Source organism: Nostoc sp. LPT, assembly GCF_017115165.1.
GTDB lineage: Bacteria > Cyanobacteriota > Cyanobacteriia > Cyanobacteriales > Nostocaceae > Nostoc.
Genome location: NZ_JABXKF010000053.1, coordinates 50,855 through 166,197, shown reverse-complemented (window position 1 = coordinate 166,197; position 115,343 = coordinate 50,855). Strand labels below are relative to the sequence as shown.

The window sequence follows — 115,343 nt, the reverse complement described above, 5'->3', positions numbered from 1 at the left end:
TACACCGGCTGCTTGAGGTGCAGACATTCCAGCGTTAATTGTCCAAGCGCGGGTTTCTTTGGGGCCGCAGGTGAAATATGTCCGCAAGCCTAAAAGCATGTAAGTTGCCCGAATCAATGATTTCAAACCGCCTTCTTCCACACCTAAAGACGCGAGGAAATCAGCTTTATCTGACTCTGGTAATTCCACTAATTCTGCTTCAACTTGAGCCGAAACTATCACAACTTGAGCATTTTCTGTCGCTGCAATTTGCCGCACTGTTTCCACAAAATGATTACCAGTTGCCAACTCATCTTCAGATACATTCGCGGCGTAGATAATCGGCTTATAAGTGAGCAGATCCAGTCCTTTAATAATTTCTGTTTCTTCTTCGTTCAAGCTCACCTGACGCACCGATTTACCTTCATTTAAAGCCGCAGCCAATTTTTCTAAAACTGTGATTTCAAACTGTGCATCTTTGCTAGTACGAGCTTGTTTGCGAGTGCGGTCAATTCGCCGCTCAATTTGTGATAAATCTGATAAACCCAGTTCTATATTAATGATTTCAATATCTCGTGCTGGGTCAACAGAACCAGCAACGTGGATAATATCGTCATTTTCAAAACAACGTACCACATGGACGATCGCATCAACTTCCCGGATGTGGGACAGGAATTGATTCCCTAATCCCTCACCCTGACTTGCACCTTTAACTAAACCGGCAATATCTACAAATTCAACCCGTGCCGGGATAATTTGTGCCGAACTGGCAATTTTAGCAAGAACATTTAACCGTTCATCCGGTACTGCGACAACGCCGACATTCGGTTCAATCGTGCAAAAAGGGAAGTTAGCTGCTTCAGCTTTAGCATTAGCAACTACAGCATTAAATAAAGTAGATTTTCCGACGTTGGGAAGTCCGACAATTCCGGCTCTTAGCATTTTTGATTTTAGATTTGGGATTTTGGATTACATTACCAAGGTAATCTAAACAGGTTCCGGTATGGTTTGGGGAATTGGGCCTGGAACCGTCTGAGGAATGGGAGCAGGTACTGGTTCTGGTACAGGCCCCGGTAACGGTTGAGGAATCGCTGGCCCCGGTACAGGTTCGGGACTCGGTAGCGGATTCGGCTCAGGATTGGGACTAGGTAGCGGGCTTGGGCCAGGAGTAGGAATTTGTGGTTCAGGTATAGAAATCGCAGTAGGATTAATCATGATAAGTCTAAATTAAATCATTTAACCTTCCCACGCTAGATGACAACCTCATCTGTTGACATCTCCCCAAATAGCTATACCCACCAACACTTTCTTTAATAAATTACCGCTCTTGTCATTCTCTGCGTCCCTCTGCGCTTCCCTCCGCGCCCCTTTGCGTTTAAATTCCAACCCTCAATTCGCCACAATTTGTACTAAACTACTGCTCCTTTACCTTTTCTACCACCTCTGGCACTGGATCATAACCACCTGGATGAAACGGATGACAGCGCAAAATCCGCCGAGTTGCCATCCACCCACCACGCAACACTCCAAATCGTTCAATGGCTTGAATAGCATACATCGAACAAGTTGGTTGAAAGCGACAAGTCGGGAGAAACAACGGCGAGATAAACATTCGGTAGCCCCGAATCAGCCAAATAAATAATAATTTCATTGCAGCCACCCAAATCTTATAAATTAGTAACAGGGATAAAACTTTTCATTTTGTTGCATCTTTGTTAATTACATTTTCTGACTTCACCTCAATTCCGGTTTTATGGCTGCAAATTGCGTTGGCTACAATCTGGGTATTACTCATCCTCCTGATTGCATGGGTGGTAAACCGCTTCGCCAACGAGCCAGAAATCGTGCGGAAGATAGTTCATATTGGCACTGGTAATGTGATTTTAATCGCTTGGTGGCTAGATATTCCTGCCAGTGTAGGGATTACAGCTTCTATTTTAGCGAGTGCAATCACCTTATTGTCCTACCGATTGCCCATTCTTCCTGGTATTAATAGCGTTGGACGGCAAAGTTTAGGGACATTTTTTTATTCTGTCAGTTTCGGTATTTTAGTTGCCTGGTTCTGGTATTTACAACAACCCCAGTATGCAGCACTCGGAATTTTGATAATGACTTGGGGAGATGGACTAGCAGCCTTAATTGGGCAACGCTTTGGTAAACATAAGTATAAAGTTTTTGGTACAGAAAAAAGTTGGGAAGGCTCCCTAACTATGATGCTCGTTAGCTATGTCGTCAGTAGTTTGATTTTAATTGGAACTCAAGGAAACAGTTGGCAAACTTGGGCGATATCCCTGATAGTGGCAGTTATAGCTACTGCTTTAGAAGCTGTTTCATTTTTGGGTATTGACAATTTGACAGTTCCTTTGGGTAGTGCAGCCCTTGCCTTCTTTTTAAGTCACTTAGTTCTTAGTTAATAATCTTCTTGAGCGCCATTCCTAATTGTTCAGGACTTACGCAAAAACTCTCTGCAACTCTTATTCCTTTTCTACGAGACGCTATGCGTAGCTTGCTTTTGTGTAGGGGTAGGCTATCGGTGACGCTTAAACCTTTAGCAATAAGCAAAGGCTAATGAGATTATTTTTGAAATTATTGAGAATAGACTGTTATTATTGACATGAAATGGCCGCCCTGACTTTGCGCCGAGCAGGTAGGCGAACAACTTGGAACTCCGATATTTAATCCATCAAACTAATGCAAAATGTTCCAAAGCATAAGTATTTATAATCTCACTTCTATTGAGAGCGCGTTTTGTCAACTCTCGTGAGATAATACTGTGGAGTCCGGTTAGTCATTCAATTTATCAAATTTTTTAATTTACTTAAAATCTCAGCTTAGGGTCTTTCAGATTTGACATTTATCAATTGCAGTTCTAACACTAATTGCATTGATGAATAGAATTTTATTCGCTATTTCAGGCATCTCCTAATCTGAGGATTTATTAATTTTTATCTCTTGAGAGTCATGAAAGCTATTTACGGACGCGCTCGCTTCCGTTATAGATGGAATAAACAAGTCAAATCCTCTTTCCTCCTGCCTTGTTTCTTTAAAGAGCGATAGTCGATAAATTATTAGTCTAGATTTTGCACAGGTGCAAAACTTTTAAACGCACTTCTTCAACATTACATAGTGTTCTTGCTAATTTCTATTCTGCTTCTGTAACACTAAAAGGAAATAATTATGAGTTTATCTAATAAAATAGCCCAGAAAATAAGTAATTATGATAATCCTAAATCCATCGGTTCAAAATTTAGAAATAAACGAATCGCAACTTTAGTTTCAATAATTGAAAAAACTTATGAAAAGCATGGATTAGTTAACATACTTGATATTGGTGGAAGAAAAAATTACTGGAATATATTACCCGAAGAATTATTGAAGCGAAATAAAGTTCACATAACTATTGTTAATTTACCTGGGGAAATTTTACCAGCAACTGAAGAACATTATAAATTTATTTATGGAGATGCTTGCAACCTGAATGATTTTCCAGATAATTCTTTCCATATAGTTCATTCTAATTCTGTAATTGAGCATGTTGGAAATTGGCAAAATATGATGAATTTTGCTAAAGAAGTTAAAAGGCTAGCACCAAATACATATGTACAAACACCATATTTTTGGTTTCCAATAGAGCCACATTTTATGTGTCCTTTTTTCCATTGGCTACCGAGGCCAGTAAGAATTAGTTTAATTATGCGTTTTGATTTAGGAAATCACAAACGTTCTCAGACAGTTAACGAAGCTACTGCCAAACTTGAAAATTATCGTTTGTTAGATAAGAAAATGTTACAAGAGTTATTTGTCGATTGTTTTATCAAGCATGAAGTAGTTTTTGGCATGACTAAATCTATCATAGCTATTCGTAATGAATAATAGACTATTGGGGATACCGCGACCATGACCGAGGATATTCCAGAAAACGCTGTCACTACTACTAAGTAGGCTTTGCCTACAAACTATCTAGTCCTGTAGTTTAAACTTTGCAATTAGCAGGCGAGGATAAAATTTATAAAATTATCAATTATTTTATCTGAAAAAAACCTGAAATTATTGCCAAGCAATAGTTTCAGGTTTTTATTCCTCGAATTTAATATTTATTAAATCTGCTTTAATATCTGCAGAATGCGGGTAAATTATGCCTCTAATTTTGCCGAGTCTATTAGCAGCGATCGCTCCAAAATCCAATCGAGTAAAATCGGATTGACTAACTCCGGCGCTTCGTCCTGCGGACAATGCCCCACTCCCTCTAAAGGAATAAACTTTTCTACTTGCGGAAAGTTAGCTAATTCTCTCCCTAATTGAATTGGTTCCCACGGATCGGCCGTTCCCCACAAGATAATCGCCGGACACGCTAACAGTGGTAAAAGGTCTTCTGGTAGTGGCCCTGTAGAATAAGAAGTAAAAGCAAGAAACACAGCACCAGCCCCCACATCGCTTGCTGGTGAAGTGAGAATATCTACCAACTCATCTGTCACCATCTCAGCATTGGCATAAGCTTGCAGCAGAATTTTCCGTACTGTTTTCGGTTTGGCGAGTTGATTGAAAAAGAAATCACCAACTGGTTTAATAGATAACACCCGTTGCAGTAGAGGCGCTCCGTAACGACGAGATAAAGGTAAAGTTACCCGTTTGCGATCGTGCAACAGCCGTAAAGAACAGTTGAGCAAAGCAACTCCCAAGGCAATATCTGGGTTACTTACTGCTGCTTGCATAGCTACAATACAGCCAATGGAATTTCCGACTAAAAAAGCTGGCTCACCGACAACTTCACGGCAAAAATCTGCTACTTGCTGTCCCCAGGTTTCTAATGTGTAGGTAATTTTTTCACCAGGTTGAGGTTTTGCGGAAGCGCCAAAACCAATCAAATCGATCGCATAAACACGGCAATTTTCCGCTAATACGGGAATATTTTTGCGCCAGTGCCACCAAGAAGCACCAAATCCATGCACTAGGACAACAGCTGGCCCAGTAGTTCCTTGGGTTTGATAACAGATCGGAAAATCTTGCCAAATCCAGGTTTTTGTAGAGTTAAGTGCTGTTTTTGAACTTGAGGTTGTCATGGTAAATTTGATGTAAACAAGGCTAAAAGCTTTTTAGCAGCAAGGCACGAGTAAAATTGTTTTTAATTTGCATAAAATTTATCAGATTTTCAAAATAAATCTTTTGCTCTAGTGATAGCCTATACATATACCACAAAAGCTTCTAAGCTGATAATACTAGCATTAAGCTGATAATTTTATCCAGTATAGATTTTCATCTTGTTGATAGAGGTAACTTACTCACAACTGAGATTCTGTCAGTATTAGAAATCATAATTTATCTAATATGAGTAATATTTTGGCTATTTTTTAGATGTGAGTGAATTAGCATCAGTGCTAGATTCAGTAGTTTCACAATTTACGATCGCAAATTTGGTCTATAAGATTGGCGAATATGAGGCATCGGCTAAGGGGTGGTTTGCAACTGGAAACTGACGCTGAATTTAACAATATTTTTCTTGTTCCTAGTTCTGCGAGCCAGAAATTATGAATCTACTAGAAACAATTGATACTCCCGTTGGGAGCTACGCACCAGATTTTGAACTGCCAGGAATTGATGGTCAAGTACACCATCTCAGGCGTTATCTTGAAAAGTTCCGAGCAGTCGGCGTTATTTCTCTATGTAACCACTGCCCTTATGTAGAGCGGTATTTAGGCAGGCTAAAAAACATTCAAGCCGAATTTGCCCCAAAAGGCTTCACACTAATTGGACTCAATGGTAGTAATGTTGACTACGACACTAAATCAAGCTTTGAAAATATGAAAGCTTTTGCCCGACGTTACCAGTTGAACTTTCCCTACCTGTGGGACTCAACGCAAGATGTCACCGGTAGTTTCGGCGCAACAAAAACACCAACGGCCTTTCTCATAGACACAAATGGTATAGTCCGTTACAAAGGTAAAATTGATAATCATCCCCAAGAGCCATTATCAGTGGGAGAGGATTATTTGAGAACTGCGATCGCTGCTCTGTTTAAAGGTGAAGAAATAGTAATACCACAAACAGAACCAGTCGGGACTACATTGATTTGGCGTAACTAGACATAGATTGTCCCTGTAACTGCTATCTTAAATTGGAGGCAATTGCAACTTTTTTGATAAAGCGTAACTTCATGGGAACCAATTACCGACGGGTTTTACTCAAACTGAGCGGTGAAGCCTTAATGGGCAACATGGGCTATGGCATTGATCCAGAAGTGGTCAAAGGAATAGCACAAGAATTAGCAGAGGTGATAACCACTGGCACTCAAATCGCCATAGTTGTTGGCGGCGGCAATATTTTTCGTGGCGTCAAAGCAGCGTCGGCGGGGATGGACAGGGCAACCGCTGACTATATCGGGATGATTGCCACGGTAATGAATGCCATGACGCTGCAAGATTCGCTAGAACGCATAGGAGTACAGACGCGAGTGCAAACCGCGATCGCTATGCAAGAATTAGCGGAACCGTATATCCGTCGTCGTGCCATCCGTCATCTTGAAAAAGGACGGGTGGTAATTTTTGGTGCTGGTTCTGGAAATCCCTTTTTTACTACAGATACGACTGCGGCATTAAGAGCGGCAGAAATCGATGCTGAGGTGATTTTTAAAGCCACCAAAGTAGATGGGGTATATGATGCCGATCCTCATATTTATCCTGACGCCAAGCGTTACAATAGCTTAACCTACGCGCACGTTTTAGCCAAAGATTTGCGGGTGATGGATAGTACTGCGATCGCCTTGTGTAAAGAAAATAATATCCCAATTCTGGTATTTGATCTAACGGTGCGAGGAAATATCCACCGAGCAGTCTTGGGAGAATCCATCGGCACCCTTGTGGGAGGTTCTTGTGAAATTAGCTGAAGCTGAAAGTACGATGCAAAAAACCGTTGAGGCAACTCAACGAGCTTTTAACTCGATTCGCACTGGTCGCGCCAATGCGAGTCTATTAGATAAGGTATTGGTGGACTATTACGGTTCGCCTACTTCCTTGAAATCACTGGCAAATATTAGTACACCGGATGCTACGACGATGTTAATTCAACCCTACGAGCGCAACACCCTAAACATCGTTGAGAAGGCTATTTCTCTCTCAGATGTGGGTTTAACACCCAGTAACGACGGTTCTGTAATCCGGTTGAATATTCCGCCCTTAACGAGCGAACGCCGTAAAGAATTCGTCAAAATGGCATCCAAATATGCTGAAGAGGGTCGTGTTGCTATTCGCAACATTCGCCGCGATGCCATAGACGCCATTCGCAAACAGGAGAAAGCCTCTGAAATCTCCAAAGATGAATCAAAAGACCAACAAGACAACTTGCAAAAACTCACAAATGAGTATAATGCCAAAATAGACTCGCTATTGGCAGAAAAAGAAAAAGACATCACGACTGTTTAAAGTCTAAAGTCTAAAGCATAAAGGCTGAAGAATGATGGATAAATTCTTCAGCCTTTGTCTTACAGCTACGAATTACTACTAATAATCTGCTTCCACCACTTCTAATGTCAAAATCCCTTTTGGTTTATTCACAACCAACTGCATAATATCCAACCACAGTGAACCGAGCAAAATATCAGGTAGTTGTTCTCCTATATGAACGGGAATGATAAATTCTTTGCCAGCAACAATGACTTTTCCTTCATATAAATCAAAATACTTTAATCCTCTGGCAGTTTGCATCTCAATCTTAGGTATAACTATCGGCCACTCAATAGCTTCTAAGTCTTGAGAATTAATCGCCAGCCACCCAGATGTAAAACCTGTATCAAGCATTCTTCAATTTCAAATTGCTCGCCATTAGCTACAACCAATTGTATTTCAAAGAACAATTCTCCATTGTTACCAAACCTGCCCGCAATCATATCGTGCCGCAGGCTCCTATTTCGTTAAGGCGAAAGATAGTAAGTTTCGCATCTGGATTAGTATATCGCATGCGAATTTGCTCTAGTAAACCTTCTAGTTTCGGGTCAATTAGGTAGTTTTCGCTTTCTGCATCAACAGCGATAAACCAGTTGTAATGGTTGTCGATGAGTTGGGGACGAAGGCACTCAAAAATAGTACGACACCGCGCACCCAGTTCTTGACGTTGTGCTTGACGGAGATTTATTTCTTCAGGCGTGACGTTAGATTTCCTCCATCCCTGACTTCGGCTTGTTTTTGATAATTGAGTCATAATAAAAGTCGATTAGAAGCAGTATTTTAATTATTGCGTGCTATTGTTGATGGTCTATAAAATATTGGAATTGCTTTGGCTAATCCAGCTAAATTTTGTAGCGACTGTCTTGAATGAAGTGAAACCCAACATTAGCGTCGCGTATTATCACAGCTAATGTTGGGTTAGCCTTCGGGATCTTGCTACGTTCCTCAACCCAACCTTGTATCTTAGAAGAAGTGGTAGAGATAATATGATTAAGCCGGATAAGTCTTCGGTTTTGCAACCTACCAAGCTATCCAACTCAGTTTGATATTCGGAGGTTGTCGCCTTCCCCGCTGGTTCAGGTCTGGACTCCTGAATGTACGCTCGATAAATTCCCACTTCCCGACTCTGACTTTGAGGAGTACTCACGCCACAGCCACCGCAACCACCCAAAAACCCACATTGTTGTTGCAATTCTCGCGCGCGTTGTTGTTACGGTTGGCAGAGCGACAGTTCTGGGCATTGTTGTTCCACGAACCGCCACGCAGCAGCTAAAATTAACCTGCCCCATGCTCAAATTCTCAACAAAGTGAGAAATTTGATTAAATGTAGTGTCTAATAGTTTTGATATCAAGACACTAGATTTAAAAAAAAAATTTTTGATCCGCCTGAGGGCGGAAAAAGAAGAGAAAAGAATAACAAGTGTAAAAGGCAAAAGGGAAAGAGTGCAAAGGGTAAGGAATCCTCACGCCACAGCCACCGCAACCACACGAAAACCCACAACGTGGTTGCGACTCCCGCGCGGGTTACTTTGACGGGAGGCAGACCGACAGACCTTAGCAAAGTCGAGCCACGAACCGCCACGCACCAGCTTTTGGTTATTATTGTTACCTGTTAACCACGCACTTCCATCTGTTGGTGCGCCTTGGTAATTACTGTTATATACATCTTGACACCCTTCCCACATATTACCACACATATCATATAAACCGAAAGAGTTTGGGCAAAGAAATTTTCCGACATCTGTTGTTTGTTGACGATTTTCACCTTTGGGTGCAGAGCCGTAAGGATAGTTGCCGTCGTAGTTGACTAAATCTGTGGTAATTGTTTCACCAAAATAAAACGGCGTGGTTGTTCCTGCACGACAGGCATATTCCCATTCGGCTTCGCTAGGTAGGCGATAAGTGCGTCCTGTCTTCTGACTCAACTTTTTACAAAACTCTACAGCATCATCCCAACTCACTGTTTCTACAGGTCGTTTCTCACCTTTGAAGGTGGAAGGATTCGTCCCCATAATTGCTTGATACTGTGCTTGGGTGACTTCATATTTACCCATGAAGAACCCAGGTACTTTCACTTGATGCTGCGACCCTTCATTTGATTTTCGTTTCGCCTCCCCTGCTGGTGAACCCATCGTAAAGGTTCCCCCTGGTATCTGCACCATTTCCAAGGTGACACCATTCCCCAAGTCTTCAACAAAATATTTCGCTTCCCTATTGCTGCGGTTGTTGATTTTTCCCTGTGCGTCTACCGTCACCGTTTCAAATTGAAAGGTTTGTAAGCTATTGGAGGAGGTCGGAGTTGTATTGCGGTCTCCAGATTTAGACAAAGATAACAAACGCTCTCCAATAATAGCTAAACTAATCCCTGCAACTGTCCACCCCGCAATTTGAATTGCCCGACGACGTGACAAGTTTGGTGTGGGTTGCAGTTGGGGTTTTGGTGCAGGCGGTGGCGGTGGTTGTCGTCGTTGCGGCTGTTGTGGTGTCAGTGCTTGCAATGCCTCCACTGCTGAGGGATATCTGTCTCGAAAGTGATAACTCACCATCTTATTCAACACGCCTGCGAATTTCTCGCTAACATTTGCCCAATTGCGCCAAATTATTTCACCATTGGTGGGGTCTTTTGGTAGTTCGTGGGGTTGTAAACCTGTCAAGGCATAAATTCCCAACATTCCCACCGCGTAAACATCGCTGCATAATTTTGGTTGTCCGGCTGCTTGTTCGCTTGGCATATAACCAGGCGTACCAATGGCAACGCTAACACCGGTTTGACCTTGGGCGTTCACCATCATGGTGTTAACTTCTTTAACTGCGCCAAAATCAATCAGCACTATTTTGCTATCTTGACGGCGACGCATGATGTTCTGGGTTTTAATGTCGCGGTGGATGATGTTTTTTTTGTGAACTACTGCTAAGATTTCTAGAATTTCTTGTAATAGTTTTATGACTTCTTTTTCAGTTAATCGCTTACCAGGACTGATTTCTTCGCTTAAGTCTTCCCCATCTACAAATTCTTGGACTAAATAAAATTCGCCCTGTTCTTCAAAGTGGGCAAATAATCGCGGTATCTGGTCGCTATCATTTCCTAAGCGGTATAAAACTTGGGCTTCGCTATCAAATAATCTTCTAACGATTTGTAATACTATTGGGTCGGAGTTGGGTTTGAGGTGTTTGACTACACACTTGGGATGGTTGGGTAAGTCTAAGTCTTCAGCAAGGTAGGTGTCGCCAAAGCCGCCGCTGCCTAAGAGTTTGATAATTTTGTAGCGATTTCGGAGAATTTCGCCTATTAGCATCAGCTTTACCCAACAGGAAGATGAATTATGTTAATTCTGCCAAATTTTACACCTGTAGGACAATATTTGGTGTTTCAGACGCGATTTATCGCGTCTCTACATGAATATTTGGTTTAACCAATACCTTCTCTGCGAGACGCTACGCAAACGCCAAATCTAAAAATGCCTCGATTCGTAGGTTGGGTTGAGGCACGAAACCCAACAAATACGTTGAGTATTGGTTTATTTCACTAAATTTAAAAATGCCTTGATTTAGCGAAGGTATTGGTAGGCGCGTTAGCTTAAACTAATTGAGAAGCAAAATTTCAGCAATATGTACGATTGCATCATTGTCGGTGCTGGACCAGCAGGTGGAACAGCTGCATATCATTTAGCCAAACAAGGTCGCTCAGTATTAGTGTTGGAAAAAGAATCTCTGCCAAGATATAAACCTTGTGGGGGTGGTGTCTCTCCAGCGATCGCTCAATGGTTTGACTTTGATTTTAACCCAGTAATTTCTGTAAAAGCCGACTCGCTTCGCTTTACCTGGAAATTAGGCGACCCCGTGGAAGCAAAAATCGCCACCAAAGAACCAATTTGGATGGTGCGACGAGATATTTTTGACCATTTCCTAGTGCAGCAAGGACAGAAGCAAGGTGCTGAACTACGAGATAATACGGTAGTAACTGGTATTGAATTTAAAAATGATTATTGGCAAGTTAACACAGCTAATGGCCCAGTTACAGGTCGCTACTTAATCGCGGCTGATGGTGCCAAAGGATCAATGGCAAAATGGCTAGGTTTCAAAGAACGTAAACGTCTGCTCACAGGGGCTTTAGAGGCAGAAATCCCTGGCATTATAGAAAACAAGCCCACAATTCATTTTGAGTTTGGCTTGGTCAAAAACGGCTATCTCTGGAACTTCCCCAAAGCTGATGGTTATTCCATAGGTGTCGGGACGTTTATTGGTGGTCGTCAACCCCAGGACTTCAAAAAGATTTTGGATGAGTACGCCAAATCGTTGAATTTAGACCTCAAAACCAGCAAACAATATGGTCATCCCCTATGTATTTGGGATGGTAATCAAAAGCTGCACACGCAAAATGCGGTTTTAGCTGGGGAAGCTGCTTGTGTGGTTGATCCCATGACAGCAGAAGGCATTCGCCCTTCAATTTTTAGTGGTTTACTCGCAGCCGCAACCATTAATCAAGCACTTTCTGGTGACACTAACGCTTTAGAAAAATATAGCGAAGCCATTAATGAAGAGTTGGGTACTGAGATGGCTTGGGCGCAAAAATTAGCTGGAGCATTCTATCGGTTTTCCAACATTGGCTACAAAGTTGGTGTTAAGCATCCGTCGGCTCCCCAAATCATGGGTAAGATTATGTGTGGAGAACTGCGCTATGGCGATATTGCCGATCGTGCCCTGAAGCGTTTAATTCCTGGTTTTGGAGGTTAATTAACCAGATAAGTTACTTGAGCAACCTGTTAAAGTTAGGCAAACTTTCGCCAGACTAAGTATTTCTCAATATGGCAATTTACTTGACAAAACGGCTGTGTATGTTCGCTAACATTCTTGCTCTTGTCCTCTTCATGCCGGGAATTGCCTTAGCTGCACCCGTTCAAATCAATACGACTTATGGTGTTATTTTCGCCCAAAGTACGAAAACTGCAAGTTACTCCACCTCGTCAGACATTAACCTGACTCCCTTACAACGCCAGGAACTCCAGGCTGTGCGTCAGAGAAGAAATAGGGAAATTGCGGCAGTATTAAACTCATCTCAGCGTGACCAACTTAATCACAATCTCCGGGCTGGTAGTAATATCAAGCAAGCGCTAGAAAAACTCAATTTGCAACCAGAACAGCAAGATTTAGTAAAGGCGATCGTGCAATTTACTAACTTGAAAATGAAAGCTATTTCATCTAGGCATTTGCTGACAATAGGAGAGAATTAACAATTCAAAATTCAAAATTCAAAATTAAAGACATTTTCAAACGGGGATTTAAACCCTGACTGAAACTGATACTACGTATAGACGTAGGGGTCTTAAACCCTTTAATTTACGATAAAGGTTTGATTTGTAGAACTTATGGAAACAGCTGACTAATCTGGACTTCAATTTCTGGAAATGCAATCAAGGATAAGGTTGCATTTTTCTGCAAAATAAATTCAAGATTGTAACCTTTCAAGCTTGGTTCGCGGAAAACATAAACCTGACGCTGATTCACATCCAAAATCCAGTAGTCAGCAATTCCTGCTGTAGTATAAAGAGGCACTTTTTGTTTGCAATCTGTCTCTAGTGTTGAATAGTCAAAACCATTAACCAATCGAAAACCCTCACAGAGGTGGCTACAGAGTCGATGGTAGGTTATTACTAGCTAGAATGAAGTATCTGTTGTAGAGGATAGCAAAGTGTCACTAAGGGGTAAATAAAGGCAAATCCCTCAATAGTTGCCTAGAGAGGGATTTAGTGTGGGCTAGAGAGGGATTTTGGGGTGAGTGTGGCGTTGATTTTTTGACTGCTAGTTTAAATTATTTGCTTTCTCAACTGCTTCCTTTAACTCTTCAAAGGTAATACTACCGTCTTCGTCTGAATCATACTGTACTAGTAACTCCTAGGGGCTACTAGTATTTGTTTTTGATGAGATGATTGCACTTAAGCCAGGACTTAAAAAAAGCTCATTAATGGAGACTTTGCCGTCTTGATCGCGATCTAATTTATTAAAAAGAGATTGAAGCTCTTGCTCGGTTATCATAAGTTTCTATCTAAATTAATTTTTCAATTTAATATCTCAAAATCTTGACAAAGACGCAAGGACAGTTAAGGAAAATTTAATTAAATTTTTATACTTGGCAATGTTTTCTTATAAGAGACTCGACCGCGCACTATAGATTTTTCAACCCGCTGGGTATACAGTAAAATATACTACTAAAAACTGTCAAGTATTAAGCAAAAAAAATTACAGTTATGTGTGGGATGTCGGGAAATGGGAGTTTGGCGAGATTGGAGTCATTGATAAATTATCCTCAATCATTGAATCCCTGCTCTTGCGAGGCGACAATCAGCCAGTAGTGCCGATTGCCGATAAACTGCTACTGACTATTGCAGAGGCACAAGCGCTAACTGGGTTGTCTAGAGAATTCCTGCGAGACGCAATTACCAGAGGGGAGCTAAAAGCCAAAGTGATTGGTAAGGGTTGGCGAGTTAAACGCAGCGACCTACAAGAGTACGTTGACAAGCTCTGAAAGATTCTCGCCAAATTACAACAGGGTAAACCTCGCCAGTAGCGTAGAGTATATTACGGTATTTGAAACAGTGGCGATATTTGACGTTTCTGGTCACAGCGACCTGGGGACGTTACAGCGATATCTGGAGGTCACGCCAGAACAGAAGCGAAAGGCTGTTTCGGTGATTGGGTTTTAGATGGGCTAGATTCTGCTTATGCTAAAAATAAACTCCCATGCCCCGTCAACCTCTGATTAACCCGCCAGAGCGATCGCTGAGGAAAGCGAATTCCCAAAACAGCTAAACTGATAACTGATAACGTTTATCTGTCAAGTGTTCGGAAGAAAAATACGATAAGATTCGCTGTCTACCAGAATTCTGAAACCCAGCCACATCAGAACGAAGGGGAAAATCTTGCTAGCATAACGGCTGAGTATCAAAGCGATACCAGGTAGACGAGTCAGATTATAGGACATAAACAGCCAGCAAAAAATAATGAAATAGCAAACTGGTACGATCACAGTGAGATTTTGGATTGAGCTAGTGGCAAACAGGGGGATATAGATGCCAAGATTGTTGCCGCCGTTGGCAATTGTTACCGAGGAGACGCGATAGGTCTGCGGATCGCGGATTAGATCCCAGAGCGATCGCTTTCTGGAATCAAATCCTCGAAATTTAGAGTTTCTTTTCAGATTGGCTGACTTATCTTCAGCCGCTGGCAAAAGTCGGCCTAGATTTTAGTGACATCGAGCCAGTTTATCTGACACAACCGGAGGCGCTGCCCCGATTCCGCCGAGGTGAAATCGATGCTTGGGTGATTTGGGTTCCCTACACAGCTACTCTTGCCCGAAGCGCTTATCCAGGGCGAACGATTACAGACCTAGAGAGTATATTTGGTGATAAAGCCTCCGTGGAAGTTCCCACCTATTACTACGCGATTCCAGAACTGGTACGCGACTATCCTGACCTACTCAAGGTGATTTTAGAAGAGGTAAACGAAGCTGGAACTTGGGCTAAGAGACAGGAATTAGAAGCTGTTAAAAGATTGGCAGAACAGCATGAAATCGATCCATCAATTCTAGAAATTTTACAGAAACATAGTGGCGAACGCGCCATCATTCCGATTGACGACCAATCGCTCGATGCTCTACAGCATCAAGCAAATATATTTAGAGATTTAAATCTGATTCCTGATCGGGTGAATGTGAAAGATGGAACCTATAGCTTGCAGACCAAGCAAAACTGGACTTATTAAAATAATTCGTAATTTGAAAGTTAAATTAGGGACTTCCAAAAAATAAAATCAGCAGTCAAGAGAGTGATTATCATTATTGCTTTTGTATAGATTCTTGGTTTTTGTTGATTAATTTATTCTTTGGAAGTCCCTTGCCTCCACCTCCTAAACTTGTGCCCGTCGCTCTTGACCCAATCGAATAATAAAACTTGGGTGGCATGAGCCACCCATTTACTTATGAGAATCGATTTTTGTTTTTAATTGCTTGGTAGTTCTTATTTGCCGTGAGATGTAGTTTAATGATAGTATTATGGCAGTGGGAAAGTGTGGCAACAAGATTTTAGCGATATCTGGCTCAGGTTCGGAGTATTGGCTCAACTGAATGGGATTTTGCACCCGAACTAAGGCAACTTCTACTAGCGATCGCTTGAGGTAGTCAGACGCGCAGAGCGTTATCGCTGCGTGGGGAGAATTTTTGGCGCTGATCGGGATAACTTGCCCTTCAATCAGTTCAACCCGCTCATCCGCTGCAATAATACCCGTCTCCAGCATCAGGTGATATTCATCTACATTCCACAAGCGCACCCTAGTTTGTGTCATTGTGTATTTCCTTTAGCGATGCCTCCGGCGGGCTACGCCTACGCACGCGCCCTTAAGGACAAATATCTCTCACTGCCAACTTTTACAGCATCTATAAATTAATCTTGCCCTATTTAACATAACGGCTACCTGTTAACCGAGGAATATTGCTTTCGATACATTCATTCCTCGCTAGCTGGCTCATTATTGCCACTGCTGTCAGCAGTTCCATCCAGAATGCTTTTGAACAGTTCGTCAGGAGTTATTCCCCGCTTTTTCGCGATATACTCCAGCATTCTTTCAATTTCAGATTTCCTTTCCCTAATTCCAAAGCTGATGACTGAAGCACCTTGAGCCGCCTTGCTGCAATCGTTTAACCATGCCCAAACGGTCAGCCAGTCATCATCATGTTCATTTAATGGGCCGATAGGAAACCGTTTTGGCATATTTTTGTTTCTTTTTTGAGTCAAAATAGGCTAAAAAATAGATATACGAAACTTTTTTGTATCTTTTTTGTTTATTTGATAAGATTTGACTAAAGCAAAAAGCCAGTGCGTCCCGTGGAAAGTTCGGCACTGGCTGTTGCTCCAAACTCAATGGAGACTTATCTATTATGACCTATCGAGATGATCTCAATAGGTGGTTAGTTGTGCGTTTGCTTGCCAACATGCAACGAGTTGTTGTGGCTCGTTACCGAACACAATCGGATGCTGATGGATATTTGCGGGTTATTCAACGCTTAATACCCGATGGCAAATTTTTGGTAGTGTTTGATGGTGACACCAAATCTGACGTTTGTAAAGATTGCAGATAATCGTCCCACTTGATTGCAGCATCTATAATTAATCTTGCCCCCTGAAAGTTCGTTACCATGTCGGAAGAAGATATCCGAGCCGCCAGGCTGGAGAAAGTAGAACAGCTTAAGCAGCTAGGGACTAACCCTTATGCCTATCGTTGGGAATCCACCCATCATGCAGCGCAGTTGCAAGAACAATTTGCCGATTTATCCAGTGGTGAAGAAGTTGATTTAGAAGTTGCCATAGCCGGACGCATTATGGCGCGTCGCGTTTTCGGTAAATTGGCTTTTTTCACCTTGCAAGACGAAACCGGCACAATTCAGCTTTATCTGGATAAAAATCGTATCCAAGAAAGCATGGCAGATATTGATGCCGATGCCTTCAATCACCTGAAGCAACTTACAGATGCAGGCGACATTCTTGGAGCCAAAGGTACTATTAAACGGACTGAAAAGGGCGAGTTATCTGTCTACGTTAAACAATATACTATCCTCACTAAATCCCTGTTGCCTCTACCCGACAAATGGCATGGATTAACGGATGTTGCCAAGCGCTACCGTCAGCGCTACGTTGACTTGATTGTAAACCCGGAAGTGCGGCAAACTTTCCGCCGTCGCGCCCAAATTACTGCTGGTATTCGCCGCTATTTAGAAGAACGGGATTTTCTGGAAATTGAAACGCCAGTTTTGCAAAGTGAAACTGGGGGTGCAGATGCACGTCCATTTATCACTTACCACAACACTTTAGAAATGGAATTGTATCTGCGAATTGCCACAGAACTCCATCTCAAACGGTTGATTGTGGGTGGTTTTGAAAAGGTGTTTGAATTAGGTAGGGTTTTCCGCAATGAGGGAATTTCAACTCGACATAATCCCGAATTTACGACTATTGAAATTTACCAAGCCTACGCCGACTACAACGATATGATGGCGCTGACAGAAGGGATTATTACCACTGTTGCCCAAGAGGTACTCGGCACATTGGAAATCACCTACCAAGGGGAACCGATAAATTTAACACCACCTTGGCGACGGGTGACAATGCACGATTTAGTTAAAGAATTTACGGGCTTGGATTTTAATTCGTTCCAAAGTTTAGAAGAAGCAAAAACAGCAAGTAAAAATGCTGCTATTCCTGGTATAGATGAAGCCCAATCAATTGGTAAGTTACTAAATTTAGCCTTTGAAGAGAAAGTAGAAGCCAATTTAATTCAACCTACCTTTGTAATTGATTACCCTGTAGAAATTTCGCCCCTAGCAAAACCTCACCGTTCTGTACCTGGTTTGGTAGAACGATTTGAGTTATTTATAGTCGGGCGAGAAACTGCCAATAGCTTCTCAGAACTTACCGATCCTATCGATCAAAGAGAACGCTTAGAAGCTCAAGCGGCGCGGAAAGCTGCTGGTGACTTAGAAGCCCAAGGTGTAGATGAAGACTTTCTCACCGCTTTGGAATACGGTATGCCGCCTACAGGTGGTTTAGGAATTGGGATTGATCGGTTAGTGATGTTATTAACCGATTGTGCCAGTATTCGGGATGCGATCGCTTTCCCCTTACTCAAACCAGAAAAATCAGAATCATCCCCAGATGAAGCCAGCAGTAACAATTCGTAATTGAATAACTTTGCTACCTCACTCCTTAATCCCCTCCTCGCTTGCGGGGAGGGGAGACAAAGCGTAGCTTTGGCGGGGTGGGGTTCTTCGGCTTTAATGGGAGTTAGAAGTTATTACTCATCCCTCATCTCCCTAATCCCCCCAGCCCTTATACCACTACTTTTTCTAAGATCAGCTTAGAACGCTTCACTTGCTCAGGAATCGCCACGGGATAATCTCCAGTGAAGCAAGCAGAACAGAAACTATTAGTGTCTTCTCGCGTCGCTTCTAGCATTCCTTCCCAACTCAGATAGGCGAGGCTGTCTACTTCCAGTTGCTTGGCAATTTCCGCTACTGACTTGGTAGCAGCAATTAACTGATCCTGAGAATCGGTATCGATGCCATAGAAGCAGGGATGAGTTACAGGTGGAGAAGAAATTCGCATGTGTACCTCTACTGCACCTGCGTCACGTAAGGTTTTGACTAGTTTACGGCTGGTAGTACCCCGTACAATCGAATCATCTACAATAATTACTCGTTTACCTAGCAGCACATCTTTGAGGGGATTGAGTTTCATCCGCAGACCCGATTCCCGCATCATTTGGGTTGGTTGAATGAAGGTTCGCCCAACATAGCGATTTTTAATCAGTCCTTCACCATAAGCGACACCAGACGCTTGAGAAAATCCAATAGCAGCAGGTATACCAGAATCAGGAACACCAAAGACAATATCGGCATCTACAACAGATTCTTTAGCTAGCTGGTGTCCTAATCGCATTCGATAGCTGTACAAACTCTCGTTGTGCATGACGCTATCAGGGCGGGCAAAGTAAATCATTTCAAAGATACACAATTTCCGCTTGGACTGTTTACTCCAATGATAAGAAGCTAAACCTTCTTCAGTAATCCAAACTAATTCACCTGGTTCTACGTCTCGCAGGTATTCGGCTCCAATGATGTCTAAACCACAAGTCTCGGAAGCCAAAACGTAACGGACTGGATTACCAGCCAAAGTGCCGATTACTAAGGGGCGGATTCCATTAGGGTCGCGGCCACCCATAACGCCGACGGGAGTGCCAATAACTAAACTAAAGGCTCCTTGGCAACGGTGAAATGCCTGAATTGCACTTTCTAGCCAATCAGTGCCCGTATCTATGGCTTCGGCGATCGCAAAAGCGATCATTTCTGAGTCTGTTGTTGTGACTAAGTTACATTTATTCTCAAGCAACTCTTGACGTAGTTGCACGGTATTGACTAAATTACCATTGTGTGCAAGAGCTAATGAACCTAAACGGGTTTCTAATACTGCGGGTTGGGCATTAACTTTGCGGCTAGAACCTGTGGTGGAATAACGAGTGTGACCAACAGCAAGACTACCAGGCAATCGATCCAAGACAGATTCATTAAAAACTTGAGACACCAAGCCCATGTCTTTGTAAAGATGTACTTGTGTACCCTCAAAGGTGGCAATACCAGCTGATTCTTGACCCCGATGCTGGAGGGCATACAATCCAAAGTAGGTCAGTTTAGCAACGTTTTCTCCTGGGGCATAGATGCCAAAAACACCACAAGCTTCTTCTGGCTTGTCAGGCTGATTTTCATGACTATTGATTGGGTTGTTGGTCTGGTCGGGGTATTCATCCGAAGTGACAGAATGAATAGAAATCATGCTAGCTTTGCTCCTGATGGGGGGGTCAATCAATCTTGGATTTGAGATTGACGATTTTGGATCGATCGCACCGTAGTAAGGATGCGGCTTGGAATTTAAGAATGGCTATCTTAGATTTTTTTGCCCAGTAAGAGCAAGATATGAATTAGAAGCAACGCCCCTAATCCAAAATCTAAAATTCAAAATCTCAAATTGGTAGTCAGTCACTGGGATTATATAGATGGCTGCGGAGTTCTTAACAAATCTTTAACCATCCATTAAAACAGTACCGTAAATTTGCTCAGAGACGCTAATAGTTCTGAGTGAAGTCTAAATATTCAGCACTTAAAACTCAGCACTCAGAAGTAGTAGTATGGATGGTGAGACGTCTGGCGATCGCATAGGAATAGCGATCATTCATATCTTCGATACTAACTTTGATTAAGGTTTGGTTATCAGTGGTGAAAACCCCCAAACCCGTCTCCAAATTACCAACTACACCGAGTTTTTGCCAATCTTGACCGAGATGTTCCTGTAAATATGATTCCCAAATTTCTTGTTGTGCTGATGCTACAGAAACTAAAATTCTGGCACCACCTTCGGCAAACAACACTTCATCGAGGCGAGGCAGTGCGGTCTTCTCCCAAGGGGAGACGCCAAGGGCGATGGGGTCTCCCCAAGTGGAGCAACTGCCGTGGTTTAACTGTGTTGGTGGTATTTCTAAATTGATTTCGACACCAAGATTGCCAGCAAGACAACTTTCGGCTAGAGCGATCGCTACTCCTCCCTCAGCAGAATCGTGGGCAGAACGTACCCAACCATTATGAATTCCTTCACGACAAACTTTCTGGACGCGGCGTTCCAAGTCAAAATCTACCCGTAGTGGTTTTCCGGCAACAGTATTGTGAATAGTGGCTAAATATTCAGATGCTCCCAAACTGATTTTAGATGCTAAAGGCAATCCAAGAAGATAAATCACATCGCCGGATGCTTGCCAACCTTGACCACAAATTTTGGTTATATCAGGAATCAAGCCCACCATACCGACAACAGGAGTAGGATAAATGGGTTGTGGGATGCCTTGAGAATCAAGAGTTTCATTGTACAAAGAGACATTTCCGCCCGTGACTGGTGTTGCCAATTCTCGACAACCTTCCGCCAAACCGCGACAAGCTTCTGCCAATTGCCAGTAACCAATGGGTTTTTCTGGAGAGCCAAAATTTAGGTTATCCGTTACTGCTAGAGGTTCTGCACCCACACAGCTAAGATTGCGTGCAGCTTCTGCCACCACTGCCTTAGCTCCTTCGTAGGGGTCAAGATAAACATAACGAGGATTGCAATCTACCGTGGCAGCAACACCGCGTTGGACATTGGGAATTCTTCTCTGTTCCTCTGCCCCCCCGCTCCCTTGCCTCCTATCCTCTTCCAGGGGGCGCAAACGGATAATAGCTGCATCTGCACCACCTGGCAGCATAACTGTATTATTTTGTACTTGATGGTCATACTGACGATATACCCAATTTTTAGAAGCGATCGTGGGTGTATCGAGCAAAGTTAAGAGAATATCATTCCAACTTTGCAGTCCTCCTTGAAGTTCTATTCCAGCAGTTGTGGAAGGAGGTAAGGAATCAGCAGTCCATTCCCAAGCTTGACGCGCATATTCTGGTGCTTCTGCCAATAACTCCCGGTTATACAGTGGAGTATTCTCCGCCAAAGCCTCAGCGGGAATTTCTGCTGCTACTTCACCCTGAAAGAGAATCCGTACAATAGGTTCAGCTATCACTGTCCCGGCAACAACGGCTTGAAGTCCCCACCGGTGGAAAATGTCGATTAATTCTTGCTCGCGTCCTTGATGAGCAACAAACAGCATTCGTTCTTGAGATTCCGAAAGCAGGTATTCATAAGGAACCATCCCTATTTCTCTGACGGGAATCTTATCTAAATCTAGTTCAATTCCCACACCGCCTTTTGCTGCCATCTCTGAGGTAGAACAGGTGATCCCCGCTGCTCCCATATCTTGGGCGGCAACAACTGCACCCGTCTTAAATGCCTCCAGACAAGCTTCAATTAACGACTTTTCCAAAAAAGGATCGCCCACTTGCACAGCAGGGCGATCGTCTATGGATTGATCGCTCAATTCTGCACTTGCAAAACTCGCGCCTCCCATGCCGTCGCGCCCAGTGGTAGAACCAACATACAGCACGGGATTGCCCAAGCCAGATGCTCCAGATTTGACGATTTCTGGCGTTTCCATCAATCCTAGTGCCATAACGTTCACCAGAGGATTTCCAGAGTAAGCAGAGTCAAAGTAAACTTCGCCGCCAACGGTAGGTACTCCCACACAGTTACCATAATGAGAGATTCCTGCTACCACACCGCTAAACAGTCGTTGGGTTTTGGCATCTTCTAGGGAACCAAAGCGCAGCGAGTTTAACAGGGCAATGGGACGCGCACCCATTGTAAAAATATCTCTGAGAATACCTCCGACTCCCGTTGCAGCTCCTTGAAAGGGTTCGACCGCTGAGGGGTGGTTGTGAGATTCAATCTTAAAAGCTAGTTGAAGTCCATCACCCAAGTCTACAACACCAGCATTTTCACCAGGCCCCACCAGGATGCGGGGGCCATCGGTGGGAAATTGTTTAAGTAGAGGTCGAGAATTTTTATAACAGCAATGCTCTGACCACATCACGCCAAACATTCCCAGTTCAGCTTTGTTGGGATGACGGTCTAGCCGACGGACAATTTCTGCGTATTCTTCTGGTTTAAGACCTTCAGCAGCAATTTCTTGGGGGGAAAAGGCTGGTTTTGAGGTTGCAGTCATGAAAGTAATGCACTCTGGGGGGACAGAGCATTATTCTATCGATTTACTTGCCCTGTAAGTGCAGTTCCAGAAATGTAGATAATTCTTCTTTGGATATTTCTTTCTGAACTACTTGAATCACCAAGTTGTAAGCTTGCTCTTGAGATAGGTTGAGAGTGTAGCCATTTAAGGTTATGAAGGTATCCATAACCGCAAATGCAGTGCGCTTGTTGCCATCAATAAACGGATGGTTCATTGCTAAATGGTACAGGTATGCTGCTGCTTGCTCGTGAATTGTAGGATGGAGAAGTTCACCGCCAAAAGTAGCTTGAGGTTGTGCCAATGCTGAATCTAGCAAACCTTCGTCTCTGACACCAGATGTTCCACCAAAGCTGTTTATCTCATCTTGGTGAATGTCTAAGACTTGAGAAATAGAAATAAATCTAGGAGTCTGCAAGGCGACGGTAAACCTCCTGCCATTTCTGTTTAGAAGCTAAATAAGTCTGCCATACCTCTTCATCTGAGGCAATCTGATTTGAGGCAGTATTTTCTAATTTGTCTTCATTTTGTTCAATTTCGCGGAAATATTCGGCAAAAGAAGGAATATTTAATAATAGTTTCTCAGTAACTTCGTTTTCTTCTGTTTCTTGCAAATAAGCCAGAAACACAACTGCTACTCGCAACTTTTCAATAGAAAGTTGATGCAAACGGCTTTCGGCTTCTGATAAATAATTGCTGTGCTTTTGTTCTGTTGCCATCGTTACCCCAAGCTAGGTTTGTTGCCAGTTGTTAATCAGTTTTGTTGCTAACTCTAGCTTATCGCGCTATTGTGATTTACTCAATGAAGGCAACTGCAAAAACACTTAATTTCCTAGCAAATTAAGCTGAAACTTGATAATTTGAGTAATTTTACTATGATCACAAATAAAAGCTTATTTTTAAAATTAAGATTAACTAAATGCAACATTATTGAAGTAGTAAAATGAATTTTCCTATAATCTTTATTCTGGCTTGTCACAGTCCTAATCCATTGGAATGGAGTATTATTATTGCTATAGTCGGCGCAATTTCAGTTGGTTTGGGTATAGCTGCTACTGGGATTGTTTCTATTGCAAGTACAGTAATAACAATGCTTATAGGAGGAGCTAGTATGGAGGCGATATCAGCAACAGTACGAGGAATGCTTAGTACAATTGGTGCAACCACCGCATCATTGGAATTAGTAGCTGTGTTGGTGAATGGCGTTAAAAATGTTTTGGGATGCTAATTAATTTATGTTGTAAAAGACGATGCCTACGGCGGCAAGCTACGCACTTTTACTTTCCTGTAGATTGAAGCGCGATCGCTCTTTAATTTAAACTCTAACTAAATACTTGTATTTCCATCTTGGTAAATATTGGCAGAAGATGCTTGTGCAGCCTTTCTTACAAGCAAAATTGTTTCTTGGATAGAGGGGTAGTAAAACCTCAGAATGCACTCAACAGGATTATTCCGACCATGAGGTAGACAAAATGAAGATCATTAGCACACCAAATGCTTTAATCTTTAAAGATAACTTGATTTTTTAATCTTGGTGAAATTTCTAGCTCCTTTACTTACGTGAATCTAGTGTCCACTCAGAGATTATTCGGGTATATGCAGTTTAGATGTAACAATCAAGTGACGAGAATCACACATATCGATGATTAGGATCGTCTCCCAGCGATCGGTAACTAGGCATAATTAATGACAACTGAACTCTAGCCGAGTCATTAATAGGGAACACACTTAATAGCCGACAGCCTTAATCAAGGACTGTCGGTTTTTTGTATTTGTCATTAGTCATTAGACCTCTTGCATAAATCCAAAAAAAGAACCCCACCCCGCCAAAGCTACGCTTTGTCTCTCCTCCCGAAGAGCGGGGAGGGGTTGGGGTGTTAGGGACTTTTGCAAGAGGTCTAATAGTCATTAGTCATTAGTCAAATGCCCAATGCCCAATACTTCTCTACGAGATGCTACGCACTCAGTACAAGTATCCCATGCCCATATCCATAAAATTTCCCCACATTTGGTTGGGAACTTGACAGAGATTTTGCCACAGCCACTACTAAATGTGGGGAAGGTATGATCAAATTGGGGATTTTATGCCTATCGAGTGCTAATACCTCGCACTCACTCTAGTAGACCGAAACTATATTCCTAGAACCAGCACACACTTTGTATTAAGACATCGCTTGAATGATGTAATCAAAGTAAGGTGCTGCTTCGGCCGCGTCTTCCGCACTTAGTAAGCTAAGAGAGGCTGTTTTGAGGGAATTAATCGCTTCTACCATTCCAGGCACGGGAACGCCCAATGAATTGTACATTTCCCGCACACCAATCACACCGATTTTTTCAATTGGCTCTATGTCACCGGCAAGTACACCATAAGTAATTAGGCGTAAGTACCAGCCAAAATCACGGATGCATAAAGAGCGTTGGCGTTCACCGTAAGCATTACCTCCAGGGGAGATAAAGTCAGGACGCTTCTGCCAAAGTTGTTTGGTTGCTTCCTGAACTATCTTTTTTTCGTTTTCGGCTAAGGTAGCCGCAATCCGCGTCCGTTGTACCCCGGTTTGCAAAAAGTCTTTGATATTTTTAAGTTCGCCACTGCTGGGATAACGCAGTTCGTCGTCGGCTTTGAGAATAACTTGGCTAATTACAGTCATGATTATTGAAATCACCTGAAATATTATCTGTTAGTTTAGCGAGTCGGAGGTACACAAGTGAAGGGATCGGAGTTACTTATGTATTGAATTTATCTGTTTGGGGAGAGTAGGGAGCAGGGAGTAGGCGAAATGAAGGGGACAATGACAAATGACAAATGACAAATGACAAAAATAATTTGGCAACAGGGTGAATTAATTGAAGTGACGATCGCTAATCTGAATGATACAGGCGATGGTGTGGGGCGCGCTGATGAACGTGTAGTGTTTGTCCCAGATACTGTCCCAGGCGATCGCGCCATTGTTCGCTTGGTTCATGTTAAACCAAAATACGCCCACGGGAAGCTCCAACAGCTATTGTCACCATCTCCTCACCGTATCCGACCCAGTTGTATTGTGGCGGATAAGTGCGGTGGTTGCCAGTGGCAGCATATTAATTATGATTACCAGCTAGTAGCCAAGCAAAATCAAGTTATCCAAGCTTTGGAACGCATTGGCGGTTTTGCCCGACCACCAGTAGAGCCGGTACTCGCCGCCCCTTCTGCTTTCGGCTACCGTAATAAATCTACATATCCTCTGGGCACATCAGCAACAGGACAAGTACAGGCTGGTTACTATCAAAAAGGTAGTCACCAATTAATTAATTTAAATCAATGTCCAGTCCAAGATGCGCGATTAAATCCCTTACTTGCCGAAGTTAAGCAGGATATCCAACAACGAGGTTGGCGAATCTATGACGAACAGCGTCATCAAGGACAAATTCGCCATCTTGGTTTACGCATTGGCCGACACACAGGGGAAATGTTGCTGACTTTGGTGGTGAAGGACTGGAATTTATCAGGAATTGAAACCCAAGCCCAGAAATGGTTAAAGCGTTATCCGCAGTTAGTGGGAGTGTCGCTCAATCGCAATAGCGATCGCACAAATGCTATCTTTGGATCAGAAACCCGTTGCATCGCTGGAGTACCCCACCTGCGTGAATATTTTGCTGGACTGGAATTTCAAGTACGCCCAGATACATTTTTCCAAGTGTATACAGAAACGGCAGAGGCACTATTGCAGGTAATTCAATCAGAACTCAATCTTCAAGGGCATGAGTTCCTAGTTGATGCCTACTGTGGTATTGGGACTTTAACTTTACCCCTCGCCAAGAAAGTTCGTATTGCTACAGGATTAGAAGTGCAACCAGCAGCAGTAGAACAAGCTATTTTGAATGCCCACCGTAACGGAATTGATAATGTGACATTCCAAGTCGGCGCAGTAGAGAAATTGCTTCCCCAAATGGGCACAATACCAGAAGTAGTAATACTCGATCCGCCACGTAAGGGGTGCGATCGCGCAGTCATAGATACTTTACGGCAATTGAAACCATCTCGGATCGTTTACGTCAGCTGTAAAGTAGCTACCCTCGCCCGCGACCTGAAATTGCTTTGCCAAGATGGGCAATATACCATCACACGGGTACAACCTGCTGATTTTTTTCCTCAAACTGCTCATGTTGAAACTGCCGCCTTTCTTGTGCTATCACATTTTGACAAGGGTAGTAATTCCTTCAAAAAAACTGAAATTTGAAAATTTTAGTCTAGTCCATACTAAAGATGCTAAAATTGAATTAAGCCAAAAATAAAAATTCATTTTGTTTAAATAAATTCAAGTTGCATGGGTTCTTAAAAACATGAAGAAGATTGTGTAAATTATAAATCGGCAACTAACTAGAGTATGCCAATACTCTCTAAAATTAACAGCATATTCTTAATTTGCTGACTTCATTATCAAACTTATTCCAGCCGATATATACTTAAACAATCCGAATTCAGACTATAGAATCAATGCTCCCTAGCATTTTCAAAATTTAGTTTTAAAGACGCAAGTTTGAAGGCAACATGACCACCTCAAGTTTTATCAGGGTGACTGTAATAGCAAACTGATGTCTAGCTAACTGAAAGCTATGGGGTTTCTCTTGTGATTACTATTTCACTCCGTCCAGTTGGACGTTATTGGGGCACTATTAGTTTTGCCTCAACCCTCTACCTTTGTCCCATATTAGACTTATTGTTGGCAGAAATTCCAGCAAGATTACAAGCAGAACTGCGGCTAGGACTCCAAGAAGCCCTAGTAAACGCAGCTAAACATGGTAATAATCTCGATCCGAGTAAAACAGTTGTAGTTCGTTTTTCCGTAATAGATAATCAATATTGGTGGATAATATCAGACCAGGGTAGTGGCTTTACTCCTTCATCTACTAGTAATGAAGAACCAACAGACTATCTTCCACCAGATGAGTCAGAAAATGGCCGTGGTTTATGTCTTCTGCATCAAATTTTTGATCAGGTAGAGTGGAACCGCAAAGGCACAGAATTGAGGCTTTGTAAACAAATGGAAAATCGCCGGGGATTATCTCTGCGGCGATAACAGGGCTAGTAGAGGGGCGATTAATCGCGTCTGGGAAGGGGAGAAAGTTATTGGTTGATTGATTTATTTATTGCCTACTCTCTATTTTCCGTGAGTCGGACAGGGAGGGGCAGAAATGGAGCGATCTAACCAACCAACTGCTTGTTGTAATCTAGCTTGAGCTTCTTCTGGCTGATTCTTTAAAAGATACACAATTGCTGCTGCCACTTGTTCATTAGCGCGGGAATTGCGGTTAGACTTGAGGCGATGCCAATCGTTAGGGGAAATAGTCAGCCTTTCCATAAGGGCTTGAGCTAGTTCCAGAGTAGTAAGTTCATTCAGTTGACTGGTTTTAGGCAGCTGAGTAGATTGAGACATAATTATGAGTACTGAGTGATGAGTGCTAAGTGCTGAGTCAAAAACTCATAGTTTTAATTTTGACTATTGGCAGGTCGCATTTAATCTTAGTTTACTACTTGTACATGAAGCCGTCTAAACAATCACAGCCGTCAGCAGAAAATCCCGAACCAGATTTTGAACAAGAACTAGAAGAAGTAGAGCGATCGCTCCTATCGTTGAGAGAACGTTACGATCAAGTGCAGCGCGATCGCCAACAACAGGCACAATGGCAACAGCGCCGCGATCAACTAAAGCACAATAAATCTCAGACACCAGAAATCAAAGCAGAGTTACGGCAAATTCAACGGCAGTTGGAAATGCTAGAACTAAACTTAGAAAGTCAGTTATTTTCTTGGCGTAGCCTCAAAAAACCTTTCTGGCAAGTCGTCCGCTTTGGTGGAATGGGCGTTATCATAGGCTGGATATTAAAGTCTTATGCTGGATAAATATGGTAAATCGACGGATTGCAGAAATATTGCGAAGTGGCCAACCTGATGAGTCCCTCCAAGTGCAAGGCTGGGTGCGGACAAAGCGCGAGTCCAAAGGGTTTGCTTTTATTGAAGTCAATGACGGCTCATCACTAGCTAATTTGCAAGTCGTGATTAATCAGGATTTGCCAGATTATGAAGCTATATTGAAAAAATTGAATACGGGTGCTGCTGTCGAGGCGACAGGGGTACTAGTGGCTTCTCTGGGTAAAGGACAGCGAATTGAGTTGAAAGCCGAGACGGTGAAAGTTTACGGCGAAGCTGATCCCGATACATATCCCCTGCAAAAGAAACGCCATTCCTTTGAGTTTCTGCGAACCATTGGACATTTGCGATCGCGTACCAATTCCTTTGGTGCAGTTTTTCGCGTTAGAAATGCTTGTTCGACAGCAATTCACCAATTTTTCCACGAAAGAGGCTTTCTGTGGGTACACACACCGATCATCACTGCTAGCGATTGCGAAGGTGCAGGTGAACTTTTTAGCGTTACCAGTTTAGATTTAAAAAATATTCCGCACACAGAAAACCAAGCAGTAGATTACAGCCAAGACTTTTTTGCTAAACCTACATATTTAACAGTTAGCGGCCAGTTGGAAGCGGAAGTGATGGCGATGGCGTTTTCTAACGTCTACACATTTGGCCCTACCTTCCGTGCAGAAAATTCCAATACTTCCCGCCACCTAGCAGAATTTTGGATGGTTGAGCCAGAAATGGCTTTTTGTGACTTAGAAGGCGATATGGATTTAGCTGAGGCGTTTCTCAAACACATTTTTAAATATGTGTTGGAAACTTGTCCAGAAGATATGGAATTTTTCAATGAACGCATTGATAAATCTGTGTTGGCAACAGCCGAAAATATTATTAATAATCAGTTTGAACGCTTAACTTATACAGAAGCCATCAAACTTTTAGAAAAAGCTGATGTCAAATTTGAATATCCTGTGAGTTGGGGTTTAGATTTACAATCAGAACACGAACGCTACTTAGCTGAACAATTATTTAAAAAGCCTGCGATCGTCACAGATTATCCAGCGCAAATCAAAGCTTTTTATATGCGTTTGAACGATGATGAAAAAACCGTCCGCGCAATGGATATCCTCGCACCGAAAATTGGCGAAATTGTCGGCGGTTCCCAGCGCGAAGAACGTTTAGAAATCTTAGAACGCCGTGTATTAGCGCAAGGATTAAAGCCAGAAGATTTGTGGTGGTATCTTGATTTGCGTCGTTATGGTACTGTTCCTCATGCGGGTTTTGGGTTGGGTTTTGAACGACTTGTGCAATTTATGACGGGGATGGGAAATATCCGCGATGTAATTCCGTTCCCGCGTACACCTCAAAGTGCTGAGTTTTAGTTGAAATTGTAGACCTGGCTATTTATAATCGCCAGGTTTTTGACTTTTATGGATAAAGAGAAATCCAACTAAAAACATTTATTATGAGCATACAAGACCAAACTATTGGTAAAATCCGGCAAATGCCAGAAGCTTTAGTTCAGGAAGTTAGTGATTTTATAGACTTCCTATTAATGAAGCATAGCAGCAATAACTGGGAATTATGGCTTCAGTTTAGCGAGTCAGTAGAAATAGTGGAATCAGATTTTTCTGACTATTTATCTAATTTAGAAGATTATGAAGAACGCTTGGCGCGTGGGGAACTTCAGTGGTAAATATCACACGGGGAGATGTGCTTTTGTGCGATATCAATCCTGTTGCTGGTACAGAACAAGCAGGAATTAGACCTGTTGTTGTGGTGCAAATTGCTCGGGCAAATGCTGTTATTACTCATATCATTATATTTCTTTGTAGCTATCCTCCATAAGGTTTTTCTTGGATAAACTACCCGTTATTTGCAAATAATCTGTTCTCACTTCAAACGTTATTTACAGGTTGCTACAGGTATCTAAGGGACTCTGGCACTGCCCAAACTTTAATTTTTCTATCAATGCTATAACTAGCAATGAATTCACGATTGCTACTCATGGCAACATAACCAATTGGCGCTGTATGGCCCTGCAATGTACATAATTTTCTGTTCATTGCTAAATCCCAAACAACTATTTCGTAATTGTCTGTACAGCAGATGAAGACTCTACCATCTGAACTTATAAGGCAAGGAGCAACACCCGAAGATGTATAGAGAATGCGATCACTGATCAATTCCCACACACACACCTTGTTTTCCCGAATTCCGCAAGCCAAAATTTGCCCATCAAGGCGATTCGCAAGTGAATTTACTGTCAGGGCAGGCAGATTATCTAATGTTTGAGTAAGTTCTCCTGTTTCGGTATTCCATAGTTGTAGCCTATTCTGCAATCTCTGCTTGAAACGTGCAACCAAGAACTTTCCATCAGGGGTGAAGAGAAGGGGTGTAGTCAACCAAAGGTTTAGCTTTGATTGATTCCATGAATTATCATAAGGAATTAAAGCCACATCTTGAAATTGATGATGGAGACGACGAGTATATGTTTCATAATCCCAGATATCTAACTTTCCTGTTCTGCCTTGAGTATAGCCAGTAGCAACTAATGGTTGTTTAGTTGGGCAGACAGCCAAGCGATGGGGATGGGCTTGAACAGTACGCATAAGGTAATCAGGATAAGTGCCAATCGGCTTTTGTGTTTCTGTATCTAATGGCCAGATAAAGTCCTGAAAGCTAACGATACACACCTTGCCGCTTTTGCCTAAACAAAATTCGTGAGCCACCGCCAGATCAAAATCTTTTTTGCTTTGACCTGTTTCCAAATGCCAAATATTAACGAAAGATTGCTTATAAGACAGATCCCAATAGCAAATAAGGGTGTTATTGTAGTCTGCGATCGCAAAATAATATGGATGATGTTGTTCAGGGTTGTAGCAATCTAGATTAAATTCTGTCAAGGTATGCAGGCATTGCATTTTTGCAAAGGGCAGATAATTCAATATGGCTTGTTCAGCATTAGCTTCGCTGCTGTAGGACAATAAGAGCAAAGCTGATTGCCGCACTTCTCTGACATCATCGCCCAATACCTGGATTACTAGATCAATTCCTTTAAGCCCATATTGAAATGCTTCTAAAAGAGCATCCACTTTTTCTTTTGTAGAACCACCGTGCAAACGATATCTAATGCCCTCTAATCCCTCTAGTGCTGCACTATAAGAAGAAACTAGGTCGTGTTCTCTCATAACCTTGCTGTTACCTGTGGGGGAATTTATCTAATAGTGTATGTCCATTAAATCTGCCAAAAGGGGAGAAATCTTGAGCGCATATTTTGCCAGTACAACTCCTTAGTCAGATTGGGAATACCCGCATTGTTTAGCTGACTCAAAACCTTTGCTTCCTACTTAAATAGTTCAATGGCTTTGGGGTTATTCTCAGTCAGCATTTTTAAGACTTTAGTTTTGCCACACTCGTCAACTTCAAAAGTGTTACCAAAGCCACCTTGTCCTAGTTGTTTGATTACCCGATAGCGACCTTGCAACAGTATTTATGACCCACAGTTACGGCAAATCAGGTTGTTTGCATTCACTGGGTCAACAGGTTTTGGACAATGGGGATTTATACAATAGGTCATTACACAGAAGTAAATATCCTAAAAAATCGATTTTTATTGATATCTAAACAGAGGGCTAAATCTATAAGGTTCTATTAATAGAGTTCCCTAAAATTTTGAAAAAGTAACATATATAGCAGTCCTCACTTCAGTATTAAATCTCATACACAATAAATTAGGGTTACAACAATTGTTGTAACCCTACAAATTCGCTATATTCAATCTGCTCGAAAACCCCTATAAAATAAAAATTAACCTCATAACTACTGAATTATGAGCAATTATTCACATTTACTACATCTAGATTAATGGTTTGCAAAGGCAAATACTTTCTTGCTTGCCTGCAAGGGATAAGTGACGCTAGTGTTAAAAGAATTGTGCAAAGTCAAACCCTCATCTCAGAAGTTAAGTAGGAAGCTAGAATGGCAATTCCAAATAAACAAGTAAAACCTAATATTGATATTTTAAATAATAGACGCACCCAAACTCGCATCCAGGTTCGCATTCCTAAAGACTTGCATGAGGAACCAGTCATTTCACGACTGGTTTCTCACTAGGGTATCACAGTCATTATTGCTGATGTTCAGGTAAGCACAAATATGCCACAATCTAGCTGCTTCGACCTGGAACTACGGGGCACTGTTTCCCAGATTAGAAAGTGCCTTGACTTACCTAGATGAACTGGATTTAGAAGTTTTGCACCAATCCAGCCCTGAAAAAGATGGTTGATAAATTGAGTGCTGAGTCAAAAACACTCAGCACTCAGCACTCAGCACTCGTTACTGATTTTAAGCCATTTGATTTTCAATCGCCCACCGCGCTAGTTCAGTGCGGTTGTGGAGATTGGTTTTGCCCAACATATTGGACACATGACTTTCAACCGTGCGCTGACTAACATTTAGTTCTTCAGCAATTTCCCGGTTAGCTAAACCCCTAGCGACAAACTGAACTACTTTCAGTTCGGTTGGGGTTAATTGCACATCGAAGGGAACCTGGATACGGGAACCGTTTTCGCCTCCTTTAGCTTGGTGTTCTTTCCAACGGATAGTTTGTTTCAGCGAGGATTCAACTTGCGCCACGAGTTCTTCTGGTTCAAAGGGTTTGACCATATAAACATCGGCACCTTTATTCAGACCCTTAACTCGGTCTGCACTTTGTCCCTTAGCTGAAAGGAAAAGAACCGGAATCCAGCTAGTGCGTTCGTTTTGCCGGACTTGTTCCACAAAAGTATATCCGTCCATTTCCGGCATCATCACATCGCAGATGATCATGTCTGGAACATCTTGCTCTAAAATTTCCAGAGCTTCACGTCCATTTTCAGCGGTGATGACTTCATATCCCCGGAATTCCAAGTAATCCTTCACCAGCAAGATGAGGTTAGGGTCATCATCAATCAATAGAAGTCGTTTGTGATCTTTCATGCTGGGCTCTTTCATAGCAGTGGCACTTGTCGCGCTTCGGTCCATCAAAGTCTTGAATATTTATCCTCTATGGTGGGTTATTCGAGATGTTGTCCTTTTTCCTACTTAACTTGCCTTTGCTGTCTCGAAGTCTGAAAAATGCCGAGCACTTTCAATAGACTAGTAGCTCGATAGCAAAAGTCCAGCAAGGATACGTATAGCAGTAGTATCTATAATGCGCTACTATTATATATCGCTTTGAAAGGGGCGGGGTAAAAAACACTGATTAAATAATAATCTTTCGGACTTACAAGTAAGTATTGGCTTAAAGATGACCCTACCTCAAAACCAACCCGCACTTTCTTAAAGCTTACTGCTATACCATATCCTTTGGTTGTTAAGCCTCTATGAGGTGTTCACAAGAAACTAGGGAAGTTTCTGGCAAAAGATGGATTGAAAACGCATATTCTTCAACCGCCATTATGCCTATTCAGTGTTCTCGGATAATCCGCAGGGTAACTTCCGGGTTTGCTTGGCGATACCAGACACCATCAGGGTAAACCACCATTATGAGTCTAGAACAAGAAACACGCAAGCAATTGGCTTTAGTTTTATAGACGCAAATAGAATGACTTTTGTGCGGCTCATTGAGTTTTAAATCTTTGAAGTCGCTTTTTAAGTAATCCCAGAATTCCAGACTAGCTCGTTTTGAGCAGCAATTCCCTGGTCAGCGCAAATAAAAATGTGTCGCTGAATTTTTGCAAGTCCTAAACTTTCTACACAATTACTCAGGGTCTTATATTCCAAAGATTGAGTGTTTTTGAGAATTTGATGGTTGGACTGGATCGCTGTCAGTGTATTGTTACTCATCGAGCGGCTCCCTGATTACAGTTCTATAACAATTTGCAAGCTTTGCAAATAAAGTTGACTGGGGAGTGGAGAAGAATTCTCATACCTCCCTACTCCCTACTCCCTACTCTCTTCGTAACTTACGGAACAAAACCCGCAAGGTAGAAATAATTAAGCATTTATACTTAAGTATATCTATGACCCTCTAGTTCGGGAACCCGTACTCAAGGCATTCTTGCCATTGAACGCCACTTTTCGGTAAATTAGCACTCAGGAGTTGAGAGTGCTAAACTCTGGAGAAAATAATTATGGCAGCTTTATCTCTAAGCGTTTCAACAGTTAAACCTTTAGGCGATCGCGTTTTCGTAAAAGTGAGCGCCTCTGAGGAAAAGACCGCAGGTGGTCTGTATTTGCCCGATACCGCCAAGGAAAAGCCCCAAGTAGGGGAAGTAGTGGCCCTTGGCCCTGGCAAGCGTAATGACGATGGAAACCGTCAGGAATTGGAAATTAAAGTCGGCGATAAGGTGCTGTACTCTAAGTACGCTGGCACTGACATCAAGCTCGGCACTGAAGAATATGTACTGCTTTCTGAAAAAGATATTTTAGCAGTCGTTATCTAGTGGTCATTAGTCATTGGTCATTAGTCATTAGCCAATGACAAAGGACAAATGACAAATGACGTAGACGCCCTCCGGGCGGCTTCCCGAAGGGTAAAACAAAAGACAAATGACAAAGGACAACTAACAATAATTATGGCAAAGCGCATTATCTACAACGAAAACGCCCGTCGCGCCTTGGAACGAGGCATTGACATCCTGGCTGAGGCTGTAGCTGTTACCCTTGGCCCCAAAGGTCGTAACGTAGTCCTAGAAAAGAAATTTGGCGCACCGCAAATTGTCAATGATGGTGTAACGATTGCCAAAGAAATCGAATTAGAAGACCATATTGAAAACACTGGTGTAGCTCTGATTCGTCAAGCTGCTTCTAAGACCAATGATGCTGCGGGCGATGGCACCACAACTGCTACCGTTTTAGCTCATGCGATCGTCAAAGAAGGCTTGCGGAACGTTGCTGCTGGTGCTAATGCGATTTCCCTCAAGCGTGGTATAGACAAAGCTACTGGCTTCCTCGTAGAAAAAATTGCTGAACACGCTCGCCCAGTGGAAGATTCCAAAGCCATTGCCCAAGTTGGTGCGATCTCGGCTGGTAATGATGAAGAAGTCGGTCAGATGATTGCCCAAGCAATGGACAAGGTGGGCAAAGAAGGCGTAATTTCCCTAGAAGAAGGGAAATCTATGGTCACCGAGTTAGAAATCACTGAAGGGATGCGCTTTGATAAAGGCTACATCTCTCCCTATTTCGCTACCGACGCTGAACGGATGGAAGCGGTTTTTGATGAGCCTTTCCTACTGTTGACCGATAAGAAAATCGCCTTAGTACAAGACCTAGTACCAGTGTTAGAGCAAGTAGCTCGTGCTGGTCGTCCTTTGGTGATTATCGCCGAAGATATTGAAAAAGAAGCTTTGGCAACCTTGGTAGTAAACCGTTTGCGCGGTGTACTCAACGTGGCTGCTGTTAAGGCTCCTGGTTTTGGCGATCGCCGCAAAGCACTACTAGAAGATATCGCCGTTTTAACTGGTGGTCAACTAGTTACCGAAGATGCTGGTCTGAAGCTAGACAACACCAAGCTGGATAGCCTGGGTAAAGCTCGCCGCATCACCATTACCAAGGACAGCACTACAATTGTTGCCGAAGGTAACGAAGCTGCTGTTAAGGCTCGTGTCGAACAGATTCGTCGTCAAATCGATGAAACCGAATCTTCTTACGACAAAGAGAAACTGCAAGAGCGTCTTGCTAAACTCTCTGGTGGTGTCGCTGTCGTGAAAGTGGGTGCAGCGACCGAAACCGAAATGAAAGACAAGAAGCTGCGCCTAGAAGACGCTATCAACGCCACCAAAGCTGCTGTGGAAGAAGGTATTGTTCCTGGCGGTGGTACAACTTTGGCTCATCTTGCTCCTGACTTGGAAGTTTGGGCAAAGAGCAATCTTAAGGATGAAGAGTTGATTGGTGCTTTGATTGTCGTTCGCGCCTTACCTGCACCTCTGAAGCGGATTGCTGAAAACGCCGGTCAGAATGGTGCTGTGATCGCTGAACGCGTAAAAGAGAAAGAATTTAGTGTTGGCTACAACGCTGCAACAAACGAATTCGTCGATTTGTTAGCTGCTGGTATTGTTGACCCTGCGAAAGTGACTCGTTCTGCTCTGCAAAACGCTGCTTCTATCGCTGGTATGGTGTTGACAACCGAATGTATTATAGTTGACAAGCCTGAGCCTAAAGATAGTGCTCCTGCTGGCGCTGGCGCTGGTGGCGGAGACTTCGATTACTAATACTTTGTAGTTCGTTATTTGTAAAAACAGCTGCTTCCTGGTGGAGGCGGCTGTTTTTTTGTTTGAATCACCTTGCCTTTGGTGAAGCTGTTGCCGGAGGCTAGGACATAAAGGGCGCAAAAATAGTAGTACAAATATTCTGCTAATAAATAAACAGTATAAAAATAACAGTTATAATATGAATATTTAATGACATTCACCATGAATTACATTTTAGAAACACAAGCAAGTTATGCTAGGAAAAATATCGAGCAAAGACTAGAAGATTTTAGTGATGCAGTTGATAATGATAAAAGCCTAAGTTCGTATATACGAGATCAGCTTGGGTATTTGAGATATAGTGATGCTTGTGAATTAACATCTATTACAAGTAAATTTAGACAACAATTATCAATAAGTCCCTATATACATCCCGAAGTGGAAAGAACAATACGATTGTTAGACTACTCTATCCAACATTGGGTAAGATTCTTGGATGTTGACACCTTATTTTTATACAATCTTACTAAGTTTTAACAACTTATTTATTACTGTTTTTGCTCTGTAAAAGTAGCTGCTTTTCTCAAATATTAGCTGCTTTTTATAATTTTTCTATACTCAAGTAATTTCTTTTGCGTAGTTCGTTTATAGTAGCAAGATTCAACACTATTTTTAGTTAATCCTTCACTGTTACCTTTAGCAAGATTGACTCGAACTGACTCGCCGCAAACTTTACTGGCACAAGTGGCTGAACAAGTCGCTACAATTCCAGATAGGGAGGAGCGACAAAATATCGTGGATCGTGTAGAAATTCTGGCAGGTTTGTGGTTTGACAAGGGTTTGGTTCGTCAATAATAAGTTTGTAATTTGTGATATATCCATTTATTTACTTAACTCTCTGAATTACTTCTTGAGCGAAATCTTTTAAAGAGTCATACAAATCACCATATTTTTGCTTATATGTCAACTTATCTTCAAAATCTAAATTTTTGGCTAATTGTGCTCTTTCAGCAATTTTAGTTCTAAATATTGATGGAAACTCAGAGCTAGTCATAATCAACTCAATCAATTGATTTTCATTAGCTCTAGATACATTAAATCTAGAGATTAAAGTTCCTAAAGATTTTAAGTTATGCCCATTTTCATTATTAAACTTTTCAATATGTCTTAGGATTAATCTTAATCCACCAATTGACATACGGTTAGGTGTGCAAGGCAAAATACAAAAATTACTTGCTAAAAATGCACTTTTAATTGTTTTGTTAATTGTTGGTGGGCAATCAATCAAAACATAATCGTATTTTTTGGATAAACTGTTTATCAATTCTTTGAGTAAATCAATCGGTTTTAATCCTAGATTATAATAAAATCCTTCAGGTAATTCTTCTTGAATTTCAAATAGTATAGGGCTGCTAGGTATAAGGTGTAAAGATTGGAATTTAGCTTTTATATTAGAAATATCTCGTTTAGCTATAAAGTCTTCGTTTTTAAGATGATCTAGAAAATCTTTAGGTTGTTTAAATAAATAAGGTAAAGTCAACTTATTCCTTTCAAATTGGCTAAACCACATATCTTCTGACATTAAAATATTCGTTAAATTACACTGAGGATCAAGATCAATAACTAGCACTCGTTTACCATACATAGTATCTCCTGCTAAATATTCTGCTAATGCCATGACGATGGTAGTTTTGCCAACTCCACCCTTAAGGTTGCAAATGCTTATCACTTTAGCTGTCATAATTTCTGGTAGATTGACTCATTTCATGAGCTACATCTCTATGTTTCCCTGAAAATATTGCCAACTAACAGATTAATTTCTACTTCTACATAAAAACCCATGAGCGAAATGAATTCTGGAACAATCCCTTTACATACCTTAAACCCACTCAACCGATTTTCTGACAGAGCAGAGGATTATGTAAAATATCGACCAAGTTACCCCGCAGATGCAATTGATATTATCTTGGAAGGATTAGATGAAAATTCACAACTCGTAGCAGCAGATATTGGTGCAGGTACAGGAATTGCTTCAAGATTGTTAGCTGAACGCGGAGTTAATGTCATCGCTATAGAACCGAATGCAGCAATGCGAGAAGCTGCCCAACCATATCCTTTGATAGAGTTTCGTAATGGAACAGCCGAATTTACCCAACTACCTGATAATTTAGTTGATTTAGTTACTTGTTTTCAAGCTTTCCACTGGTTCAATCCCGAATCAACTTTATTGGAATTTCACCGCATTTTAAAACCATCAGCACGTTTGGCTGTGGTGTGGAATAATCGCGATCGAGAAGATGCTTTAACTACAGAATATAGCCGAATAGTCCGCGAAGCATCTAATAATCACCCAGCAGAATCTCGAATGCAATCGGTAGAGCCACTATTAGTAACTCCCCATTTTCTTAATATCCGTGAATATAATTTTACTTATAGGCAACAGTTAGATTTAACTGGACTTATTGGACGAGCAATGAGTGTTTCTTACCTCCCTCGTGAAGGTTGGGCATACGAACAGCTTATTGATAATTTTCAAGAATTATATCAGCGCTTTCGTGATGAAAACGGTTTTGTCTATATGGTCTATCGCACTAGCGTACACCTTGGTCAAAAACAATGATAAATTGCAAGTAAAGTAGCAGAGAATGCATTAAATAAATATAAGGTCTCTGAACTTTAATCTTCAATTTATAAATGATCTACAATCCGCAAATATCAGAAGGTTGGCATGGCAAACTTAATTTAGTCTATGCCGATCGCCAGGGTAAAACCCAATTAATTTACAATCACCAACAAGCGCCCCTGAAGGTACAACGCCCATTTTACCCAGAAGGGGAAAAAGTTTGTCATAGCGTAATTTTACATACAGCCGGGGGAATGGTGGGAGGCGATCGCTTATCCTCCAACATCCACCTCCAACCCCAAGCCCAAGCCTTAATCACTACAGCTGCTGCAAGCAAGATATACCGCAGCAATGGCTTACAAGCTAGACAAACTATCCAAATGCAAGTTGATGCTGGTGCTTGTTTAGAGTGGTTGCCGCAAGAGACAATTTTATTTAACGACGCGATTTATCGGCAAGATTTACGGATAGAATTAGCAACCGAGGCCAGTTGGTTAGGCTGGGAAATTACCCGATTTGGTCGCAGTGCTAGAGGAGAAAAATTCTTACAAGGGGAATGGCGATCGCACACCGAAATTTGGCAACAAGGTATTCCCTTATGGATCGATCGGCAATGGTTACGGGGTAGCGAAGAAACTTTTCACAGTCCCCACGGCTTGGCAGGAAAACCAATCGTAGGTAGTCTAGTTTGGGTTGGTGGTGCAGTTTCCGCAGAAATTGTCGAAAAAACGCGAAATTTATGGCATGGAGAAGGAGAAGCAGGTGTTACCAGATTACAACATGCATTATTGTGTCGATATCGCGGTGTTTCTACATCTGAGGTGAGAAACTGGTTTATTGATGTTTGGCAGTTGCTGCGAGTTTCTTTTTTGAATCGTGGTAATTGTATACCAAGAGTGTGGCAGGTTTGAACGAACCACAGAGGAGGAAGTACGAATGCAACTTACGCCGCAGGAAAAAGATAAGCTATTGATTTTTACAGCTGCTTTATTAGCAGAAAGACGTAAAGGAAGGGGTTTGAAACTGAATTATCCTGAAGCGATCGCTTATATTTCTGCTGCCATTTTAGAAGGTGCAAGAGATGGGCAAACTGTAGCTGAATTGATGAGTTATGGCACAACTCTCTTAACGCGGGATGATGTCATGGAAGGGATACCAGAAATGGTGCATGAAGTGCAAGTTGAAGCAACTTTTCCTGATGGTACAAAGTTAGTGACAGTACATAATCCAATTCATTAAATTTACTTCATGCTGTGTTACTTTTAAGACGAAAGTCTTTTATAGACATTGATTAATTTCAAGTATATAATTTAACACATTGTCAGAAGTGTACTGCTTGACTATCATCAAGCATAAAGGTAATGAATACAGGAAATACTGGCTTTACAGCAACTATTATAACCACTGCCATAACTACTGCCTTTGCCGTTGTAGCCGGAATAGTTAATCACATTATGTCTGGGAACAGAGACAGAGAAAATCAGCAGACAACTGCATCGTTAAAATATACTGAGCAGCAGCTAGAAGAATTATATGGTCCGCTTGCTTTTCTGATCTGGGAAGGTAGACGTACCTATACAGATTTAGCAGAAAAGTTAAGAGAAATGCGTGGTCAAAAACGTATCTTAGAATCTATTCAAGTAGGAGAAAAAAATGGTTATACAATTTTCCCCTTCAAAAACGAAGCAGAAATTAAATTATGGATTTTTTGGATAGAAAAAGATGCTTTTCCCCGCCATGAAAAAATTAAAGAGCTTTTGATGACAAAGACACACTTAATCGAAGGCGAAATACTACCAGAAAGTTATCTAAAATTTTTGGATTATCATAATTCTTGGAAAATGGAACATCTGCGGTGGCAAGAACAGCAAATTGAATATTTATGGAAATCAAAATTTGACTTTCCATTCCAATTTGAAGATGATATTCTTAAAACTTTTAAAAACCTTAAACGTCAACAAGCAAGCTTTTTAAAAGTTAATCATGACTTACGCAAGAATACTGTTAAACTTACACAAAAATATTCAAAAACATGAATTTATTGAACCGCCAACGCGGAGCGTCTCGAAGAGAAGAACATCAAGAATTCATAGAGTGTGCATAAGTCTTACTTAAATGAAATATTGGATTGAACATGATACCAGGAGAAATCATTACACCAGCAGGTGAAATTGAACTAAATGTTGGTCGTCCAACTGTAAAATTGCAAGTGTCAAATACAGGCGATCGCCCCATACAAGTAGGTTCCCACTATCACTTTTATGAAGTCAACACCGCCTTAAACTTTGACAGAGAACAAGCGCGAGGAATGCGCCTGGATATCCCCGCAGGAACCGCAGTCCGCTTTGAACCAGGCGACGAAAAAGAAATAACATTAGTCCCCCTCGCTGGTATTCGCCAAGTCTACGGCTTCAACGCCCAAATTAACGGAAACCTCTAAAAACCTCCGCATAACTCTGCGCTAACCTCTGCGTCCCTTTGCGTTTAAAAAAGGATTTTATATGCCTTACAGAATGGATCGCCGCGCCTACGCCGAAACCTACGGCCCAACAGTAGGCGATCGCATCCGACTTGCAGACACAGAATTATTTATTGAAGTTGAACAAGATTTCACTACCTACGGCGATGAAGTGAAATTTGGCGGCGGTAAAGTTATTCGAGATGGAATGGGACAATCCCCCATTTCTAATGCTGATGGCGCTGTAGATTTAGTAATTACTAATGCTTTAATCCTTGATTGGTGGGGTATTGTCAAAGCAGATATCGGGATTAAAGATGGCAAGATTTTCAAAATTGGTAAAGCTGGAAATCCTTATATTCAAAATAATGTAGATATTATTATTGGGCCGGGAACCGAAGCCTTAGCAGGGGAAGGCATGATTCTCACTGCTGGTGGTATCGATGCCCATATCCATTTTATTTGTCCCCAACAAATTGAAGTGGCGATCGCTTCCGGTATTACCACTATGATCGGCGGCGGTACTGGCCCAGCTACGGGTACAAACGCCACTACCTGCACTCCCGGCCCTTGGAATATTTACCGAATGCTGCAAGCTGCTGATGCTTTTCCTGTCAACTTAGGATTTTTGGGTAAAGGTAACGCCAGTCAACCCCAAGGACTTGTAGAACAAGTAGCCGCCGGTGCAATGGGGTTAAAACTCCATGAAGACTGGGGAACCACACCCGCAGCAATTGATACTTGCCTCAGTGTTGCCGATGAATATGACGTCCAAGTAGCGATTCATACTGATACCCTGAATGAAGCCGGATTTGTTGAAGATACGATCGCTGCTTTCAAGAATCGTACTATTCACACCTACCATACTGAAGGTGCAGGCGGAGGACACGCACCAGATATTATCAAAGTTTGCAGCCAAGCCAATGTTCTGCCATCTTCCACTAACCCCACACGTCCTTATACTCTCAACACCTTAGACGAACACCTGGATATGTTGATGGTATGCCATCACCTCGACCCAGCGATCGCCGAAGATGTTGCCTTTGCGGAGTCTCGCATCCGCCGGGAAACCATTGCTGCTGAAGACATTTTGCACGACTTAGGCGCATTTAGCATGATTTCTTCCGATTCCCAGGCAATGGGACGAGTAGGCGAAGTGATAATTCGTACTTGGCAGACATCTCACAAAATGAAGGTGCAACGGGGAACTCTTAGCCCACAAGGAACAGAGCAAAAAGCAGATAACTTTCGTGCAAAAAGATATGTTGCTAAGTATACGATTAACCCAGCGATCGCTCACGGAATTGCTGAATATGTGGGTTCAGTGGAAGAGGGAAAATTAGCAGATTTATGTTTGTGGCGTCCTGCATTTTTTGGCGTGAAACCAGAGATAGTGATTAAAGGCGGGATGATTGCATGGTCGCAAATGGGCGATGCTAACGCCAGTATTCCCACACCCCAACCAGTGTATATGCGACCGATGTTTGGTAGTTTTGCAGGCGCACGTCATGCTACATCATTAACTTTTGTTTCCCAAGCAGCTTTAGAGAAAGAAATTCCTACCCAGCTAGGTTTACAAAAAGCAGCAGTTGCAGTTTCTGGGACACGCCAATTAAGTAAGCGAGATATGAAGCTGAATGATGCACTACCCCACATTGAAGTTGATCCAGAAACATACCAAGTTAGGGCAGATGGTGAGTTGCTAATTTGTGAACCTGCGACAGTTTTGCCAATGGCACAGAGGTACTTTTTGTTCTAATTCATCACTAATTTAACAGAAATTAACACTTATTCAGTGTAAATTATGTGATTGGAAAGATCGCTATTTTTGCTACTGTAGAATTACAGGAAGTTTTAGATAGTATTGCCTTTGAAAAATGAGTGATACTGCTTTTTACGGTTCTTGTGTATCGTATCGTGTTTTTTGGAAAAGTAATACATACCCTATTCAGGCTTTGTTCTCAAAATCAGATTATCGTAAAATACGGCAACACCATCTTTATTGTCTTGCATTGAAATAAATCCAGCTTGTCCAGAGTTGTAAGAACTATCTTCCAACATCCCAACTCTTTGATAATTAATCCAGCCGATTACTTTTTTGCCATTACAGACTATTCTCAATATATTTCGCTCATTACCTTGATGAATTGCAGTAGAATTATGCCATTCTACTAAATTTTGCCAACTATTAATTTTTGAATATTTTCCCATAGCAAATTTTCCATTTCCTTTTATCAATAAATAATAAAAGTTGTTTTTATTATTGTATCTCGCAATTATACCAAATGGTAAATCATCAGAGCCATCTACTTTATTAGTACCTGCTGATAATTCCAAATCTTTTAAAGAGTACTTCTCATAAATAATTCCTGAAAATCCATCAAGAGTGATTGCTTTTTCTCCAAGCTGGATTGTTTTTAGTCTATTAAGATACCACTCATATCTATTACTATTAAAATATTTTCGAGTACCATCACTACCAGTTTTAGCTCTTAATAAACTTGCAAAATATTCAGTTATAATTATTTTTTGAGGTATATTACTTTCTCGTTTAGCCAAATTTTTGTATTGTTCAAATTTAATTTTTACATTGCTTCTTGTTATATCCTCAAGAGTCCAAATTGATTGAAATGTTAAACTTTCTTTAAGTAAAGTTTTCGGAAAAAATTCAAATTCTTTAATATAACTTTCCCAGTTCCAATAGGCAGTTAATGCTATTATCAATAAGCTAGCAAAAATAAAATAATAAATTTTAGATAAATAAGAATACTGCTTCATGTATTTGAGTGCCTGAATTAGTCCTAAAGCTCCACCTATAAACAAACCTAATACGAACCACCCTACTGCTGGTTGATCTATGCCAATCCATTTAATTGGATACACGATTAAGTCAATTATAATGATAAAACTTTTACCAATATAAGCAAATACATTACGAGACAAATATATAATAAAGACCAGAAAAAATATAAATATTACAAATTTTATCAATTCAAATATTGTAAGATAGTATGTATTTGCTGTTGGTTTCATATTTTAAATACTTAAATAAAGTTATCTTAATTTACTTTTTTAAATTATATTCAATTAATACAAATTAATACAATTAGGATGATACCTATACTTATAATAAAACCAAATATCGTATACACGATATTTATTTCAGTTGGCAAGAAAAAAAACCAATTATTATTTAATCCTACTGTTAAGTAATTGCCTAAAATTATACGGATTAAATATAGCCCTAATCCCGTGCAAATTCCCATACCCGCAGTTAATCTGATGATAATATCCCACCTGAGAGATTTCCTAAAGTAAACAGGTAGTTCATATTCGCCAATAGTGGTTTTAAAAAAAATCACATCTTCATACTTCTTTGCTTCCAAAGATTTTATATCAAGAATTAAATTGAAATCTATAGTTGTTGCTTCAAAACTAGAAGGTACTACTTTAAGTTGAGTAATATTGTTTGAAGTAGTACCTTTAATTCTCCCACCAATTCTTCCTGTAGAAGTTATACAAATTACATGAAATGAAGTTAAAATACGAGAATTTCTACTATTAGATATATCTCCAATATCTAATTTGCTAGGTTCTATACGAACTTCGATTGTTTTAACTGTGTACCTTATAGGAATCTGATAGGGGTCACTAATGCCTACTAATTGAATCTCTATATAACCCTCGTAATTACCGGGTTTAACCACAAGTACATCTAACTCAAAAGAGAATATTTTAGTTGAAGAATCAAAATTTGGTTGTAAGATCACACCTGGAAGATAAGGTATTGCCTTCGCAATACCCCATGCGAATCCACGACCATTATTGCCAATTTGCAATTCCATTCTTGTTTGATATCCAACTGGAAGGTCACCAAAGTCTAGCTTATTAGGTTGAGTAAAAATTTTTGGATAGGCATTTATCCCAATATCTTTACACAAGTTCCGGACAAATATCTCGAAACCTTTACACATATCTCCGTTGTAATCAGAGACAATCTTACGTGACATATTTGCTAAATATGTCTTTCCTTGCCCTACTAACCAAGTTTCGAGATATCCATTGAGCAAATAGTCTTGTGCCTCTTCAGGATACTTTTCACATACAGTAATTAATTCAAGTACTGAGGATGCTTCTCCATGTTTAAACTTGAAGGTGTGTGACTTTAAAGCATCCTCGAATTCTCGTCTTTCAAGCTCTAAACTGGCATTTAAAAACTGATTATCCTCATTGCTCAAACTTTTGTTGGTAGACCAATCTTGAGCGTTTCTTAATGCTTGTCCACGCAATAGCCATGATTCATCTTTCTGCGAACCTATCCATGCTGACAGAGCCTGACCATAGGGTCGTAAACTTGCTAATATTTTGTCAATCCAGTTTTGATTAAAAACATAACTATAAATGCGATTATAAACCTTTAAATTACCTTGCTGCTCTACAACTAAACCAGATAGTCGTAGTTCTATCTGGTCATAACTATCATCAACTGGTATTTCTCCATATTGCCAAATTTGTTGATATAGTCCCAATAGTCTTCCCGCACGCTGTTGATCTCTGAGAAGACGATTGTGTATAGTCTTCAAATGCTCCGGCTCATCGTGAGATTCCCAATTGTCAATGATGCGCGATCGCAACAACTCTTCTACTTCCGATACATCCACTATGTCTGGAATAAGTTGACAAAGCTTCTGGGTGAGAAATGGTTGACCACCCGTCCAATCCAAGACCTCTTGCAGCACTGCTTGTGGATTATTGACTTTTCCCACTAATCCCTTAGCTAAAGGCTGGACTTCATGCAATTCAAAACCTTTTAATTCAATTGCTTGACCTATATTAAACGGTGTACGCTTTTTATCTTTAATCAAATCCGAGGGAGTAGCTACTCCCAACAGACAAAATGTAAGGCGTTTGTATGCTGGTTTATCAACACGCTGGTTATAGCAGAACCTGAGCCAAGCAAAAAAGTCGTCAGTCGAAAAATTCAGGCTGAGAACACTGTCAATTTCATCAATAAAAATAACAATAGATTGAGAAACTTCAAGCAACAGAACTTGCTCGATAAATTCACTTAATCGCTGTAATGAAGAAAGCTCATCCTGATCGCGCCACCAACTCCGTAAATTAAACTTTCCTGAAAGCTCAAAACTACTCACTAAACTACGTACTACACCTGTATACCAGTTATCTGGTGTAATATTCTGGCTACCAATTCCAGTCAAGTCAATCGCAGCACAGGCAATACCCTCTACTTTCAAGCGTTGCATAATTTGCACTCGCAAACTAGACTTGCCCATCTGTCGTGAATTTAGAACATAACAAAATTCTCTAGCCTTCAATGTCTCATACAAATCTGTATCTGCTTGTCGCACTACATAACTGGGGGCATCAACTGGTAAACTGCCACCAACTTGATATTCATAAGCTGGGTTTTGTTCTATGTTCATCAGCTAACTCTCAGGCGATCGCGAAAATATTGACGATATAAATCACAACGCGGCGTTACATCATTTCCTTGCTGTTGTAATAAGCCCATGCTGAGTAATTTAAAGCATTGTATCGAATCCAACCGAACTGGGCTAGTATTGGCAACGACCTTTTTGATGGCAGCAGCTAATTCTGGACGCTGTTCTAAATTCCACAAATGCCGACGTAAATGGTCGCTATAAGGGCCAGCTTCTGTGGGGGCTGTTTGCAAAAGCAGATTGAGCGTAGTATCCTGTTTGGCAATGTGATAAAGCGCCACTCGTACAAGATAGGGATGTCCTCCCACCATTGCCATTAGTTGTTCAGCTTGGGTAAAACTCCAATTGAGTCCATGCCTTTGTGCCAAATCAAGAACCTGTTGGGCGTTAAACTCTGGTAACTCAATTGGCAAGCCTACATTAAATGGCGATTGATTGATATTCATTGGAATATAAACTTCTGTGGAATGCACTACTACCAACCGCAGTTTTTTCCAAATATCCCGGTTTTTAGCATCTTCATGCCAAACGCGTAACAGCCCAAAAAAGTCATTAGCAATTTCACGATATTGGAATACACAATCAACTTCATCCAATCCCAAAACTAGCGGTTGGTTGATTTCTGGCAATAGATATTCCTCGAAATAAGCGGTGCAATTATCCTTACTGCCATAAATATCATCCCAGTAATCTGCTAACTTGTTGGGTAGCCTCAACCTCCGTCCGATACTGGCACAAAACCACTGAAGGAACTTATTCAAATCTGCAAAAACCTTTCCATCTGCCAATTGAAAGCTCAAAGGCACGGTTAGATAATCTTGTTGTGACGCTTGATAAAGAATCCGCGCCATGAGTGAGGTTTTACCCATCTGCCGGGGTGCTTTGATCCGAATCAAAGATCCTGGCTTCCAAATTGCCTCGTAGCAGCGAGATTCGATGGGAAGACGCTCAATATAAAACGCTGAAGCCAAATCCACCTGTCCTTCAGGTAATTCTGGTTCTGCCACTGGCAGAGGCGGTGAGAGAGTAAGAGGGTGAGAGGGTGATGAAGGGAAAAAATCACTACTCGTCTCTCCATCTGCCAATCTTTCTACATCACCGGTTGCCACTAAACTAAAAATTTCCTGTAAAATTTTGGGAGTATCGGCAGGTGAATTCCACTCTCGCTGCTGAACCTGTTGTAAGTAGCCCCGCAAATCATAATTCAGTGGCGCACTCCAAGGGAAGTTAACGCGAATGGGCAAAATCATTGGTTTATGCCGATCGCTGCTATCCCGTAACTCTTTGGCCTGTCTCACCTCTTCTGTCACCATTTCGCTAGTTGCCGATCGCTCAGATAACAGCAACAAAAAGTAATCACACAGTTTTAATTCTTTATCAATGCGCTGAGGCCATTTTTCCCCTAAGCGAATACTCTCACCCGCCATGAACGCTTCATGCCCAGCACCTTTAAGAGCTTCATAAAAATTATGGGCAAGGCTCAAATCTGGATCTTGACTGCGATAGCTGATGAAAAATCTGGCATTTTTGCTGGCTGCTGGCAAAGTTGGCATAGTCGGATCAATATCCAGAAATTTTGACAAATTTGACTATATTTTCTTGCAATGTACAGCATCAAAGCTGATCTTTACTTTTTTTACAGGTAACTCGTTAGTAGCCGATATCTGACCTACTGATATATCTATTGACTAAACTGATACCAAAATCGTGTCGCTATCCTCTGTATTCAGTTCTATAAATTTACGAGCCATAATTCAATTAGCTTGTGGCTATCTGCTAGAAAGGTAAGTAAAGTAGTTTTTAAAACACATTTATATAAACTTCTTGGTAAACAATTTTTATTCGGAGGAAGTTTATCTAAAGGGAATACCTAGAAAACTATACCAATAAACCAGTTTCGCTAAAAATTTACTTTTTTCCCATACCTTGCATCTATATGACTTTACAATCTTCTCGCTCTGACAAAATTCTAGTTGTCGATGACTCTCCTGATAACGTGTTTTTGATCAAAACTATTTTGGAGGAAGAGGGTTACACCATTAGCACCGCAGAAAATGGGATTTCAGCCTTGGCAGAATTGAAAGCTTCTCCTTGTGACTTGGTTCTGCTGGATCTGATGATGCCAGGTATGGATGGGTACGAAGTCACTAAGCACATTCGTGGAGAGATGAAATTGCCGCAATACATCCCCATATTGCTGATCACTGCTCACGATGCGCCCAATGTCGCCCACGGATTAGACTTGGGTGCTGATGATTTTATCCGCAAACCTGTAACAGTAGATGAATTGCTGGCACGAGTGCGATCGCTCCTGCGTTTGAAGCATAGTATGGATGAACGTGATGAAATTGCCCGTCAGCGAGAAGATTTTGTCTCCCGCCTCACCCACGATTTACGCACTCCCTTGGTAGCCGCCGATCGGATGTTGATGCTATTTCAGCAAGGTGCATTGGGAACATTATCAACGCAAATGCAGGAAGTAATCGCCATCATGGGCCGTAGCAATATCAACCTGCTTTCTATGGTGAATACTTTATTGGAAGTTTACCGTTTTGAAGCGGGTCGCAAAAGTTTAGCGTTTCAACCAGTTAATCTGGGTCAGTTGCTAGATGAAGTGACTGGAGAATTGTCACCCTTAGCTCAAGATAAAACACTGTCCCTAAATTTAGACATTACTGAAGAGTCAATCACAAACACAGTGATGGGCGATCGCTTGGAACTGCATCGTCTATTTACCAACCTTATAGGGAATGCGATCAAATTTACCGAAGCTGGGTCTATTACTATTCGTTTTACTTCTCAACGCCAGTTCGATCAAAGTAATCAATCTCAGTTCTCTGAAAAATCCAATTCCGTTGACTACATTAGAATTGAAATAGCGGATACAGGCCCAGGTATTCCCCCTGAAGAACAAGCCACCATCTTTGAACGATTTCGCCAAGGCAGTCACAAGAGTTCTGGTAGTGGCTTAGGACTGTATCTTGCTCGTCGAATTGTCGAAGCACATCAAGGCATTATTCTGCTTAATTCTGAGTTGGGCAAAGGTAGTGTATTTATTGTGCTTCTACCCGCCAAAACATGAGAAAATTAGTAATTATAAATTCTGAATTGTAGAGTTTTTTATCCTGATCATTCATAATTTATAACCTTACTACTATCTACCGATAATTTAAAGTAAAAAATTCAATTGGAAAATCAAACGCTAAGAATTGACGAATCAAATATGCTGAGATAACAGCATTAGTATTAAATAAATACTTTTTGATAGGACCAAACAATGATTACCACTGAATTATCTAACATTGGCAATATTATCCAGACTCAGCGAGAGTTTTTTCAAACGGGCAAAACTAAAGATGTAACTTTTCGCATTGAACAGTTGAAAAATCTTAAGCAAGCAATCATTGAGCATGAACAGTCAATAGTCGAAGCATTACAAGCGGATTTACATAAACCAGAAGTAGAAACTTACCTTACAGAAATCAGCGTAATTAAGGATATTGATTACGCCATCAAACATCTTCAAAACTGGACTAAACCCCAAAAAGCAGCGGTTTCCTGGGATTTTTTTTCCTACTCAGCGAGAATTTATCCAGAACCGTTAGGGGTTGTCTTAATTATTGGGCCTTGGAACTATCCATTTAACTTAATTATCTCACCTTTAATAGGTGCGATCGCAGCCGGAAATTGTGCAATTATCAAACCTTCAGAAATTGCTTCTCATACGTCTGATATCATAGCTAAGATTATTGCCAAAAATTTTGACCCTGCTTATCTTGCAGTGATTGAAGGAGGCGTAGAAGCAAGTCAAAAACTACTAGCAGAAAAGTTTGACCATATCTTTTTTACTGGTGGCACAGCCGTCGGCAAAATCATTATGGCAGCAGCAGCAAAATATCTCACACCAGTGACTTTAGAATTGGGTGGGAAAAGTCCTTGCATTGTAGATACTGACATTAATCTTGAACACACTGTCAGACGAATTACTTGGGGCAAATTTATTAATGCTGGACAAACTTGTATCGCCCCCGACTATCTTTTAGTTAATAAAACAATCAAGAAAGATTTAATAGATGGTCTGGAAAAATCTTTAAAAGAATTTTATGGTGAGAATCCTGTAAACAGTCCTGATTATGCCCGGATTATCAGTCAAAAACACTTTGATAGATTGGTGAGTTTTCTCAAAGACGGTGAAGTTATCATCGGTGGAGAAAATCAACCTTCAGAGCGTTATATTGCCCCAACACTGATTGATAATGTCTCACTAGAAGATTCTGTAATGCAGGAAGAAATCTTTGGGCCTATTTTACCCATGATTGAATATACTGACATTGCAGAAGCGATCGCTTTGATTAACTCTAGACCCAAACCCTTGGCGTTGTACTTATTTTCTCAAGACAAAAACCTGCAAAAGCAAGTTTTGCAGGAAACTTCCTCTGGTGGAGTCTGTATTAACGACACAGTTATGCAGGTTGGTGTCTCGTCTTTACCATTTGGTGGAGTAGGAGATAGCGGTATCGGTAACTATCACGGTAAAGCTAGCTTTGACACCTTTTCCCATAAGAAAAGTGTATTGCAAAACTCCTTCTGGCTCGATTTAAAATGGCGATACGCTCCATATCAGGGCAAATTGCCACTCATAAAGAAACTTCTGGGTTAAAAAAAGTTAGGAGTAGAGACGCGATTAATCGCGTCTCTACTCCTAACTCTTAACTATTAATTATTAAAACCCAAAAGCTTTGCTGTAACGCTCCTCAGCCCAAGGTTCACCACGGCGATGGTAGCCATTGCGTTCCCAAAAACCAAGTTCTTCAGCAGCTAAAAATTCCAAACCATTAATCCACTTAGCACTTTTCCAAGCGTAGAGGTGGGGTACAACTAGACGCATCGGCCCACCGTGTTCAGATGGAAGGTCTTCACCAAAGACTTTAAAAGCAAAGAAGTTTTCTTCGCGCAGAAAATCTTCTACAGAAATATTGGTAGTGTAGCCGCCATAGCAGTGTTCCATAATGTGGGCTACTTTCGGGTCTAATTCAATCAGATTCATGAAATCTGTAACTTTAATGCCAGTCCATTTGACATCAAGTTTAGACCAGCGCGTTACACAGTGGAAGTCGGCTGTGAATTCATGGTGAGGTAGCGCCATAAAGTCTGACCAACTAAAGGTAGCAGATTTTGCTAAACCCCAAACTCGAAACTCCCATTCCTCAGTGGTGACTTGGGGAGTTTCACCGTAAGTTAATACCGGGAAACCTTTAGCTAAATGTTGACCAGGAGGGACGCGTTCGCTTTCTTCTTTGCCTGGTTTCTGAAAAAATTTTCCTAGCATAGTTAGAGAAAAATAAGTTTTCTCAAGATGTTTATAAGCTTTTTTTGCTGAGTTGCCAACAAACTAGATGTTTTACTCTTTATATGAACTCTTGAATGATAGGTAATGGGTAATGGATATTTCCAATTACTCACTACCAATTTTTTTCAATCTAATGAGCTTATGTAGAGTGTGTATGATTCATAATGCAATCAGGAAAGCTAAGAAAAAGCATTTATCAAGCGATCAGAACTTTGATTGTTGAGTTTGGCAATCAAATCTATCGGTGCTGTTCGTGCTTTTCCTGACTGAGAAATTATGATTCTTCTTCCTCTTCTTCAGCAGCTGGATAAACAAATGTAGAACGTCCAGTCAAAATTGACTTACCCAGAGATAGGGCTTTCTGAGCTTCAACGACGGCTTTATGCCTCCAGGTAGCTCGACGTTTATCTCGTTTTGATTTGGAAGTTTTCTTCTTAGGAACAGCCATGTCAGCAGATATCGCGATTTTTGACAACCTTCTTATTCTAGGCCATCCACTGACGCCAAAAACAACAGTTGAGTCAGGAATAAGTAAATTGAGTTAAGACTGACGCAAGAACGCGAGTCCCCCAAGGTTCCGAGCCAAAACTTTCTTGGCTCGGACTTTTAGTTCAACTCTTCATTTTGGCGTTGACACAGCGCTAGCTGCTGGAACTTGATTAGAGTTATTTTCAAAGAAAAGTAGAGATCGCGCAGTTTTGAAGTAAGTCGCCCAATTTTGAGCATCGGGACGTGATCGCCATTGAGGACGACTGACATCTAATGTCAGGACTGGTGCGATCGCTCCATAATTTTGTACGGATACAATGATGGAAACATCTGTCACCAAGATATCTTGGTCGAAGCTCCTTTGAGCAGCTGCCCTAGCGACCGCTTCCGCCCTCCTGAGAACGGTTTCATAGTTTTCTTCTGGCAAGCGGTCAATAGCTAGATCGACTCTAGCGGTGTAAGCTCGCACAACCTGCGGTGCGATCGCTTCCATCAAAAACCACGCAGGAACAGTAAATATGAGCAAAACTGCTAAAGGAATTATCCGGATTCTTCTGGCAAATTGGCTAATAACTGAAAAGGGAACGAGCGATGATGGTAGGTGAGCAGAAATTTTGCTCATGACCTTCTATCTCCTTAGTAATGATCTGTTATTGAAATTAGGTAAAGGTATTTTCCTGCTAATTAAAGTGATAAAAATTACATTTTAACTTAAGATTCAATCAGAATCACCTAGACTATAAAACATTGGTTAGCTTTGTTTTTTTGGCAAAGCCAACCGCAATTTTAAGACCAGCAAACAACAATAACTGACAAAGAGCGGGATGGCAAATTACTGGGCGATCGCGATTGGTATCAATCAATATCAGTTATTTCAACCTTTAAGTTGTGCCCAAGCAGATGCTGAGGCACTAGAAGATTTTTTGGTGACAGAGGCAGGTTTTCTCCCCAAACACTGTTTAGTGATGACAGATACTTCGCCGCCGATTGGGGATAGGTCAACTTATCCGACAAAGGAGAATATTTTGCTGCTGCTTGAAGATTTGGCAGCAACAAGTTGGCAACCGGAAGACTATCTGTGGTTATTCTTTAGCGGTTATGGAGTCAATTACAAGGGCAAAGATTACTTAATGCCAGCAGAGGGCAACCCCGAAGTGCAAGAGACTGGCATAGAATTGCGATCGCTAATGCAAAGTCTGCAACTTGCTAACCTGAATGTATTGCTACTACTGGATATCAACCGTGCCTTTGGCACTCAAGCGGATGCTCCCGTTGGTGAAGAAACAATAGAACTAGCCCAAGAACTACAACTGGCGACAATTCTTTCTTGCCAACCAGAGCAATTTTCCCATGAGAGTAGCGAACTAGGTCACGGATTCTTTACAGCAGCTTTGCTAGAAGCTTTGCGCTCTGGTAATGGCAGCAACTTGGCAGATTTAGAAAGCTACCTGAGCCTGATTGTACCAAAGTTATGTCATCACCACTGGCGTCCTATCCAAAACCCTGCCACTATCATCCCATCAAGGCAGCAAGTAATCTTGCCAAAATTGGCAATGGAAAGTGATTTTCAACCAAAAGCGGTGATTTATCCAGAAGAATCTTTTGCTGTTGCCCTTGCAGCTCCTCCCCTTGACGATTCCTCTAAAACTTCAGCACATCAGGGCAGACGGGGAGAAGCTAGTGTGAACTCCTCCCAACTGGTGAAAGGTCAAAAAGTCCAAGAGTCAGGAAGCGGCTTAGTCTCCCAGCCAATGGCGGAAACTTCCTTGGGAGTAAATACCAGAGGAAGATTTATCCCCAATTCCTCCAAAGGTTACGTCTCTCGATTGCCAGCGAATCAGCCAAGCATCCCTTTTTGGAAACAATTTATCTTGTGGGGCGGAGGCAGCTTGCTGGTAGCAGGTTTAATCGCCGTAGTTTTTCTGCGTAATCAAGAAACTTTTAGAATTAAGCAAATATCAAGTACATCACCCAATGCTAATATTAGTGATCGCCAGGTTGTCGAGAATTTACCAAGCGATCGCACTCCACCAGTTAGACTTAACAACCAATCTAGCGCCCAAATAACTTCTAGTTCACAGTCGAAAAAGCGAAATCAAGCAGTATTAGACCTGGCGAAAATGTCGCTCAGACAAACTCAGGCTAGCGATTTGAGCATGGCGATCGCTACAGCCCGAAAAATTCAACCTGGTGAACCACTGTACGAACAGGCTCAGGAGAATATTAAGATTTGGAGCCAGATGATTTTAGATTTAGCAGAGGGTCGTGCTAAACAAAGACAGTATGCCAGCGCTATTGCTGCTGCTCGATTAATTACCAAAGATGAAGCCCCCTACGCGAAGGCACAAGCAGCAATTAACCTGTGGCGCTTAGAGGGTAAGCAGTATGTGAGTAACAAAACTCTTTTAGATGCAGCTAATGCCTTAATTAAGTCTGAACAGGCATCTACCTACAATCGGGCGATCGAAGTTGCCAAGAAAGTACCAGCCGGTCAACCAGGCTTTGATACAGCCCAAAAATCAATCAATAACTGGAGTGAGAAAATTTTAGACCTGGCAAAGCGTCGCGCTACCGAAGGAGAACGTAATGCTGCAATTGCGACCGCAGCTTTAGTACCAGAGGAGACAGGCGCTTACGAAGATGCTCAGGATGCCATCCAAAAATGGCAAAAGAAATAGTAAAAAAATAGTAAAAAAACAGTTAGGAGTTAGGAGTTAGGAGTTATATTGTTGATCCCCGACCTAATTAGTCCTGACTCATAACTTTTCCCTCAGCGCCCATATCTCAGTATTAGCAGTACTGCGATACATCTTCGCCACACTCGTCGGCTAGATAGCACAACGCTCGGAAACGTAAACCAACCACTTCTTCATATAAGGGGTTGAGTTTGCACATGGGTGGGATGTGAAACAAGGTCTTCCCAAATAGTTTAACATCGCGCTCAAAAGGGCACTGAGATGGAATCAGTTTGCACAAGCGGTGAGCTAGTTGGCGATCGCTGACTTGAATGTTTTCTACTCGCTGCCGTAAGGGTTGGAGAATATCCCAATAAGGCTTGGAAACAGAATGGTTTAGCTGGGTTGCTTTATGGTCAGTAGTCTCTGCTTGATTGATTGATACCCAGCTAGCCAGAAAAATCTTTTTTGTGGTATTGTCGAATACCTTCATGGTTAACCCTCTGTGTTATTGAGGCTATTCACCTTTTTGATGAATATATACAACGTGGCAACGAACTTTCCCGGAAAAATCGCGTTCTGACTGCGATATAATGTAATACCTGATTAGCCACTTAAGTCAGAACCTAATTTATTACTACGTCAAGTTAATCGCAAATTTCTGGGGATCGGTAGTGTAATATTACGATCTTGTTCATAACTTGACACAGTTTAAATTTTAATAAAGACATCCATCATTGGATAGGCTTTAGTGTAACATTTACAGAACTTAATATAAGGTCTTTCTGAAAGTATTTTTGCTAAGTATAAACATCAGTAATATTCTAGAACCCATTTTTCCTCTCCGTGTTCCCACTTTCTCACGTAAGTGTGTCCTGTTCATCGCTGGCTGAATACTGTGGAAGTAGTGATTTTTGATCGAGTAGAATCGATTGCATTTCACAAAACTTAGGTTGGCAGTGCGATTTGAGAATGATATAGTCTGAAGCGTTAAAATTCAGATGAGCTTGCTTATGGGTGTTTCCGTACTCTACAGCGCAATTCCTCCTGGCAGTACACTGTACGCACGCCTTCAACGTGAAAAGGCACTCAGCACCCTTGTAGTTTCTCTTTTCCCCTATGGCTGCGGTATTTTCCGCTTTTTTGAGATTGATCCTGAAGAGATTAATGAAATCCTTGAAGATGTTATCGAAACACACCAAGAGACTTTTGGATCTGAGCTAGAAGCAGATCGGGTAATCGCACAATTGCGGTCTGAGTTAAGGCTTACTCGTCAAGCCTATCCAGGGATTGAAGATAGAACAGCATCACTAGAAAAAACATCTGTTGAGATCGAGAAACGTTTGTTGCAGGAGCTATCAAGAAGAAAGTTTGCGAATGCCGATGAGATTGTTGAAAAGCTGATGTTCGGAGATCAAACCCTTGCTCCAACTCTCTTGTCAACAGAGGAGTCATTGGGACTTATATCTCTTGGGCTAGTCAGTGAAGGAGCCAGCATTTTTCGACAGATCGATCCTGAAACACTGTTTGCAAGAAATGAATGGTGTTTTGAAGACTTCGAGCGGTGGAGAAATTTGTATCTTTCAGCAGCCGAGAAAAATGAGGAGATATTGGTTGCAGTTGCTTGAGGCGACAGCAACCTAACAAGTTAGATCGCTCTACCGGGTTGAACATTGCAAAATTTAGGCGATGCCTTCTCTTCGAGAGGCTTCGCCAACGGCAACGTCTTCTCCTTCGGAGACGCTAACGCGAACGACGAACGCAATCAGTATTTATATTTTGATTTCACGCAAAGGAACCAAACAACCTTAAAATGAAAACATCTGCTGGGCTGTCAGGGTTAATTCTGGGAACGTTTGAGAAACAATCCGTTGGTCTTCGATAAACATAGTTTGCTTGTAACTGCTCTGATTTAGCAAACACACAGTTATTTTATTTTCCAAAGGATCAACAATCCAATACTCGACCACACCCATCGCCGCATACTCAGAGGTTTTTTGGTTATAGTCTCGGTCAATATGATTCAGGGCTTACCACTTCAACTAAGAGGGGTGGAGCAGTTTTGAGGATAGCCGAGGTTGTCTCAATACCTTTTTGCCTGTTCATTGGTAATTACACAAACATCAGGTCTTCTAAGTTGTTTATTGGTCAGCACCTCTGTACCGTTAGGGCGCGGTTGTAGAGGCAGTCCTATTTTTTGAATTTCTAAAAAAAAGCGAACTAACAGTAGGGTGATAATCGCCTCATGTTTGCCAGTACCAGGAGGCATTTCTACCAGCACCTCATCCTCAATTTCATAGCGCTTGTCAGTGCCATCATCAAAATTGATGTATTCCTCAAGAGTACTAATTTTTATTGGTGTTTTAGTCATAGCGATCGCCTCCAATAACTATAGGCAAATACTATTTACTGCGGCTTCTATACCCATAATATAGAGACTATATCTCATGCCAAAGCGCAAAGACGCTAGAAAAACTCTACGTCTCTGCGCCTTTGCGTGAGATTTTTATCTTAAATTCTCTATGATGCTACCTGAGCAGCAGTCCGAGTCCGCCGTCTTCTGCCATCAGCAACTTTTACAGGTGGCTCATCAGGGATTTGCATCAACAAAGTCACAGATGGTTGACATTGCAATTCCCGACGGATGGAACGTTGCAATTCTCGTTCTAAAGTTCCTTGCAATCCACCCCAGTCTATATCTGCTGCTTCACCTTGCTCAGGAGCAAATTCTGTCCAGCGCACAGTGAGGATTTCTTCAATGCGTTGTTTTACCCAGGTTTGTAACAGCGATCGCTCTACACTTGTTACTACACCCCGGAGGTGAGTTTCTGGTTTTGCCAACAGTTTACCATTCCAATCAATGGCAGCTGCGATCGTGATAATGCCTTCTGAAGCCATGCGTTGCCGTTCTTGCAGCACTTTGGCACTTACCATACCCGAACTAGTAGTATCCACCAGTTCTATACCAGATGGTACTTTACCAGCGACGCCGATGGCATCTTCAGTCAGTTCGACAATATCACCATTCTGGATAATTATCATGTTTTCTGCGGGAATGCCCATACTCTGAGCGGTTTCTGCGTGCTTCACTAGCATCCGATGTTCGCCGTGAAATGGCACAAAGAACTTGGGCCGAGTTAAGGCAATCATCAGTTTTTGTTCTTCCTGACAGCCGTGACCGGAGACGTGAATCCCTTTATCCCGACCATAGACCACTTTTGCACCTTGAATCATTAATTTATCAATGGTGTTGACTACAGCGATCGTATTTCCGGGAATTGGGTTAGCAGAGAATACTACGGTATCTCCTTCGCGGATTTTAATGTGAGGATGTTCTTTGTTGGCAATGCGGGTCATTGCTGCCATCAATTCACCCTGAGAACCTGTAGTTAAAATCAGTACTCTTTCATCGGGTAGATTGCGGACGGCGTGCAATGGTTGCAGCAGATTATCTTCACACTTGATGTAACCTAAATTGCGGGCATGAGCAATCAAGTTCAGCATAGAACGCCCGACAACTGTCACTACACGGTTCTGCTTCTTGGCGATATCCAAAATCATGTTGATGCGATGGACACTAGAAGCAAAGGTTGTGACAAATAATCGTCCAGGTGCTTGACTAAATACTCTCTCCAAATTGGGATAAACTGAACGTTCTGAAGGCGTAAATCCTGGTACTTCGGAGTTAGTGGAATCACTTAGCAAACAAAGAACGCCTTTTTCACCATGTTCTGCTAGGCGTTGCAAGTCAAACTTTTCACCATCCACTGGGGTATGGTCAATTTTAAAATCCCCTGTGTGAATAACTACACCCAGAGGAGTATGAATGGCAACAGTGAAACTATCAGCGATGGAGTGGGTATTACGGATATATTCAACTAAAAAGTTTTTGCCAATCCGCACTACATCACGTGGTAAAACTGTTCTGATTTCTGTGCGATCGCGGACTCCTGCTTCTTCTAATTTACCCTCTAGCATTGCCATTGCTAATCTAGGGCCATAAATCACCGGAATATCAAACTGCTTGAGATGAAAAGCAATCCCGCCAATATGGTCTTCATGACCATGAGTAACGATCATCCCTTTAATTTTGTGGCGATTTTCCCGCAGATAGGTCATATCTGGTAAAACAATGTTGACTCCATGCATCGCCTCTGTGGGAAAAGCTAATCCTGCATCTAACAGGATAATTTCATCATCATACTCAAAAAGACAGGTATTTTTACCAATTTCATGTAAACCGCCCAAAGGAATAATTTTCAAGGCGGAATTATTAGCTTCGTTTTTAGCCATTTTCTCCTTAGATTGTTACTTGTGGTTAATTAAGTTGATAGTTAACTTTCCTTGTATTTAAGACAACATCATCTGTTTCTTAAGTCAGTCCCAAAGCAATCAAGTTTTAATTGAAGATTTCAATTTTTTATTCAATAAAATCAACTGTAAAACTCAAGGATTCATAGTATATCTATCAGTCCTAGCACAGGTTTTTAAATTGCAACTTATGTATGAACAATTATGATCGTTGTTTATATGTATCTTTGACAAGGAGGAGAATACCAGCATTTAAATAGTTGGTGGTTAAATTAAACTAAGTTCTTTCAGAACCGCTTCTAACTTTTGACTGACTTCTAAATCAGCTTCACATAGCGGCGGACGAGTTGAACCAACCTCCCAACCTTGAAGTTTCAGTGCTTTTTTCACTGGAATGGGATTTGAAGTGAGAAATAGAGCTTTAAACAACGGGAACAGTTGGAGATGAATCTCGCTTGCTACCTCAACTTTTCCCGCACTAAAAGCTTGAATCATCTGCTGTAGTTGGTTTCCTACCAGATGAGAAGCCACACTTACCACACCCTTTGCCCCGATCGCTAACAAGGGCAAAGTCATATAATCATCACCAGAATAGATGTGGAATTCTTTTGGTGTCAAGCGACGAATTCCGCTTGCCTGATCTATATTACCAGTGGATTCTTTAATCCCGACAATATTGCTAACTTCAGCTAACCGGGCAACTGTTTCTGGCTGAAGGTTTTGTCCGGTACGACCGGGGACATTATATAACAACAACGGTAAGTCGGGACAGGCTTGTGCTATTGCCTTAAAGTGCGCTTCCAGTCCCGCTTGCGGCGGTTTGTTGTAATAAGGAACAACTTGTAAGGAACCATGTACTCCTATTTTAGACGCTTTTTGGGTGGCTGCGATCGCTTCTTTGGTGGAATTCGATCCGCAACCTGCAATTACCTTGGCTTTTCCGGCCACGGACTGCAATACCTCGACAAACAACTGGTATTCTTCATCCCAACTGAGCGTCGGGGATTCTCCTGTTGTGCCGCACATCACCAATGTATCTGTACCGTTGTTAGCTAGATGCACCGCCAGTTCTGCCGCTACATCATAGTTGACACTACCATCTGCTTTAAATGGCGTAATCATAGCGGTTAAAACATTGCCAAAATCTCCCACCCTTTTTTCACTCCTGATTACCCATGTTTTTATATCTTGGTGGTTCTCTATTGTAATAACCTATCTGCAAATTGCTTTCAAGTGTCATTAGTCATTTGTCCTTTGTCATTTGTCACTTTCCTAATGATCAATGACCAATGACTAGTGACTAATAGCTAATGGTTTTAGTAGATTTTTCTCTACTAATAACTCGGCGATTTGTACTGCATTCAATGCTGCCCCTTTGCGAATTTGGTCGCCACATAACCATAATTCCAAGCCACAAGTATGAGAAATATCCTGGCGAATTCTTCCCACTAAAACTTCATCTCGACCGGTTGCTTCTATTGGCATCGGAAAATGATTCGCTCCCCAATCTTCTACCAATTTTACTCCAGGGGAGGAATTTAAAATTTCTCTGGCTTCCTTGGCACTAAAGGGAGTCTCAAATTCTAAATTAATGGCTTCTGAGTGAGCGCGGAGTACGGGAACCCGTATACAGGTTGCAGTGATTCTGATTTGCTGCGTACCAAATATTTTTCGGGTTTCGTTGACCATTTTCATTTCTTCCTCACAATAACCCAAATCGTTTAATGGGGAGTTATGCGGGAATAAATTAAATGCCAATGGGTAAGGCAATATTTCGGCAATCGCTGGCTGTCCTTGTAGTATAGCGCTTGTTTGGGTTTTAACTTCTGCCATTGCCCTAGCCCCAGCACCACTAGCAGATTGGTAGGTTGCAGCGACGATGCGTTGCACTGGTTTAACTTTATGCAATGGCCAGACTGCCACAGCCATCAAAATCGTTGTACAGTTGGGGTTAGCGATAATGCCTTGGTGATTCGCTGCAGCTTGGGGATTTACCTCTGGTACTACTAAGGGAACTTCCGGGTTCATCCGAAAGGCACTGGAGTTGTCAATTACCACTGCGCCTTTTTCCACAGCAACTGCTGCCCAAGTTTTGGATGTGGAACCACCTGCACTAGCTAGTACTATATCGACATTTTCAAAGGCGCGATCGCTCACTGATTCTATTGGTATATTTTCACCTTGAAACCGCAGCGATCGCCCGACACTCCGCTCTGATGCCAATAACTTCAAGCCAGCAACCGGGAAATTACGACTTTCTAATAATTCCAGCAACTCTGTGCCTACTGCACCAGTCGCTCCTAAAATAGCTAAACGATAGGATTTCGACAAACTTGTTTCCTCCTTTAAGAGACTTAAATCTGCAATTTTTTGGAACAATTGACAATTTAGTTATATTTAAATAGCGATCGCAGTCTGAAAATACATTTTAATAGGTTTATATTTTTCTTTAACTTAGTCTATATATATTTAATACATTTATTTTTTTGTTTGTTTAATAATTTAAGTGATGTTGCATTTTCAAATAACATTTTTTCATCGATTTTAACTATAACTATATATTATACAACAAACCGCAATTTATTAGAAGAACGGAGATATATCTGCACTTAGGCGTTTAACTAAGCATCCTACCTGTAAAGAAATAAATATATTGATTGCAAACTTGCTTACCAAGATGATAAATATACTAAGATCAAAATGCATAAAGCCAGCACAACTTCAAACTGAGCTATGCGGTTAAGTAACAGATGCGTTCTCGTACCACACATAACTTAATAATAGCTAGATAAAAACTAGACTCAATACTATAACTTTAACCTTGGGGTACTAACCACTCTTTGAGAACCAGGATATCACAGCGTTAGCCCACTGAATAATTAATTCCCAAGTTTTAGAGTGAGTCGGGAGTGAAGAAGGTAATAAGGTACAGGTTAAAGGGTAGAGGTGACAAGGTACATACAGGTTACAGATTTATTCCCTATCACCTGTAACCTCTCCCCTAATACCAATGCCCCATTAACCAAATTGTTATGAAGGTAAAATGTCAAGTCCTTGATAATTGGCAGTAAACTGGATCTTTGCCCCAGGACAAATATCCATTCTTGGATGTCACAAGACCTTTTGGCAAACTCCCGTTACCCCTAAGAGACATCAAGCCATAAACGCAAACAATTATTTTATTGCGTTTTGTGTGTACTCGGAGTATAAAATACCAGAAAACTAGAGACGAAGCATGAAAGTTACCCAGGAAAAACTTCCCGCCAGCCAAATTGGCCTGGAAATAGAGATTACACCGGAAATTACCAAGCAAACTTACGAACAGGTCATTAAAAACTTAGCGAGTACTGCCAATATTCCTGGGTTTCGTAAAGGCAAGGTGCCTCGGCCGATATTACTACAACGGCTGGGTACAACTCGAATCAAAGCAGCAGCGCTGGAAGAACTAATTCAAGATGGTATTGAGCAAGCAGTCAAACAAGAAGCCATCCCAGCAATCGGTCAGCCGCAATTGCGCTCCTCTTTTGAAGATTTGATTAATAATTATGAACCTGGAAAACCCTTGACGATTTCGGCTGCTGTGGATGTAGAACCAGAAGTGAATCTAGTGCAGTACACTGATTTACAAGCCAAGGCTGAAGAAGTAAAGTTCGATCTAGAGCAAGTGGAGAACACGCTGGACAAGGAACGTCAAGAATTGGCGACATTGATTCCTGTGGAAGGACGTGCAGCCCAAATCAGCGATATTGCCGTAGTCGATTTTAAAGGTTCATTCGCCAGAGTTGAGGGCGAAGACGAAACAGCTGAACTAGAACCGATTCCCGGAGCCGAAGCAACTGATTTTCAAGTTGAGTTGCAAGAAGATAAGTTTATTCCAGGCTTTATTTTGGGAATAGTGGGGATGAATCCGGAAGAAACTAAAGAAATTGCGGCGCAGTTCCCAGATCCGTATGCTAATGAAGAGTTAGCTGGAAAAGCGGCAACTTTCACGGTAACGCTTAAAGAATTGAAGGAAAAGGAGCTACCAGAAGTAAATGACGATTTTGCCCAAGAAATTAGCGATTTTGAAAGCTTAGAGGAGTTACGCGCTTCTTTGGTAGAGCGATATCAAAAAGAGGCGGACGACAAAACAAAAACCAATAAGCAGGAAGCCTTGTTAACGGAACTGCTCAAGCACGTAGAAGTTGACTTACCAGCAACTTTGATTGAGCAAGAAGTGGATGCAATGCTAACGCAAACAGCTATCCGGCTGTCTCAGCAGGGATTGGATGTGAGAAAGCTGTTTACTCAAGATATTATTGGGCAATTGCGGGAGCGATCGCGTACTGAAGCAATTGAACGCATCAAACGCTCCTTATCCTTGCGGGAAATCGGCAAACGCGAATCTATCGAGGTAACACCAGAAGAAATCGCAGCCAGAGTCACAGAACTTTTGGAGCAATACTCAGAGGAACAGGACGTTGATGAAGATAAACTGCGCTCAATCGTGGAAAACGAACTGTTAACCGAAAAAATCATCGATTGGCTCTTAGAACACTCATCAGTTGAACTTGTACCTGAAGGTTCTTTGAGTGCTGAGGAGGAAACAGAAGACGCAGAATCAGATGCTGATGGTGATGCACCTCAGACTGAGGAAGGAAACAGCGAAACTTCTATAGAAGTCACAGAAGAATAATAAAAAATCCCACAGCCATGAGTTCACCAGTTCTGAGTTAAAGTACTGGTGAAATGGGTAAGCTAAGGGAGATGAGGAAGTACAGGGAGAAATAACCAATGCCCCTCAAGAGTGCTGAGTCATGAGTGCTGAGTGCTGAGTTGGAAATCTCGCTTCTTTACTCAGGACTGGGAACTCGGAACGGGCTAAACGCCCCGCTTCCGAAGAGAGGAACTGTTTTGCCCCATGCCCAATGCCCCATAACTTAGGGATGAAGTCAAAATAATTAAAGAATTAATGAATTTTCGGCAAATAGTGACACCTGTTATCACTTGAGCTTGATACTGTGTTACACGAGAAGAAATTATATGAGGCATAATGGTTAACACGTAGCTTATAAAAATTCCATTCGTTGAAAAGGCAGCATCCGCTGCTGAAACATTTGTCCTAAATAATCGTCAAAGAAAGCTTGTATGCTTGAATCGCAGTCGGGAAATTCCCCAATCAGCAACTTAAGTCGAATAAACATTAACTCCCAGTTAAGCAGCCCTAGCAACATCGTACCGATGGTGATAGAGCAATCTGGCATGGGAGAAAGAGCTTTCGACATCTACTCCCGCCTGCTGCGAGAGCGGATTATCTTTTTAGGAACGCCAATAGACGATGCCGTAGCCAACTCAATTGTGGCTCAATTGTTATTCCTAGACGCTGAAGACTCAGAAAAAGACATCCAACTGTATGTTAATTCTCCTGGCGGCTCCGTCTACGCAGGGATGGCAATCTATGATACAATACAGCAAATTCGCCCTGATGTTGTTACCATCTGTTTTGGATTAGCCGCGAGCATGGGGGCATTTTTGTTGACAGCAGGAGCTGCCGGTAAGCGAATGTCTCTGCCCGACTCCCGGATTATGATTCACCAACCACTTGGTGGCGCTCAAGGTCAAGCCATTGACATTGAAATTCAAGCCAGAGAAATTCTTTATGTTAAGGCTAAGTTGAATCAGTTAATGGCTCACCATACTGGTCAACCCTTAGAAAGAATTGAAGCAGATACTGAGCGCGACTTTTTTATGTCGGCAGAAGAGGCAAAAAACTACGGTTTGATTGATCAGGTCATTTCCAGACAAAATCTTCCCGTAGCAGGGGAAAACGTCACCATTCTGAAATAAGAGGCTGGTATGTCTAAGTACGACTCCCATTTAAAATGTTCATTTTGTGGCAAGTCTCAAGAGCAGGTGCGTAAATTAATCGCAGGGCCGGGAGTCTACATCTGCGATGAATGCGTTGACTTGTGTAATGAAATACTAGACGAGGAGTTACTCGATACCAATGGTGCGGCAGCACAACCAGCACCAAGAGCAGAGCCACCTGAAAAACGGCGTACCCACTCTGCTAGTATTTCGTTTAATCAAATACCCAAGCCAAGAGAGATTAAAAAGTATCTAGACGAACACGTCATTGGTCAAGATGAAGCGAAGAAAGTGCTGTCAGTAGCTGTTTACAATCACTACAAGCGGCTGGCAGTCATTCAATCTAAAGCCAGTGGCAAACCTGGGGCGGATGACGCCATAGAACTGCAAAAGTCCAACATTTTGTTAATTGGCCCGACTGGTTGCGGCAAAACTCTCTTAGCGCAAACTCTAGCGAAAATCCTGGATGTACCCTTTGCTGTCGCCGATGCGACGACGCTGACGGAAGCAGGGTATGTAGGAGAAGATGTGGAAAATATCTTGCTGCGACTATTGCAGGTGGCAGATTTGGATATAGAGGAAGCGCAACGGGGAATTATTTACATTGACGAAATTGACAAAATTGCTCGTAAGAGCGAGAACACGTCAATTACCCGCGATGTTTCTGGCGAAGGCGTGCAGCAAGCCTTGCTGAAAATGTTAGAGGGAACGATCGCCAATGTACCACCCCAAGGAGGGCGCAAGCATCCTTATCAAGACTGCATCCAGATTGATACAAGTAATATTTTGTTCGTCTGTGGTGGTGCTTTCGTAGGCTTAGAAAAAATTGTAGATCAGAGAGTTGGCAAAAAAGCAATCGGCTTTGTGCAACCGGGAGAAGGGCAATCGAAGGAGAAACGAGCAGCAGACACTCTTCGCCATCTAGAACCGGATGATTTAGTAAAATTTGGCCTGATTCCAGAATTTATTGGGCGGATGCCAATGGTAGCAGTAGTAGATCCGCTAGATGAAGAAGCACTGATGGCGATTCTCACCCAACCACGCAGCGCCTTAGTGAAGCAGTACCAAAAGCTGCTGAAAATGGATAATGTCCAATTAGATTTTAAAGCAGATGCTTTACGAGCGATCGCTCAAGAAGCTTACCGCCGTAAAACTGGTGCTAGAGCGTTACGTGGTATTGTCGAAGAATTGATGTTAGACGTAATGTATGAGTTACCATCCCGTAAGGATGTGACACGCTGTACAGTTACAAGGGAAATGGTCGAGAAGCGATCGACTGCTGAACTAATAATACATCCGTCTTCACTACCGAAGCCAGAATCTGCTTGATAGTCATTAGTCATTAGTCATTGGTCAAAAAATAAGGAATAATAACCATGTACCAGGGACTAATGACAACTGACAAAGGACAAATGACTAATGCCTTATATTAATGTTCGTGGCGTTGAGCATTACTACAAATGGGTGAAAAAACCATCCGGTTCTCTGGTAAAACCGGTGATGGTTTTCATGCACGGTTGGGCTGGTTCGGCTAGGTATTGGCAAAATACTGCTGATGCTCTATCGGAGCAATTTGATTGTTTACTCTACGATTTGCGGGGATTTGGCCGTTCTCGTGGGAAGCCAACTATCGCCCAAGCAAGTGAAGCTGTTGCTGAGTCTGAGTCACCACAGGAAGAATCAGAGGCAATCAGAGAGTTAACCTATGAATTAGAGGAATACGCTGATGATTTGGCAGCTTTGCTAGATGGGTTGCATATTCAGCGTGTTTATATCCATGCTCATTCAATGGGTGCTTCTGTTGCCACTTTATTTTTTAACCGCTATCCCGAACGAGTAGAACGAGGAATTTTAACTTGTAGCGGTATTTTTGAGTACGATGAAAAATCCTTTAGTGCTTTTCATAAATTTGGTGGCTATGTAGTTAAATTCCGTCCCAAATGGTTAAGCAAAATTCCATTTGTTGACCAGATGTTTATGGCCAGATTTTTATATAGTTCCATACCACATCCTGAGCGGCAAGCTTTTTTAGAAGATTTTCTCGAAGCAGATTACGATGCGGCTTTAGGGACAATTTTTACTTCAGTCAGTAAGGCTCAGGCTGAAGTGATGCCCCTTGAGTTTGCCAAGCTAACAGTGCCGACTTTACTTGTAGCAGGGGAGTATGACAAGATTATTCCAGCCGAGATGGGGCGTCAAGCAGCTGCACTAAGTGACAAAGTGGAATTTGTGATGATTCCCAACACAGCGCATTTCCCAATGTTGGAAGATGTACCAACTTATCTGCAACGTGTACAAGAGTTTTTGCAAGTTAACACGCCAAAACCACAAGTCGGATAATTAATAGCGGTTTTTTAAACAGTTAAGTGTACCTGTGTGATACCTTGACGCATTTCATATTGTCGCTTTAACCAAGACTTTTGAATTGTTTTACGGAGCAAGGGAGCAAGTTGAATCAACAGCGAACGCAGCAGTGCATTTTTTCGCAGTAGTTCACCTTGTTTAGCTTCTTCTAACTGGAGTTGCTGGGCGCGGATAATTTCTGGCTCCCGTTCTGCTTGGATATGCGATAATGCCATATCAATATCCTGGTGTCCAGTTTCTTTGTGCAACAACGGCACAAGATAATTAGCGGCGACAATCACATCACGCAATGCCAGATTAATTCCTTGAACACGGACAGGAGACATTGGGTGTGCAGCGTCACCCAGAAGCAGTACCCCTGGTGCGTGCCATTGGGGACAATAACCAACCACAACAGAGAGCTGAATCGGGGATTCGATGGTGTCTGCATGATTACGGAAATGCTCTGCTAGCCATGAGGGTGATAGTGAAGCAAAAATTTCTGCCCAGTTGGCTTGTTTCCAGTCAGTATTTTCGGTTGCGGACATTATCCAAGCCAGATGTAGTTTTCCTGACTCTGCTCCGTGAAAGATGCTAAATGCGCGATCGCCATTTAAAATAGTACGAAACACATTATTCTTTGCAAACTCAGGGCTGGCGGCAAGTTTAAACCAAAGAATATCAATATTTTTAGGCTGGCGTACCAATTCCAATCCTACACGTTGTCGCACCAGGGAATTTCGACCATCTGCCCCAATCACTAAGTCAGCAGCAAATTCTCTCCCATCGCTCAGTGTTACACCTGCGACACGTTGATTACTCCACAGCAAATCCTTGACAGGAACACCCTGGATAAATTTAAACCCATCATTGGTTTGAGCTTCCGAAATCAGTGCTTTGAGTAATGGTGGTTGTGAAACCAGTGTACAGGGTTGGGTTGCCCCTATTGGTTCATCAACTTGAAACAACTGCTTGTCCCCTATAATGAATTCCCACGCGTCGAGTTGTCGATGGGGAATATCCTCCAACAAGGCCGATAGACCCATTTCCTCTAAAGCATCTAAGCCACTTGGCATTAATCCTTCACCGCGAAATACACGATGGAAGTCTTTTGCTGCTTCAATTAAGGTTACAGTAATACCACGTTTTACAAGAAGCAGGGCAAGAGTTACACCTGTTGGGCCTGCACCCACAATCACAATCTGCACTATCCCATCCCTCCTGTATCAGTTGCTCTCAAAGATGTTGGTAGAATTAATCTTGAGATTAACTTAAACCCAGTTCTCGTTTTAGCAAGTTAATCGAGTTAGCGCCGATATAATTTTCAACCTTAATCAGCTTTGGTGGACGAATAATATCTTCATCAGATGCTTGCACGGCTGCTTGCACTGCCGCATAACTGGCTTGATCGCTGATGATTACCTCAGCCCGTTTAACCATAGCCTGAAGTTTATAGGCATCTTTTGGTTGCGAAGTCATTACCAGTAGTTCATCACCCCGCAAACCGTGGAGGATGACTTCTGCGGCTCGTGCAATCCCGGAACTAAGGCTAACTATCCCAACACAGTTTTCTTTTGGTAGGGTTTTCAATAAGTTGAGTTCTTTGCTGTAGTCGTAGATATCGAGAGGAATTACTCGTGCAGCTTTTGGAGCTGCGATCGCTTCTACATTACTGATAAAATACCGACTGGTGACTACTGTCGCAGAGGTAGTTTTATCTAACACAGCTGTTAATTCTTCCATTGCTACCAACTGGACTGGGATTTTTAGCGATCGTTCTAATTCATACACCATCAACTCCCCAGCACCGATGTCATAAGATGGAACTGCAACCAGTACCCGCGCACTACAACGCAAGCGCCAGTCAATTTCCGCTAAAAATAGCTCTCTGGCTTGATTTAGCGAACATCCTTGAGAGAGCAACTCGTCAAGTGCTTGCTGGACAACTTGATAGGCATGAGGATTTTGCTTGAGAATTGGTGATTGCAGCCTACTACCGCCCTCATGACCTTGGGCACGAACATAAATACCCGAACCAGCCATACTTTCGACAAATCCGTCTTCCTCTAGTTGACGGTAAACCTTACTTATGGTATTACGGTGTAACCCGGTTTGCATTGCCAGCGCTCGTGTGCTTGGTAATTTGTAAGCTGGGGGATATTGCCGAGAAGCGATCGCAAATCGGATTTGATTAAACAGCTGGGTTGATGCGGGAATTTCGCTGTCTGGCTGAATACGGAATTGAATCATCACCAAACCTCCTGAATACTAAGTGCTAATGAGTGCTGAGTGCTGGGTTTTGAGTATTAAGTGTTGCTTTTATACTCAACACTTTTAACTCAGCCTTCTTTTGTGACCAGCTACATTTGCTACATCTCAAATATGTTTATTTACATATAAAGTTTTTCTGATACAAATTTCTAATGCGCTCACTATTGGTAATTGATAATTTAATTAGAAAAAAGCTAGGCATACTGGCATAGTTATATCAAATAAACACACGGCTAATCACATAGCACTGGTAAAAATTATTATGACAGAGCAAGCAACAATTACCACAACGGTTAATCTTTTGCAAGATAATATTCAAGTGTCTGCTTATCTGGCAGAACCAAAAGAACCTGGCTCTTACCCAGGCGTTGTAGTATTACAAGAAATTTTTGGTATCAACACTCACATTCGGGAAGTTACAGAAAGGATTGCCAAACTTGGGTATGTAGCAATCGCACCTGCTCTTTTTCAACGGATTGCTCCTGGCTTTGAAACCGGATACACACCCGAAGATATTGAAACAGGCAGAAGCTACGCTATGCAAACTCAAGCATCACAGTTATTGAGCGATATTCAACTAGCAATTGACTACCTCAAAAATCTGCCTCAAGTGAAAAAAGATGGTTTTGGCTGTATTGGCTTCTGCTTTGGCGGTCATGTCGCATATCTTGCAGCCACCTTGCCAGATATTAAAGCTACGGCTTCCTTTTACGGTGCTGGAATTACCACTCGCACGCCCGGAGGTGGCGCTCCTACTGTCACCCGCACCAAAGAAATAGCAGGTACTCTCTATGCCTTCTTTGGCAGGGAAGATACTAGCATCCCAGCCGAACAAGTAGATGAAATTGCAGCAGAGTTAGAAAAATATAAAATTCCTCATCGTGTGTTTCGCTACGATGGAGCTGATCACGGATTTTTCTGTGACCATCGCGCCAGTTATAATCCTAAAGCTGCGGCTGATGCTTGGGAGCAAGTAAAACAACTCTTTGGTCAACTGAACTGAAGCATACGCAGCCAAGTTTGTCATTGGTCATTGGTGAATAACAAATGACTAATGATTAATGACAAATGACAATCTAAACTTCAGTTGCACCATATCAAATAACAACTAATCTTCAAAAGTCATGAATTCCGAATCGAAACTTTCTCAAACAGCCAATTCGTCCTTTACAATGGACGATTTTGCTAAAGCACTAGAAAAACACGACTACCAATTTCAAAAGGGACAGCTTGTAAATGGCAAAGTTTTCCAACTTGACCATGATGGAGCCTATGTTGATATTGGTGGCAAGTCGTCAGCTTTTCTGCCGCGCGATGAGGCTTCTTTGAGAGCAGTTACCGATTTATCGGAGGTGCTGCCATTGCAAGAGGAAATGCAATTTTTGATTATCCGAGATCAGGATGCAGAAGGTCAAGTTACCCTTTCTCGAAAGCAGTTGGAAATTCAGCACATCTGGGAACGACTGACCGAAATGCAGGAAAATGCTCAGACTGTGCAAGTACGGGTTATGGGTGTGAATAAAGGTGGTGTCACCGTCGATATTCTTTCTTTACGGGGATTTATTCCGCGATCGCACCTGGCAGAGCGTGATAATTTAGAAGCACTCAAAGGTCAAAATCTGACTGTAGGCTTTTTGGAAATTAATAAAAACACTAACAAACTCATCCTTTCCCAGCGTTTAGCAACTCGTTCTAGCAACTTCAGCTTATTGGAACTAGGTCAACTGGTGGAAGGCAAAGTTACTGGTATCAAACCTTTTGGTGTGTTTGTCGATTTAAGTGGCATGAGCGCCCTACTTCATATCAAGCAGGTAAGCCAGAAATTTATTGATTCTTTAGAAAAAGTATTTCAAGTTGGTCAGCCAATTAAAGCTGTAATTATTGACTTGGATGAAGGTAAAGGGCGGGTTGCTCTTTCTACCAGAGTTTTGGAAAACTTCCCTGGCGAAGTGCTAGAAAATTTCGATGAAGTGATGGCTTCGGCTGAGGCACGTGCTAATAGAGCTAATAACAAAGCTGCTGAATAGTTTTTAAGTGGGCTGTTTGCAGAAAGCGTTTAAATCCTATGTGAAACAATTTTGAATTTTGAATTTTGAATTTTGAATTGTTAACATTCCTCCTGCATTTACAAAGATGTGGGGGGATTTTAAATTGGGAAAACTTTTAATTACGAATTGTTTATGACTAAATACGGTTCAGAGACGCGATAAATCGCCGTCTCTACAAGTGTTTTGGTCTTATCTGAATTGTATTGGTTTATGACTCGTTCACCGCGAAATTTTCAACCTGGATTTTGCTATCACATCACCACTCGTTGTAATAACCGCGAATTTCGCCTCACTCGTCTGGAGTGCCGGGAGGTGTTTCTCTACGCCATTAAGAAAGCAAAGGAGAAATATGGATTCATACTCTATGGCCTTTGCATCATGAGCAATCACAGCCCTTTGGGGAAGTTAAAAGTCAAAAGTCAAAAGTCAAAAATAACACTTGAGCTTTGATATACTTTTTAGTATGAGTAATTATATCCCCATTCCTGATAGAGCATTTGAGTTTGCTGTGAGAATAACAAAGCTTTGCTCTTATTTAGATAAACAACCAGGAACACCAAGATTATTAGCTGCTCAGTTATTCAGATCGGGGACATCAATTGGTGCAAATATTGAAGAATCTCAGTCTGCTGAAAGTAATAAGGATTTTATCAGCAAGCAATCAATAGCTCTGAAAGAGGCAAAAGAAACAAAATACTGGTTGAAGCTGTTAATTAAATCAGAAATGACGACTGAGACACAAGTAAAAAACCTTTTAGATGAGTGTGAACAGTTAATTAAAATTATTGCTAAATCAATCGTAACAACTAAAGCAAAGCTAGAAAAATAAACTTTTGACTTTTGACTTTTGATTTTTGACTTCCCGTTAGGGCGTGGCATCCGGCATTTTTGCAATTGGGAAAAACTTTGGATGAATGCGCTGCTAGATACCGAGGATTTTGCAAGAAATATCGACCACAGGCAAAGCCAGAGAAAAGAAACCACTGGGGGAGTCACCTGTTAGCGGGAATGAAGATTAAAGTTAAGTCGAAAAAGTCACCGGGACAGTTGAGTTTACCTTGGGACAAGCAGAGGGTGTCAGAAAGTACTGAGGTGCAGGAGGTAGCAGAAAAGTTTATTCAAGCAAATTGCTATCAGCCGCCAGTGCCAGGTATCGGATCTCTGAAATGTTGATTAACTCGTAGAAAACAACCTTGTTACAAATATTTATAAAAGTCTGAAGTGCTTAAATGTTACACTTCACAAGTCTTGATGCGAGAAAAGAAGTAAGTAACCGAGACCACCCCAAAAAACCACGACGACGAAACCTAAACCACAAAGAGGGGAGGTGTCCTTCAGGTGCTGAAGTGTTAAAAGCTACTTCTTCGTCGCCTATCCAGTTTCCTTTCACTTTCCATCCTACGCGATCGCCAAATTTTTCCCAGGCTTCTTCATAATATTCACCGTCAGCCTTCCCACCACATTCTAGATAAATTTTCTTCTGAACGCTAAAGCCAAAGCGCCCCTTGCTATATTTTACCCAAAGTTGGTCAATGGTGCGTAAGTCAGTACAGGGAAAATTATTGATGGATTCGGGATTTAACCAGCCTTCCTTTTCCCTGCTAGATGCCTTGAGCATGACAGCTAAAGTTTCCTCATCCGCTTCTTTCCACTTGCCTGCTGCTAGCAAATCTCGCAATCGCGTGTAGTTTACTTTCTTCTCAGAACTGAGGTCGTCGGCTTGAATTACTGGCTGTGGCTTTGGTTTTCGCTCTGGCGGTTTTCCAGTAATACCCCAAATTAAGTTTTCCATAGCCTCAGTATCTGTCCGAAAGTCAACCCAAGTATGACCCCTAAGAAAAATTGGGAGTTTAGGCTGCTGTGGTGTATTCCCAAGCAAAACGGGAATCACGGGACAGCCTCTCTCTACAAATTCGTTTAAAAAAGCTCTCATCTCTGTACTTTGCCAGGGGCCAAGTCCACTGCTACCGACAAAAACTGCTGCTGATTTAATATTTTCTATTTGTTCCTCTAGTAAAGACTGCCATGCTAAACCAGGACGAAGTGCCCACTTATCTAGCCAAGGTTTAATTCCTTGTCTTCTTAATTCATGAGCAATTTCTATAACTTCAGGCTTGTCTTTGCTATTGTGGCAAAGGAAGACATCATACTGATCTTCGTCACTCATCTATAAGTCTCCTAATATCCACTTCTCTATATAGGCAATAATTGCCAACGCGTTCTACTTACTACTTTAATTAATTTTATATTATGTAATATAGTTTGATTTATTCTTGCTTACTTACTTACTTAGAGGTTGTTTGAAAAGTGTTTCGCTGTGACTTTAGGCACTTTTAGATCCCCCCTAACCCCCCTTAAAAAGGGGGGAACCGGAATCAAAGTCTCCCTTTCTAAGGGAGATTTAGAGGGATCTAAAACTTTTGATACCGACAAGAGGACTTTTCAAACATCCTTTTAAGTTATTAGTTAATACATCGGAAAAATAAATAAGGGATTTCCAACAAATAAATTATTCAATCTTGTAGAGTGGTCATCTTAGAGGTTGTTTTAAAAGTGATTGGCTGTGATTTTAATCGAATTTTTACCCCCCTTAATCCCCCCTTGTAAAGGGGGGAAACTGGAAAATCTAGTTCCCTCCCCTTGTAAAGGGGAGGGTTAGGGTGGGGTAAAAAAACGTTGATATACTAATTATGACTTTTCAAACATCCTCTTAACAGCTTTTGGCTATGGGCAGGCAAGATGCCCACCCCACAAGAAGTAGTTGAGTATTTTTTTATTTGGGAGTCCCTAAAGTCGAATTTAATAAGCAAAATGACATTTGACTTACTCAAAAGCTGCTTTTACTTTCTCATTTTGGTGTTTTCCGCAAGCAAAAGCAGCTTTTACTTTCTCATTTTGGTGTTTTCCGCAAGCAAAATGACATTTGACTTACTCAAAAGCTGCTTTTACTTTCTCATTTTGGTGTTTTCCGCAAGCAAAAGCAGCTTTTACTTTCTCAAACCCCAGTTTGCTTTCTCATTTCGGTATTTTCCGCAAGCAATCAAGCATATTGAAAAAGCAATATGCTTAATTGCTGACTCATTCCAATAATTCACACACTCGTGACAATTACCCCTTTGAGATTACTTCTCTTTATCTTTCTCTAATGCTTCCTGGATTGCACGACGGCAAAATTCTGGAGGATCATCCTTGGTAGATAGTTCTTCTTTCATAGTTTTTGTGACACGTAAGTTAAGACGCTCACTTAAAGATTCTTCCCTCTCTGATTTAAATGGTTTTAAATTTTCTGGATGACCTTTAGGATTAGGCATTTATGTAGAAATATAAATATAAATTGAATCACTGGTAGGCAAAAGATTAAATTGTTTTTTAGTGGTTGCTACAACTTGCCGGAAGTACAACCACCAATATCCAATTCAAAAAATGGACACTACTATTTTATGTTCACGCGTTCTGAACTTGAAATCAAAACTATTAAAGAATTACGCGACTTGTGTCGCAGATACGGCATCAAACCTACTGGCAATGCAGGATACAAAACCTCGTACATCGTAACTCTGATGGCATTTCCACTTTTAGCCCTGCAACAAATGAAGCAAGGTAAAGGGTTAAAATTCCCTAACTTTAACGCTATCCAGGTCATCAATTCTGCTATAGATGAGATGAATTCACCCATAGATGAGCAAGCAGCACTAATTCGGATAACCCTTGAGGGCAGGAAAATGAACTATCCTGACCGATATGACCAGGAAAATCTGCTAAATTTGCACAAGGCTAAGATGTCGCTTGAACAAGCTATTGACTTGTTGAGCCAGTAAAACTAATCCTATTACTCTATCCCCTGCATCTACAAGGATGTGGGGGATCATTTTTAAAGTATTAAAATAAATAAGGTATGACTTATTGGCATGACTATATCTTGAGCATGGTAACAAAGTATAAAAATATGCTCATATCTCTATTTAAGTATTGCTCAATGAATTTTGAGCATATATCGAGCATTTTGACAACTATAAACGCTGTAACTATTCAATTTAGGTATTTATATGTTTCTGGTAACTGGTGCAACGGGAGGAATTGGCCGCAGAGTTGTGCGACTCCTACGACAACGAGAACAGTCTGTGCGGGCATTTGTCCGCCTTAATTCGCGCTACAGCGAGTTAGAACACCGAGGTGCAGAAATTTTCATTGGTGACTTGCTAGAGGAAAAAGATATCCAGAAAGCTAGTCAGGGTGTGCGGTATATTATCAGCGCCCACGGTTCTGATAGCGATGCCTTATCTTTAGATTACCGTGCCAATATTGAACTCATCGACCAGGCGAAAGCCAATGGCGTAGAGCATTTTGTCTTTATTTCTGTACTGGGAGCCGATCGCGGTTATGAAGATGCTCCTGTTTTCAAAGCCAAACGAGCAGTAGAGCGATATTTAGCAGCTAGTGGCTTAAATTACACTATTTTGCGCCCAGCTGGATTAGCATCTAACTTGCTGCCACTAGTAGAACGATTTCGGGAAACGGGATTGTATTTGCTGGTTGGAGATCGCAAAAACCGTACCTCAATTGTCAGTACCGATGATTTGGCAAGGATAGTTGTGGATTCTGTGACAGTTGAAGGCGCTCGCAATCAGATTTTAGCCGTTGGAGGGCCGGAGATTTTAATAAGAGAAGATATTCCCCGAATTTTTAGTCGGATTTTCGCCAAAGAACCAGTAATAATTAACTCACCCCTATTTCTCATTGATGGGTTACAGAGTGCATTAGGTTTATTTAATCCCCAAACCCAAAAAGCTTTGGGAACTTTTCGTACATTGCTAGCAAATGAATTTTTCTGCACAAAAGATGAAATTGCCAATTTAGAAGCAATTTATAACTTCCAGTTGGAGACATTAGAAAGTTTTTTGCGGCGTTATCTAGCAGTTTGAATAGTCATTAGTCATTGGTCATTCGTGAATAATCAAGGACAAATGACAAATGACAAATGATAAATAACAAAGGACAAAAATATATGGTAAATGCTGCTCAAGCACGTCAGACAAAAGAACGATTCGCCCAACCGGAGGAACAACTTACTTATGAATTGGGGAAGGCGGTACAGGAATTGCCACCCCTGTACACTAGATTATTAGCGGGAACGATGAGCGCCATCGTCTTTGGGGCGATCGCTTGGGCGTACTTCTCGCAAATAGATGAAGTAGCAACAGCACCAGGAGAATTAATTGCTTCCGCACAGGTAAGACCAGTGACATCCTTGGGTGGAGGGTCAATTGTCGCTGTTAAAGTGCAAGAAGGCGATCGCGTTACTAAAGGTCAAATTCTGATTCAAAAAGATCCAGACTTGCAAATAACCGATGTTTCCCGCCTAGCTAAATCTACCAGATTGATTCAAGACGATTTACAACGTTTGGATGCAGAACGCACCGGAGTTAAAACTACTGGGACGAAACTGCAAGATGAACTTTTAAACTCCCGCCTGCAAGACTACCAAGCACGTCAAGCAGCGGCGGAAGCAGAAGCAAATCGCCAAATAGCACTCATCGATCAAGCTAAAGTCCGCTTGACTCGATTGCAAGACAATTTAGTTAATGCCAAAAGTAGCTTTGGGAATGCTCAAACCAACCTTGTCAATGCAGATAGCATCCGAATTAAAATTGAAAGTAATTTAGCCTTGGCTCAAGAAAGGGAAAAAAGCCTACGCACTCTAATTACTCCTGGCGCTGTGCCTCGTGTCGATTACCTGGATGCCCAAGAAAGATTAACTCGTGCAAAGACAGAAATCACCAGAGCGCAAGATGAAGTCATCAACGCCCAGAATAGAATCACAGAGGCTCAAGATAAAGCCACATCATTAGAAAAAGATATTGCTGCCCAAGTCCAGGAAATTCGCCAAGCAGAACAAGCTTACAACGCTGCACGCAGTCAGGCCCAGCGTGTAGCATCAGAACGCCAAAGCGAAATTTTGACCCAGTTTAATAAGCGTAAAGAAGAACTAACAACTGTTCAAGGTCAATTAGAGCAGGCGAGGAAGCAACAAGCTTTAGAAACGATTGAGGCTCCCGTAGCCGGTACAATTTATAAAGTCAAAGCCACCAAGGGGCCAGTACAATCGGGTGAAGAATTGCTGTCAATTTTGCCAGAAGGGGAAGAAATGCTTCTAGAGGTAAAAGTTCTCAACCGCGATATTGGGTTTATTCGTCAAGGAATGAAGGCAAAAGTGAAAATGGCGACTTTTCCCTTCCAAGAATTTGGCATTGTGGATGGCGAAGTTATGCAAGTCAGTCCAAATGCAATTGCTGATAAAGAATTGGGTTTAGTTTTTCCGACGAGAATTAAGCTAAATAAACACGCAGTGAATGTTCGAGGTCAAGAAGTAGAATTTACACCAGGGATGGCTGCTACAGGTGAAATTGTCACTCGTCAAAAGTCAATTTTGACATTCATTACTGAACCTGTGACGCGGCGGTTCAATGAGGCATTTTCCGTTAGGTAGAAAAGTCTGCTAAATCGGCGATCGCTCCGTTATCTCCTTCATCTTCACAACTGGAGTTTAGACTAATCTATGATCAAATGACCCAGCAGCACTAAGTTGACAATCTACACACCCATTGCCTGGGAAACCCGTCTTGAGGTCATTTTAACCTCTGACTTTTGCCAGGAGAGAAGGTTTTCAATCACAATATCAGGCGCTAGCCAAAGTTGCCAAGTCATTAATGGTAGCAAGTCACTCCAGTGTTCGCACTGTTATGGGGAAAAACCACAATTGAAATGCAGTACTAAAATTTTCAATTAACATTTCATCATCTAAAGTCAGTTCGGACTTTTTCAAAGTTTTAAGGTATCTGTATCGTTTAAGCGCTTTTTGCTGTTGGTAGCCTCTATCTGTTTCAAGGTGCCAATTGTTGTAGTCCTTCAGCATACTAATTACGTTTCCAATTAAGAGGAAAGTCCTGCTTGACGATTAGCATTAACTAGCTGTTAACTGCTTGGTTAAGATTTAATAAAGTTCTGTAAAGCTTAACATTGTCTTTAGATTTTGTCAGCACTAATGTGCAATTGATTAAAAACTCGTTGCAATGCTTGCAGCGCCGCTCTGTTACAAAAACCTCATTCCAACTTATGTATCGTACAACCCACGCTTAAAAACGTAAGGATTTAGCTTGCTAAACCCCTACATTCACGACTGATGAGCTTGGTTGATTTTCTTAACCGAGGAGTATTGAACTCGACTGCAAATCGCTATAATTTTCAAGTCATACCCAAGAATTTTCTATACTGATCTATTTGTTTTTGCATTTCCTCTAGTTGTTTGCCAAAATCGGGATTATTCTCATCCTCATTGCTATTTACATTGATGCTGCTCAAATTATTCTCATAGTTTTGGAATTGCGACCACAATTCTGGATTGGCTATTCCATTATTATCTGCGGCTGATGTCAGATATTTTGTAGTTTCTGCGTAGGTGTAGCTCGTCTTAGACATCGCCTGACCGATCGCAGGGCTAAAATCAGAATTATTCCAACTGGTGGTAGTTTCTGGTGTTAGAGATTTTCCTGTTTCTGTAATTGCCTGACCGATTCGAGAACCAAAATTGGAACTATTAAAACTAGAGCTTGTAGTTTGCGTCTTATTTACTGCTGTGTCTGCAATTACCTGACTCGCTAGAGAACTGACATTAGAAAGATTCAAACTAGAGTTTGTAGTTTGCGTACTATTTCCTGCGGTTTCTGTGACAATCTGACGTACTTGGGCATCAGTCAGGTTGGGGTTAGCACTAAGCATCAGGGCAACGATACCAGCAACGTGGGGAGCAGCCATAGATGTGCCGCTATAAGTTGCATACTGATTATTCGGAACTGATGAATAAATCTTGACTCCTGGAGCTGTGACGTAAGCGATTTGATTTGTTCCAGAGCGGTTAGAGAAGTCGGCCAAATTATTATTCTTATCTACAGCCCCAACGGCAATTCCCGACTTGGATGCATAGCGGGCGGGATATTCTGGTGATGAGCCACCATCATTACCTGCTGCCATGACAACAATCACTCCTTTACTGCTGGCATAGTCAATGGCTGACTCTAGAGTGCGATTAGAAGATGAGCCTCCCAAACTGAGGTTAATCACATTAGCTCCATTATCCACAGCGTAACGAATACCTTTAGATATGGAACTATAGGAACCAGAGCCAGAGCTATCTAAAGCTTTGACAGGCATAATCTTGGCATCATAGGCAATACCAGTGACACCGTAGTTATTATTTTCTCCTGCGATCGTGCCGGAAACATGAGTACCATGACCGTTGTCATCTAGGGTGTTGTTGTTTTGATCGGTAAAGTTCCAGCCGTAAGTATCATCAACATAGCCATTGCCATCATCATCTATACCGTTACCTGTAATTTCCTTGCTATTCGTCCAGATATTATTTTTTAAATCCTCGTGGTTGTAGTCAACTCCAGTATCTACAACAGCGACAACAACGCCTTTTCCTGTGTATCCATGTGCCCAAACTTCCGGTGCTTTAACCAGGTCTGCTCCCCAATTATTGCCACCAAGATCGGGAACATCAGCAAAGGTTTTCTGATTAATAGCTCTAGCCACTGCTGCTGCTCCATTAATCAAGCCATAGCCATTAGTGGGGTTATAATTTTGAGCGTTAAAAGCATTAGCAGTAGCGTTATTGCTATTTTCGGAGTCACCGTTATTTAGCAACTGCACATCAGCATCGGCTGACTTATAGCTACTACGTCTGCTGAGGTTAAGGCTGTAGTCATCTTTCGTATTAAAGCTATCTAATGAGGAGATTGAAGTGACATTGAGCCGTTTATTTGACAATATATTGTTATTAACATCATCAATGTGCATAAGTTTTTTCTCAAAGATAGCAACCGATTTTTGACAGTTTGAAGCCTTGAAACCTTGACAATCAGAAGATTTCAATCAATGTGCGAATAAGCTTCATTGTCAATAATTACTATGAAATTTCAGAACAAAATGCTAATTCTATTACCAAAAAACACTCTGACAAGTACAGTTTTCATTAAGAGTAAATTTATCGAGTAAATCTTAAATCTTGGAGGTGTATTAATGGAGACTAATCCAAAAATCATCGTCGGGCGTTATAACTATTTTTGTTATTCTTAAAACTGCTGCGATCGCTAGCTATAAAAATATTTACATCACTTAGACTGGAGCAAGGGTAATTATTGAAATGAGCAAAATTAAAATGGCGAATGGAGTTATGCTCCATTCGCCAAAGGCTATCCTTAAGCCGCTTTGCAAGCGTTTATCTTTTATGTAGCCACAAGCTTTGAGTTAGTTAAATCTATTAAATATTTGCTTGCTGCCGTTGATATAGTGACCAATACAAACCCTTTTGTTGCAACAATTGTGAGTGAGTACCACGTTCGGCAATCACGCCTTGCTCTAATACCAAAATCAAGTCAGCACGTTTGAGGGGAGCAAAACGGTGAGCAATCAGGAACACGGTACGGTTAGCAGAAATTTTTTGCAGGTTTTGCAGTACTTGCTGTTCAGTTTCACTATCCAAGGCGCTGGTAGCTTCATCCAAAACTAAAATCGGCGCTTGAGAAAGAAATAGCCTTGCTAGGGCAATACGTTGTCTCTGTCCACCAGATAAAGCTGTACCGCGTTCGCCAACATTGGTTTCATAACCGTAGGGTAATTGACTAATGAAGTCGTGTGCCACGGCTAATCTTGCCGCCTCTACAACTTGCTCTGCGGTAATGTCGGGACTACCGAGAGTGATATTTTCCAAAATAGAACCGTTAAATAAAAAGTCTTCTTGGAGAACTACACTAACTTGTTGCCTCAGTGAGGCTAAATCGGCACTTTTTATATCAAAACCATCAATCAGGATGCGTCCTGATTCAATTTGATAAAGGCGTTGCAATAATTTAGACAGGGTACTTTTCCCAGAACCGCTACGTCCGACAATGCCAACAAACTGCCCTGGTTCAGCACTAAAAGAGATTCCGCGCAGAATTGCGTCAAAGTTTGGTCGGTAGCGGAAAAATACTTGCTCGAAGGTGACTTGTCCTTTCAGGGGTGGTAAAACTAGGCCAGTTCCCAGTTCAGCTTCTGGGGAGACGTTGAGAATATTACCAATGCGATCTACAGAAAGTAGCACTTGTTGAAGGTTTTGCCACAACTGTACTAAGCGCAAAAGCGGGCCTGTAACTCTACCAGACAGCATTTGAAATGCAACAAGCTGTCCAATTGTGAGCTTTTGTTCGATGACTAACTTGGCACCAAACCAGAGAATCAGCATGGTGGACAAATTAGTGAGAAAGTCACCAATGTTACTGCTGATATTGGAGGTGGTAGAAGCTTTAAAGCCTGTGCGAATGAAGCGGGCAAATAAGCCTTCCCAGCGATCGCGGGCTACTGGTTCGGCTGCGTGGGCTTTAACTGAGTGAATTCCTGTAATTGTCTCTACTAGAAACGATTGACTATCGGCACTCCGGTTAAAAGTTTCGTTGAGCCAGTTACGCAGAATTGGTGTTGCAACTATCGTTAATGTGGCAAACAGCGGCAGTACTGCTAAGGCGACAAAGGTAAGTGGGATATTATAGTAAAACATCAATGCCAGGTACACCACAGCAAAGATGCTATCTAGAATTACAGTTAATGCTGTACCTGTGAGAAACTGACGAATTTGTTCGAGTTCCTGGACTCTTGCTACTGTGTCTCCGACGCGTCGCGACTCAAAATAAGCTAAAGGCAGACGCATCAGATGGCGAAATAGCTGTGCTGATAAACTCAAATCCAGACGACGAGCTGTATGGGTAAAGATAAATAGGCGCAGAATGCCCAGTATAGATTCAAATATGGCTACACATAAAAGTGCGATCGCCATCACATCGAGAGTTGGCAAACTTCCCTGCACCATCACTTTATCAATGACGACTTGGGTAATTAGCGGTGTTGTTAACCCCAAAAGCTGCAAGGTGAAAGATGCTAACAATACTTCTGTAAGCAATCCCTTATACTTCCAAACTGCTGGGGTAAACCAACTGAGGTTAAATTTTTCTTGCTGGGATATGAGTTCTACTTGCCATAATTGTCCATCCCAAGACACCTCAACTATGGATTGCGGTAAGCTTTCACAAGTCCGTTCAGGATTTAGAGGGTTAGCGATAATTAAGCGATCGCCTTTAACTCCATAAGCCACCACCCAGGATGGACTCTGGGGTGAGTCAGAATTCCACAGCAATAAAGCTGGAAATGACAATTGTCGCAACTCACTCCAACTCACTTGTAACCGCCGCAATACTAACCCTAACTTTTCTGCTGCTTCCACAACCTGTTTTGGGCGTTGTCCTCTGAGTTGACGCTGCACCCATTCCAGTTGCACAGAATTTTCTAGTTGTTGCGCCACCATTGTTAAACAGGCAGCAGCGGTATTCCAGCTGGCAACAAATGGATAAATTGAAGTGATTAGATTGGCGGCTGGGAGTCCTTTTTGGGGTTGAAGGCTATGGGGACTGGAAGTCCCGTCTGAGACTGATGTTACTGAAGCAGTAGCAGAGAAGGAAAATGTCTCCCTTTGTCCCTCCATCTCTACTGGTAAAGCTTGCCAAAATTCCAGAATTTGTGGGTGAGAAAATTCTGCCCACAGTGCAGTATCCCAATAAACTACTACCACTTCTTTACTAGCAGCTACAGCTTTAAAATCCGCAGACAGCTTTTGGAAGTCGCCAAACCAATCCCCCACATCTAGGGCTGCTAATGGTTTGCCAACGCCCTCTTCTCGCAAGCGGACTTTCCCAGCCACAATTAAAAATTGATAGCCACCGACATCGTTTGACCAGATTTTTTCTCCAAGACGATACTGGCGGGTTTGGCACTCATTTTCCAATCGGGATTGTTGTTCGGGAGTCAGCCAGCATAGCGGTGGCTGATTCCAAGGCAAAGAAGCTAGCACTTTTAATCGTAAGGATTCATTATCCAGAATTTTTAACTCACTTGTAACTTGACTGTCAGTTTTTGAATTTTCTCTGCTAGCCATTTTTCAAACAACTCATTTTGTAGTGCTTGCTGTAGTTGAGTATCTTCTAAAGACGCTGGTAGAAATTGTTCTACTCGAAACAAACCATAAGGCCCTTCTCCTTGGGGAGAGTCTTTGCCAACGATTTCTATTGGTCCTATCAATTGTCCAGGACTGGCGACATCAATAGCTGCCCGTAATATATCCGGCATACTACCTCGGCTGACGATTCCCATCATGCCATTCACAATTCGGTCATCTGAAAGGGAATACTCTTTAGCTAGTTGCTCAAAACTACCTCCTTCTTCAATTTGGGTTTGGAGTTCGTCTGCTAATTCTCGATTATCAACAACAATCCGGGAAAGTACCACCCGATCCAAGAAAATCTTGCGTTCAATAAAATATTCTGCGAGTTTTGTTTCTGTCACTACAGCTTTTAGTTTTTCTAACTTGTAGCCAAAAGTGACCGATGTGTGAAAGGTACTGTAATCTGTGTTATTTGTCTTTAACCATTCTTGAAAACTTTGGGGGTCAGTCAGTTGATTTTTCAGCCTAAAGTCAATAATTGACTGTTCAGTTATTGCGGTGCCAATTTCAATATCATCTCGTGTTCTGATTTCTGACTCAATTACGTACTGCCGGAGAATATCCCCAATGAACTGTCCCAATTTTCCAGAGGCTTGCAGGTACTTTACTGCTTGCTCTATAGAAATTATTTGGTCATTAATTGTCAAAAATGATAAAGATTCCATGAACTAATTATGTGAAAATGGTTAAACACTTATAGGACTTTTAAATTAAATCATATAGAAATCATCTAGTCATTAATGGATAAATATGATAAAGATTCCATGAACTAATTACATTTAAATGGTCAAAAAATTATATAGTTAGTAAATAAAATAATTTGCTACTAAAATAAAATAATTTGCTACGATCACTTTTACAGTCTAGTGGGGACAAAATCAGGATTGAAAATATTAGTGGTGGCGCAGTAGTAAGGCAAATTAGTTATTTTCTAGCAATACACTTTAAGAGTGCTGTTAGTGGTAGCAGGGCATTTAGCCCGTGTTGTTAACGGAATTGTTTTGCTCAATGCCCCACTTAAACGAGTAATTGTTTATTCTCATCAGTCTAGTTAATGAAAGTTATCCATGTCCAAGCAAGTAGCACAGATGCGATCGCACCAATTAATGTATTAAAAATATTTACTACTTCATTGGTCAGCCAGGTATACTTAGATTGCAGTGTTGCGCCAATCACACTTTCTAGGTTGGTGGCAATAAATGCTGCCAGCACACACCAAGCTATTCCCAATAGATCGATTAAGCCAACTCCCCAACCCACAAATGCGATCGCTACAGAAGCCACAATCCCAGCTAAAGTTCCCTCCAAGCTTATCGCTCCTTCTGTACCACGAGGTACTGGTTGGAGTGTGGTAATCAAAAAGGTGCTTTTACCATAAGCTTTACCAACTTCACTAGCAGTGGTGTCAGCCAGCTTTGTACTGAAACTCGCTACATAGGCTAACAATAATAGAGACAGGAGAAGGTGGGGCCCCCTCTGGGGATAAGGGGTAATGGGGATTAGCGACTGGGGAGTAGGTACGAGGAATCCCGAATTTATTATTCCTACTCCCAAGGCACACAGGGCCCCAGTCAAAGCCGAACCCCAGACATTTTCTGGGCCTCTTGCCCCAGAACGCTTCTCGGCAATTCCTTCTGCCTCCTTCTGCGCCATACCGATGCGGGTAACGCCAGAACCAACCAAAAAATAGAACATTACTACTGCATATCCTTGCCAGCCTAATGTTACCCAAATTAAGATGGCCAATAACCAGGCGTGGAATAATCCAGCAGGGGTAAGTAGCTTTTTCGGAGCAATCCAAGCTAAACCCAATAAAATTGTGTTTAATACTACTGCTACTAACCAGGGATTTACAGAATCAATTGAGAATGACATCAGCAATTAATCATGAGTAATTTTGTCTGAATATCAACAGAATAACGAATTTGTGATGCTTAGTGCTTTATTTTTGAAACCTCTCTAGGTAAAGTAATATGTTTGTATTATTAACTAAATTGCGTAGGCATAGCTCTCAAAGCTGAGTGTCAAACCATCAATTATGTCTTAGACATACACTGCAATATTGACTAAAGAACGTGCATTAAACAAAATACAAAACTTCTTTTGAGTTAAGTAAACTCTTCTCTGTAACCGCAGAGTACAGTGGCTGAAGTATTACTCAGTCCCGAATCTTAGTCATAAGCCTAAACAATATAATTTAATGTCAATAAAAACTGTGTTCAAGTTAACCACAATCAAAACTTAATAGCATAAATTGTAGATAGCATCAACTACTAGTCTTTTTAATACCAGCTATGAGCCAAACTTTATTCCATCTAGCTTTCCCTGTAACTGACATTGCCCAAACAAAAGCATATTATGTAGATGCTTTGGGCTGCATTCCTGGTCGTGAAAACCACCATGCCCTGATTCTTAATCTCTACGGTCATCAATTAGTGGCTCATGTCACAAAAGAACCTTTGACACCGCAACAAACTATCTATCCCAGACACTTTGGGCTAATTTTTACCCAAGAAGGTGACTGGCAAGACTTACTAAAAAGGGCACAACAACAACAGCTACTTTTCCGCGAAGAAACCAAAAATCGCTTTGTTGGTTCTCCCCTTGAGCATCGCACTTTCTTTTTAGAAGATCCTTTTTATAACCTCATGGAGTTCAAGTATTATCGTCACCCAGAGGCGATTTTTGGGAGTTACGAACATACGCAAATTGGGGATAGGACTTAAGAAATTCGTAATTCGTAATTAAAGAGGAATAAATCAAGTGTGGCAATAATTCTAGCTAATGACTGGATTTTTATTCAGCAAGGGTAGCTTAATAGGCTTTGCTAAAGCTGCTGTGACTACCGCTAAACTCCTAGAGTCTGTCAGCATCCAAGGGTGTAGACTAACTGGTACTATCACTTTGCTTCCTACGGGCATTTGTGAACTATTTGCTGGGACAATCATTAAATCATAAGGTGTCCAGATAGACGTAAAATCTAACTGCCCCAACATTACAGCATCAGAATTTAAATCCTTGAGAAAAATGCTATCGGGGCGCATTTGTAGGCAACCAGGACGCCGGGAACCATAAGCAACCACAGTTCCATAATGGGGGGAAGAGATGGTAATAAATCGCTGCACGCGGTTAATTCCTGCCAATCGCTGAACATAGTAACGGCTGACAATTCCTCCCATGCTGAAGCCGATTAAATCTAGGCGTTGTTCTGGTGCAAAGGTCGCTGTAACATAATCAGCTACTTGTTTTGCCAATTCATCAAGACCCACATCACCATTATTAGGAACTAGATTCAGGCTATATACAGACCAACCCTGTTGTATGAGATATGCCCTCATTTTATAAAAAACTGCTTCTGTGTCGTCAATGCCGTGTATTAACAAAACGGGATTGCGTTGTTGATTTTCAATGTTCATTTACAAAATCTAACTGAAGTAAGAGGTGTATTTCACTTTTGTAGACACATACTGCTCTACAGACTGAAGCTATTGCTTTTCGGATTCTTTAAAAGATATTGTTGCAAACAAAACTGAAATGCTTTCAAAGATAATTTGTATAAAGTTTTACAAATTAATCTAGCCATCTGCCATTCGGCTATGACACTCTTTCCAGTGGTTGAGAGTAAACTGCTTGTTTAACTTCAATTGGGTATTTACCAAACAAAGAAATGTTAATTATTGTAAAGCTTGCTTTCAGAATCTTGCTCTTAGTTACAGTAAAATTTAATAATTAGTTCTCGGTATGTGCAGGTTGCAAATGCTTGCAATAGAACATTTGTCCTGTGGTTTTACTACAATGTTAATTAAGCACAAGGCTATAAGGGTTGTCACCAGAACGGGGTGACACCAAGTAGATAATGTAACATTTTGTCGTAATTTTTAACAATTACGGTCGAATTCAAAATATAAAAGGTAAAAGGCAGGAGTAATTGTAATGGATTTTATCAAAAAGTTAATTTCGGGTATTCAGGGTTTCCTTGGCGGTATTCTGGGTTTCATTACTGGATTGTTACCAGGGAAGAAGAAAAGCAACGGCTACTTCTTAGAATTGGACGAAGCTAAAGATGCGGCCAAAGATGCTGCTAAAGAGGTAGCATCGAACGCGAAGAAAGTAGCAGAGACAGTTACATCGACAGTTGCATCGAATGCTAAGAAAGTAGCAGAAACAATTTCATCAGAAGCACCAACTCCATCTAAGCCAGATTCGTTGAATGGAACAAAAACCGCCGCTACTAAGGCTAAGGCTAAGGAAAAATCAGCTAAGGAAAAATCAGCTAATAATTCCAAACCAGCCGACGTTCAACTAGTCCAGACTGCTGAGGGTCTTAAAGTTGAACCGGGCAAAAAAGCAAAAGCCGCAGCAGCTAAAGTACTCAAAGAGCAGCCAACTGAAACAACCTTTGCACCAAAATATCTTGCTCCTTCGACTACTAGCTCTAATGGTCGTCGTCGTCCAGGAGCGAATATGAGCGCTTATCTAGACATGGCACGTCAAATTAAAACACCTAAATAATTCATAGAGACCGTAAATTTACGGTCTCTATAGATTAAACGTGAAGATGCAAGGTTAAGATAACTTTGCCAATTGTAGATGAGGGAACTCTCCAAAGTAAGAGCGATCGCTTAATTTTCTCCACTACAACTGCATCTTTTAGGGTTGAGGTTTCCTCATCCAAAACTATCCGTTCTACCCGACCTTTGTTGACGGTGAACTCAAAGACAATTTCACCACTGAAGCCGGAAGGAAAGTTTAGTTGTTGAAGGTGTTGGGTTAAATCAGCAATTTCTGTGTCATCCAAGCCAGTAACGCCGATGACCTCTAACTGATGGTTGATGGCTGTGTCTAATATTTCATCTTGTTCCATCTCCTCGAAATCAAAGCTCAACGATATTTCGACTTCTTTAGCTACTGGAGATTGTGGCGATCGCCTTTGCCGGAGAAAATCTGGAGCTTCTGCTGAGGCTGGTGCTGATAAGGTTAAAAATTCCATTTGACCCGCAAAACCACCAGCTGGAGGACTGCCAAACACTCCTTGGTAACTAACTGCTTCCGGCATTTCCACTGGCACCTGCATAGACACGTATTCGCTTCCTGGTTCAACCCGCACGTCATCGCTGACAGCCACAAAAGCGGTGTATTGAGAAAGTAGTTGATAAGTTAAGGCTGTTTCTGTAACTGCTTCTACACCAGCTTTGGTTTCAAAACTCACCATTTGATTCATCAAGTCTTTAATACAAGCGCGTCCCCACAACTGCGCTACAGCAAGATTTCCTGTTTCCTCAAATATGAGGTTAAATGTTTTTTCATAGTGCTTACCGCCCGCAGCAATACCGGATATTTGAAGATTACCACTAGCTCTATCCTGTTTGCGACCAAACAAAACTAATGGTTGTTCGCAAAATAAATCAGGCGCTATTGCTGGGTAAATCACAGGCGATTCTGTCTCACCTTGCCAAGAGATTTGAATATTTGTGAGTACAGGATTGTTTATTTGCCTGTAAAACTTTTCGGCAACTTCTTCTGTGGGTTCATCATGACGAATAATTCGGGATATTCCCCGACCAATTTCGGCGATCCGATTCAGTAAAAAACGGTTAACTGAACTACCAGCACCGAAACTGTAAAGGCGATTTCCTGGTTGTAGGTGCTGTTGTACTTCTGCCAAAATCTCATTTTCGTTGCCAATGTAGCCATCAGTTAGAAGTACAACACTGCGTAATCTTCCGGCTGGTGTGGGGAAATTTATGGCTGTACGAATGCCATTGAGCATTTCTGTGCTGCCATCAGCTTGTAAATTGTTAATGTAAGCGATCGCTTTGGCACGATTTTCTGGTGTATTCGACAGAGGTGTTGGCAATAACTGTCTGACTCTATTGGAAAAATCGATAATTGTGAAAGTATCATTGGGATTCAACCCATTAATAAATCGCCGCATTAATTCTTGACACTTTTGCAACGGATCGCCAGATTGGGAACCGGAAGTATCCACCAAAAATACGACATCTTTGGGTACAATCTCATCAGTGAAATATTCCAAAGCTGGAATCAGATATACGGCAAAATGTCCGCCTCGATCGTCGGCTTGGGTTAATACTGTAGATTGAGTTTCTTGACCAGAAACTTGATAACGGAGAATTAAATCTTTGTTAGGAATTGTATCTTCTCCAGCTAATTGAATCCACACAATTTGACCTGAATGTTCAATTTTTAATTGATGGGAAGGAGAACGCACTTCAGAAATTGGTAAACCCGCATCAATTTCTAATGTGACATTAATATTGTGACGTGAGCGCGTTCCTTCTAAGACTACAGGTGGTGTAATGCGAGAAGCATCAGGAACTTGGTCTGTGTCACCGCTATCATCTATCGGCGTTCCCGGAATATATCTTGGCCCCACCACCATCGGGAAAACAAATTCGTAATTTCCCGCCTCAAATTTTAAACTTTCGGTGTAACGAATTGTGACATCAATTTGTTCGCCAGGTTTGATGTTAGCTAGAGATTGGGTAAAAATGTTGTCTCGCTCCTGTTCTAGAAGTCCGGCGGTGCGTCCTTCTTGTTTCGCTTTTTCGTAAATTTGTTGGGCTTCTTCACGTTTTTTAATATTACCTTTGATGATGCGATCGCCTATTTAGATTTCCATGTCATCCACCGCCGCCTCATCAGGTAACGGAAAGATATACACTGCTTCTAAAGTCTGCGTGAAGGGATTTTCAAAACTTTGGATGACCTTAACTCGTGACAAGTTACCTGCAATTTTTGCTATAACTTCCGTATGCTTGAGCGGAAAAACTAGTTGTTCTCCTTGAGGGGATTGGACGTACAAACCCCCTAGCTGTTGGTTTTTAGTACTGACTATATTCATAGATTTGATATAGCACTCCGATTTGATTCCTGAACTTATACGATTTTGGATTGTGAACGCGAGTGCGTCTCGTTGACGCAGCATTACGAATTACGAATTATTTAACAAACACAAGTCCACTATATAAATGAAAAGCTGAATCCCAATTGGTCTGTTCTCTACGAAACAAATCGATGTGAGACTTGATATGACTCAGCATTTCTGTTTGATCTAATGTTGTATCTGCAAAAAACGTGAAATCTGACCAGATTTTAACTTGAGTAAGTTGCTGGTCAATCCAACTTGATAAACTATTCCAATTAATTCTGATTGTATTTTGACTAGCTTGAGAAATGATTTCTAAACCTTGCTGAAATTCATAGCCGTTATCATAAAGTCGGAGAATGCAACGTCTACCAGGTATGTGTAAATCACAAAACTGAGCATAGTCTTGTGTTTGAGTTTTCCATTCCAGTTTATGGCGGGCATCAACATCTACAACTTGTTCAAAAATGGGCAACAGTCCCACTACTCTTGCTGTGACTTCTGACCAGTCAAAGGTGAGAGAACCCAGTTGATTTACCTCATTTCGGCAAACAACAGTAGCTTGTGGGGTAGATGCTTGGAAATATTTGACTTGATAAACTTGAATTTGCTGAATTTGCGCTATTGTTCCCCAAAAGCAAGGAATACCAGCCTGCTGTAGCTGTTTGCCATAAAATTTTAGTTCTCCTACTTGACCAGTGCGGTACAACCTCCAGCCACGACTCGGCAGTATTAATCGTGCAGTGTAGGGGTCTAGCTGCATAATCTGGGCGAATTTTCGAGATGCTTCTGTTTTCAGTTCGTTACTGAGTGGCTCTAAGACTAGTACGCCAAGTTCGGTGTTATTCGGTTGGGCCGTTGCTTGGGAAATAGCTCTTTGTCTTTCTTCTAGCTCCATTTCTTGTAGCCGTCGCAAACCTTGGCGTGCGAGCGTTACTATTTTGGCATTCCTTGTATCTCGTAGCAGTTGCCGATAAATTTTTTCTGCATCTTGGCGCTTTTCAGATACTTCATGTAGCCGACCGAGATAATATTGTACCCAAGGATTTTCAGGTGATTCTTTTTGCAGCTGTTTGAGTAATTTAGCTGCTGTTTGATAGTCTTTATGCTCAAAGGCGATCGCAACTTGCTCAATCATCACTTACTTTAAATACACGTTGGAGTGATGTCTCGCGCAAAAGTAATTTTGCGTGAGCTATAAATCATTTATACTTCACAAGCTGCGGTAATCAAGGATAATGCTACTACTGGGGCCGTAACGGCTCTCAGGATGCGGCGACCAAGGGAAACAGGTTGAAATCCAGCTGATTTCGCATTCTCAATTTCTTGTGTTGTCCATCCCCCTTCTGGGCCAGTGGCAATAACAATTGTTTCTTGTCCTATGTCATTTGTCATTTGTCCTTTGTGGTGTAAACAATCTTTTAAATGGGGAAACTCACCACGCGCTACACAGATATATTGCTGACTAGTTGTAAATGACATAGGCGCTTCGCCTTCTTGCAGGGTATGACCAATGACTAATGACAAACCCGTATTAAAAGCAACAGGTTCTAAAATTGTTGGCACGAATGAGCGCTCTGATTGTTCAGCGGCTTCGACTGCGATGCGCCGCCAGCGTTCGAGCTTTTGAGGACTAGGATGAAGCAAAGTGCGATCGCTCAATACTGGTGCAATACAAGTTACTCCCAACTCTGTACAACACCGTACCACTTCATCAAATCCATTGCCTTTGGGCAATGCCACCATCAGCGTAATCGATACAGGTAATTCAGTTTCTACTAAAAGTGGTTCTAAAACTTGTGCTTGTTCTCCTGCTAGCTGCGCTAACCACCATTTTCCCTTACCATCCATTACAATAAAGCGATCGCCTTCACGCAAACGCAACACACGCCCCAGATAATGCTGTTGTTCTTTTGTGAGTAAAATTTGCTCTTGTTGGAGTTGGGAGGGTGCGATCGCAATTCTTTGCAGTTGGGACATTTTTCTGAATAAATTATTGTCCTGCTATAGATATCTGCTGTTTAACCCAGGTACGGAAAGCACGAGTTGCTGATATTTGTCCAACTTTTTTGCTTTCTTGGATAAATCGGGGAATCTCCATCACCAGCACAGGCGCAAAAGTAGGACTACGATCGCTTTGGGAGTATTGTCCACTATTAAGGGTGTAGATTCTCAACACATTTCCGTTATACCGCCAGAATTCTGGGACTCCCATTGAAGCATAAAGAGCCAACTTGTCTATCTTGGGTCTGGAATATTCTACTTCCAGTACTAAGTCTGGTGGTGGGTCTATATTCAGATCAATATTTTCTTTGTTGCGGACTAAGAATTCGTTTTGGATATAGTAACTACTGTCCGGCTCGCCTCCTTGCTCCAAATCATCCCGCGTCATAGTCAACGAGCCAGCGCTTTTAACTTCTAAACCAAATTCTTCACACAGCACAAGAACAAAACCTTCAATTAGACGGTTTGAGTTCTCGTGTGGCATCAATGGGGTGATAATTTCTACTATTCCCTTGTCATAAGCTAGCCTTTTATTTCGCTCAGACCCCATATCTGCCAGCATCGCTTTGAATGTCTGCCAGCTGATGTTTTGCAGCACATCCCTAGTTTCTGCGAATTTTGCTGTCGTTACCATGGTTCAGTTTTCCTGTGGATGTGTTACCTAACTGTATTAGGATTTACACCAAATAGACACAGATCGATTTATCTGTGTCTATCTGTAATTTTATTATCTTCAATTTTTCGGCTTACGAAAGATTCTGAAAGTAAGCCTCTAGTGCTTCAGTAACTAACTGAGTCATCGGCTTACCTTGACTTTCTGCTACTTCCTTCAACTTGCTATAAACCTCTTCTTTCAAATTGACCCGATGGCGCGATTTATTTGCACCATCGGCTGTTTGGGGTTCGTATGTGGCAGCAAATTCGCGGATGGTATCAAAACCAACGCGATCGCAAAAATCACCAAACTTTTCCTTCGATTTCCGAGATTTCTTAAAGTAAACAAAAATCGGCTCTAAGAAGGTTTCCAAGTCATTATGGTGCAGCTTTTCTATGTAAGGTTGTGCCAGTCGAGTCTGATTTGGCGAACCCCCTAACCATAATTGGTAAGATTCTGGAGCGCTACCAACAAAGCCCAATTCTGCCAGGTACGGACGAGCGCAACCGTTGGGGCATCCTGTCATTCTTACCACAAAATGTTCTTTTTGTAAACCTAATTTATCTAACAGAGCGCGAATCCGCTCCAAAATACCCGGTATTGCGCGTTCTGATTCCGTGACTGCCAAACCGCAAGTAGGCAAAGCCGGACAAGCCATTGCATACCGTACTAAAGGTTCGATTTTGCTAGGGTCGTCTCCGACACCGTGACGGCTGAGAATGTCTTGAATAGCTTCCTTGTTATCTGGTTCAATATCGTAAAAAATTAGGTTGTGGTTGGGTGTCAAGCGGATGGGTAAGTTGAACTGCTCGACAATTTCCCGCAAGGCGGTTTTCAGTTGAAACGAACCTTCATTCTTGATTCGACCATTGTCAATGGAAATTCCTAAGAATAGCTTGCCATCACCTTGTTCATTCCAGCCGAGGAAGTCGTGATATTTAAACTCTGGCAGTGGTTTGAAAGCTTCAACTGTTTTACCAAAATATTCTTCAACTTGGGTACGGAATTTATCTACACCCCAATCGTTGATTAGATATTTTAATCTGGCATGACGACGATCGGTGCGATCGCCATAATCTCTCTGGGTAGCAACAATCGCTTTCACTATGTCGTAAACGTCATCCTTGGCTACATAACCGATGGGGTCTGCTAACCTAGCGAAAGTTTCTTCTTTACCGTGTGTTCTACCTAAACCCCCACCAGCAAAAATATTAAATCCTTCTAATTGTTTCTTTTTATTAGTAATTACTACCAACGTCAGGTCTTGGGAATACAAATCCACCGAATTATCCCCTGGCACCGTCACGCAAATTTTAAACTTGCGGGGCATATAATAAGTGCCATAAATCGGTTCTTCGCTGTCATGGATAATTGTGCCATTCCCATTGCGCCCTCGCGCCGCCTTCACCTCTGGGTCTTCTTCAGCACTAATTGCTTTTTCCCCATCTAACCAAATTTCGTAATAAGCGCCTGTTTGGGCTGAGAGCAAGTCAGCAATATTCTGGGCATACTCCCAAGCATACTGATACTCTGGACGATTCTTAAAGGGGGCTGGTGGTGCCATCACGTTGCGGTTGATGTCGCCGCAAGCTCCCAAAGTCGTACCCAGATTCTTGACAATTGTGGCAATTGCTGATTTAAGATTCTTCTTTAAAATACCGTGGAGTTGGAAACCTTGACGGGTAGTTGCTCGTAACGTGTGGTTGCCATACTCATCAGCGATTTTATCTAAAGCTAGATACAGCTGCGGCGGCACCAAACCACCCGGATTTTTTGTCCGCAGCATAAACTGGTAATCTTTTTCCTGTCCCTTGGTGCGGTTGTCGCGGTTATCCTGCTGGTAAGAACCGTGATATTTCAAAAGCTGCACCGCATTTTCAGTAAAATGGGTAGTGTCTTGAAGAATCTCAGTTGCTACAGGTTCACGCAAAAAATTACTATTTTCCTTGATTCCTTCGAGTTTGGAAGGCTTACGGCTAGCGATGGGGGAAGGAGCAGATTTAACCATTAGACTTGTATAGTATTCTCAATAAAGCATTAGGTAGACGCCGAATCAGCACCCTTCGGCTACTTTATCCCCGGTAATCCGGCCGGAATAATGAGGAATATTTTAATTTTACCACGGCAAAAGCTGGCTTTGTCAGTGATGTAATACTTAACAAAACCAGCTTTTGGGAGTAGTGAGTTTTGAGTGCTGAGTCCTGAGTACTAAGTAAAGTATAAACTGACTGAGGACTCAATAATTTTTTATTTGAAGCGATAACCAATACCACCATTGATGCTAACAGCAGAAGCATCACTATTTTGGTAAGCACCAAGTCCGACTTTAGCATTAGTGTAGACAAGGAAATTGTTAGCAACTTCCGATTCAACACCAGCACCTACCACTACTGAATCTCTGTTACCTATAGGAGTTGGTGAACCATCTTTTTCTACAAAAGAATAACCACCAGTTAAATAGGCATTAGTTCTATTAGCAATGGGCACATCTACAGAAAGTTCTGGGATGATGGCACTCGTTTTATCACTCCAAAGGACATTACCGCGTGCAGAAAACGGCGTATTTCCTAATTTCGCGCGACCTGTGACATTACCTCCAAAGGTAGCATCATCATTGATACCTTGTCCGCCACTGGTAACGCCAGCTGCAACACCAGCACCAACATAACTAGCATCAGTACCCTTTTTGGTTTCAGCAGAGGCTTGACCAGCTGATAAAATAAAAGGAGCAACTATTAAGGAAGACAATGCAGAAAATGTCACGAAAGACTTGAGTAAGCGTTTCATAATTTTAACCAAATTTTGTATTTTTTACTTGTATATTCCAGGTCGAAAATAAACTGATAATGTTCCAAATGATTCCCAATCTTTATTCAATGACTGTTGTTATTAATGCATAACGCTTACAGGATAACTATCCCTTGAATTGATAAAAAAGCTGTTATAATTACATCTCAATGTCTTTCCATTCTGGCTCTTTGTTCCCCCGATAGACACTTTTAAAACTGTCACAATAATTGGAACTAAAATTTAATCGGGATATGGTAAATTAAATACCCGATTAATAATTTTTGCCGAGCTTTTCACAGATGATGAAAAAGTAGGCTGTAGCATCTGTTGCAACAAGCTATAGAAGGAATCTATAAAGTTAATTTTGAGCAATTCTCGTGGAGATTGAATAATGCTAACCGCTGCAAAAACGTTGTCTGGTTTGATGGGTTTATGTGTCGGTGATGCGTTGGGTGTGCCAGTAGAGTTTACTAGCCGCGCTGAACGAGTAAAATCTCCAGTGACAACGATGTTGGGTTATGGCACATGGAATCAACCAGCAGGAACTTGGTCAGATGACAGTTCTTTAAGCTTTTGCTTGGCAGAATGCCTTTGTAGAGGGTATTCCTTGGATGCTATAGCTAATTCCTTCTGGCGCTGGTACAAGGAGGCTTATTGGACTCCACGCGGCGATGTCTTTGACATTGGTCAAACTACTCATACAGCAATTATGCGCCTGAAACAGGGAGTTGTTCCCCATCAGGCGGGCGGTAAGGTTGAAAATAGTAATGGCAATGGTTCTTTAATGAGAATCTTGCCGATGGCTTATTGTCACAGAAGCTTAACTTTAGGCGAATTGCTGGCGCGGGTACATGATGTTTCGGCAATTACTCATGCTCATGCGCGATCGCAAATGGCCTGTAGCATTTATATTAGTATTGCAGTGGCGCTCTTGGAAGGGGCTGACCCCCAAACAGCTTATTTACAAGGATTGCAAGATATTCAAACAATTTATTCTGTGCGGGAATTTTTGTTAGAGAAGCCGCATTTTGGCAGAGTTTTGAGTGGTGAGATTGCCAAGATACCAGTTGAAGAGATTAATTCTGGTGGCTATGTAATTGACACCTTAGAGTCATCCCTGTGGTGTTTATTAAATAGCTCGTCTTATTCTGAGGCAGTACTGAAAGCTGTCAACTTAGGCGGAGATACCGATACTACCGCTGCTGTTACTGGTGGGTTAGCGGGAATTTACTACGGCGTGGAAAATATTCCCAAACAATGGATGAACCAAATTGCTCGTAGACAAGACATTATTTACTTGGCAGAGCGCTTTGCTAAGGCTGTTTACAGCTAGCCCCGATCTTATCAAAAATCCAAGTGCTTAATATGCTAATGCTAAACCATCAGAACGAGATTCAGAAGCAGCAACTAACACTCCATTATGTCTCAGAATCATTTGACCTTTACCAAACATTATTTCAGAAGCAATTTCTTGATTATGACCTCGCTTTCTTAAGCCTGCAATAATTTCAGAACTTACACCCTTTTCTAAAAGAATCTTATTACCTTCTAAAAATCGCCATCTAGGTGCATCTAAAGCAGCTTGAGGATTCATTTGATAGTCAGATAAATTAACTACCATTTGTAAGTGTCCTTGTGGTTGCATTGGTGCACCCATAACCCCAAAAGGCCCTAAAGGTTGATTGTCTTTAGTGAGAAAACCGGGGATAATAGTATGAAATGGAAGTTTTTGTGGTGCAACTTGATTAGGATGTCCCTCTTGTAGAGTAAATCCTGCTGCCCGACATTGTAAAGAAATTTCAGTTTCAGGTATTAAAATACCGCTACCAAATCCTTCATAGTTAGATTGAATGAAGGATACCATTAAATCTGGATCGGCAGTACATAGATAAACAGTTCCTCCTTGAGTTAATCCTGTATTAGCTAAAGTAATTGCTGTATCTTCGATTAAGGATTGACGCTGTATCGCATAATTTTTATCTAGTAGCTGATTAACAGAAATCTTCATCAAATCTGGATCGCCAACATGAGAATAAACATCAGCGAAAGCAAGTTTCATCGCTTCAATTTGATAATGGAAACTTTCGGTTGAATCACGAGCATATTTTTCAATTTTCAAGCCTTCTAAAATATTCAGTGCCATCAATGCAGCAATTCCTTGTCCATTGGGAGGGATTTCCCACACTTGTAATTGCTTGTATTGAGTTGAGATTGGATCGCACCAAATGGGTTGATGATTGGCTAAATCAGTTTTTGTTAAACATCCTCCTGTATCAGCCGAAAAATTAGCGATCGCCGCCGCTAATTTTCCTCGATAAAAGCTTTCTGTGCCGCTATTAGCAATTTCTTTTAATGTTTCTGCAAACCATAAACTCCCCCATATTTCTCCTGTTTTAGGAGCGCGATCGTTAGGAAAAAATACTTGCTTGAACGGCTGAAATTCTGGAGAATTTAAAGACAGATAAATATTTTCTTGACGTTGCCAATATTGTGCAGTTATGGGAGACAAAGAAAACCCTTGTTCTGCATAACGGATTGCTGGAGTAAATAGTTGTTCAAACGGTAATTTTCCCCAGCGATTCCATAATTGATACCAAGCAGAAACTGCTCCAGGAACAGTTACAGATAACCATCCTAATTGAGGAATTTTTTCCATACCTAAGTATGATTTTAAATTCAGCTGTTGAGGACTTCTTCCAGAGGCATTAAGACCATGTAATTTTCCATCCCAAACAATCGCAAACGCATCTGAACCAATTCCATTTGATGTAGGTTCAACAACGGTTAAAGCAATCGCAGTCGCAACGGCAGCATCAACTGCATTTCCTCCTGCTAAAAACATTTCTATTCCTGCTAGGGTTGCTAAATGTTGACTAGTAGCAACAGCATATTTTTTGCCTAAAATAACTCGACGGTGGGAATGGTAAGGATAATGATTGAGATTGAACTCCATAAAATGGCTCTGTAGTAATATTTTTTTGCCAGCTGATTCTTGCAGGCCTACACGGGTGGCCGCCGGTATCTCGGCGGCCACCCCTAAAGTTATACAAATATTTACACAGATAAAATCTTAAAAAAATATCTGGTGTATTTGGGTACAATTACTAAATTGTTACTCATTTATATTAGTAAATGCATTGGTATAAATAAAAATAATCATCAAAACTGGGAGCAGTGGATAAACTAACTACTGATGATTATCCCAAAAGTTTACATACATTGTGTTTCCACAGACTACAAATCTCAGATTTTAGTTTTTGTCTCAATTCAATATAAAATCTAAAACTTAAAATCCAAAATCAACATGGCAGACCTAACTCCCAATTCTAGTTTTAGTTTGACACTGCGCTTGCAGATTCCCAATCGTGTAGGGATGTTGGCGTCGGTAACACAGGCGATCGCAACTACTGGCGGTAATCTCGGTCAAATTGACTTAATCGAGCAAACCCGCAAAGAGTCTACCCGCGATCTGACTGTGGATGCTGCTAGTACTGAACACGCTGAAACCATTGTACAAGCAGTGAAAGTATTGCCAGACATCAAGTTACTCAGTGTTTACGATCGCACCTTTAATTTGCATCGCGGTGGCAAAATCAGCATTAGCAGTAGAATTCCCCTGAAGAGTGTTTCCGATTTGGCAATGGCTTACACGCCTGGAGTCGGTCGAATTTGTACAGCGATCGCTCAAGATCCAGAAGAAGTTTACAACTTAACCATCAAACAAAACACCGTTGCTATTGTTACCGATGGTAGTGCCGTTTTGGGTTTGGGAAATCTCGGCCCAGCAGCAGCCTTACCAGTCATGGAAGGCAAAGCAATGCTATTCAAGGAATTTGCGGGGCTGGATGCTTTTCCCATTTGTCTCGCCACCCAAGATACAGAAGAAATTATTCAGGCAGTTAAGAATATTGCTCCGGTGTTTGGGGGCGTGAATTTAGAGGATATCGCTGCACCTCGCTGCTTTGAAATTGAAAAGAGATTACGCCAAGAATTAGATATCCCCGTTTTTCATGACGACCAGCATGGTACAGCAATTGTCACCTTGGCAGCATTATTTAATTCTTTGAAACTGGTACATAAATCAATGGCGGAAATCCGCATTGTGATTAATGGTGCTGGGGCGGCGGGAGTGGCGATCGCTCGGTTACTCCGTAAAGCTGGCGCAGAAAAAATTTGGATGTGCGACTCTAAAGGGATTCTCTCTACCAATCGCACCGATTTGACAGAAGAAAAACTCGAATTTGCCGTGAAAGCTCAGGGTACGTTAGCAGGTGCAATGCAAGGGACAGATGTATTTATTGGTGTCAGCGCACCGGGAGTTTTGACACCAGAAATGGTGCATTCAATGGCGAAAGACGCAATTGTGTTTGCAATGGCAAATCCGATTCCAGAGATTCAGCCAGAATTAATCAGTAAAGATGTTGCTGTCATCGCGACCGGTCGCAGTGATTACCCAAATCAAATCAATAACGTCCTTGCTTTTCCTGGAGTATTTCGTGGTGCTTTAGATTGTCGGGCACAGACAATTACCATCAAAATGTACCTAGAAGCTGCAAGTGCGATCGCTTCTTTAGTTAAACCTTCAGACTTGAATCGGGAACATATTATTCCTTCAGTTTTTGATGAGCGCGTCGTCACTGCTGTTGCTGCGGCTGTGCAACGTGCCGCGCGGGAAGAAGGCATCGCGCAAAATTGATTAAAAGAGAATTCAGAATACAGAATTCAGAATTTAGAATGCTTTTCCATAGGAGATTTAGACCAGTCACTATGAAAGTTGACCACCAATTTTAAAATTTGGTGCGATGTTTCACCGTTTATTCAGATGCTCCAATTCAATTCGGAATTCTGGCTCCTGACTCCTGAATTCTTTCTTGTTAACTCAAATAATCACTTTTATCGTAAATTCAAGGGTTTAAAACCCCTACATCTATATGTAGCGCGGAGTCGAAGCCACTCCGCCTCCGATCAGTTTCAGTCGGGGTTTAAATCCCCGTCTGAAATGTCTTTAATTTTGAATTTTGAATTTTGAATTTTGAATTGTTAAGGGATGGGCGTCTCGCTCGTCCCTGAGCTTTTAGGCTGCAATCAATTTGCGCTATGAACTGATGTTAAACAGATGAGAATTGATGCATGATTGGTGATTAGATGAGTTGGAGCTACCAATTTAGGAGCAAAGTAACACATCTAAAACACCATCATTTTGTCAACTGTTTGCAATGAAGTACCAAGTTGGAGACAAGTTTTTACAAGAACTACCACTGATTTTAGGGGGGCCAATCCTCAAACATACTGAGCCAGAGTCTGTGACAGTATGGGTTGCACTGAAACAGTCTTGTCAGGTAAAACTTAAGGTTTATGACACAACAAATGATGGTGAAACATTAGGAAATTGCTTATTGGAGGGAGAACGCTCTACCGTTGCTCTGGGTAAGTATCTTCATGTAGTTGCGATCGCGGCTCGGTCTACAATTGGACATCGCCTAACTGGAGGTCGCATCTATGCATACGACCTCCAGTTTACTGTTGCTGACCAAACCACGCAAATGCAACAAGCATTATGTTCAAACTCCTCTCCTTTAGTCAGCATTAGTTATTTCGATCATCAAAAACCAACCTTTGCTCTACCGCCAAACCGTCTTCAAGATTTGCAAATTGTCCATGCTTCCTGCCGTAAACCTCATGGTCATGGGTTTGATGCACTGCCAATTCTCGACAGTATAATTCAGGCGTCAGCAAATCAACCCCAACACCGCCCTCATCAGCTATTCCTCACCGGAGATCAAATTTACGGAGATGATGTAGCAGATCCGTCATTGTGGGTTGCCACTACTCTTGGTGATGCCCTTTTGGGTTGGGAAGAACAACTTCCGGTGAATGGAGTGTACTGCACTCCCCAACAACTACCCCCTGGAGAACGGGCTGATGTGGCGACACAAGCTGGCTTGACCGCAGGATTACATAATAAAGCTGAGAAAGTCAACAGTCATCTTTTCAGTCTGGGTGAATATTACGCTACTTATTTACTAGCTTGGTCGCCAGTGTGCTGGCCCACAGCATTTCCCCAAGGACATCAAGTAACGCGCGATCGCCATGCTATCAGGAAGTGGAACCGAGAAGTCCAGCATTTGCGACAATTCATTTATACCCTTTGGAAAGTGCGCCGTGCCCTTGCCAATATCCCCATGTACAGCATCTTTGATGACCATGATGTTAGCGATGACTGGAATTTGAACCAAGCTTGGTGTTTGCGAGTACTGGGGCATCCCTTAGGGCGAAGAATAGTCCAAAATGCATTGTTAGCTTATACGGTATTTCAGGGTTGGGGCAATACACCAGGGCAATTTACAGCAGGAAAACCAGGAGAAAAGCTGTTGGCGGTTGCACAAATTTGGTCTGCTTCCCAAGGAACGGATGCAAAGGCTGATGAAGCGATCGCTCGTTATGTAGGGATGCCAGCCAACGATCCGCACACAGACTTACCTATTTTAGTCCGAGACGGTTCAGTATTTATTCTGGATCGGCATCCTGAAGCACTGATTTGGCATTACATAGTCCGCAGCGATTGCCATGAAGTAATTGTGCTGGATACACGTACATGGCGAGGTTATCCAGCCGATCAAAAACCAATTGCCCCGCCGATGTTGTTGTGTCCAAAAGCTTTTGAGCAACAACTACTTTTCCCTTTACAACAAGTAACTGAACAAACTCAGATTCAAACTACATTTGTGATTGCGCCCACGAATGTATTTGGATTACAAGTGATTGATTGGATTCATCATTGGCACTTACAACAGGAGAAAGTTTTTTCAACAGATGTTGGAGATGCCTGGAACATTAATGTTGAAGCCCTGGCGAAATTCCTAACTACTTTGTTTGAAGAACGTCAACAAGTCGTGATTCTATCTGGGGATATTCACTACAGTTCTGTTGCTCACTTATCTTATGCACGCACTCATTCCAAATTACAGTCTGTCTTGGTACAATTAACCGCTAGTGCATTGAAGAATGAAGAGATTTTGACGCGGCTGATTCATACACGATTGAAAGATTGGCTGCTACCAGAACAGGTACGACATTGGATAGGCTGGATCAATCCACCCAATATGGTAGAAATTTCCGAGAAACAATTACATCATAATCGTCAGCTGCTGAATGACTCTGAATGGCATTGTGTACTGGAGTGGATACCTAGAAACAGTATTCAGACTTCTACCTACACAGCAGATATATTATCGTTGATAGCTCCCTGGAAACGAACCGAAAATGCTAAATGGAAATGGTTGCAACCCCTGATATTTTGGAAATCTCCTTGGTTTCAGGACGGGCGAGAAGTAGTGGGATTGAATAATTTAGCTCTGGTTCACTTTGAGTTAGCAGATGAGAGTAGTTCTGGCAAAGTTATGCAAGATTTGTACTGGTTTTCTTGTTGGTATCCAACCCAAATTGTTTACAGCCGTTTTGAGAGCCAGTTAACGCCCAATCAGTCTTTATTACGATGATCGGCTTTGCTGTGTGAATGGAAATTTTAGTTGTATATGTGGGCACTCTAGATTTAAGAAACATACTGGAGAGTGATTTCTATGTCTACGACCCCAATTAGTGCAACACTGGCACAAACAGAGAGAGATGCTGTGTTGCAAGCGATTAGCACGATTAAAGAAAAGTTACCATTTTTAGTTGATTTGAGTTCCGACGATCGCAAGACTTTACCTAAGATGGGCGATAAGAGTCGCGCCTTTGTAAGCAAAGCATTAGAGGTGGCTGCGCAGAACCCAGAGTTTTTACCGCGATCGTTCGATTTGGATGAAATGCGAAAGGACGTGCAATTATTTGAAGCGTTGTATCCGGTGTTGTTGTCCTTGACACAATTGCAAGAACTCGTGGATGATACTTCCTTGGCAGTAGGCAGTGAAGCTTATGCAGCCGCGTTGCAGGTGTATAGCTACGCCAAAGCCAGTGGACAAGGGGCGGGTTTAGATACAGTGGTTGCAAAAATGGGAAAACGATTTACTCGTAAACCTGTAAAGTTGGAGCCTAAAGAACCAATGTTGTAGAAAATAAGTTGGTAGTTGCACGTCAAAAGTAAAACGTTAGAGCTTCAGAACTTGAATGTTGGAGTTAAAAGCACGACATTTCGAGTTCAGAAGCTCAACGTTCCAGCAAAAAGGTGCAACTTCCGAGTTCAGAAGCTCAACGTTCGAGTAAAAAGGTCGAAGTTCCGAGTTCAGAGGCTCAACGTTCGAGTAAAAAGGTCGAAGTTCCGAGTTCAGAGGCTCAACGTTCGAGTAAAAAGGTCGAAGTTCCGAGTTCAGAGGCTCAACGTTCGAGTAAAAAGGTCGAAGTTCCGAGTTCAGAGGTTGAAAATTGAGATTTTGAAGGCGATCGCAAAAATATTTATCTCGAATACTCCTCTCTTAAGGGGCATCATTAAGGGTTAGTGAGGTTAACATAGTAAAAATATTTTCAGCCTTTTGTCGGTGAAAATGCCAAGTCAAGATTACAAATGGAAGCGGTTCTGGTGTCCTCGGTCAGGTCACATTAATCTAGCTGATGGCGGTTATCTTTGCAACCCAGAAGAGAAGTGGGGCAAAATATACAATCCAGATTTAGTAACCTTCGAGGCTATCTCCGCCTTACCATGTTTAGCACTCTTGGGTGAGCCAGGTATTGGCAAAAGTCATACTATAGAGGCAGAGAAAAATGAAATTATTAGCGAAATTCAAAAACAAGGTGGTCAGGTACTTCCGTTAGATATCCGTTCCTATGGAAGTGAAGACAGACTGGTTGGCAGATTATTTGACAGTCTAGAATTTACTCAATGGTTAAAAGGCACTCATCAGTTACATATTTTTTTAGATAGTCTTGATGAATGCTTGCTACGAATAGATACATTAGCAACACTCCTAGTTGACGAGTTCAAACGTTATCAGAATCATATCCAGCGTTTACATCTTCGTATTGCCTGCCGAACGGCTGTTTGGCAACCAGTCCTAGAGGAAGGACTGAAGCAAATTTGGGGTAAAGATAGTGTAGGAATTTATGAACTAGCTCCACTTCGGCGTCTAGATGTGAGTATAGCCACGGTGGGCATCTGTTATTGTTGCCTTTCCTCATAGCAACACCACCCAACGAGAAGATTACTACACCGAATTAGTTAAGCGGGCATACATAAATGCCCCCTCTGAAACCCTGACTACACTGCTGTCCATTATTAATAAGGAGAATGAGGAACATAGCTTTATCTTCATTCTTAATAAATTTGAGAAATGCTGGAATGAGCCTTTCAAAGCTGTTCTTTTAGAAAAGGCTAGGGATACAGCAATTAAACCTCAGTGTATGGGGCAGTTACTTGAAGAACTTTTAAAGCGTGAATCGATTGGAGCTAGAGAGTTTGCTAAATCCCTTGTTTCTATTCCTCTACCTTTAGAAGAAGAAGCACACCAGAAAGCTGTAGTTGCAGGTAAGGTATTAGTCGAATGTGCAGAGCCTATTAGCTGGGCGGTTATTTGGTCGGCTATTCAGCAAGATACAGACTTTGGGCGAGAAGTATTTGAAACAGTCGCTTACCGCTACTCGCATGGTTTGCATTTGAAGCTGACTGAAAAACAGTTAGCAGATTTATACATCTGGCTAGTTTGTCAGTATCCTCATGCTGGAGATCCTGATAACAGTAATGATGTTCTTGCTCACGTTGTAGGAGTCAGAGAAAGTGTTGCTGGTTTTAGAGACAATGTAGTAACACAACTTAGTGAAACTGGGACATTTCAGGCGTGTATTGAGATTGAGCGCATTGCTGACCAGTTCCCTAAACTGACGTGGCTTAAAAGAACGTTGCTGAACGCTCAGAACGTTATGCGGCGCAAAAATTGGCAACCACTCCAACCAGAGCAGATCCTCCAGATTGTGAGCAATCAGCCAAAAAATCAAAGTACACAAATTCAAGCAGGAGTCTTTATTATGCAAGGATCAAACAACCCAAACTTAAACTTTAGTGGATCTGTGGGTGCAGTCAATCTCAATAGTACGGTCAATGGAGATCAGATTGGAACACAGCATAATTATGCTCAAGAGCAAAATCTTATAGAGGCTTTTGACGAGATTCAGCAAATCGTAAATCGGATCACTCAAAATTATCCCGCTCCAACTGAAGTAGAGAAACAAATTATTGTGGCAGAAGCAGTAGAGCAAGTTAAGCAGAATCCAACTTTGAGGAAGCGCTTGGAAGTCGGAGGAAAAGCATTTATCTTTGAGGGACTTCAGAAAGCTTCAGATCAGTGGTGGGTGAGTCCATTCGTAAAAGCCATTGAGGCTGCGGTGAAGGGAGAATAAACTATGGTCAAAAATTAGGTGATTGTCTTTTTAATCACCATCCTCTAACTTCAAAGCCTCAAGTTTCAACCTCAGAACTTCAGCATTTGAGCAAAAAGGTTGAACTTCGGAGTTTAAAAGCTCAACGTTCCAGCAAAAAGGTGCAACTTCCGAGTTCAAAGGCTCAACGTTCCAGCAAAAAAGTGCAACTTCCGAGTTCAGAGGCTCAACGTTCCAGCAAAAAGGTGCAACTTCCGAGTTCAGAGGCTCAACGTTCCAGCAAAAAGGTGCAACTTCCGAGTTCAGAGGCTCAACGTTCCAGCAAAAAGGTGCAACTTCCGAGTTCAAAGGCTCAACGTTCGAGTAAAAAGGTGCAACTTCCGAGTTCAGAGGCTCAACGTTCGAGTAAAAAGGTGTAACTTCCAAATTCAGAGGTTAAAAGTTGAGATTTTGAAGGCGATCGCTCTATGAAGAGTCAATACGGTTCGGATAAGAAATTTATATCATGTTCGGATGAATGCTTATAATTAAGGACTGACGCAAAGAGAAGTCTGAGCGGCGGCTTCCGCCGATCAGAACTTCGAGGGACGCAGAGAATTTGGAATTATAAGTAATTAAACGAACTTGATATTACACCTCCAACTTTAAGAGGTTAAAATAAAGCACATTTCGTTTATTATGTCTTGATGTTATAATCAGCAATCCTCCTGGACAAGCACTCTTTCAGGACTTAATTTAGACCCAATTCTTGTCTAATCATTTGTTGTTGATCTGGAGGAAGTTCAGCAAAATCGGTTGTAGATATAATAGATAACTTCTGCTCATTAGTAGAATTCAGATTCAGCACTGCAAGCATAGCGACACGAAGACGACCACCGTAAGAGCCATCATATAAATCTAGTCGAATTTTTAACTTTTTCTGAGCAGCAAGCCGACGTAATTCTTTGAGCATATCTGACATTTGTAAGCCATTAAGCTTTTTGTAAAAGTCTGAAGCTTCTTCCTTGGCTACAACTTCATCAGCATAGGGTTTGTAGATGCCGCCACAAATGGGATAAAGCCAATATAACTGATTGATTTGCTTTAGCTTTTTATAAATTGCACCCACCATTGCTTTCAAGTCAGGATTATTGTTTTCTTGCCAGAAAGACCAAGGGAAAGTTGCGGATATTGCGTGTCGCGACTGAACAGCTAAAGTCGCACTATCTAAGGGGTATTCTAATATTTCTGGAGGAATGCCATTAATTGCATTTTCTAAAAATGTTGTCCACTGGGCGTCAAGCATTGTCTGACGCTGTTTAACGCTTTCATCTTCGCTAGGTTCTTGTCCAGATTGATTCGTTTGACGACCTTGACTAACATTAATAATTAATGAAAGAAGTGCATGATTTGTTTGGATATAATTGGATGCATCTGTTCCATCCAAAATCCACGCTTTTTCTGTGTCAACAACTAAAAAACTTTTTGTCTTTTTATCAGCTATTAATCCAGCTTGAAAGGCTAAGTTCTTTACTTCTGGTAAAGCATCAAAGCTTTGAGCTATTATCTGTTCTGCTTGCCTACCCGATGATGAAAAACCAACCCCAATGGTGAGAGTTTTATCAAAGGTTGTGATTGTAGCAAGTCGTCCTTCTAAGGGAATCGTTTTTTTGAATATTTGCCACTTTTTTTGGTCTTCAGGATTTGAAGGGTCAAACTTTTGGGTTGGTTGTGCGCCTTGACTCCATTGATTATATTGGGCTGCAATTGGATCGTCCTTAGCACGTGCTGGATCGTGAAAATTTCCAACAGCTTCTCCATAAGGACTTCGCCCAATCTCTCGTGCTGGAATAGCATTGCGGGCAACAACAATCTCAGCAATTATTTGGTTTTTCCTGGAATCATCAATTTCTTCACTATTTTTGGACGTAAGGTCTACATCTTCTTCAGAAGCATAAGTCAATGTTGGGTCAGCATTAGGTGTGTTTTCTACGCTTGTTAGCGTTAATTTACCTTTCTTTGCCCCCTTTTTTGCTCCTTTTTTGAGGTGTGCGTGTGGTAAATCTAACCATGTAACAGATTCCTTGGTTTGAGTATCAGTACTTTTACCTCCAGAGTCTCCTGGCGATCGTGATATTCGTAAATTTTGCTCTTTCGTCTGCGAAAACTGTGATAATCTGTGTACTGGCTGTGCGCTAGGAGGGTTCCACATCACCTGATTTGCCATCGAATCGGCTTGTTGCTCGTACTGGTCGTTTGGCTCTCCCACTGCTAGCTTTACTTGTGGATCGCGCAATGATATGCGACTAATGTCATGACCAAAAGACCGTTGTTGAATGGCTTTTGATAACAAGGATTGCTCATCAGCAGCCTGCGCTTCTTGAAGATTGGTTGATTCTGAAGCTTCTGTTTGGATGTGATTATTTGTTGGTAAACCAAAGCCGCGTACTGGGTTCGCCAGCGTTGAAGTAGTTGGTGAGACAAGTGATGGATTTGAAAAAGTTGATTTACCTGCTTTTTTGTGCCCAAATGTGCGATCGTTCATCTCACCCTTTCTCCATTAGTGGTAAAGCCCTAATTTTTACTTCAGACATTTTTTATTAAAAATTTTACAATTTGTAGAAATCCGATTACTATCGACTTTAGTCTAGTGATGCATGTCGTCTATTAACGCCTTTGCTCTTTGATTTGAAAAGCAGCGATGTCTACGACGGGCTACGCCTACGCAATTTTAGAGGAAGCCTTACACTGTAGCCGTGAGATGAATCAATCTGAAGTTGGAGCTTGGTTATTGAGCCAGTTTCAGCAAAAGGAGTATTGTTAACTAATAGTTTTTTCAAAAAGATATACATCATCTTGTTGATATTCCAAGTGAAAATTTGACTGATTTTTCAAAATATTTACTAAGTTAGAAATAGATTCTGAAGTTGCAGCCCAGCCTGGGTGGCGAACGTTGAGCAAGACATAATAAAATTTATTCAATTCCGCAATATTTTGAGAAGGATTATATTTAAAACTAATTAACTGTCTGTGGGTTAAATGTGGAGTAATTATATCTGTAGTTAAAACGCTATCTTTAGTCTTCACTAAAGCGATCGCCTCTTTTGTGGCTGCCCAATTGTCCAGATTATGGAGATATTTTGAGCTAAAGAAACCAAATTTACCAAAAGTGAAAAAGCAAAGTAAAGACCACAAGATAATTGCTCGTCTTTGTTTTATCCATGCTTTACCTGCTGCTAGGCTGGCAATTAAAATTAAAATAAAAAATGGAATTGCTGGTAAAGAATAATGTAAAACTAGATTTTTTTGCGAAGGATGATCGGCAAGTAAATTTAGTGCTATGCAAGGAATTATACTTATCAATGGTATGAGATATTGTGGTCTTAAACCCCAAATAACAGGTAAGAATAAAAAACATAAATATTCTAAGTTTATAACTGAAAACAGGTTGTTAAAAATGATTTTTGGTTGAAAAAATAATATTTGTAGCATTTCGGAAAATGAGTTTCCCAAATAGCTATAGCGATAAAGATGACGGTTAAGTAACGCGGCTTCGCTACCAAAATAAGGGATGATAATCCAGTTAGCAATCAAAAACCATATTGTCCCACCAATAATGGCGATCGCACCATATAAACGTCGCTTTTCAAACAAGAGTAACCAAATCCCCATCGCCACTACAGTCAGTGATAATACAGCCTTACAACCCAATACCACAAGAATACTGAGGCAAAACCAAGCTATTTTTCTCGATCTAGCAGCCAAAACTGCTGTCAAAAGTGCAGGGACTGCGATCGTATCAGGGTGAAAATCACAGAGATTGCTATTGTAAACCACCGGATACATTAGATATACAGCTATAATTGCGACTGCTAAATTTTCTTTTAAACCGGCTTGTAGCGCCAGAAAATATGTAGGTAAAGCACCTAATGCTAAAGCAATAGACTGTACTGCAAACAGCCAAGAAACACTAGGGTAAATTTTGTACAATAAAGCCAAAGGATATAAAATCCAAGCAGCATGATCGGCTAAAAGATGAAAACCAAGTACAGAAGAAACTGGCGGTTTTCCTTGACTAATTAAGTAAATACATTGATCAAAAAATGCTAAATCCCCAGAGGAATTAAATAACTCGTGTCGGAAGCTACTGGAGATAAATAAAATTAAAGTACTAATCCCTAAAATTATTTTGATATGATTCATTTTTGACAGGTTTTCTGTTATTTAAATCCTACTTATACTTCCTAATTTTTTTATTTAAGATTAGAAGAAAATCCAGCTTGTAATTTTGGATAAATCAGATCGCACTTTCGTACAACAAACCAGAGAGCAAAACCTAAAGGTACTGAAAATAATTTGATCAATATGGGAGTTCCCAAGTAACTAAATAATGATGCCATTTGCACGACTATAGCTACCCAAAAATATCGAGGAAAGTAAAAGGCAAAGATAATCGAAAGTATATCAGCAGGATAAAAATATCTTTGGTGCATTTTGGGCAGGATATATGGCATAAACAAAACTGAGATGGTGGCTAAGTGTATCAGCCTGTCTTGAGTAATTTTTAGCTTACTTTTATAAACAAGATATGCTAATAAAAATATTGCAGATACAGTTAATGTTAAACCTATAGGGACAACAATATTATAAAAATTGTTAGGAATCCATTGATAAATATTAGGAGCACCTTTCGCTAATTCTTTATATTTATTAGCTTGGCTAAAGTAGATTAATAGCAATTCTTGTATCGGTCTTCCCATCAACCAAGGCGGTAAAACTGCAATTATATATACTGCTGGAATTAATAGTAAATAATACCAATGAATTTTCTTTTTAACTAAAAAAATTAATAATAAAGGTGCTAAAAACATTGCTTGCAACTTAAAAGAAAGTCCCACACCAAAACTGAGTAAGGCAGGAATTTCTTTTTGAATACATAAGAAGTAAATACAGGCAATCAATCCCGTTGTATAAATGCTGTCACATTGACCCCAGAGGGCACTATTATATATGACGGTCGGACTCAAAATAACTGCCAAAAAAGCAAAGATTGGTTTATTACCCTCTGGGTATTTTAGTCGAACAATTTTGTAAGTTAAAAAGCCACAAAGAAAATCAACAGCCATCGCAAAAAGCTTGATTGCAAAAATTTTTGGCAATCCAGATAGCAGGGTGGTAGCAATTACAATCCAGTAGAGATAGGGGGGTGTATAGTCGGCAAAACTATATTTGAGAGCGCTAAATCCGCCATGAGATGCGATGAAATCATACCAAGGCGCTAAGAAAGATTTATAATCAGACGATTTATTTGGAACACAAACCAATCGGATTAGCACTGCGAAGATAATTCCAATAGCTAAGTATCCAGAAACTGGGGATGGGAAAAAATTTAAGAACCTATTAAACGGATATTTCACTAATTTGAATAATGTCTTGTCTGAAGTTTTCGTCATAAATTGTATCTGTTATTCAGAAATTATGAAATCATGTCAAAGTATCTATTCTTTCAGCAAAGGGTGTTCAACACTTTGCTGTAATATAAGACTGGTTTACGAAGCTGCTATGATGCCATATAAAGCAAGCTTTAGTGGGGATATCCTGGAGGTTTGAGAGAGATGATTATCCCGATTTTAGATATGCGTCTATTCCGAGAAAAAGAATGGTTATTTAGCTTACTAGTAATATCTCTATTTCTATGGCTGATATTTTTGGGAAACTCCCCTTTACAAGATTGGGATGAAGGTACTGTGGCACAGGTTGCCCGTGAAATTTGGCGTGCCCCACTTGGTTCAATGCATTGGCTTTACCCCACATTGGGAGGAGAACCTTATCATAATAAGCCACCCCTGATGCACTTGTTAATTGCTTGGACTTATTTGATCGGAGGCGTGAATGAGTGGACAACGCGTCTACCGGGTGCAGTGTTAACTGCTTTGGGAGTGCCTTTGCTTTACTTGGTGGGATGTTTGCTTTTTAACCAAAGTTTACCAGCTCTGTTTAGCGCTTTAGTTTACCTGACGATGTTGCCTGTGCTGCGTCACGGAAGGCTAGCAATGCTAGATGGTACAACTATTACCTTTTTCTTGCTGCTGTTGTTTTGTTTGCTAAAAGCACGTCAGAATCGTCGGTACGCTCTAGGTGTGGGATTTTGTCTAGGGTTAATCACTCTCACGAAAGGGATGATAGTTTTGCCGCTAGGGGCGATCGCTTGTTTATTCCTGATTGCAGATCGACAGTTTGCTTTGTTAACAAGCCCCTATTTATTGGTGGGAATATTTTTAGGAAATGCACCAGCGATCGCTTGGTTTGCTGCTCAATGGCAACATTATGGTGAAACTTTCTTCCAAGTGAACTTTCAAACACAAACCTTTGATCGCCTGACACAACCAGTTGAAGGTCATAGTGGGCCACCCTGGTACTATTTAATTGAGTTAATTAAGTATAGTTTTCCTTGGCTATTATTTTTACCAGGAGGTTTTTATCTAGCTTGGAAAAAACGTCATACTTCCTGGGGTCGCTTAATTCTTATTGGCACAATTGTTTACTTAGGAACTATCTCTTTAATGAGAACTAAGCTCCCCTGGTATGTTATGCCTGTATATCCATTTTTAGCTTTGGCAATTGGTGCTAAACTTAGCGAAATTTGGCAGTACGGTCATTTTAAGGTGCGAAGTTTGACAATATTTATGGCTATTATTGCTATTGCTGGCTTAGGAGGTTGTGTTTACTTTATTCTTGCAAAGAAAGAGCCTAGTTTAATAGTCATGAGCATTGTTTTGGCAATAAGTATGAGTGCAGTAGTCTGGTTAATTAGCCAACGCGATCGCAATTTTATTCCAGTATTATTTTCTGGGATGTACTTAGTTTTAGCACTGTTAATGAGTTCGCAATCATGGATTTGGGAATTAAAGGAAGCTTTTCCAGTTAAACCAGTAGCAGAATTAATTCGGGCAAATGTTTCACCAGGAACACAAATTTATACTTCCTTTGCTTATGGGCGTCCTAGTTTAGACTTTTACTGCGATTGTAAAGTAACTCCTGCAACTGTCCCAACTTTACAACAAATGTTATCTAATAAATCTTATTTACTGTTAGACAATGGGGCTTTACAGCAAATCAATTTAACTGGTAGTAAAATTATCGGATCAACTAAAGGATTTACACTGATTTCACCATAAGTTAAACATATAGAATATTTATCTTAATGAATTTACCCTTTAGGTACATATTCTCTAAAATTTAGCTTTGGGTAAATTAGATCGCACTTTCGCACAACAAACCAGAGAGCAAAACCTAAAGGTACTGAAAATAACTGGATCAATATGGGAGTTCCCAAATAGCTGAAAAATGATGCCATTTGCACAACTATAGCTACCCAAAAATATCGCGGAAAGTAAAAGGCAAAGATAATTGAAAGAATATCGGCAGGATAAAAATATCTTTCATGCATTTTAGGCAGGATATATGGCATAAACAAAACTGAGATGGTGGCTAAGTGTATCAGCCTGTCTTGAGTAATTTTTAGCTTACTTTTATAAACAAGATATGCTAATAAAAATATTGCAGATACAGTTAATGTTAAACCTATAGGGACAACAATATTATAAAAATTGTTAGGAATCCATTGATAAATATTAGGAGCACCTTTCGCTAATTCTTTATATTTATTAGCTTGGCTAAAGTAGATTAATAGCAATTCTTGTATCGGTCTTCCCATCAACCAAGGCGGTAAAACTGCAATTATATATACTGCTGGAATTAATAGTAAATAATACCAATGAATTTTCTTTTTAACTAAAAAAATTAATAATAAAGGTGCTAAAAACATTGCTTGCAACTTAAAAGAAAGTCCCACACCAAAACTGAGTAAGGCAGGAATTTCTTTTTGAATACATAAGAAGTAAATACAGGCAATCAATCCCGTTGTATAAATGCTGTCACATTGACCCCAGAGGGCACTATTATATATGACGGTCGGACTCAAAATAACTGCCAAAAAAGCAAAGATTGGTTTATTACCCTCTGGGTATTTTAGTCGAACAATTTTGTAAGTTAAAAAGCCACAAAGAAAATCAACAG

At 41.4% G+C, this 115,343-nt stretch carries 110 protein-coding genes and 2 pseudogenes (1 of these 112 cut by a window edge); 54 read left to right on the top strand and 58 right to left on the bottom strand.

Annotation, left to right across the window (positions count from 1 at the left end; all coding sequences use genetic code 11):
• The 3 genes from ychF to yidD form a co-directional block, all read right to left on the bottom strand.
• Nucleotides 1-921 carry the 5' portion of a redox-regulated ATPase YchF gene (gene ychF, locus HWQ58_RS12855; RefSeq protein ID WP_292862618.1) on the bottom strand. The gene continues 171 nt to the left of window position 1, outside the view, so only the first 921 of its 1,092 coding nucleotides appear in the window; it begins with the start codon at nucleotides 919-921; the stop codon falls past the left edge of the window.
• 45 nt (nucleotides 922-966) lie between these two features.
• Nucleotides 967-1,194 carry a hypothetical protein gene (locus tag HWQ58_RS12850; RefSeq protein WP_196508711.1) on the bottom strand — a complete coding sequence of 76 codons (228 nt, stop codon included), beginning with the start codon at nucleotides 1,192-1,194 and terminating at the stop codon, nucleotides 967-969.
• Nucleotides 1,195-1,393: 199 nt separating this feature from the next.
• Nucleotides 1,394-1,630, bottom strand: coding sequence for a membrane protein insertion efficiency factor YidD (gene yidD / locus HWQ58_RS12845; RefSeq protein WP_292862612.1), 237 nt, complete (start codon nucleotides 1,628-1,630; stop codon nucleotides 1,394-1,396).
• Nucleotides 1,631-1,691: 61 nt separating this feature from the next.
• Between yidD and HWQ58_RS12840 the strand changes: the two genes are divergently transcribed.
• Together HWQ58_RS12840 and HWQ58_RS12835 are read left to right on the top strand one after the other, a co-directional pair.
• Complete coding sequence (locus HWQ58_RS12840) at nucleotides 1,692-2,393, top strand: diacylglycerol/polyprenol kinase family protein (protein ID WP_292862609.1); 702 nt, start codon at nucleotides 1,692-1,694, stop codon at nucleotides 2,391-2,393.
• Between the two features lie 763 nt (nucleotides 2,394-3,156).
• Nucleotides 3,157-3,852, top strand: a complete 696-nt coding sequence (locus HWQ58_RS12835) for a class I SAM-dependent methyltransferase (protein ID WP_292862606.1) — start codon at nucleotides 3,157-3,159, stop codon at nucleotides 3,850-3,852.
• Between the two features lie 260 nt (nucleotides 3,853-4,112).
• On the opposite strand, the gene HWQ58_RS12830 is transcribed toward HWQ58_RS12835, so the two are convergent.
• On the bottom strand, nucleotides 4,113-5,039 hold the full coding sequence (locus HWQ58_RS12830) for an alpha/beta fold hydrolase (protein WP_292862603.1): 927 nt from the start codon (nucleotides 5,037-5,039) through the stop codon (nucleotides 4,113-4,115).
• A gap of 465 nt (nucleotides 5,040-5,504) precedes the next feature.
• Here HWQ58_RS12830 and HWQ58_RS12825 point away from each other — a divergent pair, with 465 nt between their 5' ends.
• The 3 genes from HWQ58_RS12825 (at nucleotide 5,505) to frr (ending at nucleotide 7,394) form a co-directional block, all read left to right on the top strand.
• Nucleotides 5,505-6,059, top strand: coding sequence for a thioredoxin family protein (locus HWQ58_RS12825; protein ID WP_292862600.1), 555 nt, complete (start codon nucleotides 5,505-5,507; stop codon nucleotides 6,057-6,059).
• Nucleotides 6,060-6,130: 71 nt separating this feature from the next.
• Nucleotides 6,131-6,859: a UMP kinase gene (pyrH, locus tag HWQ58_RS12820; RefSeq protein WP_292862598.1), complete on the top strand. Its 729-nt coding sequence runs from the start codon at nucleotides 6,131-6,133 to the stop codon at nucleotides 6,857-6,859.
• Complete coding sequence (gene frr / locus HWQ58_RS12815) at nucleotides 6,846-7,394, top strand: ribosome recycling factor (protein ID WP_292862595.1); 549 nt, start codon at nucleotides 6,846-6,848, stop codon at nucleotides 7,392-7,394. The genes pyrH and frr overlap by 14 nt, the downstream gene beginning before the upstream one ends.
• A 78-nt stretch (nucleotides 7,395-7,472) precedes the next feature.
• Here the strand turns inward: frr and HWQ58_RS12810 are convergent, their stop codons facing one another.
• The 3 genes from HWQ58_RS12810 to HWQ58_RS12800 all read right to left on the bottom strand — a co-directional run bounded on the left by HWQ58_RS12810 (nucleotide 7,473) and on the right by HWQ58_RS12800 (nucleotide 10,711).
• Nucleotides 7,473-7,769, bottom strand: coding sequence for an aspartyl protease (locus HWQ58_RS12810; RefSeq protein WP_366837850.1), 297 nt, complete (start codon nucleotides 7,767-7,769; stop codon nucleotides 7,473-7,475).
• 85 nt (nucleotides 7,770-7,854) lie between these two features.
• Nucleotides 7,855-8,169 (bottom strand): hypothetical protein, encoded by a 315-nt coding sequence (locus HWQ58_RS12805; protein ID WP_292862592.1) that lies wholly within the window; start codon nucleotides 8,167-8,169, stop codon nucleotides 7,855-7,857.
• A gap of 709 nt (nucleotides 8,170-8,878) precedes the next feature.
• Nucleotides 8,879-10,711 (bottom strand): bifunctional serine/threonine-protein kinase/formylglycine-generating enzyme family protein, encoded by a 1,833-nt coding sequence (locus HWQ58_RS12800; RefSeq protein ID WP_292862589.1) that lies wholly within the window; start codon nucleotides 10,709-10,711, stop codon nucleotides 8,879-8,881.
• A 313-nt stretch (nucleotides 10,712-11,024) separates the two neighbouring features.
• Here HWQ58_RS12800 and HWQ58_RS12795 point away from each other — a divergent pair, with 313 nt between their 5' ends.
• Together HWQ58_RS12795 and HWQ58_RS12790 are read left to right on the top strand one after the other, a co-directional pair.
• Entirely contained in the window at nucleotides 11,025-12,149 is a 1,125-nt protein-coding gene (locus tag HWQ58_RS12795; protein WP_292862586.1) for a geranylgeranyl reductase family protein, read from the top strand.
• Between the two features lie 71 nt (nucleotides 12,150-12,220).
• On the top strand, nucleotides 12,221-12,646 hold the full coding sequence (locus tag HWQ58_RS12790; RefSeq protein ID WP_292862583.1) for a hypothetical protein: 426 nt from the start codon (nucleotides 12,221-12,223) through the stop codon (nucleotides 12,644-12,646).
• A gap of 133 nt (nucleotides 12,647-12,779) precedes the next feature.
• Here the strand turns inward: HWQ58_RS12790 and HWQ58_RS12785 are convergent, their stop codons facing one another.
• Both HWQ58_RS12785 and HWQ58_RS12780 read right to left on the bottom strand, forming a co-directional pair.
• Nucleotides 12,780-13,019 (bottom strand): Uma2 family endonuclease, encoded by a 240-nt coding sequence (locus tag HWQ58_RS12785; RefSeq protein ID WP_292862580.1) that lies wholly within the window; start codon nucleotides 13,017-13,019, stop codon nucleotides 12,780-12,782.
• A 195-nt stretch (nucleotides 13,020-13,214) separates the two neighbouring features.
• Nucleotides 13,215-13,448 (bottom strand): annotated as a pseudogene (locus HWQ58_RS12780) (EF-hand domain-containing protein).
• Between the two features lie 214 nt (nucleotides 13,449-13,662).
• Here HWQ58_RS12780 and HWQ58_RS12775 point away from each other — a divergent pair.
• Nucleotides 13,663-13,938 carry a helix-turn-helix domain-containing protein gene (locus HWQ58_RS12775; RefSeq protein ID WP_292862577.1) on the top strand — a complete coding sequence of 92 codons (276 nt, stop codon included), beginning with the start codon at nucleotides 13,663-13,665 and terminating at the stop codon, nucleotides 13,936-13,938.
• A 309-nt stretch (nucleotides 13,939-14,247) separates the two neighbouring features.
• Here the strand turns inward: HWQ58_RS12775 and HWQ58_RS12770 are convergent, their stop codons facing one another.
• Complete coding sequence (locus HWQ58_RS12770; protein WP_292862574.1) at nucleotides 14,248-14,640, bottom strand: cadmium resistance transporter; 393 nt, start codon at nucleotides 14,638-14,640, stop codon at nucleotides 14,248-14,250.
• Between HWQ58_RS12770 and HWQ58_RS12765 the strand changes: the two genes are divergently transcribed.
• Nucleotides 14,616-15,173, top strand: a complete 558-nt coding sequence (locus HWQ58_RS12765; protein WP_366837861.1) for a hypothetical protein — start codon at nucleotides 14,616-14,618, stop codon at nucleotides 15,171-15,173. The genes HWQ58_RS12770 and HWQ58_RS12765 overlap by 25 nt on opposite strands.
• Before the next feature lie 210 nt (nucleotides 15,174-15,383).
• On the opposite strand, the gene HWQ58_RS12760 is transcribed toward HWQ58_RS12765, so the two are convergent.
• Together HWQ58_RS12760 and HWQ58_RS12755 are read right to left on the bottom strand one after the other, a co-directional pair.
• The gene (locus HWQ58_RS12760) at nucleotides 15,384-15,752 is read right to left on the bottom strand and encodes a Uma2 family endonuclease (protein WP_292862571.1); all 369 of its coding nucleotides are present in this window, start codon (nucleotides 15,750-15,752) and stop codon (nucleotides 15,384-15,386) included.
• Between the two features lie 161 nt (nucleotides 15,753-15,913).
• Nucleotides 15,914-16,177: a hypothetical protein gene (locus HWQ58_RS12755; RefSeq protein WP_292862568.1), complete on the bottom strand. Its 264-nt coding sequence runs from the start codon at nucleotides 16,175-16,177 to the stop codon at nucleotides 15,914-15,916.
• 167 nt (nucleotides 16,178-16,344) lie between these two features.
• Between HWQ58_RS12755 and HWQ58_RS12750 the strand changes: the two genes are divergently transcribed.
• Nucleotides 16,345-16,545, top strand: coding sequence for a hypothetical protein (locus HWQ58_RS12750; protein WP_292862565.1), 201 nt, complete (start codon nucleotides 16,345-16,347; stop codon nucleotides 16,543-16,545).
• A 57-nt stretch (nucleotides 16,546-16,602) separates the two neighbouring features.
• Nucleotides 16,603-18,141 carry a lysine--tRNA ligase gene (gene lysS / locus HWQ58_RS12745; RefSeq protein WP_292862563.1) on the top strand — a complete coding sequence of 513 codons (1,539 nt, stop codon included), beginning with the start codon at nucleotides 16,603-16,605 and terminating at the stop codon, nucleotides 18,139-18,141.
• Between the two features lie 148 nt (nucleotides 18,142-18,289).
• Here the strand turns inward: lysS and purF are convergent, their stop codons facing one another.
• The 4 genes from purF to HWQ58_RS12725 all read right to left on the bottom strand — a co-directional run bounded on the left by purF (nucleotide 18,290) and on the right by HWQ58_RS12725 (nucleotide 23,326).
• Nucleotides 18,290-19,789: an amidophosphoribosyltransferase gene (purF, locus tag HWQ58_RS12740; RefSeq protein WP_292862560.1), complete on the bottom strand. Its 1,500-nt coding sequence runs from the start codon at nucleotides 19,787-19,789 to the stop codon at nucleotides 18,290-18,292.
• Nucleotides 19,790-20,120: 331 nt separating this feature from the next.
• Nucleotides 20,121-22,589, bottom strand: coding sequence for a phosphoribosylformylglycinamidine synthase subunit PurL (gene purL / locus HWQ58_RS12735; RefSeq protein ID WP_292862557.1), 2,469 nt, complete (start codon nucleotides 22,587-22,589; stop codon nucleotides 20,121-20,123).
• 43 nt (nucleotides 22,590-22,632) lie between these two features.
• Nucleotides 22,633-23,025 (bottom strand): type II toxin-antitoxin system death-on-curing family toxin, encoded by a 393-nt coding sequence (locus HWQ58_RS12730; protein ID WP_292862554.1) that lies wholly within the window; start codon nucleotides 23,023-23,025, stop codon nucleotides 22,633-22,635.
• Nucleotides 23,012-23,326: a hypothetical protein gene (locus HWQ58_RS12725; RefSeq protein WP_292862551.1), complete on the bottom strand. Its 315-nt coding sequence runs from the start codon at nucleotides 23,324-23,326 to the stop codon at nucleotides 23,012-23,014. The genes HWQ58_RS12730 and HWQ58_RS12725 overlap by 14 nt, the downstream gene beginning before the upstream one ends.
• Before the next feature lie 224 nt (nucleotides 23,327-23,550).
• Here HWQ58_RS12725 and HWQ58_RS12720 point away from each other — a divergent pair, with 224 nt between their 5' ends.
• Nucleotides 23,551-23,835 (top strand): hypothetical protein, encoded by a 285-nt coding sequence (locus HWQ58_RS12720; RefSeq protein WP_292862548.1) that lies wholly within the window; start codon nucleotides 23,551-23,553, stop codon nucleotides 23,833-23,835.
• Nucleotides 23,836-24,769: 934 nt separating this feature from the next.
• On the opposite strand, the gene apcD is transcribed toward HWQ58_RS12720, so the two are convergent.
• Nucleotides 24,770-25,255 (bottom strand): allophycocyanin subunit alpha-B, encoded by a 486-nt coding sequence (gene apcD / locus HWQ58_RS12715; protein ID WP_292862545.1) that lies wholly within the window; start codon nucleotides 25,253-25,255, stop codon nucleotides 24,770-24,772.
• Between the two features lie 162 nt (nucleotides 25,256-25,417).
• Between apcD and rlmD the strand changes: the two genes are divergently transcribed.
• Both rlmD and HWQ58_RS12705 read left to right on the top strand, forming a co-directional pair.
• Nucleotides 25,418-26,824 (top strand): 23S rRNA (uracil(1939)-C(5))-methyltransferase RlmD, encoded by a 1,407-nt coding sequence (gene rlmD, locus HWQ58_RS12710; RefSeq protein WP_292862543.1) that lies wholly within the window; start codon nucleotides 25,418-25,420, stop codon nucleotides 26,822-26,824.
• A gap of 390 nt (nucleotides 26,825-27,214) precedes the next feature.
• Nucleotides 27,215-27,664: an anti-sigma regulatory factor gene (locus HWQ58_RS12705; protein ID WP_094348589.1), complete on the top strand. Its 450-nt coding sequence runs from the start codon at nucleotides 27,215-27,217 to the stop codon at nucleotides 27,662-27,664.
• A gap of 81 nt (nucleotides 27,665-27,745) precedes the next feature.
• Here HWQ58_RS12705 and HWQ58_RS12700 read toward each other — a convergent pair whose 3' ends face one another.
• Nucleotides 27,746-28,021 (bottom strand): DUF6439 family protein, encoded by a 276-nt coding sequence (locus tag HWQ58_RS12700; RefSeq protein WP_104905882.1) that lies wholly within the window; start codon nucleotides 28,019-28,021, stop codon nucleotides 27,746-27,748.
• Nucleotides 28,022-28,125: 104 nt separating this feature from the next.
• On the opposite strand from HWQ58_RS12700, the gene HWQ58_RS12695 reads away from it, so the two are divergent.
• The 4 genes from HWQ58_RS12695 to HWQ58_RS12680 all read left to right on the top strand — a co-directional run bounded on the left by HWQ58_RS12695 (nucleotide 28,126) and on the right by HWQ58_RS12680 (nucleotide 30,348).
• Nucleotides 28,126-28,488: a hypothetical protein gene (locus tag HWQ58_RS12695; protein WP_292862538.1), complete on the top strand. Its 363-nt coding sequence runs from the start codon at nucleotides 28,126-28,128 to the stop codon at nucleotides 28,486-28,488.
• Nucleotides 28,489-28,490: 2 nt separating this feature from the next.
• Nucleotides 28,491-29,882 carry an asparagine--tRNA ligase gene (gene asnS / locus HWQ58_RS12690; RefSeq protein WP_292862535.1) on the top strand — a complete coding sequence of 464 codons (1,392 nt, stop codon included), beginning with the start codon at nucleotides 28,491-28,493 and terminating at the stop codon, nucleotides 29,880-29,882.
• A gap of 83 nt (nucleotides 29,883-29,965) precedes the next feature.
• On the top strand, nucleotides 29,966-30,196 hold the full coding sequence (locus tag HWQ58_RS12685) for a DUF2281 domain-containing protein (protein ID WP_292862532.1): 231 nt from the start codon (nucleotides 29,966-29,968) through the stop codon (nucleotides 30,194-30,196).
• The gene (locus tag HWQ58_RS12680; RefSeq protein ID WP_292862529.1) at nucleotides 30,190-30,348 is read left to right on the top strand and encodes a type II toxin-antitoxin system PemK/MazF family toxin; all 159 of its coding nucleotides are present in this window, start codon (nucleotides 30,190-30,192) and stop codon (nucleotides 30,346-30,348) included. Before HWQ58_RS12685 ends, HWQ58_RS12680 begins: the two co-directional genes overlap by 7 nt.
• A gap of 71 nt (nucleotides 30,349-30,419) precedes the next feature.
• Here the strand turns inward: HWQ58_RS12680 and HWQ58_RS12675 are convergent, their stop codons facing one another.
• From HWQ58_RS12675 to HWQ58_RS38440, 3 genes are all read right to left on the bottom strand, one after another.
• On the bottom strand, nucleotides 30,420-31,691 hold the full coding sequence (locus HWQ58_RS12675; RefSeq protein WP_292862526.1) for a hypothetical protein: 1,272 nt from the start codon (nucleotides 31,689-31,691) through the stop codon (nucleotides 30,420-30,422).
• Nucleotides 31,692-31,846: 155 nt separating this feature from the next.
• Nucleotides 31,847-31,987: a hypothetical protein gene (locus HWQ58_RS12670; RefSeq protein WP_292862523.1), complete on the bottom strand. Its 141-nt coding sequence runs from the start codon at nucleotides 31,985-31,987 to the stop codon at nucleotides 31,847-31,849.
• A gap of 6 nt (nucleotides 31,988-31,993) precedes the next feature.
• Nucleotides 31,994-32,080 carry a 4-Cys prefix domain-containing protein gene (locus HWQ58_RS38440; protein WP_366837859.1) on the bottom strand — a complete coding sequence of 29 codons (87 nt, stop codon included), beginning with the start codon at nucleotides 32,078-32,080 and terminating at the stop codon, nucleotides 31,994-31,996.
• A gap of 401 nt (nucleotides 32,081-32,481) precedes the next feature.
• Here HWQ58_RS38440 and HWQ58_RS38435 point away from each other — a divergent pair, with 401 nt between their 5' ends.
• A complete protein-coding gene (locus tag HWQ58_RS38435; RefSeq protein WP_366837840.1) occupies nucleotides 32,482-32,616 on the top strand; it encodes a hypothetical protein in 135 nt (44 codons plus the stop codon).
• Nucleotides 32,617-32,847: 231 nt separating this feature from the next.
• On the opposite strand, the gene HWQ58_RS12660 is transcribed toward HWQ58_RS38435, so the two are convergent.
• Together HWQ58_RS12660 and HWQ58_RS12655 are read right to left on the bottom strand one after the other, a co-directional pair.
• Nucleotides 32,848-33,525: a response regulator transcription factor gene (locus HWQ58_RS12660; protein ID WP_012407592.1), complete on the bottom strand. Its 678-nt coding sequence runs from the start codon at nucleotides 33,523-33,525 to the stop codon at nucleotides 32,848-32,850.
• Between the two features lie 609 nt (nucleotides 33,526-34,134).
• Nucleotides 34,135-34,329 carry a hypothetical protein gene (locus HWQ58_RS12655; RefSeq protein ID WP_292862520.1) on the bottom strand — a complete coding sequence of 65 codons (195 nt, stop codon included), beginning with the start codon at nucleotides 34,327-34,329 and terminating at the stop codon, nucleotides 34,135-34,137.
• Nucleotides 34,330-34,616: 287 nt separating this feature from the next.
• On the opposite strand from HWQ58_RS12655, the gene groES reads away from it, so the two are divergent.
• The 3 genes from groES (at nucleotide 34,617) to HWQ58_RS12640 (ending at nucleotide 37,529) form a co-directional block, all read left to right on the top strand.
• Complete coding sequence (gene groES / locus HWQ58_RS12650) at nucleotides 34,617-34,928, top strand: co-chaperone GroES (protein WP_094348596.1); 312 nt, start codon at nucleotides 34,617-34,619, stop codon at nucleotides 34,926-34,928.
• Nucleotides 34,929-35,060: 132 nt separating this feature from the next.
• Nucleotides 35,061-36,695 carry a chaperonin GroEL gene (gene groL, locus HWQ58_RS12645; RefSeq protein WP_292862631.1) on the top strand — a complete coding sequence of 545 codons (1,635 nt, stop codon included), beginning with the start codon at nucleotides 35,061-35,063 and terminating at the stop codon, nucleotides 36,693-36,695.
• Between the two features lie 684 nt (nucleotides 36,696-37,379).
• Complete coding sequence (locus HWQ58_RS12640; protein WP_366837838.1) at nucleotides 37,380-37,529, top strand: hypothetical protein; 150 nt, start codon at nucleotides 37,380-37,382, stop codon at nucleotides 37,527-37,529.
• A gap of 31 nt (nucleotides 37,530-37,560) precedes the next feature.
• Here HWQ58_RS12640 and HWQ58_RS12635 read toward each other — a convergent pair whose 3' ends face one another.
• A complete protein-coding gene (locus tag HWQ58_RS12635) occupies nucleotides 37,561-38,415 on the bottom strand; it encodes a ParA family protein (RefSeq protein WP_292862517.1) in 855 nt (284 codons plus the stop codon).
• Between the two features lie 99 nt (nucleotides 38,416-38,514).
• On the opposite strand from HWQ58_RS12635, the gene HWQ58_RS12630 reads away from it, so the two are divergent.
• The 6 genes from HWQ58_RS12630 to ureC all read left to right on the top strand — a co-directional run bounded on the left by HWQ58_RS12630 (nucleotide 38,515) and on the right by ureC (nucleotide 43,514).
• A complete protein-coding gene (locus tag HWQ58_RS12630) occupies nucleotides 38,515-39,294 on the top strand; it encodes a class I SAM-dependent methyltransferase (protein ID WP_292862514.1) in 780 nt (259 codons plus the stop codon).
• Between the two features lie 74 nt (nucleotides 39,295-39,368).
• Nucleotides 39,369-40,208 carry an urease accessory protein UreD gene (locus tag HWQ58_RS12625; RefSeq protein ID WP_292862511.1) on the top strand — a complete coding sequence of 280 codons (840 nt, stop codon included), beginning with the start codon at nucleotides 39,369-39,371 and terminating at the stop codon, nucleotides 40,206-40,208.
• Between the two features lie 25 nt (nucleotides 40,209-40,233).
• Nucleotides 40,234-40,536 carry an urease subunit gamma gene (gene ureA, locus HWQ58_RS12620; RefSeq protein WP_292862508.1) on the top strand — a complete coding sequence of 101 codons (303 nt, stop codon included), beginning with the start codon at nucleotides 40,234-40,236 and terminating at the stop codon, nucleotides 40,534-40,536.
• A 122-nt stretch (nucleotides 40,537-40,658) separates the two neighbouring features.
• A complete protein-coding gene (locus tag HWQ58_RS12615; protein ID WP_292862506.1) occupies nucleotides 40,659-41,333 on the top strand; it encodes a hypothetical protein in 675 nt (224 codons plus the stop codon).
• 98 nt (nucleotides 41,334-41,431) lie between these two features.
• Nucleotides 41,432-41,737: an urease subunit beta gene (locus HWQ58_RS12610; RefSeq protein ID WP_292862504.1), complete on the top strand. Its 306-nt coding sequence runs from the start codon at nucleotides 41,432-41,434 to the stop codon at nucleotides 41,735-41,737.
• 61 nt (nucleotides 41,738-41,798) lie between these two features.
• Nucleotides 41,799-43,514 (top strand): urease subunit alpha, encoded by a 1,716-nt coding sequence (ureC, locus tag HWQ58_RS12605; RefSeq protein WP_292862501.1) that lies wholly within the window; start codon nucleotides 41,799-41,801, stop codon nucleotides 43,512-43,514.
• A 185-nt stretch (nucleotides 43,515-43,699) separates the two neighbouring features.
• Here ureC and HWQ58_RS12600 read toward each other — a convergent pair whose 3' ends face one another.
• Genes HWQ58_RS12600 through HWQ58_RS12590 form a run of 3 tightly spaced genes read right to left on the bottom strand, consistent with a single transcriptional unit; the run spans nucleotide 43,700 to nucleotide 48,770 of the window.
• Nucleotides 43,700-44,788 (bottom strand): hypothetical protein, encoded by a 1,089-nt coding sequence (locus HWQ58_RS12600; protein WP_292862498.1) that lies wholly within the window; start codon nucleotides 44,786-44,788, stop codon nucleotides 43,700-43,702.
• Between the two features lie 50 nt (nucleotides 44,789-44,838).
• Entirely contained in the window at nucleotides 44,839-47,199 is a 2,361-nt protein-coding gene (locus tag HWQ58_RS38430) for an AAA-like domain-containing protein (protein WP_366837834.1), read from the bottom strand.
• Nucleotides 47,199-48,770, bottom strand: coding sequence for an AAA-like domain-containing protein (locus tag HWQ58_RS12590; protein WP_292862494.1), 1,572 nt, complete (start codon nucleotides 48,768-48,770; stop codon nucleotides 47,199-47,201). The genes HWQ58_RS38430 and HWQ58_RS12590 overlap by 1 nt, the downstream gene beginning before the upstream one ends.
• Nucleotides 48,771-49,153: 383 nt before the next feature.
• Here HWQ58_RS12590 and HWQ58_RS12585 point away from each other — a divergent pair, with 383 nt between their 5' ends.
• Nucleotides 49,154-50,299 (top strand): hybrid sensor histidine kinase/response regulator, encoded by a 1,146-nt coding sequence (locus HWQ58_RS12585; protein ID WP_292862491.1) that lies wholly within the window; start codon nucleotides 49,154-49,156, stop codon nucleotides 50,297-50,299.
• 195 nt (nucleotides 50,300-50,494) lie between these two features.
• Entirely contained in the window at nucleotides 50,495-51,877 is a 1,383-nt protein-coding gene (locus HWQ58_RS12580) for an aldehyde dehydrogenase (RefSeq protein ID WP_292862488.1), read from the top strand.
• 63 nt (nucleotides 51,878-51,940) lie between these two features.
• Here the strand turns inward: HWQ58_RS12580 and HWQ58_RS12575 are convergent, their stop codons facing one another.
• The 3 genes from HWQ58_RS12575 to HWQ58_RS12565 all read right to left on the bottom strand — a co-directional run bounded on the left by HWQ58_RS12575 (nucleotide 51,941) and on the right by HWQ58_RS12565 (nucleotide 53,678).
• A complete protein-coding gene (locus HWQ58_RS12575) occupies nucleotides 51,941-52,546 on the bottom strand; it encodes a sulfite oxidase-like oxidoreductase (RefSeq protein ID WP_292862485.1) in 606 nt (201 codons plus the stop codon).
• Nucleotides 52,547-52,841: 295 nt separating this feature from the next.
• On the bottom strand, nucleotides 52,842-53,015 hold the full coding sequence (rpmF, locus tag HWQ58_RS12570) for a 50S ribosomal protein L32 (RefSeq protein WP_094328804.1): 174 nt from the start codon (nucleotides 53,013-53,015) through the stop codon (nucleotides 52,842-52,844).
• Between the two features lie 171 nt (nucleotides 53,016-53,186).
• Nucleotides 53,187-53,678, bottom strand: a complete 492-nt coding sequence (locus HWQ58_RS12565) for a hypothetical protein (RefSeq protein WP_292862482.1) — start codon at nucleotides 53,676-53,678, stop codon at nucleotides 53,187-53,189.
• Nucleotides 53,679-53,880: 202 nt separating this feature from the next.
• On the opposite strand from HWQ58_RS12565, the gene HWQ58_RS12560 reads away from it, so the two are divergent.
• Nucleotides 53,881-55,734, top strand: coding sequence for a caspase family protein (locus HWQ58_RS12560; RefSeq protein WP_292862479.1), 1,854 nt, complete (start codon nucleotides 53,881-53,883; stop codon nucleotides 55,732-55,734).
• A gap of 112 nt (nucleotides 55,735-55,846) precedes the next feature.
• Here the strand turns inward: HWQ58_RS12560 and HWQ58_RS12555 are convergent, their stop codons facing one another.
• On the bottom strand, nucleotides 55,847-56,224 hold the full coding sequence (locus HWQ58_RS12555) for a Mo-dependent nitrogenase C-terminal domain-containing protein (RefSeq protein WP_292862476.1): 378 nt from the start codon (nucleotides 56,222-56,224) through the stop codon (nucleotides 55,847-55,849).
• A gap of 520 nt (nucleotides 56,225-56,744) precedes the next feature.
• On the opposite strand from HWQ58_RS12555, the gene HWQ58_RS12550 reads away from it, so the two are divergent.
• Nucleotides 56,745-57,359, top strand: coding sequence for a hypothetical protein (locus HWQ58_RS12550; RefSeq protein WP_292862473.1), 615 nt, complete (start codon nucleotides 56,745-56,747; stop codon nucleotides 57,357-57,359).
• 180 nt (nucleotides 57,360-57,539) lie between these two features.
• Here HWQ58_RS12550 and HWQ58_RS12545 read toward each other — a convergent pair whose 3' ends face one another.
• The 5 genes from HWQ58_RS12545 to HWQ58_RS12525 all read right to left on the bottom strand — a co-directional run bounded on the left by HWQ58_RS12545 (nucleotide 57,540) and on the right by HWQ58_RS12525 (nucleotide 62,373).
• Nucleotides 57,540-57,707, bottom strand: a complete 168-nt coding sequence (locus HWQ58_RS12545) for a Uma2 family endonuclease (RefSeq protein ID WP_292862470.1) — start codon at nucleotides 57,705-57,707, stop codon at nucleotides 57,540-57,542.
• Nucleotides 57,708-57,814: 107 nt separating this feature from the next.
• The gene (locus HWQ58_RS12540) at nucleotides 57,815-58,102 is read right to left on the bottom strand and encodes a Uma2 family endonuclease (protein WP_292862467.1); all 288 of its coding nucleotides are present in this window, start codon (nucleotides 58,100-58,102) and stop codon (nucleotides 57,815-57,817) included.
• Between the two features lie 149 nt (nucleotides 58,103-58,251).
• Complete coding sequence (locus HWQ58_RS12535; RefSeq protein WP_292862463.1) at nucleotides 58,252-60,024, bottom strand: ribonuclease J; 1,773 nt, start codon at nucleotides 60,022-60,024, stop codon at nucleotides 58,252-58,254.
• 285 nt (nucleotides 60,025-60,309) lie between these two features.
• A complete protein-coding gene (gene dapA, locus HWQ58_RS12530) occupies nucleotides 60,310-61,194 on the bottom strand; it encodes a 4-hydroxy-tetrahydrodipicolinate synthase (RefSeq protein ID WP_292862460.1) in 885 nt (294 codons plus the stop codon).
• A gap of 141 nt (nucleotides 61,195-61,335) precedes the next feature.
• Complete coding sequence (locus HWQ58_RS12525; RefSeq protein ID WP_292862457.1) at nucleotides 61,336-62,373, bottom strand: aspartate-semialdehyde dehydrogenase; 1,038 nt, start codon at nucleotides 62,371-62,373, stop codon at nucleotides 61,336-61,338.
• Between the two features lie 904 nt (nucleotides 62,374-63,277).
• On the opposite strand from HWQ58_RS12525, the gene tig reads away from it, so the two are divergent.
• From tig to HWQ58_RS12505, 4 genes are all read left to right on the top strand, one after another.
• The gene (gene tig, locus HWQ58_RS12520) at nucleotides 63,278-64,717 is read left to right on the top strand and encodes a trigger factor (protein WP_292862454.1); all 1,440 of its coding nucleotides are present in this window, start codon (nucleotides 63,278-63,280) and stop codon (nucleotides 64,715-64,717) included.
• Between the two features lie 452 nt (nucleotides 64,718-65,169).
• Nucleotides 65,170-65,868: an ATP-dependent Clp endopeptidase proteolytic subunit ClpP gene (gene clpP / locus HWQ58_RS12515; RefSeq protein WP_104905916.1), complete on the top strand. Its 699-nt coding sequence runs from the start codon at nucleotides 65,170-65,172 to the stop codon at nucleotides 65,866-65,868.
• 9 nt (nucleotides 65,869-65,877) lie between these two features.
• Nucleotides 65,878-67,218 carry an ATP-dependent protease ATP-binding subunit ClpX gene (clpX, locus tag HWQ58_RS12510; protein ID WP_292775233.1) on the top strand — a complete coding sequence of 447 codons (1,341 nt, stop codon included), beginning with the start codon at nucleotides 65,878-65,880 and terminating at the stop codon, nucleotides 67,216-67,218.
• A gap of 90 nt (nucleotides 67,219-67,308) precedes the next feature.
• Entirely contained in the window at nucleotides 67,309-68,229 is a 921-nt protein-coding gene (locus HWQ58_RS12505; RefSeq protein ID WP_292862449.1) for an alpha/beta hydrolase, read from the top strand.
• A gap of 14 nt (nucleotides 68,230-68,243) precedes the next feature.
• Here HWQ58_RS12505 and HWQ58_RS12500 read toward each other — a convergent pair whose 3' ends face one another.
• Complete coding sequence (locus HWQ58_RS12500; protein WP_292862628.1) at nucleotides 68,244-69,443, bottom strand: FAD-dependent oxidoreductase; 1,200 nt, start codon at nucleotides 69,441-69,443, stop codon at nucleotides 68,244-68,246.
• A gap of 55 nt (nucleotides 69,444-69,498) precedes the next feature.
• Nucleotides 69,499-70,482: a GntR family transcriptional regulator gene (locus HWQ58_RS12495; protein WP_292862446.1), complete on the bottom strand. Its 984-nt coding sequence runs from the start codon at nucleotides 70,480-70,482 to the stop codon at nucleotides 69,499-69,501.
• A gap of 283 nt (nucleotides 70,483-70,765) precedes the next feature.
• Between HWQ58_RS12495 and HWQ58_RS12490 the strand changes: the two genes are divergently transcribed.
• From HWQ58_RS12490 to HWQ58_RS12470, 4 genes are all read left to right on the top strand, one after another.
• On the top strand, nucleotides 70,766-71,506 hold the full coding sequence (locus tag HWQ58_RS12490; RefSeq protein ID WP_292862442.1) for a dienelactone hydrolase family protein: 741 nt from the start codon (nucleotides 70,766-70,768) through the stop codon (nucleotides 71,504-71,506).
• Between the two features lie 121 nt (nucleotides 71,507-71,627).
• Entirely contained in the window at nucleotides 71,628-72,530 is a 903-nt protein-coding gene (locus tag HWQ58_RS12485; protein ID WP_292862437.1) for a S1 RNA-binding domain-containing protein, read from the top strand.
• Between the two features lie 484 nt (nucleotides 72,531-73,014).
• A complete protein-coding gene (locus HWQ58_RS12475) occupies nucleotides 73,015-73,380 on the top strand; it encodes a four helix bundle protein (RefSeq protein WP_292862431.1) in 366 nt (121 codons plus the stop codon).
• Nucleotides 73,381-73,445: 65 nt separating this feature from the next.
• Nucleotides 73,446-73,724 (top strand): hypothetical protein, encoded by a 279-nt coding sequence (locus tag HWQ58_RS12470; RefSeq protein WP_292862428.1) that lies wholly within the window; start codon nucleotides 73,446-73,448, stop codon nucleotides 73,722-73,724.
• 52 nt (nucleotides 73,725-73,776) lie between these two features.
• Here the strand turns inward: HWQ58_RS12470 and HWQ58_RS12465 are convergent, their stop codons facing one another.
• Together HWQ58_RS12465 and HWQ58_RS12460 are read right to left on the bottom strand one after the other, a co-directional pair.
• Complete coding sequence (locus HWQ58_RS12465; protein WP_292862425.1) at nucleotides 73,777-74,718, bottom strand: GUN4 domain-containing protein; 942 nt, start codon at nucleotides 74,716-74,718, stop codon at nucleotides 73,777-73,779.
• Nucleotides 74,719-75,673: 955 nt separating this feature from the next.
• Complete coding sequence (locus tag HWQ58_RS12460) at nucleotides 75,674-75,862, bottom strand: hypothetical protein (protein ID WP_292862422.1); 189 nt, start codon at nucleotides 75,860-75,862, stop codon at nucleotides 75,674-75,676.
• 129 nt (nucleotides 75,863-75,991) lie between these two features.
• Between HWQ58_RS12460 and HWQ58_RS12455 the strand changes: the two genes are divergently transcribed.
• The 3 genes from HWQ58_RS12455 (at nucleotide 75,992) to HWQ58_RS12445 (ending at nucleotide 79,038) form a co-directional block, all read left to right on the top strand.
• A complete protein-coding gene (locus HWQ58_RS12455) occupies nucleotides 75,992-76,369 on the top strand; it encodes a hypothetical protein (RefSeq protein ID WP_292862420.1) in 378 nt (125 codons plus the stop codon).
• Between the two features lie 228 nt (nucleotides 76,370-76,597).
• A complete protein-coding gene (locus tag HWQ58_RS12450; protein ID WP_292862417.1) occupies nucleotides 76,598-77,473 on the top strand; it encodes an SDR family oxidoreductase in 876 nt (291 codons plus the stop codon).
• Between the two features lie 56 nt (nucleotides 77,474-77,529).
• On the top strand, nucleotides 77,530-79,038 hold the full coding sequence (locus tag HWQ58_RS12445) for an HlyD family efflux transporter periplasmic adaptor subunit (protein ID WP_292862414.1): 1,509 nt from the start codon (nucleotides 77,530-77,532) through the stop codon (nucleotides 79,036-79,038).
• 755 nt (nucleotides 79,039-79,793) lie between these two features.
• Here the strand turns inward: HWQ58_RS12445 and HWQ58_RS12440 are convergent.
• From HWQ58_RS12440 to HWQ58_RS12425, 4 genes are all read right to left on the bottom strand, one after another.
• A complete protein-coding gene (locus HWQ58_RS12440) occupies nucleotides 79,794-81,407 on the bottom strand; it encodes a S8 family peptidase (protein ID WP_292862411.1) in 1,614 nt (537 codons plus the stop codon).
• A gap of 463 nt (nucleotides 81,408-81,870) precedes the next feature.
• Nucleotides 81,871-84,573, bottom strand: coding sequence for a type I secretion system permease/ATPase (locus HWQ58_RS12435; protein ID WP_292862408.1), 2,703 nt, complete (start codon nucleotides 84,571-84,573; stop codon nucleotides 81,871-81,873).
• Entirely contained in the window at nucleotides 84,522-85,304 is a 783-nt protein-coding gene (locus HWQ58_RS12430) for a peptidylprolyl isomerase (protein WP_292862405.1), read from the bottom strand. Before HWQ58_RS12430 ends, HWQ58_RS12435 begins: the two co-directional genes overlap by 52 nt.
• 382 nt (nucleotides 85,305-85,686) lie before the next feature.
• Nucleotides 85,687-86,514, bottom strand: a complete 828-nt coding sequence (locus HWQ58_RS12425; protein ID WP_292862402.1) for a TIGR00297 family protein — start codon at nucleotides 86,512-86,514, stop codon at nucleotides 85,687-85,689.
• Between the two features lie 419 nt (nucleotides 86,515-86,933).
• Between HWQ58_RS12425 and HWQ58_RS12420 the strand changes: the two genes are divergently transcribed.
• On the top strand, nucleotides 86,934-87,365 hold the full coding sequence (locus HWQ58_RS12420; RefSeq protein ID WP_292862399.1) for a VOC family protein: 432 nt from the start codon (nucleotides 86,934-86,936) through the stop codon (nucleotides 87,363-87,365).
• A 51-nt stretch (nucleotides 87,366-87,416) separates the two neighbouring features.
• On the opposite strand, the gene HWQ58_RS12415 is transcribed toward HWQ58_RS12420, so the two are convergent.
• Entirely contained in the window at nucleotides 87,417-88,055 is a 639-nt protein-coding gene (locus tag HWQ58_RS12415; protein WP_292862396.1) for a triacylglycerol lipase, read from the bottom strand.
• A gap of 517 nt (nucleotides 88,056-88,572) precedes the next feature.
• Here HWQ58_RS12415 and HWQ58_RS12410 point away from each other — a divergent pair.
• The gene (locus tag HWQ58_RS12410; protein ID WP_292862394.1) at nucleotides 88,573-89,151 is read left to right on the top strand and encodes a hypothetical protein; all 579 of its coding nucleotides are present in this window, start codon (nucleotides 88,573-88,575) and stop codon (nucleotides 89,149-89,151) included.
• A 34-nt stretch (nucleotides 89,152-89,185) separates the two neighbouring features.
• Here HWQ58_RS12410 and HWQ58_RS12405 read toward each other — a convergent pair whose 3' ends face one another.
• The 7 genes and pseudogenes from HWQ58_RS12405 to HWQ58_RS12380 all read right to left on the bottom strand — a co-directional run bounded on the left by HWQ58_RS12405 (nucleotide 89,186) and on the right by HWQ58_RS12380 (nucleotide 96,974).
• Nucleotides 89,186-91,042 carry an after-VIT domain-containing protein gene (locus HWQ58_RS12405; RefSeq protein WP_366837856.1) on the bottom strand — a complete coding sequence of 619 codons (1,857 nt, stop codon included), beginning with the start codon at nucleotides 91,040-91,042 and terminating at the stop codon, nucleotides 89,186-89,188.
• A gap of 60 nt (nucleotides 91,043-91,102) precedes the next feature.
• Nucleotides 91,103-91,504, bottom strand: a pseudogene (locus tag HWQ58_RS38425) (VIT domain-containing protein); the annotation flags it as partial.
• 97 nt (nucleotides 91,505-91,601) lie between these two features.
• Nucleotides 91,602-92,666 carry a tetratricopeptide repeat protein gene (locus HWQ58_RS12400; protein ID WP_292862391.1) on the bottom strand — a complete coding sequence of 355 codons (1,065 nt, stop codon included), beginning with the start codon at nucleotides 92,664-92,666 and terminating at the stop codon, nucleotides 91,602-91,604.
• A gap of 68 nt (nucleotides 92,667-92,734) precedes the next feature.
• The gene (locus HWQ58_RS12395) at nucleotides 92,735-93,508 is read right to left on the bottom strand and encodes a 16S rRNA (uracil(1498)-N(3))-methyltransferase (RefSeq protein ID WP_292862388.1); all 774 of its coding nucleotides are present in this window, start codon (nucleotides 93,506-93,508) and stop codon (nucleotides 92,735-92,737) included.
• 13 nt (nucleotides 93,509-93,521) lie between these two features.
• On the bottom strand, nucleotides 93,522-94,166 hold the full coding sequence (locus HWQ58_RS12390; RefSeq protein WP_292862386.1) for a Uma2 family endonuclease: 645 nt from the start codon (nucleotides 94,164-94,166) through the stop codon (nucleotides 93,522-93,524).
• A 112-nt stretch (nucleotides 94,167-94,278) separates the two neighbouring features.
• Nucleotides 94,279-96,195: a sulfite reductase, ferredoxin dependent gene (gene sir / locus HWQ58_RS12385; protein ID WP_292862383.1), complete on the bottom strand. Its 1,917-nt coding sequence runs from the start codon at nucleotides 96,193-96,195 to the stop codon at nucleotides 94,279-94,281.
• Between the two features lie 239 nt (nucleotides 96,196-96,434).
• Nucleotides 96,435-96,974 (bottom strand): hypothetical protein, encoded by a 540-nt coding sequence (locus tag HWQ58_RS12380; RefSeq protein WP_292862380.1) that lies wholly within the window; start codon nucleotides 96,972-96,974, stop codon nucleotides 96,435-96,437.
• Nucleotides 96,975-97,368: 394 nt separating this feature from the next.
• Between HWQ58_RS12380 and HWQ58_RS12375 the strand changes: the two genes are divergently transcribed.
• Entirely contained in the window at nucleotides 97,369-98,310 is a 942-nt protein-coding gene (locus HWQ58_RS12375) for an ADP-ribosylglycohydrolase family protein (protein WP_292862377.1), read from the top strand.
• Nucleotides 98,311-98,337: 27 nt separating this feature from the next.
• Here the strand turns inward: HWQ58_RS12375 and HWQ58_RS12370 are convergent, their stop codons facing one another.
• The gene (locus tag HWQ58_RS12370) at nucleotides 98,338-99,930 is read right to left on the bottom strand and encodes a gamma-glutamyltransferase family protein (protein WP_292862374.1); all 1,593 of its coding nucleotides are present in this window, start codon (nucleotides 99,928-99,930) and stop codon (nucleotides 98,338-98,340) included.
• 351 nt (nucleotides 99,931-100,281) lie between these two features.
• On the opposite strand from HWQ58_RS12370, the gene HWQ58_RS12365 reads away from it, so the two are divergent.
• The 6 genes from HWQ58_RS12365 (at nucleotide 100,282) to HWQ58_RS12340 (ending at nucleotide 107,306) form a co-directional block, all read left to right on the top strand.
• Complete coding sequence (locus HWQ58_RS12365) at nucleotides 100,282-101,673, top strand: malic enzyme-like NAD(P)-binding protein (protein ID WP_292862371.1); 1,392 nt, start codon at nucleotides 100,282-100,284, stop codon at nucleotides 101,671-101,673.
• Nucleotides 101,674-102,193: 520 nt separating this feature from the next.
• Nucleotides 102,194-104,476: a PhoD-like phosphatase gene (locus HWQ58_RS12360; protein WP_292862368.1), complete on the top strand. Its 2,283-nt coding sequence runs from the start codon at nucleotides 102,194-102,196 to the stop codon at nucleotides 104,474-104,476.
• Nucleotides 104,477-104,557: 81 nt separating this feature from the next.
• On the top strand, nucleotides 104,558-105,031 hold the full coding sequence (locus tag HWQ58_RS12355) for a hypothetical protein (protein WP_292862365.1): 474 nt from the start codon (nucleotides 104,558-104,560) through the stop codon (nucleotides 105,029-105,031).
• A 113-nt stretch (nucleotides 105,032-105,144) separates the two neighbouring features.
• The gene (locus HWQ58_RS12350; RefSeq protein WP_292862361.1) at nucleotides 105,145-105,345 is read left to right on the top strand and encodes a hypothetical protein; all 201 of its coding nucleotides are present in this window, start codon (nucleotides 105,145-105,147) and stop codon (nucleotides 105,343-105,345) included.
• 115 nt (nucleotides 105,346-105,460) lie between these two features.
• Entirely contained in the window at nucleotides 105,461-106,093 is a 633-nt protein-coding gene (locus HWQ58_RS12345; protein WP_292862358.1) for an ATP-binding protein, read from the top strand.
• Between the two features lie 220 nt (nucleotides 106,094-106,313).
• Entirely contained in the window at nucleotides 106,314-107,306 is a 993-nt protein-coding gene (locus HWQ58_RS12340; RefSeq protein ID WP_292862355.1) for a hypothetical protein, read from the top strand.
• 30 nt (nucleotides 107,307-107,336) lie between these two features.
• Here HWQ58_RS12340 and HWQ58_RS12335 read toward each other — a convergent pair whose 3' ends face one another.
• Both HWQ58_RS12335 and HWQ58_RS12330 read right to left on the bottom strand, forming a co-directional pair.
• On the bottom strand, nucleotides 107,337-107,711 hold the full coding sequence (locus HWQ58_RS12335; protein ID WP_292862352.1) for a hypothetical protein: 375 nt from the start codon (nucleotides 107,709-107,711) through the stop codon (nucleotides 107,337-107,339).
• Nucleotides 107,712-108,015: 304 nt separating this feature from the next.
• On the bottom strand, nucleotides 108,016-109,809 hold the full coding sequence (locus tag HWQ58_RS12330; RefSeq protein WP_292862349.1) for a hypothetical protein: 1,794 nt from the start codon (nucleotides 109,807-109,809) through the stop codon (nucleotides 108,016-108,018).
• A 156-nt stretch (nucleotides 109,810-109,965) separates the two neighbouring features.
• Between HWQ58_RS12330 and HWQ58_RS12325 the strand changes: the two genes are divergently transcribed.
• Nucleotides 109,966-110,088, top strand: coding sequence for a hypothetical protein (locus tag HWQ58_RS12325; RefSeq protein WP_292862348.1), 123 nt, complete (start codon nucleotides 109,966-109,968; stop codon nucleotides 110,086-110,088).
• Here HWQ58_RS12325 and HWQ58_RS12320 read toward each other — a convergent pair.
• On the bottom strand, nucleotides 110,085-111,467 hold the full coding sequence (locus HWQ58_RS12320) for a DUF2079 domain-containing protein (RefSeq protein WP_292862346.1): 1,383 nt from the start codon (nucleotides 111,465-111,467) through the stop codon (nucleotides 110,085-110,087). The two genes, HWQ58_RS12325 and HWQ58_RS12320, sit on opposite strands and share 4 nt — an antisense overlap.
• 50 nt (nucleotides 111,468-111,517) lie before the next feature.
• Nucleotides 111,518-112,717, bottom strand: a complete 1,200-nt coding sequence (locus tag HWQ58_RS12315; RefSeq protein ID WP_292862344.1) for a hypothetical protein — start codon at nucleotides 112,715-112,717, stop codon at nucleotides 111,518-111,520.
• 183 nt (nucleotides 112,718-112,900) lie between these two features.
• On the opposite strand from HWQ58_RS12315, the gene HWQ58_RS12310 reads away from it, so the two are divergent.
• Entirely contained in the window at nucleotides 112,901-114,442 is a 1,542-nt protein-coding gene (locus tag HWQ58_RS12310) for a glycosyltransferase family 39 protein (RefSeq protein ID WP_292862625.1), read from the top strand.
• Nucleotides 114,443-114,474: 32 nt separating this feature from the next.
• On the opposite strand, the gene HWQ58_RS12305 is transcribed toward HWQ58_RS12310, so the two are convergent.
• Nucleotides 114,475-115,343, bottom strand: an 869-nt coding sequence (locus tag HWQ58_RS12305; RefSeq protein ID WP_292862342.1) for a hypothetical protein, incomplete at its 5' end; no start/stop codon positions are given.

Coding starts and splice junctions, on each gene's coding strand:
- HWQ58_RS12850 (WP_196508711.1), bottom strand. CDS start 1,194: ATGATTAATCCTACTGCGATTTCTATACCTGAACCACAAATTCCTACT.
- yidD (WP_292862612.1), bottom strand. CDS start 1,630: ATGAAATTATTATTTATTTGGCTGATTCGGGGCTACCGAATGTTTATC.
- HWQ58_RS12835 (WP_292862606.1), top strand. CDS start 3,157: ATGAGTTTATCTAATAAAATAGCCCAGAAAATAAGTAATTATGATAAT.
- HWQ58_RS12830 (WP_292862603.1), bottom strand. CDS start 5,039: ATGACAACCTCAAGTTCAAAAACAGCACTTAACTCTACAAAAACCTGG.
- HWQ58_RS12825 (WP_292862600.1), top strand. CDS start 5,505: ATGAATCTACTAGAAACAATTGATACTCCCGTTGGGAGCTACGCACCA.
- pyrH (WP_292862598.1), top strand. CDS start 6,131: ATGGGAACCAATTACCGACGGGTTTTACTCAAACTGAGCGGTGAAGCC.
- HWQ58_RS12810 (WP_366837850.1), bottom strand. CDS start 7,769: ATGCTTGATACAGGTTTTACATCTGGGTGGCTGGCGATTAATTCTCAA.
- HWQ58_RS12805 (WP_292862592.1), bottom strand. CDS start 8,169: ATGACTCAATTATCAAAAACAAGCCGAAGTCAGGGATGGAGGAAATCT.
- HWQ58_RS12800 (WP_292862589.1), bottom strand. CDS start 10,711: ATGCTAATAGGCGAAATTCTCCGAAATCGCTACAAAATTATCAAACTC.
- HWQ58_RS12795 (WP_292862586.1), top strand. CDS start 11,025: ATGTACGATTGCATCATTGTCGGTGCTGGACCAGCAGGTGGAACAGCT.
- HWQ58_RS12790 (WP_292862583.1), top strand. CDS start 12,221: ATGGCAATTTACTTGACAAAACGGCTGTGTATGTTCGCTAACATTCTT.
- HWQ58_RS12760 (WP_292862571.1), bottom strand. CDS start 15,752: ATGACACAAACTAGGGTGCGCTTGTGGAATGTAGATGAATATCACCTG.
- HWQ58_RS12755 (WP_292862568.1), bottom strand. CDS start 16,177: ATGCCAAAACGGTTTCCTATCGGCCCATTAAATGAACATGATGATGAC.
- HWQ58_RS12750 (WP_292862565.1), top strand. CDS start 16,345: ATGACCTATCGAGATGATCTCAATAGGTGGTTAGTTGTGCGTTTGCTT.
- lysS (WP_292862563.1), top strand. CDS start 16,603: ATGTCGGAAGAAGATATCCGAGCCGCCAGGCTGGAGAAAGTAGAACAG.
- purF (WP_292862560.1), bottom strand. CDS start 19,789: ATGATTTCTATTCATTCTGTCACTTCGGATGAATACCCCGACCAGACC.
- purL (WP_292862557.1), bottom strand. CDS start 22,589: ATGACTGCAACCTCAAAACCAGCCTTTTCCCCCCAAGAAATTGCTGCT.
- HWQ58_RS12725 (WP_292862551.1), bottom strand. CDS start 23,326: ATGGCAACAGAACAAAAGCACAGCAATTATTTATCAGAAGCCGAAAGC.
- HWQ58_RS12720 (WP_292862548.1), top strand. CDS start 23,551: ATGAATTTTCCTATAATCTTTATTCTGGCTTGTCACAGTCCTAATCCA.
- apcD (WP_292862545.1), bottom strand. CDS start 25,255: ATGACTGTAATTAGCCAAGTTATTCTCAAAGCCGACGACGAACTGCGT.
- rlmD (WP_292862543.1), top strand. CDS start 25,418: ATGACAAAAATAATTTGGCAACAGGGTGAATTAATTGAAGTGACGATC.
- HWQ58_RS12700 (WP_104905882.1), bottom strand. CDS start 28,021: ATGTCTCAATCTACTCAGCTGCCTAAAACCAGTCAACTGAATGAACTT.
- HWQ58_RS12695 (WP_292862538.1), top strand. CDS start 28,126: ATGAAGCCGTCTAAACAATCACAGCCGTCAGCAGAAAATCCCGAACCA.
- asnS (WP_292862535.1), top strand. CDS start 28,491: ATGGTAAATCGACGGATTGCAGAAATATTGCGAAGTGGCCAACCTGAT.
- HWQ58_RS12685 (WP_292862532.1), top strand. CDS start 29,966: ATGAGCATACAAGACCAAACTATTGGTAAAATCCGGCAAATGCCAGAA.
- HWQ58_RS12675 (WP_292862526.1), bottom strand. CDS start 31,691: ATGAGAGAACACGACCTAGTTTCTTCTTATAGTGCAGCACTAGAGGGA.
- HWQ58_RS38440 (WP_366837859.1), bottom strand. CDS start 32,080: ATGACCTATTGTATAAATCCCCATTGTCCAAAACCTGTTGACCCAGTG.
- HWQ58_RS38435 (WP_366837840.1), top strand. CDS start 32,482: ATGGCAATTCCAAATAAACAAGTAAAACCTAATATTGATATTTTAAAT.
- HWQ58_RS12660 (WP_012407592.1), bottom strand. CDS start 33,525: ATGGACCGAAGCGCGACAAGTGCCACTGCTATGAAAGAGCCCAGCATG.
- HWQ58_RS12655 (WP_292862520.1), bottom strand. CDS start 34,329: ATGAGTAACAATACACTGACAGCGATCCAGTCCAACCATCAAATTCTC.
- groES (WP_094348596.1), top strand. CDS start 34,617: ATGGCAGCTTTATCTCTAAGCGTTTCAACAGTTAAACCTTTAGGCGAT.
- groL (WP_292862631.1), top strand. CDS start 35,061: ATGGCAAAGCGCATTATCTACAACGAAAACGCCCGTCGCGCCTTGGAA.
- HWQ58_RS12635 (WP_292862517.1), bottom strand. CDS start 38,415: ATGACAGCTAAAGTGATAAGCATTTGCAACCTTAAGGGTGGAGTTGGC.
- HWQ58_RS12630 (WP_292862514.1), top strand. CDS start 38,515: ATGAGCGAAATGAATTCTGGAACAATCCCTTTACATACCTTAAACCCA.
- HWQ58_RS12625 (WP_292862511.1), top strand. CDS start 39,369: ATGATCTACAATCCGCAAATATCAGAAGGTTGGCATGGCAAACTTAAT.
- ureA (WP_292862508.1), top strand. CDS start 40,234: ATGCAACTTACGCCGCAGGAAAAAGATAAGCTATTGATTTTTACAGCT.
- HWQ58_RS12615 (WP_292862506.1), top strand. CDS start 40,659: ATGAATACAGGAAATACTGGCTTTACAGCAACTATTATAACCACTGCC.
- HWQ58_RS12610 (WP_292862504.1), top strand. CDS start 41,432: ATGATACCAGGAGAAATCATTACACCAGCAGGTGAAATTGAACTAAAT.
- ureC (WP_292862501.1), top strand. CDS start 41,799: ATGCCTTACAGAATGGATCGCCGCGCCTACGCCGAAACCTACGGCCCA.
- HWQ58_RS12600 (WP_292862498.1), bottom strand. CDS start 44,788: ATGAAACCAACAGCAAATACATACTATCTTACAATATTTGAATTGATA.
- HWQ58_RS38430 (WP_366837834.1), bottom strand. CDS start 47,199: ATGAACATAGAACAAAACCCAGCTTATGAATATCAAGTTGGTGGCAGT.
- HWQ58_RS12590 (WP_292862494.1), bottom strand. CDS start 48,770: ATGCCAACTTTGCCAGCAGCCAGCAAAAATGCCAGATTTTTCATCAGC.
- HWQ58_RS12585 (WP_292862491.1), top strand. CDS start 49,154: ATGACTTTACAATCTTCTCGCTCTGACAAAATTCTAGTTGTCGATGAC.
- HWQ58_RS12580 (WP_292862488.1), top strand. CDS start 50,495: ATGATTACCACTGAATTATCTAACATTGGCAATATTATCCAGACTCAG.
- HWQ58_RS12575 (WP_292862485.1), bottom strand. CDS start 52,546: ATGCTAGGAAAATTTTTTCAGAAACCAGGCAAAGAAGAAAGCGAACGC.
- rpmF (WP_094328804.1), bottom strand. CDS start 53,015: ATGGCTGTTCCTAAGAAGAAAACTTCCAAATCAAAACGAGATAAACGT.
- HWQ58_RS12565 (WP_292862482.1), bottom strand. CDS start 53,678: ATGAGCAAAATTTCTGCTCACCTACCATCATCGCTCGTTCCCTTTTCA.
- HWQ58_RS12560 (WP_292862479.1), top strand. CDS start 53,881: ATGGCAAATTACTGGGCGATCGCGATTGGTATCAATCAATATCAGTTA.
- HWQ58_RS12555 (WP_292862476.1), bottom strand. CDS start 56,224: ATGAAGGTATTCGACAATACCACAAAAAAGATTTTTCTGGCTAGCTGG.
- HWQ58_RS12550 (WP_292862473.1), top strand. CDS start 56,745: ATGGGTGTTTCCGTACTCTACAGCGCAATTCCTCCTGGCAGTACACTG.
- HWQ58_RS12545 (WP_292862470.1), bottom strand. CDS start 57,707: ATGGGTGTGGTCGAGTATTGGATTGTTGATCCTTTGGAAAATAAAATA.
- HWQ58_RS12540 (WP_292862467.1), bottom strand. CDS start 58,102: ATGACTAAAACACCAATAAAAATTAGTACTCTTGAGGAATACATCAAT.
- HWQ58_RS12535 (WP_292862463.1), bottom strand. CDS start 60,024: ATGGCTAAAAACGAAGCTAATAATTCCGCCTTGAAAATTATTCCTTTG.
- tig (WP_292862454.1), top strand. CDS start 63,278: ATGAAAGTTACCCAGGAAAAACTTCCCGCCAGCCAAATTGGCCTGGAA.
- clpP (WP_104905916.1), top strand. CDS start 65,170: ATGCTTGAATCGCAGTCGGGAAATTCCCCAATCAGCAACTTAAGTCGA.
- clpX (WP_292775233.1), top strand. CDS start 65,878: ATGTCTAAGTACGACTCCCATTTAAAATGTTCATTTTGTGGCAAGTCT.
- HWQ58_RS12505 (WP_292862449.1), top strand. CDS start 67,309: ATGCCTTATATTAATGTTCGTGGCGTTGAGCATTACTACAAATGGGTG.
- HWQ58_RS12495 (WP_292862446.1), bottom strand. CDS start 70,482: ATGATTCAATTCCGTATTCAGCCAGACAGCGAAATTCCCGCATCAACC.
- HWQ58_RS12490 (WP_292862442.1), top strand. CDS start 70,766: ATGACAGAGCAAGCAACAATTACCACAACGGTTAATCTTTTGCAAGAT.
- HWQ58_RS12485 (WP_292862437.1), top strand. CDS start 71,628: ATGAATTCCGAATCGAAACTTTCTCAAACAGCCAATTCGTCCTTTACA.
- HWQ58_RS12475 (WP_292862431.1), top strand. CDS start 73,015: ATGAGTAATTATATCCCCATTCCTGATAGAGCATTTGAGTTTGCTGTG.
- HWQ58_RS12465 (WP_292862425.1), bottom strand. CDS start 74,718: ATGAGTGACGAAGATCAGTATGATGTCTTCCTTTGCCACAATAGCAAA.
- HWQ58_RS12460 (WP_292862422.1), bottom strand. CDS start 75,862: ATGCCTAATCCTAAAGGTCATCCAGAAAATTTAAAACCATTTAAATCA.
- HWQ58_RS12455 (WP_292862420.1), top strand. CDS start 75,992: ATGTTCACGCGTTCTGAACTTGAAATCAAAACTATTAAAGAATTACGC.
- HWQ58_RS12450 (WP_292862417.1), top strand. CDS start 76,598: ATGTTTCTGGTAACTGGTGCAACGGGAGGAATTGGCCGCAGAGTTGTG.
- HWQ58_RS12445 (WP_292862414.1), top strand. CDS start 77,530: ATGATAAATAACAAAGGACAAAAATATATGGTAAATGCTGCTCAAGCA.
- HWQ58_RS12440 (WP_292862411.1), bottom strand. CDS start 81,407: ATGCACATTGATGATGTTAATAACAATATATTGTCAAATAAACGGCTC.
- HWQ58_RS12435 (WP_292862408.1), bottom strand. CDS start 84,573: ATGGCTAGCAGAGAAAATTCAAAAACTGACAGTCAAGTTACAAGTGAG.
- HWQ58_RS12430 (WP_292862405.1), bottom strand. CDS start 85,304: ATGGAATCTTTATCATTTTTGACAATTAATGACCAAATAATTTCTATA.
- HWQ58_RS12425 (WP_292862402.1), bottom strand. CDS start 86,514: ATGTCATTCTCAATTGATTCTGTAAATCCCTGGTTAGTAGCAGTAGTA.
- HWQ58_RS12420 (WP_292862399.1), top strand. CDS start 86,934: ATGAGCCAAACTTTATTCCATCTAGCTTTCCCTGTAACTGACATTGCC.
- HWQ58_RS12415 (WP_292862396.1), bottom strand. CDS start 88,055: ATGAACATTGAAAATCAACAACGCAATCCCGTTTTGTTAATACACGGC.
- HWQ58_RS12410 (WP_292862394.1), top strand. CDS start 88,573: ATGGATTTTATCAAAAAGTTAATTTCGGGTATTCAGGGTTTCCTTGGC.
- HWQ58_RS12405 (WP_366837856.1), bottom strand. CDS start 91,042: ATGGTGGTGGGGCCAAGATATATTCCGGGAACGCCGATAGATGATAGC.
- HWQ58_RS12400 (WP_292862391.1), bottom strand. CDS start 92,666: ATGATTGAGCAAGTTGCGATCGCCTTTGAGCATAAAGACTATCAAACA.
- HWQ58_RS12395 (WP_292862388.1), bottom strand. CDS start 93,508: ATGTCCCAACTGCAAAGAATTGCGATCGCACCCTCCCAACTCCAACAA.
- HWQ58_RS12390 (WP_292862386.1), bottom strand. CDS start 94,166: ATGGTAACGACAGCAAAATTCGCAGAAACTAGGGATGTGCTGCAAAAC.
- sir (WP_292862383.1), bottom strand. CDS start 96,195: ATGGTTAAATCTGCTCCTTCCCCCATCGCTAGCCGTAAGCCTTCCAAA.
- HWQ58_RS12380 (WP_292862380.1), bottom strand. CDS start 96,974: ATGAAACGCTTACTCAAGTCTTTCGTGACATTTTCTGCATTGTCTTCC.
- HWQ58_RS12375 (WP_292862377.1), top strand. CDS start 97,369: ATGCTAACCGCTGCAAAAACGTTGTCTGGTTTGATGGGTTTATGTGTC.
- HWQ58_RS12370 (WP_292862374.1), bottom strand. CDS start 99,930: ATGGAGTTCAATCTCAATCATTATCCTTACCATTCCCACCGTCGAGTT.
- HWQ58_RS12365 (WP_292862371.1), top strand. CDS start 100,282: ATGGCAGACCTAACTCCCAATTCTAGTTTTAGTTTGACACTGCGCTTG.
- HWQ58_RS12360 (WP_292862368.1), top strand. CDS start 102,194: ATGAAGTACCAAGTTGGAGACAAGTTTTTACAAGAACTACCACTGATT.
- HWQ58_RS12355 (WP_292862365.1), top strand. CDS start 104,558: ATGTCTACGACCCCAATTAGTGCAACACTGGCACAAACAGAGAGAGAT.
- HWQ58_RS12345 (WP_292862358.1), top strand. CDS start 105,461: ATGCCAAGTCAAGATTACAAATGGAAGCGGTTCTGGTGTCCTCGGTCA.
- HWQ58_RS12340 (WP_292862355.1), top strand. CDS start 106,314: ATGGGGCAGTTACTTGAAGAACTTTTAAAGCGTGAATCGATTGGAGCT.
- HWQ58_RS12330 (WP_292862349.1), bottom strand. CDS start 109,809: ATGAACGATCGCACATTTGGGCACAAAAAAGCAGGTAAATCAACTTTT.
- HWQ58_RS12325 (WP_292862348.1), top strand. CDS start 109,966: ATGTCTACGACGGGCTACGCCTACGCAATTTTAGAGGAAGCCTTACAC.
- HWQ58_RS12320 (WP_292862346.1), bottom strand. CDS start 111,467: ATGAATCATATCAAAATAATTTTAGGGATTAGTACTTTAATTTTATTT.
- HWQ58_RS12315 (WP_292862344.1), bottom strand. CDS start 112,717: ATGACGAAAACTTCAGACAAGACATTATTCAAATTAGTGAAATATCCG.
- HWQ58_RS12310 (WP_292862625.1), top strand. CDS start 112,901: ATGCGTCTATTCCGAGAAAAAGAATGGTTATTTAGCTTACTAGTAATA.